General features: G+C 58.9%; 105 protein-coding genes, 1 tRNA gene and 13 pseudogenes (1 of these 119 cut by a window edge). 57 read left to right on the top strand and 62 right to left on the bottom strand.

The window, feature by feature from the left end; all coding sequences use genetic code 11:
* The 3 genes from ACVWVY_RS13700 to ACVWVY_RS13690 all read right to left on the bottom strand — a co-directional run.
* Positions 1–105, bottom strand: partial view of a thiamine pyrophosphate-binding protein gene (locus ACVWVY_RS13700; RefSeq protein WP_456626848.1) — the beginning only. The gene continues 1,560 nt to the left of window position 1, outside the view; 105 of the gene's 1,665 nt are visible here — the first part of the coding sequence; it begins with the start codon at positions 103–105; the stop codon falls past the left edge of the window.
* Positions 106–187: 82 nt separating this feature from the next.
* A complete protein-coding gene (locus tag ACVWVY_RS13695; protein ID WP_456626847.1) occupies positions 188–721 on the bottom strand; it encodes a GFA family protein in 534 nt (177 codons plus the stop codon).
* Between the two features lie 110 nt (positions 722–831).
* Entirely contained in the window at positions 832–1,956 is a 1,125-nt protein-coding gene (locus ACVWVY_RS13690) for an alkene reductase (RefSeq protein ID WP_456626846.1), read from the bottom strand.
* A gap of 106 nt (positions 1,957–2,062) precedes the next feature.
* Here ACVWVY_RS13690 and ACVWVY_RS13685 point away from each other — a divergent pair, with 106 nt between their 5' ends.
* Entirely contained in the window at positions 2,063–2,443 is a 381-nt protein-coding gene (locus ACVWVY_RS13685; protein WP_456626845.1) for a winged helix-turn-helix domain-containing protein, read from the top strand.
* 71 nt (positions 2,444–2,514) lie between these two features.
* Complete coding sequence (locus tag ACVWVY_RS13680) at positions 2,515–3,366, top strand: SDR family NAD(P)-dependent oxidoreductase (protein ID WP_456626844.1); 852 nt, start codon at positions 2,515–2,517, stop codon at positions 3,364–3,366.
* Positions 3,367–3,476: 110 nt separating this feature from the next.
* On the opposite strand, the gene ACVWVY_RS13675 is transcribed toward ACVWVY_RS13680, so the two are convergent.
* From ACVWVY_RS13675 to ACVWVY_RS13645, 7 genes are all read right to left on the bottom strand, one after another.
* Positions 3,477–3,683 (bottom strand): hypothetical protein, encoded by a 207-nt coding sequence (locus tag ACVWVY_RS13675; protein ID WP_108519872.1) that lies wholly within the window; start codon positions 3,681–3,683, stop codon positions 3,477–3,479.
* A 93-nt stretch (positions 3,684–3,776) separates the two neighbouring features.
* The gene (locus ACVWVY_RS13670; protein ID WP_456626843.1) at positions 3,777–4,976 is read right to left on the bottom strand and encodes a hypothetical protein; all 1,200 of its coding nucleotides are present in this window, start codon (positions 4,974–4,976) and stop codon (positions 3,777–3,779) included.
* Entirely contained in the window at positions 4,973–6,022 is a 1,050-nt protein-coding gene (locus tag ACVWVY_RS13665; RefSeq protein ID WP_456626842.1) for a hypothetical protein, read from the bottom strand. Before ACVWVY_RS13665 ends, ACVWVY_RS13670 begins: the two co-directional genes overlap by 4 nt.
* Before the next feature lie 248 nt (positions 6,023–6,270).
* Complete coding sequence (locus tag ACVWVY_RS13660) at positions 6,271–6,546, bottom strand: YiaA/YiaB family inner membrane protein (RefSeq protein WP_456626841.1); 276 nt, start codon at positions 6,544–6,546, stop codon at positions 6,271–6,273.
* 416 nt (positions 6,547–6,962) lie between these two features.
* Positions 6,963–7,523 carry a hypothetical protein gene (locus ACVWVY_RS13655; protein WP_456626840.1) on the bottom strand — a complete coding sequence of 187 codons (561 nt, stop codon included), beginning with the start codon at positions 7,521–7,523 and terminating at the stop codon, positions 6,963–6,965.
* A gap of 100 nt (positions 7,524–7,623) precedes the next feature.
* On the bottom strand, positions 7,624–7,899 hold the full coding sequence (locus ACVWVY_RS13650; RefSeq protein ID WP_456626839.1) for a YiaA/YiaB family inner membrane protein: 276 nt from the start codon (positions 7,897–7,899) through the stop codon (positions 7,624–7,626).
* Between the two features lie 44 nt (positions 7,900–7,943).
* Complete coding sequence (locus ACVWVY_RS13645; protein ID WP_456626838.1) at positions 7,944–8,639, bottom strand: PspA/IM30 family protein; 696 nt, start codon at positions 8,637–8,639, stop codon at positions 7,944–7,946.
* Positions 8,640–8,744: 105 nt separating this feature from the next.
* Between ACVWVY_RS13645 and ACVWVY_RS13640 the strand changes: the two genes are divergently transcribed.
* Positions 8,745–9,365: a TetR/AcrR family transcriptional regulator gene (locus ACVWVY_RS13640; RefSeq protein ID WP_456626837.1), complete on the top strand. Its 621-nt coding sequence runs from the start codon at positions 8,745–8,747 to the stop codon at positions 9,363–9,365.
* Positions 9,366–9,490: 125 nt separating this feature from the next.
* On the opposite strand, the gene ACVWVY_RS13635 is transcribed toward ACVWVY_RS13640, so the two are convergent.
* The 4 genes from ACVWVY_RS13635 to ACVWVY_RS13620 all read right to left on the bottom strand — a co-directional run bounded on the left by ACVWVY_RS13635 (position 9,491) and on the right by ACVWVY_RS13620 (position 12,681).
* Entirely contained in the window at positions 9,491–9,904 is a 414-nt protein-coding gene (locus ACVWVY_RS13635) for a Rieske (2Fe-2S) protein (RefSeq protein WP_456626836.1), read from the bottom strand.
* A 14-nt stretch (positions 9,905–9,918) separates the two neighbouring features.
* A complete protein-coding gene (locus tag ACVWVY_RS13630; protein ID WP_456626835.1) occupies positions 9,919–11,031 on the bottom strand; it encodes an amidohydrolase family protein in 1,113 nt (370 codons plus the stop codon).
* Positions 11,032–11,055: 24 nt separating this feature from the next.
* Positions 11,056–12,117 carry an amidohydrolase family protein gene (locus ACVWVY_RS13625; RefSeq protein WP_456626834.1) on the bottom strand — a complete coding sequence of 354 codons (1,062 nt, stop codon included), beginning with the start codon at positions 12,115–12,117 and terminating at the stop codon, positions 11,056–11,058.
* Between the two features lie 168 nt (positions 12,118–12,285).
* Positions 12,286–12,681, bottom strand: a complete 396-nt coding sequence (locus ACVWVY_RS13620; RefSeq protein ID WP_456626833.1) for a carboxymuconolactone decarboxylase family protein — start codon at positions 12,679–12,681, stop codon at positions 12,286–12,288.
* A 183-nt stretch (positions 12,682–12,864) separates the two neighbouring features.
* Between ACVWVY_RS13620 and ACVWVY_RS13615 the strand changes: the two genes are divergently transcribed.
* From ACVWVY_RS13615 to ACVWVY_RS13565, 11 genes are all read left to right on the top strand, one after another.
* Positions 12,865–13,827 carry a Bug family tripartite tricarboxylate transporter substrate binding protein gene (locus ACVWVY_RS13615; RefSeq protein ID WP_456626832.1) on the top strand — a complete coding sequence of 321 codons (963 nt, stop codon included), beginning with the start codon at positions 12,865–12,867 and terminating at the stop codon, positions 13,825–13,827.
* A 21-nt stretch (positions 13,828–13,848) separates the two neighbouring features.
* Positions 13,849–14,742 carry an NAD(P)-dependent oxidoreductase gene (locus ACVWVY_RS13610; RefSeq protein WP_456626831.1) on the top strand — a complete coding sequence of 298 codons (894 nt, stop codon included), beginning with the start codon at positions 13,849–13,851 and terminating at the stop codon, positions 14,740–14,742.
* A complete protein-coding gene (locus tag ACVWVY_RS13605) occupies positions 14,739–15,725 on the top strand; it encodes a Gfo/Idh/MocA family protein (protein WP_456626830.1) in 987 nt (328 codons plus the stop codon). The genes ACVWVY_RS13610 and ACVWVY_RS13605 overlap by 4 nt, the downstream gene beginning before the upstream one ends.
* Positions 15,715–16,470, top strand: coding sequence for a GntR family transcriptional regulator (locus ACVWVY_RS13600; protein WP_456626829.1), 756 nt, complete (start codon positions 15,715–15,717; stop codon positions 16,468–16,470). The genes ACVWVY_RS13605 and ACVWVY_RS13600 overlap by 11 nt, the downstream gene beginning before the upstream one ends.
* A 98-nt stretch (positions 16,471–16,568) precedes the next feature.
* Positions 16,569–17,060: a hypothetical protein gene (locus ACVWVY_RS13595; protein WP_456626828.1), complete on the top strand. Its 492-nt coding sequence runs from the start codon at positions 16,569–16,571 to the stop codon at positions 17,058–17,060.
* Between the two features lie 135 nt (positions 17,061–17,195).
* Positions 17,196–18,908: an FAD-dependent oxidoreductase gene (locus tag ACVWVY_RS13590; RefSeq protein WP_456626827.1), complete on the top strand. Its 1,713-nt coding sequence runs from the start codon at positions 17,196–17,198 to the stop codon at positions 18,906–18,908.
* A gap of 66 nt (positions 18,909–18,974) precedes the next feature.
* On the top strand, positions 18,975–19,448 hold the full coding sequence (locus tag ACVWVY_RS13585) for a hypothetical protein (RefSeq protein ID WP_456626826.1): 474 nt from the start codon (positions 18,975–18,977) through the stop codon (positions 19,446–19,448).
* Between the two features lie 147 nt (positions 19,449–19,595).
* A complete protein-coding gene (locus ACVWVY_RS13580) occupies positions 19,596–21,362 on the top strand; it encodes an adenylate/guanylate cyclase domain-containing protein (RefSeq protein WP_456626825.1) in 1,767 nt (588 codons plus the stop codon).
* Between the two features lie 144 nt (positions 21,363–21,506).
* Positions 21,507–22,079, top strand: coding sequence for a hypothetical protein (locus ACVWVY_RS13575; protein ID WP_456626824.1), 573 nt, complete (start codon positions 21,507–21,509; stop codon positions 22,077–22,079).
* A 277-nt stretch (positions 22,080–22,356) separates the two neighbouring features.
* Complete coding sequence (locus ACVWVY_RS13570; protein ID WP_456632201.1) at positions 22,357–22,740, top strand: tyrosine-type recombinase/integrase; 384 nt, start codon at positions 22,357–22,359, stop codon at positions 22,738–22,740.
* A 338-nt stretch (positions 22,741–23,078) separates the two neighbouring features.
* Positions 23,079–24,881 carry an adenylate/guanylate cyclase domain-containing protein gene (locus ACVWVY_RS13565; protein WP_456626823.1) on the top strand — a complete coding sequence of 601 codons (1,803 nt, stop codon included), beginning with the start codon at positions 23,079–23,081 and terminating at the stop codon, positions 24,879–24,881.
* Between the two features lie 82 nt (positions 24,882–24,963).
* On the opposite strand, the gene ACVWVY_RS13560 is transcribed toward ACVWVY_RS13565, so the two are convergent.
* The 3 genes and pseudogenes from ACVWVY_RS13560 to ACVWVY_RS13550 all read right to left on the bottom strand — a co-directional run.
* Positions 24,964–25,176, bottom strand: coding sequence for an ATP dependent DNA ligase (locus ACVWVY_RS13560; protein ID WP_456626822.1), 213 nt, complete (start codon positions 25,174–25,176; stop codon positions 24,964–24,966).
* Positions 25,177–25,254: 78 nt separating this feature from the next.
* Entirely contained in the window at positions 25,255–25,524 is a 270-nt protein-coding gene (locus ACVWVY_RS13555) for a hypothetical protein (protein WP_456626821.1), read from the bottom strand.
* Between the two features lie 480 nt (positions 25,525–26,004).
* A pseudogene (locus ACVWVY_RS13550) lies at positions 26,005–26,414 on the bottom strand (alpha/beta hydrolase); the annotation flags it as partial.
* Between ACVWVY_RS13550 and ACVWVY_RS13545 the strand changes: the two are divergent.
* Both ACVWVY_RS13545 and ACVWVY_RS13540 read left to right on the top strand, forming a co-directional pair.
* Positions 26,334–26,525 (top strand): helix-turn-helix domain-containing protein, encoded by a 192-nt coding sequence (locus tag ACVWVY_RS13545; protein WP_456626820.1) that lies wholly within the window; start codon positions 26,334–26,336, stop codon positions 26,523–26,525. The pseudogene ACVWVY_RS13550 and the gene ACVWVY_RS13545 sit on opposite strands and share 81 nt — an antisense overlap.
* Before the next feature lie 327 nt (positions 26,526–26,852).
* Entirely contained in the window at positions 26,853–28,553 is a 1,701-nt protein-coding gene (locus ACVWVY_RS13540; protein WP_456626819.1) for an alpha-amylase family protein, read from the top strand.
* Here the strand turns inward: ACVWVY_RS13540 and ACVWVY_RS13535 are convergent.
* From ACVWVY_RS13535 to ACVWVY_RS13525, 3 genes and pseudogenes are all read right to left on the bottom strand, one after another.
* A pseudogene (locus ACVWVY_RS13535) lies at positions 28,541–30,143 on the bottom strand (alpha-amylase family glycosyl hydrolase). The gene ACVWVY_RS13540 and the pseudogene ACVWVY_RS13535 sit on opposite strands and share 13 nt — an antisense overlap.
* Positions 30,144–30,938: 795 nt before the next feature.
* Positions 30,939–31,142, bottom strand: coding sequence for a cold-shock protein (locus ACVWVY_RS13530; protein ID WP_456626818.1), 204 nt, complete (start codon positions 31,140–31,142; stop codon positions 30,939–30,941).
* Between the two features lie 1,123 nt (positions 31,143–32,265).
* Positions 32,266–32,502: a DUF3606 domain-containing protein gene (locus ACVWVY_RS13525; RefSeq protein WP_456626817.1), complete on the bottom strand. Its 237-nt coding sequence runs from the start codon at positions 32,500–32,502 to the stop codon at positions 32,266–32,268.
* A gap of 201 nt (positions 32,503–32,703) precedes the next feature.
* Between ACVWVY_RS13525 and ACVWVY_RS13520 the strand changes: the two genes are divergently transcribed.
* The 4 genes from ACVWVY_RS13520 to ACVWVY_RS13505 all read left to right on the top strand — a co-directional run bounded on the left by ACVWVY_RS13520 (position 32,704) and on the right by ACVWVY_RS13505 (position 35,873).
* On the top strand, positions 32,704–32,889 hold the full coding sequence (locus tag ACVWVY_RS13520) for a hypothetical protein (protein ID WP_456626816.1): 186 nt from the start codon (positions 32,704–32,706) through the stop codon (positions 32,887–32,889).
* A 575-nt stretch (positions 32,890–33,464) separates the two neighbouring features.
* Positions 33,465–33,546: transfer RNA gene (locus ACVWVY_RS13515), tRNA-Arg, on the top strand.
* Between the two features lie 786 nt (positions 33,547–34,332).
* Positions 34,333–35,676, top strand: coding sequence for an IS5 family transposase (locus ACVWVY_RS13510; RefSeq protein ID WP_456624781.1), 1,344 nt, complete (start codon positions 34,333–34,335; stop codon positions 35,674–35,676).
* A 62-nt stretch (positions 35,677–35,738) separates the two neighbouring features.
* Entirely contained in the window at positions 35,739–35,873 is a 135-nt protein-coding gene (locus ACVWVY_RS13505; RefSeq protein ID WP_456626815.1) for a hypothetical protein, read from the top strand.
* Positions 35,874–36,619: 746 nt separating this feature from the next.
* On the opposite strand, the gene ACVWVY_RS13500 is transcribed toward ACVWVY_RS13505, so the two are convergent.
* Positions 36,620–36,799: a hypothetical protein gene (locus tag ACVWVY_RS13500; protein WP_456632200.1), complete on the bottom strand. Its 180-nt coding sequence runs from the start codon at positions 36,797–36,799 to the stop codon at positions 36,620–36,622.
* Between the two features lie 741 nt (positions 36,800–37,540).
* Here ACVWVY_RS13500 and ACVWVY_RS13495 point away from each other — a divergent pair.
* Entirely contained in the window at positions 37,541–37,966 is a 426-nt protein-coding gene (locus ACVWVY_RS13495) for a tyrosine-type recombinase/integrase (protein WP_456626814.1), read from the top strand.
* Between the two features lie 1,074 nt (positions 37,967–39,040).
* Here ACVWVY_RS13495 and ACVWVY_RS13490 read toward each other — a convergent pair.
* A complete protein-coding gene (locus ACVWVY_RS13490; RefSeq protein ID WP_456626813.1) occupies positions 39,041–39,415 on the bottom strand; it encodes an NUDIX hydrolase in 375 nt (124 codons plus the stop codon).
* Positions 39,416–39,634: 219 nt separating this feature from the next.
* On the opposite strand from ACVWVY_RS13490, the gene ACVWVY_RS13485 reads away from it, so the two are divergent.
* Both ACVWVY_RS13485 and ACVWVY_RS13480 read left to right on the top strand, forming a co-directional pair.
* Positions 39,635–40,654 (top strand): cyclase family protein, encoded by a 1,020-nt coding sequence (locus ACVWVY_RS13485; protein ID WP_456626812.1) that lies wholly within the window; start codon positions 39,635–39,637, stop codon positions 40,652–40,654.
* Positions 40,655–40,688: 34 nt separating this feature from the next.
* Positions 40,689–41,702 carry a sugar ABC transporter substrate-binding protein gene (locus ACVWVY_RS13480; protein WP_456626811.1) on the top strand — a complete coding sequence of 338 codons (1,014 nt, stop codon included), beginning with the start codon at positions 40,689–40,691 and terminating at the stop codon, positions 41,700–41,702.
* A gap of 2 nt (positions 41,703–41,704) precedes the next feature.
* On the opposite strand, the gene ACVWVY_RS13475 is transcribed toward ACVWVY_RS13480, so the two are convergent.
* From ACVWVY_RS13475 to ACVWVY_RS13460, 4 genes are all read right to left on the bottom strand, one after another.
* A complete protein-coding gene (locus tag ACVWVY_RS13475) occupies positions 41,705–42,886 on the bottom strand; it encodes a DUF7453 family protein (protein WP_456626810.1) in 1,182 nt (393 codons plus the stop codon).
* A 164-nt stretch (positions 42,887–43,050) separates the two neighbouring features.
* The gene (locus ACVWVY_RS13470; RefSeq protein ID WP_456626809.1) at positions 43,051–43,989 is read right to left on the bottom strand and encodes a metal ABC transporter solute-binding protein, Zn/Mn family; all 939 of its coding nucleotides are present in this window, start codon (positions 43,987–43,989) and stop codon (positions 43,051–43,053) included.
* Positions 43,986–44,801 carry a metal ABC transporter permease gene (locus ACVWVY_RS13465; RefSeq protein WP_456632199.1) on the bottom strand — a complete coding sequence of 272 codons (816 nt, stop codon included), beginning with the start codon at positions 44,799–44,801 and terminating at the stop codon, positions 43,986–43,988. The genes ACVWVY_RS13470 and ACVWVY_RS13465 overlap by 4 nt, the downstream gene beginning before the upstream one ends.
* A 50-nt stretch (positions 44,802–44,851) precedes the next feature.
* On the bottom strand, positions 44,852–45,784 hold the full coding sequence (locus tag ACVWVY_RS13460; protein ID WP_456626808.1) for a metal ABC transporter ATP-binding protein: 933 nt from the start codon (positions 45,782–45,784) through the stop codon (positions 44,852–44,854).
* A 1,479-nt stretch (positions 45,785–47,263) separates the two neighbouring features.
* Here ACVWVY_RS13460 and ACVWVY_RS13455 point away from each other — a divergent pair.
* Complete coding sequence (locus ACVWVY_RS13455; RefSeq protein WP_456626807.1) at positions 47,264–47,623, top strand: PRC-barrel domain-containing protein; 360 nt, start codon at positions 47,264–47,266, stop codon at positions 47,621–47,623.
* A 50-nt stretch (positions 47,624–47,673) separates the two neighbouring features.
* On the opposite strand, the gene ACVWVY_RS13450 is transcribed toward ACVWVY_RS13455, so the two are convergent.
* The 3 genes from ACVWVY_RS13450 to ACVWVY_RS13440 form a co-directional block, all read right to left on the bottom strand.
* A complete protein-coding gene (locus ACVWVY_RS13450; RefSeq protein ID WP_456626806.1) occupies positions 47,674–47,853 on the bottom strand; it encodes a hypothetical protein in 180 nt (59 codons plus the stop codon).
* A gap of 277 nt (positions 47,854–48,130) precedes the next feature.
* Positions 48,131–48,304, bottom strand: a complete 174-nt coding sequence (locus tag ACVWVY_RS13445; protein ID WP_456626805.1) for a hypothetical protein — start codon at positions 48,302–48,304, stop codon at positions 48,131–48,133.
* 131 nt (positions 48,305–48,435) lie between these two features.
* Positions 48,436–48,738, bottom strand: coding sequence for a plasmid stabilization protein (locus ACVWVY_RS13440; protein WP_456632198.1), 303 nt, complete (start codon positions 48,736–48,738; stop codon positions 48,436–48,438).
* A 128-nt stretch (positions 48,739–48,866) separates the two neighbouring features.
* Here ACVWVY_RS13440 and ACVWVY_RS13435 point away from each other — a divergent pair, with 128 nt between their 5' ends.
* The 5 genes from ACVWVY_RS13435 to ACVWVY_RS13415 all read left to right on the top strand — a co-directional run bounded on the left by ACVWVY_RS13435 (position 48,867) and on the right by ACVWVY_RS13415 (position 51,454).
* Entirely contained in the window at positions 48,867–49,175 is a 309-nt protein-coding gene (locus ACVWVY_RS13435) for a DUF3175 domain-containing protein (protein WP_456626804.1), read from the top strand.
* A 136-nt stretch (positions 49,176–49,311) separates the two neighbouring features.
* Positions 49,312–49,677: a hypothetical protein gene (locus tag ACVWVY_RS13430; protein WP_456626803.1), complete on the top strand. Its 366-nt coding sequence runs from the start codon at positions 49,312–49,314 to the stop codon at positions 49,675–49,677.
* Between the two features lie 181 nt (positions 49,678–49,858).
* Positions 49,859–50,095 carry a hypothetical protein gene (locus ACVWVY_RS13425; protein WP_456626802.1) on the top strand — a complete coding sequence of 79 codons (237 nt, stop codon included), beginning with the start codon at positions 49,859–49,861 and terminating at the stop codon, positions 50,093–50,095.
* Positions 50,096–50,234: 139 nt separating this feature from the next.
* Positions 50,235–50,426 (top strand): hypothetical protein, encoded by a 192-nt coding sequence (locus ACVWVY_RS13420; RefSeq protein ID WP_456626801.1) that lies wholly within the window; start codon positions 50,235–50,237, stop codon positions 50,424–50,426.
* Positions 50,427–51,307: 881 nt separating this feature from the next.
* A complete protein-coding gene (locus tag ACVWVY_RS13415) occupies positions 51,308–51,454 on the top strand; it encodes a hypothetical protein (protein WP_456626800.1) in 147 nt (48 codons plus the stop codon).
* Between the two features lie 768 nt (positions 51,455–52,222).
* Here the strand turns inward: ACVWVY_RS13415 and ACVWVY_RS13410 are convergent.
* The 3 genes and pseudogenes from ACVWVY_RS13410 to ACVWVY_RS13400 form a co-directional block, all read right to left on the bottom strand.
* A pseudogene (locus ACVWVY_RS13410) lies at positions 52,223–53,487 on the bottom strand (IS256 family transposase).
* A gap of 847 nt (positions 53,488–54,334) precedes the next feature.
* On the bottom strand, positions 54,335–54,574 hold the full coding sequence (locus ACVWVY_RS13405; protein ID WP_456626799.1) for a DUF6894 family protein: 240 nt from the start codon (positions 54,572–54,574) through the stop codon (positions 54,335–54,337).
* A 715-nt stretch (positions 54,575–55,289) separates the two neighbouring features.
* On the bottom strand, positions 55,290–55,469 hold the full coding sequence (locus ACVWVY_RS13400) for a hypothetical protein (RefSeq protein ID WP_456626798.1): 180 nt from the start codon (positions 55,467–55,469) through the stop codon (positions 55,290–55,292).
* Positions 55,470–56,767: 1,298 nt separating this feature from the next.
* On the opposite strand from ACVWVY_RS13400, the gene ACVWVY_RS13395 reads away from it, so the two are divergent.
* Together ACVWVY_RS13395 and ACVWVY_RS13390 are read left to right on the top strand one after the other, a co-directional pair.
* Positions 56,768–57,385, top strand: a complete 618-nt coding sequence (locus tag ACVWVY_RS13395) for a hypothetical protein (protein WP_456626797.1) — start codon at positions 56,768–56,770, stop codon at positions 57,383–57,385.
* A gap of 1,561 nt (positions 57,386–58,946) precedes the next feature.
* Entirely contained in the window at positions 58,947–59,831 is an 885-nt protein-coding gene (locus tag ACVWVY_RS13390) for a hypothetical protein (protein WP_456626796.1), read from the top strand.
* Positions 59,832–60,156: 325 nt separating this feature from the next.
* On the opposite strand, the gene ACVWVY_RS13385 is transcribed toward ACVWVY_RS13390, so the two are convergent.
* The 3 genes from ACVWVY_RS13385 to ACVWVY_RS13375 form a co-directional block, all read right to left on the bottom strand.
* Positions 60,157–60,558 (bottom strand): hypothetical protein, encoded by a 402-nt coding sequence (locus ACVWVY_RS13385; RefSeq protein WP_456632197.1) that lies wholly within the window; start codon positions 60,556–60,558, stop codon positions 60,157–60,159.
* 5 nt (positions 60,559–60,563) lie between these two features.
* On the bottom strand, positions 60,564–60,785 hold the full coding sequence (locus tag ACVWVY_RS13380; protein ID WP_456626795.1) for a hypothetical protein: 222 nt from the start codon (positions 60,783–60,785) through the stop codon (positions 60,564–60,566).
* 657 nt (positions 60,786–61,442) lie between these two features.
* Positions 61,443–61,631: a hypothetical protein gene (locus tag ACVWVY_RS13375; RefSeq protein WP_456626794.1), complete on the bottom strand. Its 189-nt coding sequence runs from the start codon at positions 61,629–61,631 to the stop codon at positions 61,443–61,445.
* A gap of 391 nt (positions 61,632–62,022) precedes the next feature.
* On the opposite strand from ACVWVY_RS13375, the gene ACVWVY_RS13370 reads away from it, so the two are divergent.
* The gene (locus tag ACVWVY_RS13370) at positions 62,023–62,769 is read left to right on the top strand and encodes a Crp/Fnr family transcriptional regulator (protein WP_456626793.1); all 747 of its coding nucleotides are present in this window, start codon (positions 62,023–62,025) and stop codon (positions 62,767–62,769) included.
* 269 nt (positions 62,770–63,038) lie between these two features.
* Positions 63,039–63,179, top strand: a complete 141-nt coding sequence (locus ACVWVY_RS13365) for a hypothetical protein (RefSeq protein WP_456626792.1) — start codon at positions 63,039–63,041, stop codon at positions 63,177–63,179.
* Positions 63,180–63,218: 39 nt separating this feature from the next.
* On the opposite strand, the gene ACVWVY_RS13360 is transcribed toward ACVWVY_RS13365, so the two are convergent.
* Positions 63,219–63,563, bottom strand: coding sequence for a P27 family phage terminase small subunit (locus ACVWVY_RS13360; RefSeq protein WP_456626791.1), 345 nt, complete (start codon positions 63,561–63,563; stop codon positions 63,219–63,221).
* A gap of 633 nt (positions 63,564–64,196) precedes the next feature.
* On the opposite strand from ACVWVY_RS13360, the gene ACVWVY_RS13355 reads away from it, so the two are divergent.
* A complete protein-coding gene (locus ACVWVY_RS13355) occupies positions 64,197–64,847 on the top strand; it encodes a response regulator transcription factor (RefSeq protein ID WP_456626790.1) in 651 nt (216 codons plus the stop codon).
* 443 nt (positions 64,848–65,290) lie between these two features.
* Here ACVWVY_RS13355 and ACVWVY_RS13350 read toward each other — a convergent pair whose 3' ends face one another.
* Positions 65,291–65,668, bottom strand: a complete 378-nt coding sequence (locus ACVWVY_RS13350) for a response regulator (RefSeq protein ID WP_456626789.1) — start codon at positions 65,666–65,668, stop codon at positions 65,291–65,293.
* Between the two features lie 268 nt (positions 65,669–65,936).
* On the opposite strand from ACVWVY_RS13350, the gene ACVWVY_RS13345 reads away from it, so the two are divergent.
* Entirely contained in the window at positions 65,937–66,113 is a 177-nt protein-coding gene (locus ACVWVY_RS13345; RefSeq protein WP_456626788.1) for a hypothetical protein, read from the top strand.
* Between the two features lie 137 nt (positions 66,114–66,250).
* Positions 66,251–67,233, top strand: a pseudogene (locus ACVWVY_RS13340) (IS30 family transposase); the annotation flags it as partial.
* A 46-nt stretch (positions 67,234–67,279) separates the two neighbouring features.
* Here ACVWVY_RS13340 and ACVWVY_RS13335 read toward each other — a convergent pair.
* The 7 genes from ACVWVY_RS13335 to ACVWVY_RS13305 all read right to left on the bottom strand — a co-directional run bounded on the left by ACVWVY_RS13335 (position 67,280) and on the right by ACVWVY_RS13305 (position 74,975).
* On the bottom strand, positions 67,280–67,591 hold the full coding sequence (locus ACVWVY_RS13335; protein WP_456632196.1) for an ester cyclase: 312 nt from the start codon (positions 67,589–67,591) through the stop codon (positions 67,280–67,282).
* Positions 67,592–67,628: 37 nt separating this feature from the next.
* The gene (locus ACVWVY_RS13330; protein ID WP_456626787.1) at positions 67,629–67,757 is read right to left on the bottom strand and encodes a hypothetical protein; all 129 of its coding nucleotides are present in this window, start codon (positions 67,755–67,757) and stop codon (positions 67,629–67,631) included.
* 68 nt (positions 67,758–67,825) lie between these two features.
* Complete coding sequence (locus tag ACVWVY_RS13325) at positions 67,826–68,617, bottom strand: helix-turn-helix domain-containing protein (RefSeq protein ID WP_456626786.1); 792 nt, start codon at positions 68,615–68,617, stop codon at positions 67,826–67,828.
* A 186-nt stretch (positions 68,618–68,803) separates the two neighbouring features.
* Positions 68,804–70,336 (bottom strand): group II intron reverse transcriptase/maturase, encoded by a 1,533-nt coding sequence (gene ltrA / locus ACVWVY_RS13320; RefSeq protein ID WP_456626785.1) that lies wholly within the window; start codon positions 70,334–70,336, stop codon positions 68,804–68,806.
* 1,963 nt (positions 70,337–72,299) lie between these two features.
* Positions 72,300–72,722: a c-type cytochrome gene (locus ACVWVY_RS13315; protein WP_456626784.1), complete on the bottom strand. Its 423-nt coding sequence runs from the start codon at positions 72,720–72,722 to the stop codon at positions 72,300–72,302.
* Between the two features lie 250 nt (positions 72,723–72,972).
* A complete protein-coding gene (locus ACVWVY_RS13310) occupies positions 72,973–73,203 on the bottom strand; it encodes a hypothetical protein (protein WP_456626783.1) in 231 nt (76 codons plus the stop codon).
* Positions 73,204–73,943: 740 nt separating this feature from the next.
* On the bottom strand, positions 73,944–74,975 hold the full coding sequence (locus tag ACVWVY_RS13305; RefSeq protein ID WP_456624775.1) for an IS110 family RNA-guided transposase: 1,032 nt from the start codon (positions 74,973–74,975) through the stop codon (positions 73,944–73,946).
* Positions 74,976–75,387: 412 nt separating this feature from the next.
* Here ACVWVY_RS13305 and ACVWVY_RS13300 point away from each other — a divergent pair.
* Positions 75,388–76,420 (top strand): annotated as a pseudogene (locus ACVWVY_RS13300) (IS110 family RNA-guided transposase).
* A gap of 286 nt (positions 76,421–76,706) precedes the next feature.
* Here ACVWVY_RS13300 and ACVWVY_RS13295 read toward each other — a convergent pair.
* From ACVWVY_RS13295 to ACVWVY_RS13285, 3 genes and pseudogenes are all read right to left on the bottom strand, one after another.
* Entirely contained in the window at positions 76,707–77,174 is a 468-nt protein-coding gene (locus tag ACVWVY_RS13295) for an MBL fold metallo-hydrolase (protein WP_456626782.1), read from the bottom strand.
* 210 nt (positions 77,175–77,384) lie between these two features.
* A pseudogene (locus ACVWVY_RS13290) lies at positions 77,385–78,142 on the bottom strand (IS5 family transposase).
* A 517-nt stretch (positions 78,143–78,659) separates the two neighbouring features.
* Positions 78,660–78,956, bottom strand: a complete 297-nt coding sequence (locus tag ACVWVY_RS13285; protein WP_456626781.1) for a hypothetical protein — start codon at positions 78,954–78,956, stop codon at positions 78,660–78,662.
* An 836-nt stretch (positions 78,957–79,792) separates the two neighbouring features.
* Between ACVWVY_RS13285 and ACVWVY_RS13280 the strand changes: the two genes are divergently transcribed.
* From ACVWVY_RS13280 to ACVWVY_RS13265, 4 genes and pseudogenes are all read left to right on the top strand, one after another.
* On the top strand, positions 79,793–79,996 hold the full coding sequence (locus tag ACVWVY_RS13280; RefSeq protein WP_456626780.1) for a cold-shock protein: 204 nt from the start codon (positions 79,793–79,795) through the stop codon (positions 79,994–79,996).
* Between the two features lie 968 nt (positions 79,997–80,964).
* Positions 80,965–81,640: pseudogene (locus tag ACVWVY_RS13275) on the top strand (transposase); the annotation flags it as partial.
* Between the two features lie 1,083 nt (positions 81,641–82,723).
* Positions 82,724–82,858 (top strand): hypothetical protein, encoded by a 135-nt coding sequence (locus tag ACVWVY_RS13270; protein WP_456626779.1) that lies wholly within the window; start codon positions 82,724–82,726, stop codon positions 82,856–82,858.
* A 1,525-nt stretch (positions 82,859–84,383) separates the two neighbouring features.
* Positions 84,384–84,581 carry a hypothetical protein gene (locus tag ACVWVY_RS13265; RefSeq protein ID WP_456626778.1) on the top strand — a complete coding sequence of 66 codons (198 nt, stop codon included), beginning with the start codon at positions 84,384–84,386 and terminating at the stop codon, positions 84,579–84,581.
* Between the two features lie 678 nt (positions 84,582–85,259).
* On the opposite strand, the gene ACVWVY_RS13260 is transcribed toward ACVWVY_RS13265, so the two are convergent.
* From ACVWVY_RS13260 to ACVWVY_RS13250, 3 genes are all read right to left on the bottom strand, one after another.
* Positions 85,260–86,282, bottom strand: coding sequence for an IS110 family RNA-guided transposase (locus tag ACVWVY_RS13260; RefSeq protein WP_456626777.1), 1,023 nt, complete (start codon positions 86,280–86,282; stop codon positions 85,260–85,262).
* A 530-nt stretch (positions 86,283–86,812) separates the two neighbouring features.
* Positions 86,813–87,319 carry a hypothetical protein gene (locus tag ACVWVY_RS13255; protein ID WP_456626776.1) on the bottom strand — a complete coding sequence of 169 codons (507 nt, stop codon included), beginning with the start codon at positions 87,317–87,319 and terminating at the stop codon, positions 86,813–86,815.
* A gap of 169 nt (positions 87,320–87,488) precedes the next feature.
* Positions 87,489–87,818, bottom strand: a complete 330-nt coding sequence (locus ACVWVY_RS13250; protein ID WP_456626775.1) for a hypothetical protein — start codon at positions 87,816–87,818, stop codon at positions 87,489–87,491.
* Positions 87,819–89,451: 1,633 nt separating this feature from the next.
* On the opposite strand from ACVWVY_RS13250, the pseudogene ACVWVY_RS13245 reads away from it, so the two are divergent.
* Positions 89,452–90,028, top strand: a pseudogene (locus ACVWVY_RS13245) (LabA-like NYN domain-containing protein); the annotation flags it as partial.
* A gap of 685 nt (positions 90,029–90,713) precedes the next feature.
* On the opposite strand, the gene ACVWVY_RS13240 reads toward ACVWVY_RS13245, so the two are convergent.
* From ACVWVY_RS13240 to ACVWVY_RS13225, 4 genes and pseudogenes are all read right to left on the bottom strand, one after another.
* A complete protein-coding gene (locus ACVWVY_RS13240; RefSeq protein WP_456626774.1) occupies positions 90,714–90,839 on the bottom strand; it encodes a hypothetical protein in 126 nt (41 codons plus the stop codon).
* Between the two features lie 38 nt (positions 90,840–90,877).
* A complete protein-coding gene (locus tag ACVWVY_RS13235) occupies positions 90,878–92,173 on the bottom strand; it encodes a serine hydrolase domain-containing protein (RefSeq protein WP_456626773.1) in 1,296 nt (431 codons plus the stop codon).
* Positions 92,174–92,383: 210 nt separating this feature from the next.
* Complete coding sequence (locus ACVWVY_RS13230) at positions 92,384–92,755, bottom strand: hypothetical protein (RefSeq protein WP_456626772.1); 372 nt, start codon at positions 92,753–92,755, stop codon at positions 92,384–92,386.
* 769 nt (positions 92,756–93,524) lie between these two features.
* Positions 93,525–94,596: pseudogene (locus ACVWVY_RS13225) on the bottom strand (ROK family protein).
* A gap of 97 nt (positions 94,597–94,693) precedes the next feature.
* Between ACVWVY_RS13225 and ACVWVY_RS13220 the strand changes: the two are divergent.
* The 4 genes and pseudogenes from ACVWVY_RS13220 to ACVWVY_RS13205 all read left to right on the top strand — a co-directional run bounded on the left by ACVWVY_RS13220 (position 94,694) and on the right by ACVWVY_RS13205 (position 96,585).
* On the top strand, positions 94,694–94,831 hold the full coding sequence (locus tag ACVWVY_RS13220; protein ID WP_456632489.1) for a hypothetical protein: 138 nt from the start codon (positions 94,694–94,696) through the stop codon (positions 94,829–94,831).
* A gap of 170 nt (positions 94,832–95,001) precedes the next feature.
* The gene (locus ACVWVY_RS13215; RefSeq protein ID WP_456626771.1) at positions 95,002–95,793 is read left to right on the top strand and encodes a hypothetical protein; all 792 of its coding nucleotides are present in this window, start codon (positions 95,002–95,004) and stop codon (positions 95,791–95,793) included.
* Positions 95,794–96,062: 269 nt separating this feature from the next.
* Positions 96,063–96,413: pseudogene (locus ACVWVY_RS13210) on the top strand (ATP dependent DNA ligase); the annotation flags it as partial.
* Positions 96,414–96,429: 16 nt separating this feature from the next.
* Positions 96,430–96,585: a hypothetical protein gene (locus ACVWVY_RS13205; protein ID WP_456626770.1), complete on the top strand. Its 156-nt coding sequence runs from the start codon at positions 96,430–96,432 to the stop codon at positions 96,583–96,585.
* Between the two features lie 894 nt (positions 96,586–97,479).
* Here the strand turns inward: ACVWVY_RS13205 and ACVWVY_RS13200 are convergent.
* Positions 97,480–97,860 (bottom strand): hypothetical protein, encoded by a 381-nt coding sequence (locus tag ACVWVY_RS13200; RefSeq protein WP_456626769.1) that lies wholly within the window; start codon positions 97,858–97,860, stop codon positions 97,480–97,482.
* A 422-nt stretch (positions 97,861–98,282) separates the two neighbouring features.
* On the opposite strand from ACVWVY_RS13200, the gene ACVWVY_RS13195 reads away from it, so the two are divergent.
* A complete protein-coding gene (locus ACVWVY_RS13195; protein ID WP_212423825.1) occupies positions 98,283–98,666 on the top strand; it encodes a PRC-barrel domain-containing protein in 384 nt (127 codons plus the stop codon).
* 1,029 nt (positions 98,667–99,695) lie between these two features.
* On the opposite strand, the gene ACVWVY_RS13190 is transcribed toward ACVWVY_RS13195, so the two are convergent.
* Both ACVWVY_RS13190 and ACVWVY_RS13185 read right to left on the bottom strand, forming a co-directional pair.
* Positions 99,696–100,772 (bottom strand): flavodoxin family protein, encoded by a 1,077-nt coding sequence (locus tag ACVWVY_RS13190; protein ID WP_456632195.1) that lies wholly within the window; start codon positions 100,770–100,772, stop codon positions 99,696–99,698.
* Positions 100,773–101,358: 586 nt separating this feature from the next.
* Positions 101,359–101,520 (bottom strand): hypothetical protein, encoded by a 162-nt coding sequence (locus tag ACVWVY_RS13185; protein WP_456632194.1) that lies wholly within the window; start codon positions 101,518–101,520, stop codon positions 101,359–101,361.
* A gap of 412 nt (positions 101,521–101,932) precedes the next feature.
* Between ACVWVY_RS13185 and ACVWVY_RS13180 the strand changes: the two genes are divergently transcribed.
* The 6 genes and pseudogenes from ACVWVY_RS13180 to ACVWVY_RS13155 form a co-directional block, all read left to right on the top strand.
* Positions 101,933–102,166: a hypothetical protein gene (locus tag ACVWVY_RS13180; protein ID WP_456626768.1), complete on the top strand. Its 234-nt coding sequence runs from the start codon at positions 101,933–101,935 to the stop codon at positions 102,164–102,166.
* Positions 102,115–102,606, top strand: coding sequence for a DUF6328 family protein (locus ACVWVY_RS13175; RefSeq protein ID WP_456632193.1), 492 nt, complete (start codon positions 102,115–102,117; stop codon positions 102,604–102,606). The genes ACVWVY_RS13180 and ACVWVY_RS13175 overlap by 52 nt, the downstream gene beginning before the upstream one ends.
* Before the next feature lie 783 nt (positions 102,607–103,389).
* Positions 103,390–103,650, top strand: a complete 261-nt coding sequence (locus ACVWVY_RS13170) for a GlsB/YeaQ/YmgE family stress response membrane protein (protein ID WP_456626767.1) — start codon at positions 103,390–103,392, stop codon at positions 103,648–103,650.
* 35 nt (positions 103,651–103,685) lie between these two features.
* A pseudogene (locus tag ACVWVY_RS13165) lies at positions 103,686–103,781 on the top strand (Ku protein); the annotation flags it as partial.
* Positions 103,782–103,934: 153 nt separating this feature from the next.
* Positions 103,935–104,132, top strand: a pseudogene (locus tag ACVWVY_RS13160) (Ku protein); the annotation flags it as partial.
* Positions 104,133–104,177: 45 nt separating this feature from the next.
* A pseudogene (locus ACVWVY_RS13155) lies at positions 104,178–104,417 on the top strand (ATP dependent DNA ligase); the annotation flags it as partial.
* Between the two features lie 315 nt (positions 104,418–104,732).
* Here ACVWVY_RS13155 and ACVWVY_RS13150 read toward each other — a convergent pair.
* The 4 genes from ACVWVY_RS13150 to ACVWVY_RS13135 form a co-directional block, all read right to left on the bottom strand.
* Positions 104,733–105,140 carry a hypothetical protein gene (locus ACVWVY_RS13150; protein WP_456626766.1) on the bottom strand — a complete coding sequence of 136 codons (408 nt, stop codon included), beginning with the start codon at positions 105,138–105,140 and terminating at the stop codon, positions 104,733–104,735.
* Positions 105,141–105,145: 5 nt separating this feature from the next.
* Complete coding sequence (locus ACVWVY_RS13145) at positions 105,146–105,367, bottom strand: hypothetical protein (RefSeq protein WP_456626765.1); 222 nt, start codon at positions 105,365–105,367, stop codon at positions 105,146–105,148.
* Positions 105,368–106,187: 820 nt separating this feature from the next.
* Positions 106,188–106,349 (bottom strand): hypothetical protein, encoded by a 162-nt coding sequence (locus ACVWVY_RS13140; protein ID WP_456626764.1) that lies wholly within the window; start codon positions 106,347–106,349, stop codon positions 106,188–106,190.
* 1,071 nt (positions 106,350–107,420) lie between these two features.
* The gene (locus ACVWVY_RS13135) at positions 107,421–107,624 is read right to left on the bottom strand and encodes a cold-shock protein (RefSeq protein WP_456626763.1); all 204 of its coding nucleotides are present in this window, start codon (positions 107,622–107,624) and stop codon (positions 107,421–107,423) included.
* 678 nt (positions 107,625–108,302) lie between these two features.
* Here ACVWVY_RS13135 and ACVWVY_RS13130 point away from each other — a divergent pair.
* Both ACVWVY_RS13130 and ACVWVY_RS13125 read left to right on the top strand, forming a co-directional pair.
* On the top strand, positions 108,303–108,566 hold the full coding sequence (locus ACVWVY_RS13130; protein WP_456626762.1) for a hypothetical protein: 264 nt from the start codon (positions 108,303–108,305) through the stop codon (positions 108,564–108,566).
* A gap of 432 nt (positions 108,567–108,998) precedes the next feature.
* The gene (locus ACVWVY_RS13125; protein ID WP_456626761.1) at positions 108,999–109,637 is read left to right on the top strand and encodes a DapH/DapD/GlmU-related protein; all 639 of its coding nucleotides are present in this window, start codon (positions 108,999–109,001) and stop codon (positions 109,635–109,637) included.
* A gap of 729 nt (positions 109,638–110,366) precedes the next feature.
* Here the strand turns inward: ACVWVY_RS13125 and ACVWVY_RS13120 are convergent.
* Complete coding sequence (locus tag ACVWVY_RS13120; RefSeq protein WP_456626760.1) at positions 110,367–110,753, bottom strand: hypothetical protein; 387 nt, start codon at positions 110,751–110,753, stop codon at positions 110,367–110,369.
* 1,297 nt (positions 110,754–112,050) lie between these two features.
* Here ACVWVY_RS13120 and ACVWVY_RS13115 point away from each other — a divergent pair.
* A complete protein-coding gene (locus ACVWVY_RS13115; RefSeq protein WP_456626759.1) occupies positions 112,051–112,269 on the top strand; it encodes an ATP dependent DNA ligase in 219 nt (72 codons plus the stop codon).
* A gap of 308 nt (positions 112,270–112,577) precedes the next feature.
* Entirely contained in the window at positions 112,578–112,853 is a 276-nt protein-coding gene (locus tag ACVWVY_RS13110) for a hypothetical protein (protein ID WP_456626758.1), read from the top strand.
* Positions 112,854–112,995: the final 142 nt, after the last annotated feature.

Genomic DNA, 112,995 nt, shown 5'->3' with positions numbered 1-112,995 from the left:
CATGATCGGCAGTTCGGTGGTGCCGGGATTGCCGAACAGATGCGTGACGCCCTCGTCCTTCAGCAAGGCAAGGAATGCGGAGCGGCCGGTGATTTTGTTCTTCATGTCTCCTCCTGCCCGCCGGTCCGTTAACCCGCGGGATAGAGGCACATGATCAAACTTGAAGAGCGCGCGCAATGGAGAGAGGTCATGGCTGCTCTGCGCGGCCGAGGCTGAAAGGATCGTCGCCCGCACGCTTCTTCTTTTTCGAGCGCTGCCAGACCACGCCGGGATATCCCTTCAGCGGCACCAGCGGTTCGCCGGTGTAGGCCCATTCCTGCAATTCCTCGATCGCGATGTGATAGAGCGGCTGCCGCCCGGTGCGGCCCGAGAACAGCGCGCGGGGAATGTTGACCATGTGCGGCGAGCGCGGGCGTTCGTAGGCGATCGGCGTGCCGCAGCTGGCGCAGAAACTTCGCGTGGTTTTGGTCGCCTTGTCCTCATAGCGCGTGAGGCTGGTCTTGCCCTTGGTGATACGAAAACGTTTACGCCAGCTTCCGACATAGGTCGCATAGGCCGCTCCGTGCGCGCGGCGGCTCGACGGCGAATGATCGTGCCAGGCCCAGCGCGCCGGCACGTCGATCTCGAAGGCGACCTTGCCGCACAGGCATTGGCCTGCGGCCGGCTTGCCGAGCGATAGGGCCTTGGTCTTTTTCTTTTCCGATTCTTCTTCCGGAAACATGTTGGATAGATCCTCACGTTTCGTCATTGCGAGGAGCGAAGCGACGAAGCAATCCAACTTTCTTCGCGGCCCTATGGATTGCTTCGCTTCGCTCGCAATGACGTCAGCAGTTACGCCTGCTCCAGCTCGTTGTGCTCCGGATAATCCGTATAGCCTGCCACGTCGCCGCCGTAGAACGTCGCGCGGTTGTAGGGCGTCAGCGGGAAGCCGCGCTGCAGGCGGCGCGGCAGGTCCGGATTGGAAATGAAGATGCGGCCGAACGCAACCGCGTCGGCATGGCCATCCCGGATCGCGGCATCCGCCGCCTCGCCGGTGAAGCCGCCGGCTGTGATCAGCACGCCCTTCCAGATCGGGCGAAACAGCACCATCGCCGACGGCACGTTCTGATGGTTGACCTCGGCGCGGCCGGCGCCGGAGGAGCGCGGCTCGATGAAATGCAGGTAGGCGAGGCCAAGCGGATTGAGCTGTTCGACCACATAGGTGTAGAGCGGCATCGGGTCCGGCTCGCCACTGCCATTGGCGACGCCATAGGGCGACAGCCGCACGCCGACGCGATCGGCGCCCCACACGTCCACCACCGCCTGCGTCACTTCCATCAGGAAGCGCACGCGGCTCGGAATCGAGCCGCCATATTGGTCGGTGCGCAAATTGGTGTGTGATTGCAGGAATTGCTCGATCAAATAGCCATTGGCGCCGTGCACCTCGACGCCGTCGAAGCCGGCGGCAAGCGCATTCTTCGCCGCCTGCCGATAGGCATCGACAACGCCTGATATCTCCGATGTCTCGAGCGCGCGCGGCGTCTCGTAGGGCGCCGCCTTGCCGTCTGCCGTCCCCGTCTTCAAGTCCGCAATCGGCACCGCCGACGGCGCGACCGGCAACACGCCATCCGGCTGAAAAGAAGAATGCGAGACGCGTCCGACATGCCAGAGCTGCAGAAAAATGATTCCGCCCCTGGCGTGAACGGCATCGACCACCTCGCGCCATCCCGCGATCTGCCGCTCGGTATAGATGCCGGGCACGCCGGGGCTGCCGAAGCCCGTTTCCATCACCGGCGAGGCTTCGGCGATCAGCAACCCGCCCGGCGTCGCGCGCTGCGCGTAATATTCCGCGTTCAGCGGCCGCGGCGCGAGCGAGGGTTTTGCCGCCCGCATCCGCGTCAACGGCGCCAACGCGAGGCGGTGCCGGAGCTGGTAGGGGCCGACCTTGAGCGGCGAAAACAGCGATGGATAATTCATGTCTATTCCAGAACCCCGTGTTGATACGGATATGTAACCGCTTCAGCTTGTTCGTAAAAGGTTGGGGACGCAACGTGTAGTCTCGAAGCGAGTGAGCACATCTTCCATGCAGAAAACGAACGGCAAGCCCCACCCTTCGCTCAGCGTCCGCATCGATATCGACGCAGGGGGACGTATCGGTCCCGGCAAGATCGAGTTGCTCGAAACGATCCACCAAAGCGGTTCGATTTCCGCCGCCGGCCGCGCCATGGAAATGTCCTACAAGCGGGCCTGGGATCTGGTCGACGAGATCAACCGAATTTGCCGCCAAGCCGCGGTGAAACGTCAGACCGGCGGCAAGAATGGCGGCGGCGCGGTGCTGACGCCGTTCGGCCGCTCGCTGGTCGCGCGCTACCGCAAGATCGAGCGCACCGCCACAACCGCGGCGCGCAAGGAATTGCAGGCATTGCGATCCGATATCGGCCGGGCGAAGAAACGCGCGGGCTGATAACAAGCGGAAAGTATGCGATAACTGGACGCGCTGAGGCCGCCCTCCCCAAGCCGTCCAGGAAACTTTACATGCCCCATCCCGCCATGTCGCCGAACAATGTCGCCGTGATTACCGGAGGCGCGTCCGGCATCGGCCTTGCCGCCGCCACCCGTTTCGCCGCCACCGGCATGAAGGTCTGCATCGCCGACATCGGTGCCGAGCGACTTGCTGAAGCCGCCGCGACGCTCGCGTCCATCGCGAAGGGCGGCGCTGCCGATATCATGACGGCCTCGGTCGACGTCAGCCGCTTCGACGATGTCGCGGGCCTGGAAGCCGCGGTGCAAAAGCGGTTCGGCGGCACCGACATCCTGATGAACAATGCGGGCATCGGCCCCGACAGCACCAGCCTTGGCCCGCTGGAGAACTGGCAGCGTATCCTCGCGGTGAACCTGTGGGGCGTCATTCACGGCACGCAGGCCTTTGCACCCCGCATGATCGAACGCGCCCGCCCCGGCCTGGTCATCAACACCGGCTCCAAGCAGGGCATCACGACGCCACCCGGCAATCCCGCCTACAACGTCTCGAAGGCCGGCGTGAAGGCGCAGACGGAGGCGCTGCAGCACGAGTTGCGCAACATCCCGGGCTGCAGGATCAGCGCGCATCTGATGATCCCTGGTCACGTCTTCACGCCGCTGACCGCGCGCGGCCGCACCGAGAAGCCGCCCGGCGCCTGGACGGCCGAGCAGACCGTCGACTTCATGATCGCGCACATCGACGCCGGCGATTTCTACATCCTGTGCCCGGACAATGATGTGCCACGGCCGCTCGACGAACGGCGCATGCTGTGGGCTGCCGGCGATATCGTAGAAAACCGTCCCGCGCTGTCGCGCTGGCATCCGGATTATGCGGAGGCGTTTGCGAGGTTCGTGAAGGGGTCGTAGTTCGTAGGGTGGGCAAAGGCGCGAAGCGACGTGCCCACCATTACGCACTCCGCAAGATATGGTGGGCACGCTTCTCTTTGCCCACCCTACGAACTACGAACCGCGATCACCTACAGCGTCACCTGCTTGTCGCCGCATTGCTTGCAGACGTATTTGACGCGGGTTGCGCCCTTTTCCGCCTGGACGCGGTTCGGCGCGCCGCATTTTCCGCAGACCGCCTCGATCCGAGTGTTGCCCTGCTTGACGACGAGGGCCTTCTTTTCCATCGTCTCGCGGATCAGGCGCTCGGCCTCCTCGCGCATCGCTTGTTTCGACATCGGCCTGCCCCGTCATCAACCGTTACTGCGGCGGTCTTATCACAATCACGATGCATTTCGTAAGTCGTGCAAGAAAATTTGCATGACGGAATGTCAGATGGTCTCCGGCGTCAGCGCCAGCAGGCGCCGCACCAGGGCCAGCGCCGTTTCCGTGGCCGGATCGGCCGAAATCACGGGAACCGCAAGCGCGATGACGTCGATCGGGTCGTGCGACAGGACGATGAGATGCGTCGCGCTGTTGGCGGCCAGCAGCGACATCACGCGTTCGACGGCCGGATCGGACAAGGTCAGCCCCCACGGCGCGTCGGGGCGGCGCAGCACCCGCACGCTCGATAGGAAATTGCGCAGCAGCGGCGGATCGTAGGCCAAGAGTTCGCTCTCGCGATAGCGCCGGGCGCTCTCGAAGATCGGGTGTCGCGCGAGTTCCGCGATCAGCGCGTCGCGCGTTCTGGCTGGCGACGCCGCAACGGAATTGAGAACGCCGGGCACTTGCGATTCGAAATGCGCGCGCAGCGCGTCCACCATCAAGCCGATGGTGAGAACGCCCGCGATCGCAATGGCGCTAAATCGCATGACCTGGGCGAGATCGACATCCGGCGCGACAAACGCCGCGGCAATACCGAGGAGCGCTGAACTCGACAGCCGCAGCGCCGTCATCAGAAGCGCCTGACGCTGCGTCTCCGCGCCGCGTTCCGCAATCAGGATCGCGGTGACGACGAGCAGTGCCCCCAATGCGCCGAGCCTGACCGGGATGTCCGGCATCAGCACCCTGAAATCGGTGACGATGAAGGGAATGACGAGGATGGCGCCAACGGCGAGGCGCGCGATACTGCGATTCTCGGACGCCATCAGCGTTGTCCGGTCGCGCGTCGCCAGCAGCCATGCGCAGATCGCAAAGCCGCCCAGCTGGAACAGGGCGAGCAGGACGGCAAAGGGCGCAGCAAAGCGCTCCGATCCAACAGCGCCGGCGAGACCGAGCACGATGCCGCCGGTTAGAATCGCGATCTTGGCTGGGCCCGGCGCATGACGCCGCAAGATCCCTTCGGTGACGATCAAGGCGCCGAGCGGGATCAGCGCGGCCGGGATCATCGACAGATTGTCGAGCACCCCGCTGCCGCTCCACCACGCCACGCCACGCACCAGGAACAGCAACGCGATGATGCCAAGCGCCACCAATAGACGACGCGTCAGCGGGCTCCGGGGATCACGCCGGTAAAGCGTGACCATGGCGACGCCAAGGCCGATCGCCCCGCACAGGTTGACGATGGAATCGGCGATCATCTCCGGCGTCATGGGCCGCCTCCATTTCCGGATGTCCGCGACCGCAAGATGCCGAAGGGCCGCGTATCGTCCATCCAGTGAACGGCGGGAAGCACCAGCCGCTGCAGGGCCAGCGCGGTGCCGGTTGCCAGCAACGCCGGCAGTGAACCGGAGGGCACTTCGCTCAGGAGATAGCGGCGCGCGCCCGCAAGATCGATACGGCCGAGCTGCAGCACGTCGTCGCCCCTGGCGTAGTCCAGCTCGCGGGCGCAAAACGCGTTGTATTGCTCGTCGCGATGTTTTGGCGCGGCTTCGAAGGTTTTCTTCAGCGCGTCCGATCCGCCGGTATAGGCATTGGTGATGACAAACCGGGTTTCATCGAAGCCGGCTTCCTGACCCACGCCGAACACGGCGCGGTGACGCGACATGATGCCGCGCGCGAGTTGCAGATGCGCAAAGCTCTGGCGAGCGTCCGCATGCGGCGACGGAAAGACATCCGAAAAGGTCTGGCTGACCATGCCGACAACTGACGGCACCTGGGTGACGTTCGAGATCCATTTCGGACGCAACCCGTCACGGACAAAGAGAACCAGCGCCGTCAGGCCATAGAGGACCCAGGACAACCCCCGCCCGCGCTCGTCGGGATCGACCATCACAAGACCGAGATGGGTGACCTCCGCAGGTTCCCCGTCGAGTTCGACCTCCATCACCGACAGCGCATTGAAGGCAATCGGCCGTCCGGTCGCTTCCTCAGAGATCAGCGTGACGATGGCGCGTGACAATCGTTCGCGGTCGCCGGAGAAAATGCCGTAGGTGAGGCTTTCCTCGGGCAGAGTTTTGGCGGCCACGACGCGCAATTGCGATACCAGTTCGCCGAGTTCTGTTTCCGAAAGCGACAGGCCGGGGGTTTCGACAATGCGAGTGATCAGCCCGGCATGGGTGCGAATGGTGAGATCAATGGTCGGCTGGCGCAGCGCCTTCAGCCAGAAGACGCCATAGCCGCCAAGACTTGCGGCCGCGGAGCGGACCTGCCCAAAGGCATGACGAATCACCGAATTGCCGCTGCTGAAAAACGCCATTCCACTTGCCCGCACTCGGTCCGGATTTGTGCGCCGGGCCCGTTAAGGAGCCATTGAGTGCGACACGTTACGGTGACAGGAGGGTAAACGATGTGTTGGTGACGTCAAACATTCCGGTAAAACAGGAAAACGGCGGATGCCGAAGCATCCGCCGCCTGCCTTCGCCAGCACCGCGTCACAGGATACGCGGCCTTGGAAACTAGATGGTCTTGGCAACTACAAGTCTTGCCAACCACAAGTCTTGGCAACTATGGAGCCTTGGAAACTTCCATCAGCAGCCGTTCGGCCTTGGCATCCTCGATGCGGTTCACAAAACGGCTGCTCTCATGCACGTCACGCACGGTCTTGGTCAGGGTGACGCAGGACTGAATGAGCATCACGATGCCCATCGCGAGATAGCCCTTGATCCAGAGGTCAACGGGGAGAAAGTAGACGCCGATCGCGACCAGGAAGGCCGAGGCGCCGAACGAACCATAGGTAAAGGTGACCCAGGCGTTGCTGTGATGCTGGATATTCTGATTCATGGCGCGATCCTGCAAATGAGATTATGAGATGAAATATCGGTTCGGACGGATAGCACGCGCTTTGCGAAACCACGCCGCAACCTCATCCGCGGGATTTCTGCGCCCACGCCAGTTAAGGAGCTATGAGTAGAGCAGCTTTAGGTTGCGGCAAGGTAAACGATGCATTTAACGGCGATATAAACTTGTGGACTCCAGCCGGAACCGGATCAAACCAGTCGCTTTTTCACGTCCTGACCGGATCAACGAAATGCCGTTGCCGGCCGCTATAGTCGTGTGACAACAACGAACATGCGCCCATGACGACGGCCCCGCCCACGGCGACAAGGCGGCGCGTCATCTGAGACGAACGGCGGATGCCGAAACACCCGCCGCCCACCCTCGCCAGCGCCGCGTCACAGGTTACGCGGCCTTGGAAATCAAGCGGCTCTAACTTCCATCAGCAGCCGTTCGGCCCTGGCTTCCCCGATGCGATTCAAAGGCTTGCCGCTCTCGTGCATGTCACGCACGGTCTTGGTCGGGGTGACGCCGGGCTTGCCATAATCATTCGACAACAGCGAGCACACGCCCATCGGCAGCAGCAGGAAAAGGCCGGCGCAGATTGCGCCATTCATGACCTCTGTCGGCACTGTCAATGAGAACATCATCGCGAACAGCGTGAGAACCAGGCCGATGGCAATCGTCATGCCGATGGCTGCGGTCAGGAATGCCCTCAAGAGCGTCGGCAAGCCCCCTGCAAGATACCCGTCCACGAGCCCGGTGATCGACGATACAGGCAAGGTGAGCAGAAAGGCCGTCATTGCGCATACACCAATGAAGCTATCGTCGATCCGACCCGCGATGGCGGCAGCAACCATCCACACTGCGAGCGCGACCAGCGAAGGCCCCAGCAGAAGAAACACCATGGGTCGTTTCATTGAAGTCGATCCTTCCTTTAAGTCTTCCGATGCGAAGCCGGACTGCAGCGATTTCTCGACCATGCCTGATTGCCGACTGGCGGCGGATGCTGAGACACCCGCCGCCCACCCTTCGCCAGCACCGCGTCACAGGTTACGCAGCCTTGAGATCCAGCCTTGGAAACTAAGCAGCCTTGGAAACTTCCATCAGCAGCCGCTCGGCCTTGGCGTCCTCGATGCGGTTCACCAGCTTGCCGCCCTCATGCATGTCACGCACGGTCTTGGTCAGGGTGACGCAGGACTGGACGAGCATGACGATGCCCATCGCGAGATAGCCCTTGATCCAGAGATCGAGCGGCAGGAAGAACACGCCGACGGCGACCATGAAGGCCGAGGCGGAAAACGAAGCATAGGTGAAGGTAACCCAGGCACCGCTGTGGGGTTGGACGTTCTGGTTCATGATAATCTCCTGTTTGATATGGGTTTAATCGATCAAATTCAGTTTCAGGCAGCTTGCGTGCGTTTGGCGTTCAGCCGCGCGAGCACGTCGTCCGCGGTTGATTTCAGCCGAGGGCCAAAGCCCTGTTCAGCGAGTTTTTCGGCGGTCGCCAGCGGCCCGCTTGCGGCATCGAGTTCAATCAGGGCGTCGGAGGCAGCCTGGGCCTCGATCTGCCGTTCGCGCAGCCGCTTCAGCGTTTTCTCCGCTTCCGGCAGCGTGGATTCGTAGGGGCGCGCGGCTTCGATGCCGCCCCGGCGAAGCGCACGAACCGCTTCCGACGCGCGGGCGATGCGACGGCCACGATCAAGCTCGGTGATCCGCGCTTCGGCATTGGCGACGTGCCGCTTCATGCGGGTGATTTCAGACGCAAACAGCGTCCGCGCGGTCATCGCGGCGTCGCGGTCGGCCTCAAGGTTGGCAATCGCCTGCGCCGCTTCGCGGGCGAGATCTTCCCGGCCGCCATCAAGTGCTGCGGTAGCGCGAACTTCGAGATCGGCGATCCGGGCATTGGTGGCGTCGAGACGGCGGCCTTCCTGCTGGTCGCCTGCGATCGCCAGCGCCAGCGTGCGCTTGGAGCGTTCGACGGCCGCGCCCGCATCGCGCATCTGCTGGTCGAGAATGAGAAGCGCCGAGCGGTCTTCCAGTTCTTCTTCCGCGGCAGCCACGCTACCCCGGAAGAGCGTAAAAACAGTTTTGAACATTGTTAGCTCCCTGTGTTATGAGCATCGCTCATGAATCAGTTTGTAGCACCAACGTGAGCATTGCTCAAGAACTATTTTGAGCATCGCTCAAGAAAATTGCAATAGATGTCTAAAGCACTGGAAAGACGAGCAAAATTCCGGGAGGAATTGATCCTGGCGGCGGAACGGAGCATCTCCGCGGGTGGATTGGCTGGTCTGAAGACGCGGGAGCTCGCGCGGGACATCGGCGTCGCCAACGGCGCGGTGTACAATCTCGTCGAGGATATGGACGAACTGATCCTGCGGGTGGGGTCGCGCACGCTTGGGCGGCTCGACGCCGCGCTCACGGCAGCCGAGAGCGACGGCCCCGCCTCGCCTCGGGAAACCCTGGTTCGCATCGCGGTCGCCTATTGCGATTTCGCCGCGGAAAATCTCGAACTTTGGCGCGCGCTATTTGAACATCGCATGGCGCCGGGCAAGCCCGTTCCGGAATGGGCGATCAGCGAGCAGATGGATCTGTTCCGGCATATCTATCGTCCGCTCGCCGAACTGTTTCCGGCGCGAACGCCGGCCGAACTCGGCGTGACGGCGCGCAGCCTGTTCTCCGCCGCGCACGGCGTGGTGCTGCTCGGGCTCGAACAGAAGCTGATCGCGGTGCCGGTCGAGGCGTTGCGGAAGGAAATTGCGTCCATCGTGCGCGCGATAGTCGATGGGCTGACGTCCCCCGCCGCCCCGGGCAAGTCGTAGGGTGGGCAAAGCCACCGGGTCGCGCCAATGCGCGCCCGATGACAGGCTCCGCGTGCCCACCGTCACGAGCGGAGTGGGCGATGGTGGGCACGGCGCTAGTGCGCCTTTGCCCACCCTACGGACCATCACACCTCGATGATGACGTAGCTGTCCTCGACGTGCACCGGAAACGTCTCGGCGACGTAAGGCCCCTTCTGCAATTCCTCGCCGCTCTCGACCGCGACCGGATAGGAACGCACCTTCACCCGCTTCGGATCGAAATAGGATTGTCCGTTTCGCATATCGAATTCCCAGCCGTGCCACGGGCAGCGCAAGAGTTCGCCGACGCGCGAGCGCTGGTAGACGCCGGGCTCCGGCGAGGTCAGCCGCGCGACGCAGGCGGCCTTTTCCAGCGGCGCGCCCTCATGCGGGCAACGATTGAGCAGCGCGAAGAACTCGCCATTGACGTGGAACACGACAATGTCGCGGCCGTCGACGCCAAAAACCTTGTTGCCGCCGGGCGGGATGTCTGTGGTACGCGCGACGATGTGGCGGGCCATGTTATCCTTGTCGCTCAGAGCTTGTAGAGCGCGCGCGCGTTGCCGCTGAAGATTTTCCGGCGCTCGGTCTCTGTCAACGGTGTCTTGAAGGCAAAGCGCGGATCGTCGAAATCCCAGTGCGGATAGTCCGACGAGAACAGCAGGCGGTCGGCGCCGACCCATTCGATCAGCGAGCGCAGATGTTTTGCCTCATCGGGCTCGTCGATCGGCTGCGTCGTGAACCAGAAATGCTCCTTCACATATTCCGACGGACGGCGCTTGAGATGCGGCACCTCGCTGCGGAAGGCATCGAAATGCCGGTCCATCCGCCAGGTGGCCGAGGGGATCCAGCCAAAACCGCCTTCGATGAAGACGATCTTCAAGTTCGGGAAGTGCTCAGGCACGCCTTCGAGCACGAGGCTGGTGAGCTGCGCCGCCATGGTGTGCGCGTTCGACTGGTGCTCCTCGACATAATAAGACGGCCAGCCGCCACCGGTCGGCGCGTGGCCGCCATAGCCGCCGACGTGAATGCCAAGCGGCAGGCCGAGCTCTTGCGCGCGCGCATAAATCGGCCAGTAGCGGCGGCGGCCGAGCGGCTCGTTGGCGCGCGGGCAGACATTGATCTGCACATAACGGCCGATCCTGGCGCAGCGCTCGATCTCGGCGATCGCGAACTCTGTATCGTCCTGGCCGGCGAGGATCGAGGCTTTCAGCCGCGGATCGCGGTCGGACCAGAAGGCGAGCTGCCAGTCGTTGATGGCGCGCTGGATCGCGGCGCCGAATTCGAGGTTCTGCTGCGAGAAAATGAAGAGATCGAGCACCTGCAAAATGCCGTACTCGACATCGAGCGGATCGAGATGCTGCTTGCGCATGAAATCGAGATCGGAGCCCGGCGGCCCGCCGGTCGGCGGCCACGCATCGCGGCGAGCAATCAGCGGCGAGGAGCGCGGATAGGGCGTGGTGCCGATATAGGGCGTGCGCAGATGGCTGCCGTAGGTCCGAAGATGCTCCTGCCAGCGTTTCGGCAGGAACTGGTCGAGGTCGCTGTGCGCATGGACGCTCGGATGCACGTCGCAATCGATGATGCGCAGCCGGCTCTTGGCGGCTTCTTCCTCGGCGAGGATGGGGCGGTCGATGACGTCACTCATGCGATCCTCCTGGTATCTTCAAGTTCAAGCAGCGAGCTTCAGCCGCGGAAAAGTCTCTAACGGGTTGTCGGCACACATGCGCGAGGCAATGCTGGCCGGCAGATGCGGCGGCATCGGATCGTCGCCGTCGAACTGCCAGTGCGGATAGTCGGACGCGAACAGGAACATCTTGTCGGAGCCGATCTGCTCGATTACGTCGGCGACGCCAGCGGCATCCGGCGGCCCGTCGAACGGCTGCATGGTGACGCGGATATGGTCGCGGATGATCGAAGCCGGCTCGCGCTCGACCCACGGCACCTCGACGCGCACGCCGCGCCAGGTCTTGTTGGCGCGCCACATGAAGGCCGGCAGCCAGCTCACGCCTGATTCCATCAGCACCACCTTGAGATCAGGGAATTTACCGAACACGCCTTCATAGATCAGGCTCAATATCTGGGCCTGGAACGCCTGCGCTTCCGCCAGATAATATTCGTAGCGATAGGACGGCCAGCCGATCGAACTCGGCGCGCCGCGATACGCGCTGCCGGCATGGATCGCGACCGGGAGCTTGTGTTTCGCGGCGGCCTGCCAGACTGGCCAGTAATGCCGGCGTCCGAGCAGCGTCTCGCCCTGCGCCAGCACCAGCACGGAGACGAAGCGGTTGTCGCCGGCCCTGCGCTCGATTTCTTCCACCGCCAGATCAGGCGCCTGCATCGGCACGACGATCGAGGCGCTCAGCCGCGAATCCTTCGACAGCCATTCCGCTGCGATCCAGTCGTTGATCGCCTTGCAGAAGCCGGCCGCCATATAGGAATCGAACACCGCCTGCGCGCCGTACACCACGTTGCAGATTGCGTGGCTCGACCCGAGTTGGTCGAACGCGCCGCGCTGCACCATCGCGAGTTCGCAGCCGGGCTTTCCGTTGGCCGGCCGCCAATCGGCGCGGCCCGAGAACGGCATGTTGGGGGGATAGGAGTTGAGATCGAGGCCGTCGATGGCGCGGCTGACCACCTGCTCTTTCCAGTGATCGTCGAGATAGGGCAGCAGCGTGGTGCGGGTTCCGCCCACCGCGGGATGAATATCGCAGTCGATCCGCGTGGCCGCCATGGAGCTTCCTCGGATGTCTTTGTATTGGCAACGCGTGCGTCGCGCCACAAATGTGCCGCCGATACCCCTCCCGCGCAAGGGTTTAGCGGCGGTTTAGCAGCGCAGCATAGCGGGTCTGCAGATGGTGATACGCGCCAACGGCTGGAATGGACTTATTGAGGGGTCCGCTTACGGCTTCGCTGCAGACTCGGCAACTTCGCCGAAGATTTCAGCGGCGATGCGCGTCGGCTCGATCGCGGCCGGCACGCCGCAATACATCGCCACCAGCAGCAGGACATCCTGAACCTGCGCGGCGGTGCAGCCGTTCGCCAGCGCACCCTTGGCGTGGACGCGGAATTCGGCGGGCTTGTTGCTGGCAGCCATCATGCCGAGCATCACCAGGCTGCGCATCGCGTCGGTGAGGCCCGGCCGCTCCCAGACGTCGCCATAGACATAGGCATTGATGATGTTCTGCAGTGGCGCCCCGAATTCGCCGGCTGCTGCCATGCGTTCGGCCACGTCGGCCTCGCCGAACAGCTTTTTGCGCCGGCGCAGGCCTCGCGCGTACAGTTCACTGGTGTCCAATTCGAGTTCCTCCGCGCGGCGTTGGCTTGGTGACTTTATTTATACGGTCATTTAAAGAGCGGCCTAATCGACCAAATAGCAATTATTAGTTGCCGCATCTTGCACAGCTTAGCCATTTGTCCGTATAAATCCAGCTCAGAAATCCGTGAAGAGATTTCGCTGACCATGGCTGGAGGAAACAGGATGAAGCTGCGATTCCACGTTCTCGCCGGTCTGGTCCTGTTCGGACTTGCGGGGCCGCAAGCCAACGCCGCCGACGACTATCCGACGCGGCAGATCAAGATCATCGTGCCGTTTCCCGCCGGCGCCGGTCCCGATCAGGTCGCGCGCCTGATCGGCCAGCGCCTGCAGGAAGAGCTGGGGCAGACGGTCGTGATCGAGAATCGCAGCGGCGCGCTCGGCAGTCTCGGCGCGCAAGAGGTCGCGCGCAGCGCGCCTGACGGTTACACCCTGCTGATGGGAACCAACACGACGCAGGCCAGCAACGTCGCGATGCTGAAAAGCCTGCCCTACGATCCCGCCCGGGATTTTGCGCCGATCATCCGCACCATCACGACCGCGATGGTGCTGCTGGTGAAACCGGACTTTCCGGCCAAGGATCTCAATCAATTCATGGAATACGCAAAAGCCCATCCGAACATGACCGCCGGCTACGGCTCCGGCGCGTCGCAGATATCGAACGCGCAACTGCAAAGCCGTGGCGGCATGACGATCACCTCGGCGTCGTATCGCGGCGTGCCGCTGGCGGTCTCCGACGTGATCTCGGGGGTGATCGATCTTGCCTTTGCGGATTTTTCGGTCGCGATCCCGCAAATGCAGGGCGGTACACTGCGCGGCATCGGCGTGACCTCGCCGAAGCGAAACGAACTGACGCCGGACCTGCCCCCGCTCGCCGAAGCCATGCCGGGCTTCGAGGCCACGATCTGGTACGGATTGCTGGCGCCCGCAAACACGCCGGAGCCGGTCGTCAACCGGCTCTACACCATTACCCAGAAAATCCTGTCGACGCCGGCCGTGCGGGAAAGACTTGCGAGCCTCGGCATGGTCGTCTCTCCGATGCCACCGGCCGAATTTGGCGCCTTCATCCGTAGCGAAATCACACGGTGGACGGCAGATGCCAAGGCCGCCGGCATCGAAGCCAAATAGTCGCGCCATGGCAGTCGCATCATGACAGCGGACGCGCCGGTCGGAATCGTCGGACTGGGCCTGATGGGCTTCGCGCTGTCCGTGCGGCTGATCGATGCGAAGATACCCCTGGTCGGCTTCGATATCGACCCGGTCAGATGCGGGATGTTCAAAGCCACCGGCGGCAGGGTGGCGACATCAGTGCGCGAACTCGCCGCGTGTTCTCGAACGATCATCATCGCCGTCTATAGCGGCGAACAGGTCGCGGCGCTGTTCGGTGAAATCGATGATGGCGCGGGCGCCGCACGGCCGGTCGTGATCTGCATCACGACCTGCGGACCCGGCGAGATCATCGGGATTGCCGAGCGTGCATCACGCGCCGGCCTTCCGCTGCTGGAGGCGCCGATATCCGGCACCAGCATCGAAGTGCTTGATGGCACCGCCACGGCACTGCTGGCCGGCGACGACGCCGTCATCGACCAGGCCGGCGGACTCCTGAATAATCTCTGCCCTCGCAGCCTGCGCGTCGGCGCGATCGGCGATGCCAGCCGGGCCAAACTCGCGATCAATTTGATCCTGCAGAACAACCGCGCAGCGTTGGCCGAGGGAGTGGCGTTCGCCGAACGCCTGGGACTCGATGGACCCGCATTCCTGGCGGCGGCGCGGCAATCGGCCGCCTATTCCCGCGTCATGGACACCAAGGGCGAGAAGATGTTGACGCGGGACTATCGGCCGCAGTCACATATCGCGCAGACATTGAAGGATGCCGAGTTGATCATCGAGCAAGCGGGGCGATGCGGCATGCATCTCCCACTCACCACCGTTCAGGCCGAACTTTTGCGCACGGCGATCGCACTCGAGGGGCCGGACCGCGACAGCGCCGCGGTCATCGAGGCAATCCGGCGGCCACCCGCCTCACCGGGGGATTTGCGATGATCCGCGCCGCCATTGCCGGTCTCGGCCGCTGGGGCCGCAATCTGGTCGAAGCCGCCGCTGGCCACCCGCGGCTGAAAATCGTTCGCGCCGTCGAGCCCGACATGACGGCGGCAAAGGAATTTTGTGCCCGGCATGATCTCGACTTGACCGCTGATCTCGATGCGGTCCTCGCCGATGACACGATCGGCGCGGTCCTGCTGGCGACGCCGCATTCCTTGCATCCGGCGCAGGTGATCGCCTGCGCGGCTGCGCGAAAGCAGATTTTTTGCGAGAAGCCGCTGGCGCTGACCTACGCGGACGCCGCACGGATGTTCGGCGCCTGCCGCGCGGCCGGGGTCATCCTCGCCGTCGGCCATAACCGGCGCTTCTGGCCATCGATACGCGCGTTGCGTGAAACGCTCGCGAGCGGCCAGCTCGGAACGATCCTGCACGTCGAGGGGCACAACAGCAACGAAAACTCCCGGAAGATCACCAGCGGATGGCGGTTGTCGCCGGAGGAATCGCCCGGCGGCGGTTTGACCGGCGCCGGCCTTCATGTGCTCGACGCCTTTGTCAGCATGCTGGGGCCGGTGGAGCGGGTCTATGCCCGGCTGCGTTCACGCGAGACCGGCCCGCCGCCGATCGATACGGCCGTCGTGGCTCTGGATTTTGTCAATGGCGTCACCGGCACCCTTGCCACCGTCCGCGCCACGCCGTTTTACTGGCGCGTTCACCTGTTCGGGACGGAAAGCTCCGCCGAGGTGCTGGATGAAACGACCATGATCCTGCGAAAGAGCGGTGCTGCGCCGCAACGGCTCACCTACCCCGCGACAGACGTGCTGCGCGCCGAACTCGACGCCTTCGCAGACAGCATCGAGAACAAGAACCCGTTCCCGGTGCGGGAGGCCGAGGTGCTGGCGACCTTGTCGGCATTCGAGGCGGCGCTGCAGTCGATGACTTCAGGCATGCCGGTGCAGTGTCTTGACGGTCCGCATGGCCGCTAAGAAAGAACAGCGCAAGTCGACGCGATATCGCGATATCGCCGCCGAGCTGCAGAAGGAAATCCGGCTCGGCTCTACGCCGGTCGGCGAACTGCTGCCGACCGAAACCGAATTGATGGCGCGGTTTGGCGCCAGCCGCCAGACCGTGCGCGAGGCGCTGCGGATCATTACCGAGCAGGGCCTGATCGTGCGGCGGGCGGGGCTCGGCTCGGTGGTGATCGCGGCCGAGCCGCCGGTGTTGTTCACGCACAGCGTCAAATCGCTGACCGAGTGGCTGCGATATTCCAACGAAACCTATCGCCAGGTGGTGCGCTCCAGCGAAATCGTCGCCGACCGAAACCTCGCCGCACTCCTGAAATGCGAACCGGGCAAACACTGGTTCCTGATCGAGGCGATCCGGCGCTCCGATGAATTCGCCGCCCCCTTGGGCTGGGTGGAGATCTACGTGTTGCGAAAATTTGCCGGCGTGGTGAAGCGGCGCGATCACGGCCGGACGCCGGTGCATGAGCAGATCGCAAAAATGTTCGGCGAGACCATCGAATATGCGCAACTCGAAGTATTCGCGCGCGGCATGCCGGCGAATCTCGCCAAGGCGCTCGGGGTCAAGCCCGGTTCGCCTGCCCTGACGATGGTGCGGCGTTATTACGGCCTGCGTGAAGAACTGTTCGAGGTCACCGTCACCACGCATCCCGAGGGACGGTACACCTACACCATGGACATGCAGCGCTCGCTGCGGCCAAAGGTTTAGCGCGGACCGCCAGCGGCACGATTGACAGACAAATCGAACCCGATCCAAATGACCACGCAAGAAGAGACAAGCAGGCGCGGCCGAACTGGGGGAACGAAATGCAAATGAAATCCGGCAGGCTGGCGATTCTCGCCATCTCGCTTTTCACCGCAACGGTGTCCACCGCATCGGCCGCCCCGGCGACGGCCAACGGACCGGCAGCCTTGGCGCTGGCCGGTGTCGTGGCGCTGTATTCGCCGCTGCTGACCGCGGATGAACGGGAAGCCGTCAGCGCATTTTTCGTCGGACAGAGCGGCGTGCGCTACGCCAAGAGGATTTCGGTCACCGCGGACAAGATCGTCTGCCGCGTCAGCAATGTCGACATCACCGCGCGCTCCTGCGAACTGACGTTCAAGGGTGCAAAGCAAACCATCACCGGGCGCCGGGCCAGCGAAATCTTTGCGACCGAAGCCATGGCCGGTGTGCCATCCGACGGCGCAGCCGGATCGATATTCGAAAGCCTCTCGAAGCTCAACTGCACGCTCGACCCGGCCGAGATCAAGCAGAAAGCCGGCGGCGGCGCCAGTTGCTCGTTCGAAACGGGGAATTGAGGCAGGCGCCTTTCCGGACAGCACGCTGCTTCTTCCCTTCTCCCACAAGGGGAGAAGGGAAGAAATGGCGCGATTGACATACAAATCGATCCTCATCCAAATGTCCGCCCAAGAACATCGAGCAGGACAGATCGCGTGGCAGGTAACGAACAAGAAACTTACGAATGCGACGTGCTGGTGGTCGGCTCGGGCTGCGCCGGAATGTCGGCGGCGGTCACCGCGGGACATCACGGCCTCAATGTTCTGATCGTCGAGAAGGAGCCGCGCTTTGGCGGCACCACGGCGCGCTCCGGCGGCTGGCTCTGGATTCCCGGCACCTCGCTGGCGCGCGACTGGGGCATCACGGAGAGCCCCGACCAGGCGCGGACCTATCTGCGGCACGAGGCCGGCAACAGCTTCGACGCCGCGCGCGTCGATGCGTTTCTCTCCGTCGGTCCCGAGGCAGTGGATTTTTTCACCAGCAAGACCGCTGTGCGTTTCGATATGCCGCTGACCTTTCCGGATTATCACGCCGAAGCGCCCGGCGGCACGCAGGGCGGCCGCTCGATGGTGACGCGGCCGTTCGACGGCCGTGAATTGGGCGAGCATATCAAGGATCTCGGCAGCCCCCTCCCCGAACTCACCGTGTTCGGCATGATGCTGGGCTCCGGCAAGGACATCGTCCACTTCATGCGCGCGACCAAATCGCTGATGTCGGCGATCTATGTGGCGAAGCGACTGTCGAAGCATGCCATCGACGTGATGCGCAACGGCCGCGGCATGACGCTGACCAACGGCAATGCGCTCACAGGCCGCCTCGCCAAATCGGCGTTCGACCTGAAGATACCGCTGTGGCTGTCATCGCCGGTGCACGAACTCGTCGTCGAGGACGGCGCGGTGCGCGGCGCGGTCGTCGAACGCCATGGCAAGCTGGTCCGCGTCAACGCCAGGCGCGGCGTCGTGCTGGCCTGCGGCGGCTTTCCGCACGATGTCACCAGACGCAAGGCGATGTTCCCGCACGCACCCAGCGGCGCCGAGCATTTCTCGCCCGGTCCTGCCGGCAACACCGGTGACGGCTTGCGATTGGCGGAGGCCGCGGGCGGACGCATCGAGGACAATTTGCCGAATGCCGCAGCCTGGGTGCCGGTCTCGATCACCGAGCGCAAGGATGGCTCCAAGGGCGTGATGCCGCATTTCATCGACCGCGCCAAACCCGGCGTCATCGCCGTGATGCGCGACGGCAGGCGCTTTGCCAATGAAGGCAACTCGTACCACGACTTCGTGCAGGCGATGGTGAAAGCGGCGAAGCCCGGCGAGGAGATCACGGCGTATCTCCTCTGCGATCACCGCGCCTTGCGAAAATACGGCCTCGGATGCGTGCCGCCGTTTCCGATGCCGCTGCGCCATCATCTCGCGACCGGCTATCTCAAGCGCGGCGCGACGCTGGCCGAACTCGCCGACCGCACCGGGATCGACCGGCAGGGGCTCGAGGCCACGATCGCCGAGTTCAACGCCCCGGCCGCGGAAGGCCGCGATCCCACCTTCGGCAAGGGCTCGCGCGCCTACAACCGCTACCAGGGCGATGCGCTGCATGGTCCGAACCCCTGCGTCGCGCCGATCAAGGACGGACCGTTTTATGCGATCAAGCTGGTGATCGGCGATCTCGGCACCTATGCCGGCATCAAGACCGACGAGCACGCCCGCGCGCTGGATGAACACGGCCAGCCGATCGCAGGGCTTTATGCCGCCGGCAACGACATGGCGAGCATCATGGGCGGCAATTATCCCGGCGCCGGCATCACGCTCGGCCCTGCGCTGACGTTCGGGTATATCGCGGGGAAGCACATCGCGGGTGAGGCAGCGCGCTAACGATGTTATCGCGGCTGGAACGAACGCCGGCCATTTCCATTGTTACGAGTCCACGGAGATCGTTCCATGCGCGCCCGCCGCCTCTTCGCTGCCCTCGCCATCGTCGGGGCCTTCGCTCCCGCGCTCGCCTTTGCCGGCGACACCGAATGGCGGCGATACGTGATCCCGAGCACCGAGACCAGCGTCGACATGCCGGTCTCGATCTTCAGCAGTGACGGCGGACCGCCCGAGGGCGGAACCGGGCGAAGGTTTTTCACCGAAGACCGCCGCGCCGATCTGACAGTGCAGTCCGTCACCAATCCCGGGAACGATTCGCCCGCCAAATTCCTGGCCAAGATGCGGCCGCCTGCCGGCATCGTCTACAAGCGGATCACATCAGATTTCTTTGTCGTGTCCAGCATTCGCAAGGACCGGATCTGGTACAACCGCTGCAACCGCGGTAGCGGCACCCTGAACTGCGTGATGATCAATTATCCCGCCGCGGAGAAGCGCCAGTGGGACAGCGTGGTTACACGGATAAGCCACACCCTGGCGAATTAGTGCCTGCCGGGTCGCTACCCATCTTGAGCTGATCACCGGCAATTTAAGGTAGGTGATGGACCGCAGGAGGGCCCGGCGGCCACCATCCGCCGCTCAACCTTGGCCAGCGCGGCAAATCTGCTAGACTACCCGTCAGCGAGGCGGAAAATGGAAGCGCCCGGACCCGAGCGAAGACTCGCCGCGGTCCTTGCCGCCGACATGGTCGGTTATAGCCGGCTGATGGAGGTCGACGAGGCGGGGACGCTTGCACGCCTGAAAACCCACCGCCTTGAGCTCATTGATCCCTCCATAGCCAAGAACCGCGGCCGCATCATCAAGACGACCGGCGATGGCATGCTGGTGGAGTTCCACAGCGTCGTAGACGCGGTGACGTGCGCTGCCGAGGTCCAGCGCCGGATGGCGCGGCGCAATGCCGATGTGTCACCGGCGCGATGGATCCAGTTCCGCATCGGCATCAATCTGGGCGACGTGATCATCGAGGAGAACGATATTTTTGGTGACGGCGTCAACGTCGCGGCGCGCCTCGAGGTGCTCGCCGAGCCGGGCGGCATCTGCGTCTCGGGCGCCGTGCGCGATCAAGTCAACCACCGGCTCGACGACATCGCGTTTGAGGATATCGGCGAGCAGAACGTCAAGAACATCACCCGCCCGATCCACGTCTTTCGGATACGGCTCGAGCCAGATGTGGCCGCGGCGTCGGTGACCGGCAAGGATGACGGGACGGCGACAATCACGACCAGGAAACCGTCGATCGCCGTGCTGCCGCTGGTCAACATGAGCGGCGATCCGGAGCAGGAGTTCTTTGCCGACGGCCTCACCGAGGACATAATCACCGAGCTGTCGCGCTTCCGTGACCTTCTCGTCATCTCGCGCAACTCGACCTTCGTGCACAAGGGCAAAGCCGTAAAGGTGCAGGAGGTCGCGCAACAGCTCGGAGTCGAATACGTCCTCGAAGGGAGCGTGCGCAAGGTCGGCGATCGCGTTCGCGTCACCGTGCAGCTGATCGACGCGCAAACCGACCGGCACGTCTGGGCCGAACGTTATGACCGCAAGCTCGAGGATATCTTCGCCATCCAGGACGAGGTGACCGGAGCGATCGCCAGCACGCTGCCCGGCCGCGTCGAAGCCGCCACGCAGGAACGCGCGAAGCGCCAGCGAACCGACAACATGGCGGCCTATGAATGCGTCCTCGCCGCCAAGGTGCTGCACCACCGCTCGCAGCGGGAGGCCAACGCCGAGGCGCAGGGTCTGCTCGACCGAGCCATCGCGCTCGATCCGGATTACGCGCACGCGCATGCCTGGAAGGCCTGCGTGCTGGGCCAGACCTGGATCTACGGATGGTGCGAAGATCGCGACGCCACTTTCCAGCTGCTGGCTGACGAGTTGCAGATCGCGCTGGCGCTTGATGACAATGACAGCGACGTTCACCGCATCCTGGCCGCGGTGAACCTGACGCGCGACGATCATGAAAGGGCGGCCTACCACCAGGAGCGCGCGCTCACGCTCAATCCCAACTACGATCTCGTCGTCGTTCAGCAGGGCGAGTTTCTGACCTGGCTGGGGCGGCCGGAAGAGGGGATCGACTGGATCAGGAAGGCGATGCGCCTCAACCCGTACCACCCCGAGCGTTTTTGGAATCACCTCGGCCGCGCGCTCTACTGCGCCGAGAAATACGCTGATGCCGCCGAGGCCTTCGCGCGGATCACGCGGCCCGATTTCACGCATCACGCGTTCCTCGCCGCAACCTTCGCGCAGATGGGCAACGGCGTTGCGGCCGCCGCGCATGCCGCCGAGGTCGTCAAGCTTGAACCGGGCTTCTCGGTGGCCGCCTATCTCGCCACCCAGCACTACAAGCAGGACGCCGACCGCGCCCGGCATGAGGCCGGGCTGCTCAAGTCGGGATTGCCGGAGTGAGCCTGTCGGCGATCATTTCGCAATGGACGAAAAACGTGGCTCGGCCGCCGCTCAAGGAATTCGGGCTGTAAGTTGCTCAACCCGTTTTCTGCGCTGGACGCTTCGCCGCCGCTTTTCTGTTCGGTGATTAGGTGTATGTCACCAATGAAACGCTGCCTCGCTGCTTTCGCAATCGCCACCAGCCTGTTCGCACCCGTTGCGCACGCCAACGACGCCTTGGAAGCCAAGGTGCGGGCCTACGTTCCGGTCGTCTCCCTCGCCAAAGTATGTGACTTCAGGATCAATGACGCCGCCTCGGGTGACCACCACGCCATGCTCGAAGCGGTGAAATCCGACCCGAACGCCAGCAAACTCGCCTACCGCGTGCACTACGAAACGCAGACGGCCTACATCAAGGCCCGCGATGGAGGTCAACGGGTCGCCTTCTGCAGGGACTTCATCGCAGCCAACAGCCAATACGCCAAGGCGCGCTTTACCGCCGTGGTCGAGGACCATATGACCGACGTCAGCAAAAGTGTGCAGAAAGCGATTGCCCACAACGTCTGCGGTGCGCCCCCCGTCAAGCTGTCCAAGGCCGACTGGAAACCGTACGCGCTCATCAAAAAGATGCTTCAGAACGAGCAAAAGTTAGCCAAGGAAAACGCCGAGACGAATGGCTGGAACGTCGCCGACGAAAGGGCGGCGGTTACGGAACAGTTCTGCGCGGCGCTGCGGTGAGCCAGGACAAAAAAGCAGAATAACGGAGCGTCGGTTCGGGAGGCCGAGGAACTTCTCAAACAGATGGCGAATATCGAGCCGCTGACGCGGCGGCGATCATGTCGTAATGGGCGAAAAACGTGGCTTGCCGGCTCGCGATACATAGCTCGCCTGCGGTGCATTCTTCCCTGAGGAGACACCCCGTCTTCGCTTTTGTTTCGCTGGACACGCTTCGACCTGAAGGTCTCCGCGTGGCTGCGAAGCGCCGCCCCAAAGCCGACCTGCGCAGCCGGGAGCCCTGCATGTCGGGAGGGTCAAGCAAGGCACACCCAGCACCCACCCGATCATGGGGGACGAGTTGCGGGCCTTGCGTCGATTGCAGCGGGAGCAGGAACCGAAGTCACCCTTCGTGTTCACCAGTGAGCGGGCTGGTCCGTTCACGACTGCCGGGCTCGCAAGGATGATGGAGCGGGCTGGGGTGGAAGCCGGGACGCCGTTCAAGGTACATCCGCACATGCTGCGTCATGCTTGCGGGTTCGCGCTGGCCAACAAAGGGCACGACACCCGCGCCCTGCAAGCCTATCTCGGCCACAAGAACATTCAGCACACCGTCAGGTACACCGAGCTATCCAACTCGGTTCGTGGACTTATGGACGAAGTGACAGGTTCTGCCGTCATATGACGAACGGCTGTCCGCAAGGCTCCCCGTAGTCTAACGGTGTTCTCGCCTATATGGAGGGACTGTAACTTGGGTCTAGCCAGCGCGGCTAATGGCCATACTGGGGGCTGAACCCGTTGTGGCAAGGCCCGACGTGTGTCGTTCCATAACTTCATGCGTCGGGCCACCCTTCAGTAATCGCAACCTATCCCTTCTTCCCGCTCTCTAGCATTGCCCTTTCAACCTCAGACGCTAGCAACGACAAGTGCGCCGCTAGCCAGTCCAATAGGGGCAATCTCAAAACGTGTTTGGCACTGCCATCTGACCCGTCGTACAGTGCGCTATGGGTTGGATTGCGGGCCATGGTGCAAGAGCGGCCAGTCCCGGTCGGACGCAGGTTGGCGGCGATAGTAGCCGCTGACGTGGCTGGCTATTCGCGCCTCATGCATAATGACGAAGAGGCAACCCACGCCAATCTGTCGGCGCTCCTCGCTGACGTCGTCGAACCAGCGATCTCCGAACACGGCGGCCGTATCGTCAAGAATACCGGCGACGGGCTCTTGGCAGAATTTCCAAGCGCAGTTGAGGCGGTTCGAGCGGCTGTGCAATTTCAGAACCGCATCAACGAACTTGCAGCCGCCGATGCGGAAGATAAGCGTATCGCTTTCCGTGTCGGCATCAATGTCGGCGACGTGATTGTCGAGCCTCATGACATCTTTGGGGATGGTGTGAATATCGCGGCGCGGCTTGAAGGCATCGCAGAACCCGGCGGCATCTGCCTCTCTTCTACTGCTTACGACTACATCCGGGGCAAGGTCGGCATTGAGTTCGTCGATCTGGGCGAGCAACACCTCAAAAACATTGCCCGCCCGGTTCGAGTTTATGCTGCCACTCCGGTCGCCGCAGGGCATCCGACGCCCGCAGAAGCGGGTAACTTGCCTGATCCATATAGCAAGCCGCTGCCTCTCCCCGACAAGCCGTCGATTGCAGTGCTGCCGTTCGAGAACATGAGTGGCGATCCCGAGCAGGAGTATTTTGCGGACGGCATCGTAGAAGAAATCATCACTGCTTTGTCCCACTTCAAATCGTTGTTCGTTATCGCCCGGAACTCTACCTTCACCTACAAGGGAAAGCCCGTTGACATCAGGCAAGCAGGCCGAGAACTCGGGGTCCGTTACATTCTCGAAGGTAGCGTCCGAAAAGGTGGTGGACGAGTTCGGATCACAGGCCAGCTTATTGACGCAGCCACGGGCAACCATCTCTGGGCAGACAAGTTCGACGGCTCGTTGTCCGATGTCTTTGACCTGCAAGACGAGGTTACCGAGAAGGTAGTTTCATTCATTGCTCCGGCGTTGGAGGTCGCCGAGATCGAGCGGGCGAAGCGCAAGCCAACGGAACAGCTTGATAGCTACGATCTGTTCCTGAAGGGTATGGCGTTGTTTTATCAACGGAGGACAGCTTCAACGATTGAAGATGCCTACAACACATTCAAGAAAGCTGCCGAGGTCGATAGTAGGTACGCTTCGGCGCATGTAATGGCAGGCTTCAGTAGCATGATGTATCAGGCCCATACTGGCATTAAGCTGTCGGCTGCTCGTCTTGAAGAAGCAGTCCGCTCTGCCGAAACGGCTGCTTCGTTGGATGAGGATGACGCCTTCGTACAGGCACGGGCCGGACATGTCCTTACGTATTTCGGGCACAAGTACGATCTCGGTCTTTCTCTCGTAGACCGCGCCGTCAAACTCAACTCAAATCTCGCTCCTGCGTGGTACAGTCGTGGCGCCGTTTCGGTGATGTGCGAAAAGCCCCAAGAGGCAATCCGAAGTTTCCGCCAAATGAAGAGGCTTAGCCCTCGGGATCCATTGCTAGTCCGCGCTTGGTATATGACAGGGTGGGCACACTTTATGACCCAAGAATACATGGAGGGATGTGCGGCTGCTGAGAAGGCAATGCAAAGGGTGCCCGATGCTCACTCTCTGAGTTCGTTCGCAGCAAATGCCATTCGTGCCGGGAGGCTAACCGAGGCTCAAGATGCCGCTGAACGGCTGCTCCGGTTTCAACCTGGTTTCAGAGCCTCGCACTGCCATTATTTGTTTCCGGTAAGGTCATTGGAAAGTCGCAACCGCATCCAAGCGGCTCTTCAAGATGCTGGCATCCCGGAGTAGTGAGGGACTGTACGGGCTCATTGGTCGATGATTTGACTTCCCTCGCGTAACGAGAGCGGCAACTGACGCAACATAACAGACGTTAGGTCTTGGTCAGCCCTTTGAACGAACTTGCCCGCAGCAAGCCCTCCGACGTGATGTCGCGGTACTCGATGTTGGCATAGAACCTCGGCTCGACCCATGTTGCCTTCGGCTTCCTGATGGGTGTGGTTAGCTTTGACTTCGGGCTGACTACTGTGTCGAGTTGCTTCCTGATGTGGTTGGAGACGGTGCGCGACCACTCACGTTGCCCCATAAAGAAAGCCCCGGCACAGGACCGGGGCCAAGTCTTGGGAGGAAACTAGGACTGAACGAACGGGGAGCGCGAGAAATTTCAAATGGCGTCCCACTGCTCGACTGGTAGCGGAGCCTTGTAGGTCGCCATCATGTCGGTGGGGTTGAATGAGGATGACGCAGTGGTTGCTTGCAGTGGCGTAACGGCTTGCGACCACGCAAGTAACGCTGCAACAGCAAGCCCGATTCCGATTGTGCCCGTTGAGAAGAATAGGTTGCGCATCATTACATCCTTCGTGTTCGTGAATGCCACGATGATGAACCAGTCGCGTTTCAGGACTTTGCCGTTGCCTTCCAAAAATGATGTCATGCAAAATTGGTTTGTTTCGTAGGAGACCAAAATCTCAGCGCAGGTTTCGTGAGAAGCCGCGAATGAAACAACCTCACCGATCCGTGAGATTATAGCACTCGGAATTGATCACCCCGCCGACTGGCCCAGCCGTTCCGTTGCGGTCCTGCTTAGTGGGACCAAAATGGGACCAGCAGAGATGTCGAAGGTTTTCAGAGGCCGGAGCGGATCAGCAGAAAACTACGTTGGATCAGTGTCCTACGTAGGTGGTGGGCGCGACAGGGATCGAACCTGTGACCCCTACCATGTCAAGGTAGTCCGAGACACCAATTCGCGTGTGAAATCAAAACGAAAAGGCCGGTAGAAGCGCAAATCGGAGCATGAACAAAGCTGGAACAAAGCGGATTTGCTGTTGACGTGCTGTTGACGGTCGGCGGTCGGCTATGGCCGTTCTGATTGTGCTTTTGAGGTAATCACCACGGGCGCTTGCGGGCTTGAGGTAGAGAGTAGCACGAAGTCATGGATGGTGCCGTTGTACCTGACCGCATTGACCTGAACGCCGGCGTCCTTCAGCTTGCGGGCATAGGCCTCGCCCTCATCGCGCAAAGGATCATTCTCCGCGGTGATGACCAGTGCCGGCGGCAATCCCTTCAGCTTTTCCGTGCTGGCGCGCAGCGGAGAGACATAGGGATTACTTCGGGCGGCTGCGTCCGGCGCGTACAGATCCCAGCCGTACTTCATGAATGAGCGAGCGAGGAAGCGACCGGTGCCATATTCGTGATAGGAGCCCGTATCGACGCTGGCGTCGGTCCCGGGATCAAGAGAATCTGGTGACCGATCTTCGGACCGTTACGATCCTTTGCCATCAGGCTGAGCGCGGCCGTCATGTTTCCGGCGCCGGCCGATTTCCCCTAAGCGAAATCGCTTTGCGCTCCGGCTTCTCCTCCCAGGCCAGCTTCACGCGCACGTTCCGACGCGCCACCAATATGACGCCAGGAGAATTCAGGCAGCACGGCCGATAATTCTTCGAATGACCGCTTCGCCGCCAGAAGCGGTCATTCGAAGAACGACAAGTCGAAAATCTCTGTCTCCGCAACTCGGTTAAATGTACTCATTTCGCAATTCCACAGATCTGGTCGCAGGCTTGTCAGGAGATGGTGATCGACCTCATCGAATTCTTCGGAATTGTCGTGGATCGGCCAGCGATCCAGCTTCCCTATCGCGAACCTGTTCTGAGCTGCGGTCACGGGCGGGACAAACTGCGACGCCCACGGAACCCTGAAGGCCCCTCGCCGCTTATACCACGGCCGCCATTGAGATCGCAAAGCGGACCAGCGAGGGCCCGCCCGGTGATTGATGACCTCTGGTATAAGAACGGCGTGATATATTGCCTGTCCGTCGGCACCTACATGGATGCCAATGGCGACGGCATCGGCGATTTCAAAGGCCTGTTGCGCCGTTTGGACTATCTGCACGGGCTTGGCATCACCGCGATTTGGCTGATGCCGTTCCAGCCTTCGCCCGCCAAGGACGACGGATACGATATCTCGGACTACTACGGCGTCGATCCGCGCTACGGTACCTTGGGCGACTTCGTCGAATTCACCCATGGTTGCCGGCAGCGCGGCATCCGCGTAATCATCGACCTCGTCGTCAATCACACCTCAGACCAGCACGACTGGTTTCGCGAGGCACGACGCTCAAAGGACTCACCCTATCGCGACTGGTACGTCTGGGCCGATAAGCGTCCGGCAAACGCTAATACCGGCATGGTTTTTCCCGGGGTGCAGAAATCCACGTGGACGCGCGATAAGGAAGCCGGAGCCTGGTACTTTCATCGCTTTTACGATTTCCAGCCTGACCTGAACACGTCGAACCCGCATGTGCGGGCCGAAATTCTGAAAATCATGGGGTTTTGGATTCAGCTCGGCGTGTCCGGCTTTCGCATGGACGCCGTCCCCTTCATCATCGCCACCAAGGGCGCCAAGGTGCACACGCCTGTCGAACAATACGATATGCTGCGCTCGTTCCGTGAATTTCTGCAATGGCGGAAGGGCGACGCCATCATCCTGGCTGAAGCCAATGTCCTGCCCGAAACCGACATGGAATATTTCGGCCGCGACGGCGACCGCATGCACATGATGTTCAATTTCCACGTCAACCAGCATATGTTCTATGCGCTGGCTTCCGCCAATACGAGACCGCTGGCGAAATCTCTGGCTGCGACCAAGCCGCGGCCTGCAACGGCGCAATGGGGGTTGTTTTTGCGCAATCATGACGAGCTTGATCTCGGTCGACTCACCAAGCCGCAGCGCGAAGCCGTATTCAAAGCGTTCGGACCAGACAAGAACATGCAGCTCTACGATCGCGGCATTCGCCGCCGACTGGCACCAATGCTGGGTGGTGACCGGCGACGATTGGAATTGGCCTATAGCTTGATGTGTACGATGCCGGGAACGCCTGTCATTCGGTACGGCGACGAGCTCGCGATGGGCGACAACCTCGATCTGCCCGAGCGCAGTTGCGCCCGCACCCCGATGCAATGGTCGACCGAGCCGCACGCCGGATTCACGGAAGGCGACCGGCCGTGTTCACCCGTGATCGACAAGGGCCCCTATGGCTTCGAACACGTCAACGCCGCCAAGCAGCGGCGCGACCCGAACTCAATGCTGAACTGGACCGAACGCATTGTGCGAATGCGCAAGGAGGTCCCGGAAGTCGGCTGGGGCGACTTCAAGGTGATCACGGTGCGCGACGCTGCTGTGTTGATCATCCGCTACGATTGGCGCAACAATTCGGTACTGTTCGTGCATAATTTCGACGAAAAGCCACGGGAGTTTTCGTTTGCGGTCGGACTTCCCGGCGAAGCCGGCAAGCTGCTGGTTAATTTGCTGACAGAGGATCACAGCCACGCCGACCAGCGAGGTAGACACACGTTGATGCTGGAAGGCTATGGCTACCGATGGTATCGGGTCGGCGGCCTCGACTATCTGTTGAAGCGCAGCGACATCGATACCGATGCCACCGGCAAGACCAGTCATCCTGCCTGAGCAGACCGACCGAGAATCACGCCTTCGTTGCCGCGCAAATCGAGTGTGCCCTCCACTTGCTCACCTTGGCGGTCGAGAAAGGTCGATAGCAGGATCTCACGTCCAATACCGATCGAATTCGAAGCGACCGAAACGGGCTGGGCACCGAGATTCAATGCCACCACGACCCCATTGCCCCCGCCTTCGCGGCGATACAGAAGGATGTCGCCTTGGGCAGCGACCGGTTGATAGGCGCCAGTCACGAGTTGCAGCAGTTTCCTTCGAAGCGCGATCAATGCCTTGTAGAGGCTAAGAATCGACATCGGCATCAAGATTCGCAAGGTTTTCATGAGTGTAGTCATTCGCCAGCGGCAGCCACGGCCTGGCCGTTGAAAATCCCGCACCCGCCGTCGCGTCCCATTGCATCGGCGTACCGCAACCGTCACGGCCGACACCGATACCCGGCACGTTCTTCTCGAAGGGATCCCGCACCTGATCCGCTGCGATCGCGACTTGCTGCATCCCGATCTCGTCGCCATAATACAGCGTCGGCGTTCCCCGCAAGGTGAGCAGCAGCATCGCTGCCACCCGCGCTTGCTCTCTTCCGACACGGCTCGCGACCCTCGGCCGATCATGGTTGCCGAGCACCCAGTTCGGCCACGCCCCTGCCGGCAACGCGCCCTCGTAATCGGTGATGATTTTTTCGATCGATCGCGCACTCCACAGCGTCGACAATAGCGCGAAATTAAACGGCATCTGGGCGCCGGCAAGATCATTGCCATAATAGGCGATCAAACGGTGCAGCGGCAGATAGATCTCCCCGATCAGGACGCGGTGATCAAATTCATCGATCACGCGCCGCATCTCGGCGATGACATCATGCACTTCGGGCTGGTCGGTGGAATACTGCGTCAGGATTTGCTCGTTGGGGGGACGACCTTCGACGAAATGCGGATTGGGCGGGTTATCGCTAAATTCGGCATCCTTGACCAGATGCCAAATCACATCTACCCGGAAACCATCGACTCCCCTGCCAAGCCAGAACCGCATAACGTCATAAATCGCCTCGCGCACCTCGGGATTGCGCCAGTTCAGGTCAGGCTGCGCAGCGAGAAAGGCATGGTAATAGTACTGTCCTGTCACATCGTCATACTGCCAGGCGCTGCCGCCAAATTCCGACAGCCAGTTGTTCGGCGGTCCGCCCTCTGGCCTCCGATCGCGCCAGATGTACCAATCACGCTTGGGATTGTCGCGCGAGGCGCGACTTTGAATAAACCACGGATGCGGATCGGATGTGTGGTTCGGTACCAGATCGAGAATAATCTTCAGATCGTTCTCATGCGCAGCAGCCACGAGTGCATCGAATTCCTCCATCGTACCGAACAATGGATCAATCCCAGCATGGTCCGAAATGTCGTAGCCGAAATCAGCCATCGGGGATGGAAAGATCGGCGATAGCCAGACCGCGTCAACGCCGAGCGATTTCAGATGCGGCAGGCGCTGGCTGATCCCCCGGATATCGCCTACTCCATCGCCATCGGAGTCCTAGAACGAGCGAGGGTAGACCTGATAGAAGACGCCGTGCCGCCGCCAATCCTTGTTCCGATCCATCTCAAGAAGCCACTTCAAGCGCTGCCATGCGACGTAACGTTTGTTTCGTTGATCGGTTCATACCTCATCCAGCTTCATCAGTATGGGAGGGAAACCTCCTGGTAAACCGACGCGCCTAGGCTCCATTCGACGAATGTCCGTTTTGCGCGTCGCCAGCAAGCAGGTCGGAGACCCCAATCACCTCAAGGTCTTCGCAAATGCCGACGCCGCGGAGGCATGGTTTGCGGAAAACGACCCTGAAGGCGTGGCGTTTGAGTACGAGGTGATAGGCCCGCCAGCTTGAACCGGCTTACTTCTCAGGATTGCCCTTGATGTGATGGACGTATTCGTTTGCCAGCTCCAAGAGCCTACGGGAGGTCGTGGGGTCGCTGATTTGACCGGCCAGCCGTCGGCATTGCTCGATCTTCTCAACGAGTGCCATGTTTGATGGTTGATGACGTGATGCCGCGTCCATAGGTCACAATACCACAGACCGGCTGCATTTAGTGAAGGTCCGTATTTTTACGGGCTTTTCAAACTAAGCCACCAGCCCCGAGGAACGGGATCGTCCGTCAGATGTCTATTCGGAGCTACTGGGCTCCAGCCCCCAAAGTCTTCCGGGAGCAGGCGGCCCCAGCGCGTCGAGTAGGCTGGGGCCGTCTTATCAGCCGTGCAAAAGCCCGGCGTTTTTGAAGCGCCGGGCTGAATGCCAATATCTTCCAAGGGTACTAAAGGGGCACCGTATCCGCTAATATTTCCGATTGCCAGCTTTTCCCGGCGCACACCGGCCCGCGTCGGGGGCCGTTCTCCTTGGGGTCAACCTACCCTGAGGTTTTCAGCAGACTCTTTCCCGCGGTTGGCCGTCACTTCGAAGCTTACCTTCGCGCCCTCATTCAGCCTGCTCAGACCCGCTTTTTCGACGGCCGACATATGGACGAACACGTCCTTGCCGCCAGTGTCGGGCTGGATAAAGCCATAACCCTTTGTCGCGTTGAACCACTTCACTGTACCTGTCGCCACGTCGCTTCTCCCCGAGGTTGATCGCGCGCGATAGGATGGTGACAGAAATTCTACGAAAGAAAGGGCCTTCACCTTGGCTTGCTTCTATGGTACCACGGTTTATGGCAAAGACAAGTGTGGTACCAAAGAAAAAGCGCGGCCCTGCCCCCACAGGCAAAGGGGTTCAAGTCGGCGAGCGGTGGCACCCCTCCGAGCTTGCCGCGATTGATGCTTGGATCGCAGCGTCAAACGACAAAGCCCTTACCCGCGCTCACGCCATCCGCCGCTTGGTGGCGCTCGGGCTGAAGGGAAAAAGTAAATGATCAAGCCGAAGCGGTCTGCCGAGCAACAGGTTGCGGACGAACTCGAGCGACGGGCTCTCCACCCGCTTTCGTCGAGGCAGACGATATCGGACAGCCAAGCCGAGCCAGCATTCCATGCAAACCACAAACGCCTTAGAGCAGAAAGGCTGGCGCGAGAGGCAGGCGAGCTGGCTCCGAAGGCCAAAACGAAATGATGGACTGGAAGTGGACCCATGATCCCAAGGTCCTCCTTTGGATTATTGGCGCCCTGGTTTTTGTGATCTGGATCGTCTTGCAGAGGCCGTAGGCGATTTCGCTGTTTAGGGCCGCCAATTGGGCGGCTTCAAAAGTTCGATGACACCAAAGATCAAAGATCACGTCTGCCCCGCCTGCAATGGAACGGGCTACCCGGTCGTGAAGCAACCAGCGCAGCCAGGTCGTAAAATCTATCCCGTTAAGTGCAAGTCCTGCGACGGTAAGTGGAAGGTCACGGACGCCGACTGAGGCGCCGGAAGCCATCCGCCGGCTTGTAGAGCCGGGGCTGAAGGCGAAGTGGAAATAACATGCCCTTCATCTCAAACTACCCGTTCCCGAAACTGAGCATGACTGGGTACAAGTTCCGAGGGGGCTTCCTCAAATCAGACGAATGGGTGGGTTCACTACGGTTCTTCTTTTCGCAGCGCGAGCACGGTCTCGACAAGCAAGTAGACGTCGGTTACCTGGGCGCGACGAGCGTCCTAGGTTTGTTTGCGTTGTTCGATAAGTGGAAAGCAGCACCTACCGACCCTCCGTCGAGTTGGAGGAAACTATACGACGCGCTGTCTAGCTTTGCCGCGCAGCTTTTACACGGGCCCATAGGGAGAGACCGACGTCCGGCGCACTTTACGCCTGCTTTCCAACGGTATGACGGGCGCGCACTTTCCAAAATATTGTCGAATATCGCCGAGACGCGGGCCAACCAATTGTACGGCCGCTCTAAGTTCATGCGGTTCGACCTGCATATCCTTCGCCCAATGATGGACCTGAAGATCGCTCGCGAGGTCGATCACGACCGACGTATACGGGATAGGCTTTTGCATGGGCGTTACTCAAAAGGTTCCACCCCGATAACCGCCAAGCAAAATCGCGGTTCCTCCATCTCAGTGCATTTGTGCAGTGGTCGTTACGAGGAACGATCGCCTCTGAAGTGGCTTGTCTATCATCACCGGCCGAGGCTCTGTCTGTAGGCGTCGTTGACTGAGAGACCACTGCGTTGCCGCCTGCTGCCAGGGAGCTTGGCAATGTCCGGCAATGACGCCGTTTCGCTGCAACAAACAATCGACGACCTGCGCGCACAGGCTGCATTGTTGCTCCCGGACGGAAGCCAGCTCGTTCTCGCGAAAGCGGACGCGCTAGAAGTCACGATGAAGGAGTTCGCGTGGGCTGCTTCTCCAGCTCTTCAGCCGCCGTTACGAGATCCTGACTGATCCGTCGACTGTCGTACCGGTCCGACGACCAGCTTATACGTCGGCACCCAGGCGGTATTCCAACTCTCCATCGTCTCACCACACACAGAGCACTCGAAGCTGTTGACTTCGCGCGTCGGGGCCATGGATTCGGTGCGGCGGTAGACTGCGCCACACCGACAGGTACGGTGCTGATCGGTCATGGCCCGGGCCTACTCGACACAAGCTGCTTCACGATCATCTACGACGGCAGCAGCAAGTAATCAGTAGCGCCGTGTTTGCGGCTTTGGGAACTTCCCTGACCGAAAGTCAATATCTGCAATGTTGGCTCGGCCGTGGCGCAGCCCGACGAGCTATTCAGAGCGCACAGGTCAAGTCAGCCGATTGCGGCCCGGAGCACGCAACGATACGACAGGCCGCCTAATTCGGGCCCCTGCGCGTTGTTCGTAAGTCCATCGTGGTCTCGGGGCACTTGGTCCGACTAGCAGCGTTCGAACCGACGCCCTGCGTCCCGAACGTAAGTAACTGCTGAAAAGATCAACAAAAACAATCAGATTCGCTAGTGATTGGTCACCTTTATCACCGTTCGTTCACGGGGTTTCGGTGGTCAATCGGTGGTCAGCCAGTAGCGGATTTCTACTCCGTGGGTTGCAGGTTCGAATCCTGCTGGGATCGCCAACAAAAGCCTTTGTAAAACAACGGCTTTCCGCAATTCCCGTTTGTTCTTTTGTGAAAATCCGTGCTGCTAAGTGTTGCAAACGGATGCAAGCAAAATCAATCTGTTACAGCTCGCTTCGAATTGTTCCGAGCAGCACGGAAGCGGCATGGCGGTTTCGATATTTGTTCTCACTTCACACAGCATCCCACAAAGCACGGGGCGGACCTGGGCTGCATTCGTGAGGCCGCTCACGTGGGGCCGCCGCTGGGGGTCATACCGTGGAGGCATGCTAGCGACGACCCCTGCCGATCGCTTCCTCCTGTGACCGAGGTCGCTACCGACGTTGGTTTTAACAAGGATCCACCGGCTTGGTTGCAATGTACCCAGCGAAGTGGGGCCGCCGCTTGGGGGGCATGGGGCATGCGAGCGACGACCCCTGCCGGCCGCTTTGGGAACCGTGCGCTAGTCGCGACCGACCTAAGTTAACGGGCGATTGGGCGCGTGGTTTCCCTTGAGGGCCTAGCGGATTAGGAACGGTTGCGCACGCAGAGCATTCTTTCGTGAGCTTCCGGGACTACCTCCCAGGGCCCCTGGAAGTAAGCGGCCCCGGCGTCCCTCCCTGTTGAGTCGTCGTCCGTGAAATATCCTGAAGCGGTTGATTGGCAATAATAATTGCGAGAATTCCATCGATTGGATTTACCGGAAATTGGGGCTCTGGCGTCGATTTTCTTGCAAATTGCAGTTTGGGATTCCCTCGAATCCGAAGCCGTGATTCTCTACGCTCAAACGCAATCGGAGGGAGTTCGATGCGGCCACGGGAGCGGCGGGAAAGCGGCAAACAGGATCTGTTTCGTTCGCGGCTCGACCAGGTCATCAACATGGATCACGCACTGGCGAAGCTGGCGCGGACGATCGACTGGGGCTTTCTGGAAGAGAAGTTCGGCGCCGTGTACGCCGACGGCTCCGGGCGGCCGCCGCTGCCGACCCGACTGATGGCGGGGCTCGCGATTCTCAAGCACACCTACAACCTGAGCGACGAAGTGGTGTGCGAGCAGTGGATCGAGAACCCGTATTACCAGTACTTCTGCGGCGAAGAGTTTTTCCAGCATCGGCTGCCGCTGGATCGCTCCTCGATGACCCACTGGCGCAACCGCATGGGCGAGGAGCGGCTGCAGGCGCTGTTGCAGGAGAGCCTAGCGGTCGCAACCAAGACTGGCGCGATGAAGCCCGGCGATCTCGCCCGCGTCATTGTCGACACCACGGTGCAGCCGAAGAACATTACCTTCCCGACCGACGCCAAGCTGATGAACCGGGCCCGCGAGAAGCTGGTGAAGCTGGCCAAACAGCAGGGTGTGAAGCTGCGGCAGTCTTATGCGCGGGTCGGCAAGTTCGCCCTGATCCAGCATCAGCGTTACGCCCATGCCAAGCAATTCAAGCGCGCCAACAGGGCGTTGCGCAAGCTCAAGACCTATCTGGGCCGCGTCATCCGCGACATTGCCCGCAAGATCGACGGCAACCATGGGCTCGAGGCCAGCTTCGCTCTCCTGCTCAGCCTTGGCCGACGGGTACGAGCGCAGGAGCGCGGACAGCGCGGCCCCAAGGTCTACAGCCTGCATGCTCCCGAAGTGGAGTGCATCGGCAAGGGCAAGGCCCACAGGCCTTACGAGTTCGGCGTCAAGGTCAGCGTTGCCACCCCCCTCAAGCATAGCAAGGGCGGCCAGTTCGTCGCCCATGTCCAGGCGCTGCCCGGCAATCCCTATGACGGCCATACGCTGGCTGAGGTGATCCCGGGGATCGAAAAACTCGTCGGCACCACGATCGAGCGGCTCCACGCCGATGCCGGCTACCGCGGCCACAATGCGCCGGCCGACTACATGTTCAAAATCTACACCTCAAAACAAAAACGCCGCGTCACCCCGGCGATCAAACGCGAGATGCGCCGACGCTCTGCCGTCGAACCCGTCATCGGCCACCTCAAGGACGAGCACCGAATGGGGCGCAACTATCTCGCCCACCGCAAAGGCGACCTCAACAACGCCATCCTCGCCGCGGCCGGCTACAACTTCCGACGCCTCATCAAGTGGCTCAGGATTTTGTTGTGCCTCATCCTGACAGCCATCTTCCCGAAGCCAAAACTAGCGACTGCCTGAAAACGTAATCTTCACGGACGACTGAGTCGGGGCCGCTTCCCTGTCGGCAAGATAGGCCTCCGATGACTGTGCTGATCTACGTGGATACGAGCAAGCAGGTTGGAGACCCCGATCACCTCAAGGTCTTCGCCAACGCCGACGCCGCGGCAACCTTGTTCGCGGAAAATGACCCGGAAGGCGTCGTTCTTCGAATATGAAGTTCTTGGCGTGAAGGAGGTCGCCAACTGAGCCGGCCTTACTGCTTATCCTCGGACCACGTTTGCTCCCCGCACTCGCACTTGAACATGCGGACTGTCCGGCCATTCACGGGATTGAGCATCGTCCGAACCGTGGCGGGCTTCTTGCCGCAAATGCCGCACGCCCTGATCGGATTGGGATCGAAGCTGGAAAAGACTTCGTTTTTGAACTCGTCACTCACTAGTAAATGACCTGCCCTTTGTTGGACCTCGGGCAGATAAGTTACAAAGTGGACACTAGTTCCATGGGAAAAAATGGCAACCGACCAAAATACTGGCTGGTCAAACTTTCCAGACTCAATCTTGGCGTTTGTAGTTCCGGAGACGGTCCCATTCGTCCTCCTGGGGAGGGGGTATCAGATCCTCCACGCGCTTCAATCCCGCGGCTTTAAAGAGGCCAAGGACGAAAATCGTTGTTATCAATGCGGCTACGACCGGCATCAACAGCGTCCACATGGAAACCTCCCTCCATGTTCACCCCACGAATAAACCCGGGTGGTCTAGACTCGGTTCCGAAATGATGGGCGCTGGCCGAATGACAGGCACTGTCTACGTTGGAACTAATGTTCCCGATAAGAGTCTAGCTGTGGCTCTCAGCTGTTCCAGCCCCCAAAGCCCCAGCTGAGAGCTGGCGGCCCCGGTTGAGCGGAGAAAACCGGGGCCGCCTTCTAATCTCGAATCGAAAGAAGCCGCCTCAACTCGCGGCCTTAGGTCCCGGTCTTTCGGTGTATTATCGCCTGTTCAACCTGGTCCGCGAGGACCGTGAGGTGACTGTGAAGACGGTCAAACAGGTCGCGCTTAGCTTGGTCCGTTGCGAGGTCGCGGATCAGAGCGCACTCGGCTGCGTCTTTTCGGAGCTTTTCGACTTGCGCCAAATAGTCCTTCATCGCCGATGCCCGCCCTCCGTGCTTCCCAGCTTCGATCTGGGAACACCGGGAGTCAATCCAAACAAATGAATTAGGATGAGAACCGAAAGGGCCCGCCAGCGTGAACCGGCGGGCCTTGGTCAGCGCCGGATCAGGCGCATTCCTTACCCCCGATCCTGACAACGGTTGCCGGCTTCTTTTCGGGTGATTTGCATTAAAAATCCCATTTCGGGGTGCCTCGGCGCGTGCGGCATTGACTGGGCAGACGAACATGACCATTGAGACGATCGCCGATATGATCTGGGGGTTAGAGCAAGATATTGATGTAAGGATCTTTGATCCCCGCGAATCCTCGAAAAATCACAAATCGCATACGACCGAGACGGTAGGTAACGCTATTACGCCGCTCTTGGAGATCGCATCGTCGACCCCCGCATCGAACGCAACTCCTAGGCAGTCACTTGGAACGGAGCGGCCGGCAAGAAACCAAGAAATTTCGGATTATCGCTCGCAGCTAGTTGGAGTTCACTAGATGGAGATCAAAAACTTTCTTGCGAGCCAAGCGATTAGGTTCTTCTCAGAAGCAGAGGCCGTCGCGGAACGACGATCGCCCATTCCACTTAGACGATAGCGGCTACTTTCGCCTCGGTCCGAAAAGCCGCCTGATAGAGATGATCGACGCGGAGGGCCCGCAAGCCGTCCACCTGATCCTCAATTTGGGGCTCATCTTTCAGCAAGCCTATCCGGAAAAGGACTGAGCAGATGGCCAACATCCGCAAACGCACCCTGCCCTCAGGCATGATCCGATGGGAAGTCGCCTATGTCGACGGCGGCGGAGAGCGGCGCGCGAAGCTGTTCGCCACGAAGGGCGCCGCCCAGGCATGGATGGTTGATGCCCAGCACGACTTGAAGCGCGGTCTTCACACGGCAGGCAGCGTATCGCCCACGGTGAAGGACGCCGCGGCCATCTGGATTAAGCGCTGCAATGACAAGAAATTAGAGGCTATGACGGTGAAAGGCTACGAAGAGCACGTTGACCTGCACATCGTGCCGTTCATCGGGGCGAAGAAGCTGGCCGAGCTGACCGTTCCTGCAGTCAACGCATTCGCCGATCAGCTTCGCGACGCAGGGCGATCATCCTTGAGGAATTGTTTGACCCTCGAAGTCGCGCCGCATGCATGTCACTAGCTGTGGTCCCTGATGACAAGCACGGCTGGCGTGTCGTTGTTGCCAACCGCGGTCAAAGGTTTCTGACGGCCGAGGACGAGCGACGACTCGCCGACGTGCAACGTCGAGATTGTCCAAGGTGGTCATGATACAGAACCGTGCCGCGTCTTAGTGGGGTGAGACGCTTCGACGGCTATCGAAGCGTCCCGTGATCACGCGGTACTTGGGGAAAGATCCTGCGCGACTAGCCGGCACGCTATGCCTGTTTGAATCAGCTGCAACGAAACTCGCGTGTTAAGCTTGATATCCGCATTGCGGGTTAATTCTGGAACCACATAAGTGGTGCACTCCAGTCGTTGGCGGTGTTTCTGTCCGACATAGCATTTGGGCCGATGCAGTGGTCCTGAAGGCATGTCAGACCGCATCCGCATCATTAAACACGAGGCCATCCCCGGCTGCGGTGGCTTTGAGGTCAAGCGGGTACTTCTATTGGGACGCCCTTCTAAGCCGCCGGCTCAGGCCGGAAACGCTAGACCCAGAAACGGCGCTGGAGAGGGCTAGCCCCGGCGTATTAAAATGACGGCCCAGTCCCTCCGAGGCTGGGGCCAGCCTCGCAAGCCCACTAGAAAGCCCGCTTCCCCAGCGGGTTTCATTTTTTAAACCAACGCTACGGGCGCCTAGCTGCGAGCCGACCGGAAAATACATGGCATCAAGGCGATTGTGGCGTATCATGGTAAGAACTTTTCCATAGGGATGACATCTAATGCCGACACGATAGAATGAGGGCTCTTTCCGGTTGACGGAAGGTAACTAGCAAAACTTCTGAACCCCATCGGCGCTGTCCGGTGGGGTTTTTTGCGACCTTCGACGAGGCCTATTCGGGAGTGCCGAATTGTGGAATGGCTCACACCTTTCTGCGCTGCACAAGAACGAAATTTTCGGCAGTATTGCAGAACGCTGAGAGGTTTGTCCCGAGATGCGCAATTAGGTGGGCAGATTACTTGGTCATCAGCTGAACGCAGAGTTTGACATCAGCACTTCGTTGCCCAACTTGTCATGACGGCCATCGCGAGTCCACTAAGCGCGATCGTAGCCTCAACCCGGAAACAGCTTATCGCGAATATAGCGCGTTGTAGGTGTGAGCTTGACGCGTTTCGGATCGCACCAAGCAGCTTTCGCAAGCTCTCTTTTATCTCCGATTTTTAGCGCACCTGAGGCCTTCGCCAAAAAAATCGCATCGCTCATTTTCCGTCCTGACCGACTGTTCCTGCCTCTCACTTCCTTCCAAAGCTTCAAGCGGCCAAGCTTGATCCCAGGAAGCTCCTCTCTAATCTCCCGCTGCAAACATTCTCTTGCGCTTTCGCCGGCTCTTTTCCTGCCGCCAGGAAACATCCAGAGCTTATCTCGCCGCCGTCGCACCAGCAGCACGCGTCCCCTCTTCGCCGCGACAAGTTTTGATGACTTGGCCATTCCAGATGATCCAATTTCATCCATCATTAGTTGCGAGTACCGTATGCCGGATCAAAACGACAGCGATGCTGTCGCATTGAGCCGGCGTCTAGCTCAACGCGGAATGGGGTCAACGGCACCGACGAACCATAAAGGCTCCGATTGAAACGTTCGCCCAGGACTGCCATGATCCCTGCATCAATGCAGTCCATCCGAATCTGCAGGGTCAGGGAGGCGATCATGAAACACGAGGCGATTATTGGCATCGCGCTATCGGCACTGGCGCTCTTCGGCAATTTGAGCTTCGCGCACGCTCAGGCCGACTGCAAGACGTTAGTGAAGCCGTCTCCTTTCGGTCCGAACGATCAAATTGGCGCGACCAACCGCATAACTCCCGCCGTGACCAAGGCCGCGGCCGCGGAAATCCAGACCGGCACCGTCGTTCCCATGGCCTACGATCTGGTCGACGGCGTACCTCTGTTCGGCACCCGGTTCACCAAGACGATGTTGACGACCTTTGCGCTGGTCCCCGGCGCGGAATACGGCAAGAACAAACTGAGCTACATGGAAGATACCTATCTCAGCCAAAGCCACGTCGGTACGCATATCGACGGCATGGGCCACATCGGCATCCAGGATTGCTATTACAATCAGACGCCGATGGGAAAATTTGTCACTCAGAACGGCTTGAAGAAGCTGGGGCTTGAAAATCTTAAGTCCTTCGCCACCCGCGGCGTGGTCCTCGACATGGTCAAAGTGTTCCAGGAAGCCAACAAGCTGAAGAGCAATGCCGCCTGCCGGACGCCGTGTCTTGACGGTGGCACGGTGATTACACCTGCTGACATCCAGGCCGCTCTGAAGATGTACGATGTCACGCTGCGCGAAGGCGATGCAGTGTTCATTCATACCGGATGGGGTGACCTGTTCAAACAGTTCCCGGCGCAGAACACCGCCTATAACTCATCCGAAGCCGGTATCGGCAAAGCTGCAGCGCAGTGGCTCGCCGATCAAAAGGTGGTGCTGGTCGGGGCAGATACTTGGGCAGTTGAGGTAATCCCCAGTGAGGATACCCAGGAAGCCTTCCCTGTCCACGCGCTGCTGCTGACGGATAACGGCATCCACATCATCGAAAACGTTCGTACCGATCTGATCGCGGCCGAGGCGGCGAGCAGCAAACGCGCGACGTTCTTCCTCTCGATGACCGTCCCGAAGGCGGCGGGTACGACCGGCACCTTTGTCAATGTCGAAGCAATCCGGTAGTGTGCCTGTAGCAGGCTTAACTGAACGGGTTCCGATGACGACGTTTCAGATGAAACGCCGTCATTTCATGGTGGCTACCCTCGGGATGATTCTGTCAAAGCGCGTTGCCAGCGCGGCGCCTCAGCGCTTCCGAGTGGCTTTTGCAAATCTGAACGAGGAGCCAGGCACGCGGATCGACGGCTTGGGGTTCACCGGGTTGGAAATCCGGCGCAGCTTTGAGTTGGCCTCACGCAGCTTGCCCGTAGACATGACCTATTACGACAACGGTGGCGACGGTAATAAAGCGCTCGGCAACGCAAAGGACGCGGTCGCCAGTAAGGTCGATCTGCTGATCGAATATAATTCCGACGCGAGAGCAAATGTCGAAATCGGACGTATGTTAGAAACGGCGCGAATTCCTTTGCTCGCAGTGAATTATTCCGTACCAGGCGCCCCGCTTTATACTGCCGATAATATTGGGGCTGGCCGGATCGCCGGCCAAGCGTTAGGAAAATTCGGCAAAGAGAACTGGTCTGATCAGACACTGGTTGCAGCCATCCTCGGCGATGTCTCCGATCCAAGCTCTGCCGTCACCGCGCGCATTCAGGGCGTGACGGAAGGGTTGGGGCAGGAACTGCCCGATCTTTCGCTAGTACGATTGGATAGTGCTGGCCATTCAGTTCGAGCCGCAAGCGCACTCTCTAAATTTCTCGCGGCCCAAACTAGACGCAAGGTACTCGTAGCTACACTCGACGACGCCTCCGCCCTCGCCGCCAAATCTGCGGTTGAAGCGGCCGGGCGTATCAGCGATTGTGTCATTGTTAGCCAAGGCGCCGACCGCAGCGTCCATGGCGGTGCTAGTGAGAAGAAGGAGATCGATCCCGCCAATCGCGGCAGTGTCGTTCTAGGGTCGGTCGCCTATTATTTCGACCGCTACGGCTACGAAATCCTGCCGATTGCCTTGCGGATGCTGCGGGGCGAACACGTGCCGTCGCAAACCTCAACCAAGCACATAATGATTTCCGCGAAGAATGTGTTTCTCGAGTATCCGCCGAATGACATGAACTAAAGTCAGTTCGCCGGAGGCCCGTAATAATAAATACCATTCTGACCGTCCTCTGGATTGCTCATTGTAGCGAATGTCAGGCCCCCGTTCGAACCCGCCGAAGTGACGGAGTTGAGGGCGAGAGCGGGAATCACGCCGCCGTTGGCCAGACGATCTCCAACCATTGCGACCCGACGAATGGCTCCGGAATTGCCGAGATAAATCCCTAGAGGACCGGACCCCTCATCGACCGAAGCTACGAAGGCGATTGTGGCCGTGCGGCCAAAATTAGGCCAAGGCCCGAAAGCAGAAAAGCGGCCGCCGTCCGGCGCGCTCTCGCCCACGATCGCCAACTGCGTCAAGCCGCTCGCATTGGCGATCAGCAATGCTTCGGATGCGGCTTTCGAGCTCAAATGCGCGACAAAGGCCACGTTGTCCTCATCATCGATCGCAGCCCGCTCCGAAAAGCGCGCTAGCATTACGCCCCCAGGGCCAATCTCACCCGCGCCGACAAGAAGGTGCAATTCGCTGGCGCCGACGGTAAAAATTCCGCCCAATACTGCTCCGCGCTCAACGATCGCGGGGAAAACGACAACGCCTTTGTTGTTTATCGCGGGAAGACCGAAGCGGTCAAAGGTGCCACCGCGCGGGGCGGGATCGCCACCTGCCACGAGTTTGCGCAACACGCCACCGCTGTACAGATACAGTACTTGGAGCGTTTCCCGGCCCCGCCTGACAGTTCCCACAAAAGCGATTTCATCGCGATTGTTGAGCACCGGCGCATCGAATTCTACAAAGGTGCCATTTCGTACACTTGGCGCGTCCATCCCGGTTACTGCAATAGCTATGAGGCGGTCCTCGGCTGCGAGAAAAATTCCCTCCGTGGCGCGCGCTCCGGCAATGGTCGCGCCAAATGCGATCTTGCCTGCATCGTTCAGCGCTGGAAGCGGATGCCGCGCAAATTCGGACAGGACGCCACCTCCGGGTACGGCGTCGCCAACCGCTGCCACTTTCGTAATCCGCGAGGCGGTCGCGAGGAAAATGCCTTCATTCGCCTTCGCCCTTGCGACGCTGGCGTAAAACGCAACCTGTCCACGACTGTTGACCGGCGCTACGATCGGCTGCGAGCTCACGTCAAATCGGTTGAAGCTGCCGCCACCGGGCGCGGCCTGTCCGGACGCAACGATAAGGCGCAACGTGTCCACCACCGGAGACGCCGACGGTGCGGCAGCCTCACGAGCCGGCTCTGACAGACTAGCCCACAACACCAAGATCCAAAGACACAAGACAGCTGCGCCAGCTACTGTGAGGCGAGACCGCGCGCTCGTCAGCAGTGGCCCGCCGAAAGGCGACCGGGGAGCATCCATTTCCGTCAATTCTTCATCATTCCGGCCTTGAGCGTCGCGACGTTATGACGAAGCATCTTGAGATAAGTGTCAGCATCTCCGCCCGGCTTCGAAAGAGCGTCACCATAGAGGGTGCCTCCGATGGAGGCGCCGGTCTCCTTCGCAACCTGCTGCATCGCTCGGGGATCAGTAATGCTGTCGAGAAACAGTGCATGTATCCGCTCCTGTCGGACCTGCTTGGCGAGACGCGCCAGCTCGGCTGCAGACGGCTCGCTATTGTTTGTCCAACCATTAATCGATAGCAGCGTAATGCCGTAAGCTTTCGCCAGATATTGCAATGAATCGTGCGACGCTAGGAATCGTCGCTTTGCCGCCGGCAAAGCGGCAATCTCGGCTTTGGCCCAGGCGTCCAGGGCCTGCATTTCCTTGATGTAGGCGTCCGCTCGAAGCCGATAGTCCGAGGCGTTTGCTGGATCGCCCTTTACCAAGGCAGCGGCGATGTTCCTGACGTAAATGATTGCGTTCTTCGGGTCGAGCCAAGCGTGCTGATCGATCTCTTCTTCCCCGGATTTGTTCCGCGGCGCGCGCTCCTCGGTGGAAGTAAATGTTTTCACGCCTCTGCTCACGACAATTTTGGCGCCGCTGAAGTTCACCTGTTTGAGCAGAGGTTCGAGCCATGGTTCGAACTCGTCGTTGAGATCATTCATGAAGACTATCTTGGCTTCGGCGACACTCTTCCCGTCGGCTAGCGAGGGTTTGAAAAGCTCGGTGTCGCCGGCCGGTCCGACAAGGGTGACAAGATCAACCTTGTCGCCGGCGACATTCGCAACCATGTCACCAATCACGCTAAACGTTGCGACGACCTTGATCCGCTCGGCAGCGCCGGCCACGCTGGCGCCAAGCAATATCGCAACACCTGCGAAAATAACGCGGAACTGCGCGCGAATTGAAGTATCGCTTTTCATTTCCGTCCCTCAAGCTTTTTGGGTGTTAGCCGCATCCTACCCGCCGCTAGCAGCGACATGCCGTAGATCACCCCCGCGCCCATGACGATAGCCGGCCCGGAGGGCAGATTCGCGTAATAGGAAATGAGGAGCCCTGCAAGAGCAGCGGCCATTCCCATGACCGTCGCAAGCGCAATCATTGGCCACACTTTATGCGTCCAGCAGCGTGCCGCCGCAGCAGGTAGCAGCATCGGCCCTATCGCAAGCAACGTGCCAAAGGCCTGGAAATTCGCGACGAGATTGAGAACCACGAGCGTGATGAAAATGGCACGGAATGTGCCGCCGCCACCTCCGACAGCGCGCAGGAACGCCGGGTCGAAGGATTCCACCGCCAAGGGGCGATAGAGAGCGGCCACGATGATTATAGTTAAGCTGCTGATGCTAGCGATAAGTACCAGCGCCTTCACATCGACCGCAAGCACGGTCCCGAAAAGAACGTGCATCAAGTCGGCTTGGCTGCCGCGTGCGGCGACAATGAGGACGCCGAATGAGAGAGATACCAGATAGAAGACTATCAAGTTTGAGTCTTGGCGCTGCGGCCTTGCCCGGGCCGTGAGCGCGGCCAGACCCGCGACGGCGAGCCCGGTTAGCACTCCCCCTAGTGTCAAGGCGGCCAAGGAATAGCCTGCGTAAAGAAAGCCGAGTGCGGCGCCAGGCATCACTGCATGCGACAGCACATTTCCACTTAGGCTCTCGCGGCGCATGAGCAGAAGAGTGCCGATCGGCCCGTTCGCTAAGGCAAGAGCGAGGCACGCGACTAGCGCGATTCGCATAAATCCGAATGATTCAAATGGACTAACCAGAAAGCCAATGAGCTGTCCACTCACGTGACCCACCCGATGCGGGCACCCACTGGCGGGAGCAGCGCTTTTTGGCCCCGCGCAAGATTGTCGGCCGAAAGCGAAAGCGATGTATCCCCCCACGCGATGGGCGAGCGCGCCAACAGAAGCGTCGATGGGAAATGTCGACGCACTCGGTCGAGATCATGCAGCACCGCGACGACAGTTCGGCCCTCTCCCTGCCAGCGTTCTAAGAAACGCTGGAGATCTTCCGTCGTGCTCTCGTCGAGGGAAGCGAAAGGCTCGTCGAGCAAAATGACATCGGCGTCCTGCATAAGTAGCCGCGCAAACAGAGCTCTCTGGAACTGACCGACGGAAAGTTCGGCGATTTGCCGATCCATGACGGTTGAGAGGCCGACGGCCGCGAGTGCCTCGTAAACACTCGCAGCGAGGCCTTCCGGGGGCTTGCGAACCGAACCGAAATTTCGCCAATCGCCGAGCGCAACGAGTTCGGCGACCGAGATCGGAAACCCGCGGTCGAGTTCGTCCTGCTGCGGCAGATACGCCAGTCGATGGCGCGCAAGAGCGCCGCAAATGACCTCACCGGCCGTCGGCCGAATAATGCCGGCAAGCGTTTTTAGAAGCGAGCTTTTCCCGGCCCCGTTTGGGCCGATCACAGCCGTGAGGCTTGCGGGCGGAAACTCGCCAGTCAAGTCTTCAAACGCGTATCTCTCGCCATAGCGCACGGAAAGATTGCGGACCGCGATTCCTCCCTCTCCGCGACGACCGTGTTCGTTGGACGCGTTGGGATCGTAGCCACTGTCAAAATGACTGGCGAAGGCAGCTTGCGCATTATCCCCCAGCGCCGAGAGCGAAACAGCGAGCGATTGCCGGAGAGGCGCGGTGGCGGTGCCCAACAGGCCAAGCAAGTCAGAGGCAGACCGACGTCGCCGCACGGGATCCGAAGAATTCGCCATTACATGTCCCGGTGAAGGAGACCACCGGACTGTAGTCTAGGCAGCATGGTTGGGAGCGTCAATCTCGCGGCATCGGTTGCCCTAGCGACCTCTCAAGGAGAGCATCACGACCGCGGCTGACCTCCGGCTGACTGCACTTTCCGCTTTATTCGCCTAGTGCCAATGATCCAGTGCCAATGATAGAGTAGGAGCATCCGGAGGTGGGAAATGCTGCGCGTGGCTCTTCCTGTAGCCAAAAGGGAAAGCTGTAACGACCGTCAAGGATGATGACGATGATGGACGAAAACATTGCCTGCTTGCGAACCCATCCCAATAATATCGCTCGCTACCGGCGCTTGCTCCAAACCAAGCTTACGGATCTTGAGCGCCAATTTATTGAAAGGCGTCTGTCCGAAGTCATGGCATCACCCTCATCGGGTTTCCCATTTAGGGGTCGCGCCAGGCCTTGAATGGGAACGTAGCCCACTGCTCGGCGGTAAGGTGGGTACCGTTGTCCGTCTTAAGCGCCATAGCCGCACCGTCATGGTTCGCTTTGACGGCAACAGGACGACGAACACCCCACACCGCGATTACATCGAGCCAATTGAGGCTTAGTGAGACTTCGAGATCGCCCGTTGCAGCGTGCGAACCAAATCCTCCGCAGCCTCTTCCATCGTGTCTTTTCTTTCCAGATGCTTAATCATTGCGACTAGCGTGTTGATCAAGACGACCCGGGCCATCGGCGGCGAAACCTGTCTTTCAGCCAAGAGCGCACGGATGTCTCGCGTAAGCGCGACGCATTCGACTTCGTGTGCCTTCGTCATCTCTCTGGGCACTTCACTCCCCCAGCCAATGAAAAGTTGGGATTTTAAGCACGCCCGATTCGTCAGCCAAGGTGGCGGCGGATCGGTGGCAAAAAGCCGCCGCTATGACGATCTTCGTGACGGCTACCTGCCCTAGGGGTTAATGGATCGTTACCGGCTGAGCTTCTGACGCGCGCCGCCGATATTCTGACGAACGACCGAGCGTGTATTTTTATTGGGACGATCTGCCGGCGCGCAATGCCGAGCATAAACCGCTCGCAGCTTGCGGTTCACACAAGACGACTCACAATGAGCCGTCGTCGCGCTCGATCGTGACAGTGCGGCATCCGCGATATCCGCGATCATAACCGTAGGCGCGATAAGCGGGTCGATCGTAGTCGCGATAATAGCGCGGCTGCGGGCCCACTCTCACGCCTCCGATCGGTGTATCAACGGCAACTTGAGCTCACGCGGGTGCAACGGAAATCGGTGTGGCGATCGCGAATCCAGCAACCGCCAGTGCACCAGCCAACAACAGAGTTCGCATAAGAGTTTCCTCCTGAGTTATTGATTAACTTTCCAACGTCCCAGGTAGGGCGAGGTTCCTTTGGCCAGCTAACGCGGCCGGATGTAATGGCTGTTAGGAACGAAACGCTTGGATCGCTGTTGCTTGGTTTATCAACTGTGGAGGAGGACCATGGTCACTGAAACGAGAGAAACAGTAAACCTGATCGGTAGCGATAAGGTGGAAGGCACGGCAGTTTATGGCGGAGGCGGAAACAAGATCGGGTCTATCGAGCGCGTGATGATCGACAAGCTAAGCGGCAAGGTTTCATATGCCGTGCTTAGCTTTGGCGGCTTCCTCGGCATTGGAGATGATCACTACCCGTTGCCTTGGCAATCATTGAAATACGACACGAATCTCGGAGGCTACGTCACGGGGATTACGGAGGCTCAGTTGCAGAACGCCCCGAAGTATAGCAACGACAACTCGTGGAATTGGAGTGATCCAACAAGAACGCGGGCGGTGAACGATTATTACGGCGTTGGAATTTGAAGTCTCGAGGGTGCCGCTGCGAGGCGGCCCTTCATAAGGTCAAGCCGCTGTTATTTTGCTGTATAGCTTTCTTTTAAAACGGTACTTACCTCATCCACGGGCCACTTCTCACCCAGCGGCAATACCCTGACACTGCTGTTGTCACTGATGCTGACCAGCGCGTGAGAACTTACCCGATCATCAATGCGGACGAGCTTAGGCTCCGTGTCGGGCTGCCAATTCAGCGTCATGTCGAGGTCGCCCGGAAAGATTTGCCATTTCGACCCATCGTCATGCCTTGGGGGCCTTGGGCACCTGCAGGACCTTGAACACCGGCGACACCCCTGGATGCCTTGGGCTCCTTGCGGTCCGGCAGGTCCTTGTGGACCAGGGTCTCCCTTAGGTCCGGGGTCTCGGCCGCGGGGGGCGTCTTCGAGAGCTGGGATGATTCCCGAGAGACGAGTGGGCATGAAGGTGATGAAGAGCGAGAGTCGCGCCGTCATCTAACTTCCAGCGTCGGGTGTACTGCTAAAAGTCAGCGACGTGTTCGACGTGATACCCCGCAGGGATAACCTGCCCGCCTTCCTCGTCCGCTACCGGAACGTCGGTTACAAGGCCTTCAATCAGCGCAGCTTCCCAAACCTCTTTCTCGGTCGGAAAGGGATTCCCTATCTGTCTGTCGCCTTCAAATAGTGCGTACATGGCTAACTCCCGGAGAGACTTTGCAAGGAACAAACGCAAAAGTCTGCGTCGTGTTCGATAAAAACCCTCGAGTTCTATCTGCGTTCCCACGCCTCCCCGGTAAGGGGTCTTTGAAGTGAGGAGCTGTCCTGCTATGCCGCGCGTCTCTTGCGCGTGCGAGCGGCCTTCTTCGCGGACGCAGAACGTTCCGCGGCCGGCCTGCTGGCCGATGCCTCGCCGCCGAGGCGCCCACCCTTCCGGGCGGGAGAATGATCTTCGGATTTCCCCCGGCCGGACCCGCTTTTCTTTCCACCGTGAGTTTCCTTATTCACGGTTGCCCAAGCTCGGCGTTCGGCTTCGTCCTCGGCGACGCCGCGCTTCTCGTAGCCTTCTTCGATGTGCTGGGCCATCCGCTTTTGTTTGCCGGTGTAGCTCGACTTGTCTCCACGAGGCATTTGAACCTCCATTTGCACCTCGGTCCTATTTGTTGAACCGACACGCACTATCATCGTTCCAAATCCCACCTGCTTACTCAATTTGGAATGAGCTTTCACGACGGCGATTAAGGGAAGGGAGAACTTCCATGGCAAAAAAGGCCAAGAAAAGGGCGACGAAAACAACGGCAAAGAAACGCTGGTCTAAAAAGGTCACCGAGACGAGCGATGCAATGACGCTTGAGAATGGCGTGTTCAGGAAGACCCCTCGTGCGATTGCCTTATCTCTCAAGCGGTCTTCGGACCGAAGCACCCGGCGAAAGTCCCCGCCTTTCCGATCAGCCATGTCGATGCTCACCTTTTACGAGAATCGGGCGGGGAAAAACCTCTCAGCCACCCGTAAGGCCAAAATAGGCAAAGCGAAAGAAGAGCTTCGGGCGCTGTATCGCAAGGACTGACGGCTCCAACGAAACCAATGACAAACCCATTATCTCCTTGAGACGCTCCAGGAAACTCGCAGCCGGGAGCCGCTTCCACTCAAGAAAAGCGATGATCTGATCGCGGAACCTCCGCGGGCGCAGGCCGTTTCACTGAATGGATTTCAAACGCGCACTGTTTCTCTCGTGTGTGATGATGGCAGCGGCTGACGTGGCAGGTGCTCAGGCTCCGCCGGGCCCGACCACGCCTCCAGCCCGAACCGCGCCGCCATCGCCAGAACGCGCCGGCGATTGCGCGCCCATGCTGCCAGCACCGCGTTCCGGCACGGCGGGTCCGGAGGGAACGGCCACCGGCCGGCGGGCCGAGCCACTGGGCGACAAGCTGGCCCGCTCAGACGGGGTAGTGTGTCCTCCTCCAGGGGTAGATCCCGAAATGCACGCGCCCACGCCGGATGCCGGCAAGACACCGGTGATTCCACCGCCTGGCAGCCCCGGCGGCGACCCGACGATCCGGCCGAAATAGCCGCCCCGTTTAACCTGCTGGAACATGGTTATCGTCGACCACTCGCTGATCCGCTACTGTGGCCTGATCCCCACACAGCGACTAAAACGTGTCCGATTGTTAACTTCCGAACAGACAGGTAAATTCCATTTCATTTTGATCGGCTGCCACTCCAACGTCTGACTCGTTTGGGAGCTGATGAATGGATCGTTCCGTTATTGCGGATGTTCCGCGCGACAAATATGTCGAACGGTGTAAGCAACGCGCACTCGATTATCTTGACCGAGGTGACCTCAAAAGCGCGGTCTCTTCATTCGTCAACAATATGGATGCCCGTCCTGATTGCGAGTTGCCGCACCATTTGGCAGCCCTCGGTATCTCGCTGTGGATGAGTAAGGATGTAGCAGGTTGGAAGGCGTTGATCGAAGAGTTTAAGTGATGATTGCACCAAAAGGGCGTATGCAGGCTTGGCTCGCACAAGTGCGAGATGCTCTGCGTTGCGCCGCAATATCGCCATCGCAGGGCACCATGACTCCGCCTTGTTCTGGATTCCAAGCTGTTCGAACAGGAGTAACGTTATGTTCTGGACAGGTTTTCTCATCGGCTTTGCTGCCTGCCTAGCGATCGGGCTTGCAGCCCATGTCGTCCGCTATCGGCGTCAACGAGCGGCATTCATTGCCGGACTTTCACTCGCGGAGCGGGAAATGCTCGAGGGCTACGAGACGTTCAAGAGCGACTCGCACGACTTCCGGGACCTGTTGCATCACTAGCTCACGCCCGTGACGAGTTGGCGTGAGCTCCAGGTCGTTGCTAATTGACTTCCTCATCGATCCAACGCTTGGGCGAGTCTGCGTGACGGTCCTGCTGGAAAAGGCGAAGGCGGTAGCGAGGGCTGCTTAGGCTTGGGAATAGAAAAGGCTGCGGCCGCTTCATAAGAATGCGATTTTACTGCCGTCATCTGTCGGCTACCGCGCAGACGGTAAAGTTCAAACCGACCTAAAATGCGTGGGGGTTAGGGCTCAAACGGTCATCCAAATGGTTCAGCAGCGCAAGCGTGTTAGACACACAGAGACCTTGAGAAAACTGCCTTCGAGAGACGCGGTCCATCGATGAAGGTGCCAACAACTCCCCTCCCCGCCGCTATGATCGAGAAGTGTTTCCGCAGCGAGTTGAGCGAGCCGAAACTGCGGCGGCTAACATTCAGAAGTGGCTGAGCTCCAAAATTTGCGGGAAAGCCTGCTGACGCCACGCTGGTGGATGCCGACGCGACCGCATGCGCGCTGATCGGCGGGGCCGTCGGGAGGCGATGCACGGAGGCTGCGTTTTTCAGGCCGCGCGGAGGAACCGGTGCCTCACGACGGCATTGCATCGCCGGATCGGAGGCACGCGGATGCTGATTGCAGTGATTACGCTTTGCGCGGTTCTGGCTGGCGCTGGGTTCGTTTCGGCCGGTTGCTTCTTCTGGCTGGTGTATCGGGGCCGCCCTTCTCCAGACGAGTGGCAATCCCAGATGGAGCGGCGTGGGGGTCCTCAGATACAGGATCGCTGGCCGCCTCTGTAGCGCGGGAGGCCTGTCGGGCGGCGGTGAGGTGGTGCCACAGCAGCTGTGTTTCATCGGTCGGGGCCGCTTCTCTGTCGGATGGATCCAGCCATGACCGTGTTCATTTACGTGGATACTAGCAAGGAGGTCGGAGACCCCGATCATCTCAAGGTTTTCGCGAATGCCGATGCGGCGGACACTTGGCTCGAGGAAAACGAGCCCGAGGGCTTGGCCTTTGGGTACGAGGTCCTGGAATGAACCGGATTGGCCGCCGGACTGCTTACGCCATGCGGTGATCCTGGCACTGGCTATCGTCTGGCCGGTGCTCGGGTCGATGTAGGCCAGCCCAAAAGCAAATAGGAACAATCGAGCTGCGATCAAATTGAGTCCGCGCTCAGTAGGCGCGTACCATGAACACCCCTGATCAGGACATCGTATTGACGGCCATCGAGGATGCCCGGCGCATCCTTGGGGAACACATTGCACTCGGCCCGCGCGACGCTACGGGGACGGTGCACCGGCTGATAGCCGTTCTCGATAGAGACGAGGTGGTCCACGCCCTGGATCGACTGAAAAGGCGCCGAACCCTCCGCCTTGTGGAATAGAGGCCAGCGGGTGAGCAAGGCGGCCCGCGCACGACGGTACGCGCGTCACGAAGTCACAACTGCGAGATGCCCGCAGTGCGCCGCAATATCGCCACCGCACTGCAGCATGATCCGTCCCGTTCTGGGATCCGGGCTGTTCTGAACAGGAGAGCACTATGTTCTGGACAGGTTTTTTCGTCGGTTTTGCTGCGTGTCTCGCGATCGGACTTACTGGGCATGTCGTCCACGATCGGCGTCAGCGAGCGGCATTCATTGCCAGTCTTTCGCCCGCGGAGCGTGAAAGGCTCAGGGGCTTCGAGACAGTCAAGGGCGACTGGCACGAATTTCGGGACCTATTGCAGCATACTCACGCCCGTGGTGCCGTCCGGAATGCGGTTGGAAATCGGTGTGGCGCACTCTCCGGTAACATGAAGGTATCGTTTCAGGCGGCGACGTCAATTGGCTGATCAATGGGTTTTGTGGCGAGCGTCTGCCAACCGTCAACCTTGCGCATGTTGATCTGACCGGAGGCAAGCAGCGCCCAGAACAACATGGCAGCGGTGTCGGCTGACGGCAGCACGGTTTGCGTTTTGATCCGCCGCTTGAATTCCTCGTGCAACCGCTCGATCGCATTGGTGGTGCGTACGCTGCGCCATTGGCTCGGCGGCAGCCGGGTGAAGGTGAACAGGCGGTCGCCGGCTTCCTCCATGCTGTCGGCAACGGCGCGATGCTTGAGCCTCCATTTGCGAATGAAGGCCTTGCGGCGGGTTTCGATCTCCTCAGGCGTCGTCGCGTAGATCATGTCGTTGTAATCCACGGTGATCTCGTCATGCAGCCGCTCGGGGGCATGGGCGAACAGTTCCGGTGCTTGTGGACCGTGCAGCGCTGGACCGGCACGCCGTCCCAGACAGAGGCGACGGCCTTGTCGAGCCCCGGCGCGCCATCGACGATGAGGAACTCGGGCCGCCGCAGCCCGCGCGTGATGAGATCGTCCAGCACAGTGCGCCAGGCCTCGGCGCTCTCGCCACCCATGCTCTTGATTGCGAGCAGCACCTTCTGGCCATCCGCGCGCACGCCAAGGACAACGAGCAGCGAGATCGAGGTCGCCTTGCGGTCGAGCCGCACGCGAACGACGGTGCCGTCCAGGATCAGGCGCACGACCGGCTCCCCGGCCAGCGATCGGGTGTTCCAGCCGTCCCAGTCGCTCTTCACCTTGCGCCACGTCCGGCTCACCGTGTCCTTGCCGACCGTCCCGCCGAACAAGGCCGCCAGCGCGCGGCGCACCCGCCGCGTATTGGTGCCGGCCAGATACGTGCTCGCGATCAGCGCGTCGGCAGCCAATGTGCGGCGTTGATAGGCCCGCAGCGCCTGGCTCTTCCATTCCGTCGTCTTGCCCTCGGACGTGGTCAACCGGGCGCGCGGCACCGCGATCTCGATCGGCCCGAACGTGCCCGTCAGCGACCGCGTGCGGCTGCCGTGACGGTGGCCTGTAATGCCCGATCTTCCTTCGTTGCCGGCCATCTGACTTCGTCCGTAACGCGGCCGTGCCAGCGCCTCATCAAGCTCGCTGCGCAGCAGCTCTTCAATAAACCCGCGTGCCCGAGCCCGCATCTCGGTCTCAATCGGATCAAACCAGTTGTCGAAAAGTCGGCAAGTCGTCGCTGCTTCAAGCTGCGAGGAACCGGGCTTCGTGGTAATGCTCGTCATGGCGTAGTCTCCAGTCCGACGCTTCAACGCCGGATGATTCGAGGTTGATCACCCCGGAGACTACGCCAACCTCATTCCTACCAACTCCGCGACGGCACCCACGCCCGTGAAGCGCCAGCAGAAAATCACTGTCGGGGAAATGCGGCAATCGGGCCCTACCCGGCTCAAAGCCAGGAACGCGAGGGCATTAAGAGGGTTGTGGTGCCGCGCCGGTAATGGCCCCCCACGCCCGCCGCCGCTTGTCGATTTGCAGCGAAACGAAGCAAAATGACGAACGCCTTAGACTTACTCTTAGCATACCCGCATGGGCTGATCGTAATCGGAACCGTCCTGTTGATTCTCGGACTTATCGGGCTCGCATTATTTAGCCCAAGAGACGTAGATAGCGCCGAGGACCCCTTGGATGACAGGCCGAAGTTATCCGACAAGGAAACGCAATGACGGTCCGGGGCCGTTTTCCATTCAGAGGTCGGCAACGTTTGGCATTTTGCGGATCGATCGATCGGGGATTTCAATCTCGGTCGTGACCAAGATACGCCACACGACAAACAGCGCGTTCACGATCAGCCAAACCAGTAACCACTCGATTATCCCCACGTGACGTCCCCCATCTTCGTTTTTACGTCTCCTTGCAGTTCTGAGTTGTCTTGATTTGGGGCGGTTCTGTGCGTGTGCGTTGCGAAAGTACCGGTATTCGTTCCCGTAAGACTACGGGACATCTCGCGCAAGGTCTTCGCCAACCAGGACGCCGCGGAAGCCTGGTTTGCGGAAAGCGATCCCGAAGGCGTGGCGTTTGAGTACGAGGTGATAGCGCCACCAATTTGAACCGGGCGCCGGTGTGGCGGGCTTATAATTTGTGCGCGATCTCGAACGAGATTTTTGCTTCCATTACGGGGCCGTGTGCATCGCGCACCTCGAGGATCACTTGTTGACCCTTGACCCCGTTCAATCGCATCGCGTCCCAAGCGAGGCCAGATAAAGCCCGCGCGGCTTCATCCTGTACAGCGCGCATGTCACGCAGATCCGTACCTACTTCATCGACGAGCAGTTCTGCCTCATCCCGGAGATCAAAATAATAAAGAGCCATTTTGGCGCGCTCCATATTTTAGGCGGGAGCGTGCAGCACTCTCAGTCACCGATACTTGCCGCGGGCGGAGCGGTGATAAGGCAGCTTATATCTTATGTCGGGTACCCGACACTATTTTCTGAGATGTCGAGAACATTTCCGTTCTGGTTCCGTCAGCCCTGCGCTTTGCGTCCGACGAAAAAGCCGCCACTGGGTTGAGACAGCGACGGCTCTACGCAAATCTCGCTGAACCTTATTGAGGGGCCATCGCGATTGATCCGACCGCAGCCCGCGGACAGTTAAAGAAGAATTCAGAAACGATCCTGGCGGCAGAAACACCATCGCGATGGATCTAGAGGTTATCGGTCAACAGTACGGCGAAGATGAACATTGCTATGATCGCCAGCATTGTGACGATGACGACCAGCCCGTCAGGTAGGAGTGTTTGCTTCATGATTTGCCGGCTCGGTTGGGAACGCGTCACGGGCTGCCATGCCTAAACATTCATACAGAAAAGAACGGCCCCGTGCCGGGATGCTGAGGCCGTAAAGTTTCTTTCACCGTCGTGCCGATAGGCACATTGCAAAGACATCCGTCGCAGCAGCAAGTTCCTAAAGAAAAAGCCCGCCGGTCAGGGCGGGGCAGTTGCTTGGAACATCTCACCGGGGGATCCAGTCAGACGATTGTTTTAAGTTCACGTCGGTCTAATAAGTTCCCGCCATTCACGCCCGGCGCTTCATGTCATTCCTTTACGAACGCGCGTTGGATGCGCGGCGAGGAACGCCACGTCTTCAGTTATCGCCTGCTCAATGCGTTCCGCTTTAATGGGCAGATGGCTGAACTGTCTCCCGGCAAGCTTCGCGCGTTTCCATGTGATCGCAGCAAGATCTGGCGCCGGGGTGAGCAGCTGTTTCACGACCGCCTCGCGCCATTTGGCGACCAGCCTAATCCGGCCATTCTCAACCGACGGGAATGAGGCGCTGTCGGCGATCCCGTATCGCTGGGCCGTCTCCGGCGTGTGTTCCCAGTCCAGGCGGGCGCGCCAATAATTCTCCAGCCGCTCAGCACGCCGCCAGGCGTCGCGGCGGGCGTTGCGCGCATTCTGGAATTTCTGGCGGTTTCGGTCGCCGGCGGCGAGAGTTCCGGCTTTCCTCTAAGCCGCTCCTGCCTTGGCGTCAGAGCGCGGGCGCAGAAGGCAGTCACTTCCGCAACGCTCGGCTTTTCGCTCCCGGTGCGCGCAGGCCGCGTGGAGGCGGAAAACTGAATGACGTTGCTCATGTTTGCACTCCCCAGATGGTCGGGTCGACGGGAAGTGCAGACGTGTTTGTGGGTGGCGTGCTAAGCACGCGATCAGCCTGGGTCATGGGATTCGCGTCCTTTGTGGCTTGGGTTAGAGCCGGGCAATTGAAACGCTTGCCCGGCTCGACCGTTTGATATATGTGAAATATGCGAAAGTCAATTGGGCATATGCGAAATGATTGGACGGCCTGAGACCCACCCCGTAAAAAAGGTGATTGGGTTCACCGAAGAGATGCTGGCCGACGTGGAGACGTGGCGGGCGAAGCAAAAGCCTGTGCCTAACCTCTCCGAAGCCATCCGCCGGCTTGTAGAGCTGGGGCTGAAGGCTAAAGGCAGATGAACAATACGGCAGTACCGCCGCCCACGCCAACTTTCCTTGGAGATTTTCGAATGAAGCTATTACTGCTAACCGCGTTGCTTTTCGTCGGCTGCCAAGGCGCAGCCGCTCAAACTTCCGAATGCTCATCGGTGCCGAAGGCAAGCGACCGATTGGCTTGTTATGATAGGGCCACGCCCCCCTCAGCTGCGAAGCCTGCCGCGGCCAAGCAGAAAGCCGCGGCGTCCAATACATCCCGCGACCAGGTATCGATCGTCGACGGGCTCGCCGTCGAAAACGCAAAACTAGACGCAAAGCTGAAAACGATTTGCCGCGGATGTTGAGCAACAGCCATCAACGACCCATCCGCCGGATTGTGGAGCTGGGGCTGAAGATGAAGGGGAAATGACGACGAAAGTGCCGGAAACCAAGAAGTACAATCCGATGGAGGTCTCGTGCAACTTGTGAACAAAATTCGCTCATTATGCAGACGAGCCGGCTTCGACGTTATCCGATTTCCCCCGGGGCAAGAGGCGCAAAACCTGGTCGTCAGGTCCACCGCTAATGTGGTCGCCGGCGGCCCGTTCAGGGGCTTACGATTGCCTGAGAAGTTGAGTGGGGTCGAAGATCGCGGAAGCAGACTACTGGGCTTCTACGAACAAGAAATGCAATCTGTCATAGTTGACGCATGCGCGCAGCACCCCGATTTGATCGTCAACGTAGGATGTTACGATGGCTATTATGCAGTGGGACTTGCGATGCTCAACCCCACCAGCCGCGTCCTGGCATATGACATTGACCCAGTTGCACAGAGAACATGCCAATCTGCTTGCGCCATCAATGCTATAACCAACGTCGATGTAAGGGGACTCTGCGAAGCAAAAGAACTGGCCGCACTTGCAGAGTCCGCCAGGTCTCCTTTTATTCTTCTAGATTGCGAAGGAGCCGAGCGGGATTTACTCCTCTCCAATCCCTACCAATTTTCCAGAGCTCGACTTCTTGTCGAATGCCACGACTTCGTCGACGCAAATATTACAAATGACCTCATCGCGAAATACGCCGTAAGCCACATCGTGACGATAATTTCACAAGGCGCTAGAAATCCGTTCGAACATCCCCTGACGCAAGGATGGCCCGAAAGCGAGCTGTGGCAGATGATCTCGGAAAATAGGCCTCAGCGAATGCATTGGATGAGCCTGACTCCCAAAACTGATTAGTCGCTCATCAGGTCCCTTACACGCCTTGGCCTCGTCACTACCGGGCCTGTGGCAGTAGTTCGCCCCGATCAAAATACCGATGGACCGCCTTCGGGCGGGTCTTTTGATGGCGGCCAGCGGGGATTAGGTCCGAAAGAAGGAACCTCCGCCCCAACAAGTACTTATTGGATGTCGGCAAAGATGGAAGCATCCAAATGGTCCAGCAGCGTACACACGATCACTCCTCGGAAGTATTAGATAAGTCCGAAGACACCGCGGGGTCTCGCGGCAAACGCGATCAGCTAGAGCTGCAGCCCAGATAAGCAGGATACAAATGCCGCCATAAAAAATTGGCTCAACTCACGGATTTGCGGGAAAGCCTGCTGACCCGCCGGAAGGAGACAAATATGAAAAACCAGAGAATTGCAGTTTTGCTTTCCACAGCGCTACTCGTCTCGCCGGTAACGTCTGCGTTTGCTCAAGGTGGTGGTGGAGCCGGCGGAAGTGGCGGAGCCAGTGGCGGTGCGAGTGCCAGCGGAGGAACGTCATCAGGCAGCGGAGCAGCGACAGGACCTGCCGGCAGCACGTCAGGCACTGGAGTGCAGTCGCAGCAAACGCAACCGACGGGCCAGGCGCAGACCAATCAAGATGCAAAAAGCGCCGCGACTACCGGAAGCAACACCAACCCCGCTTCAAGTGGTGATGGAGCCGTCAGCGGAGCAGGCGTTGGTGTAGGGACCGCGACCAACGGTAAACCAATCGGCTCGCCGGGCTCTGGCCTGGGTTCGCCAGAGAACCCCGTCGACGCGCGGAAGCTCAGGCAGTAGCTCTTCCCGCCCCTTATCGAAAGAACGACAGACCGCCTCCGGGCGGTCTTTTGCTGTGTACATCGCGTTGACTCGACCGCCGCGGGAAGGTGGGATGATGCTTTCCCGGCGGGGGATTCGATCATGATGTTCAAGGCCATCAGGCTCGTTTTGTTGGTTGCGCCGCTTTTCATTGGATTTGCAAATTCATCATTCGCTAGTTTGTATAACTACACTTATCAGGTAACCCGTTCGACACATTTGTCGCAGGCTCCGAGCAAAGCCAGTTCACGTCGCATAATGCTGTGACGTTTTCCTTTGTTACAAGCACGCCGCTTGCTTTCAATTCGACGTTTTACCTTGCCGATTTCGTTTCGGGGACGCTCGTAATTGCGCCCAGCGTGGTCAGTTGGTCCGTCCTGACGGCAGTTTCACCTTTGGTGCGGCAACGCAAGGCAGCCAACTGTTGAAATCTTTCGTAAGGACGGACCCTACCGGCTCTATTTTCTCGTGGAGTTTTACGACTGAGTTGAGGGCAACAGCAAACCGTCCGAGTTCGACGATAATATCTTGCAGCACGACACCCGCATGCATTTCATCGATAGGTCACATTGCCCTGTACAATGGGGAGTATGACCAGATCACACCGTTAGCGAATAGTTTTCTTTATTCAGGATATGCCGCCACGCCCGGTTCTTGGACATCACCACTAGCAGCTCCCGTTCCCGGCCCCAGCACGATGGCGGCGGGATCAGGCCGCATGGGATGATCCTGCCATGCCGGACCCCAAATCCAGGGCACGAGTTCAACGGCTGCTCAGCGGCACCTTCCGGCCGGACGATCTCACCGGGCTATTCCTTTACGCGCGAGACCATTGCGATGGCCGCGAATCTGTCGCGGAAATTGGCCACTTTGTCGCTCATCATAACGAGCGCGATCGAGGTATTGTAACTCGCTCAACACGAGATTGGTTCGCGATGGCGCGATTTCATATGCCGCGCTTCCAAAACCAAAACGCCGCGTTCGATGACCCCCAAAAAATGCCATTCGCAACGCGCGACTATCTCAAGATATCATTCAACCGACGGGGCGCGCAGGCCATTCAGAAAGGAACGGGAATAAAGGGATCTCAGGGATTCAAAATACTGAACGATCTAGCCGACAGGCTTTTGCTCAATGATGATGGGACATGGAGGCTTCCGAGCGTATTAACGCACGCCGAAGCTTCTTTATTGAATTGCGTCTGTTCGACAATGATTTCTCGCCCCGCATTCGAGGCGGACGGTCTATGCGAAGATTTTTTCGCGACGTTGAAGAGCAATAGCCTGATCATGAAGGACGAACTGGCACAGCACAAAGAGTCTCTTGGTGTGCTCGTAAAACTTTATGCAATCTCCGTAATGCACAACTGCATAGTGCAGGTCGGTGATGGCACCACGACTCAGTTGTTGGCCAGAGCAGATCAAAAAGCTAACACGATCTCAATTCTCGCCGGTGTACCAGACGGCCGCGCCACCCTGCCAAATCTTACGTTGGCAAGCCCGATGTTTTATATGGATGCTGATCCAGCGGACCACTGCCATTCAGAACTGCTCGACAATCCCGAGTGGGATTTTGAGATCGAATTGAACGAGAATAGGCAGCTTGCTCGTCTAAGCTAGGGCAGCATCTTATGCACGCCCTCGCTGCATAAGATAGGACGTTGCCACAAGGCCTCGACGTTGGCGAAGCGGAAGCCGGTCATCTCGGACTCAGAAGTTGTAACCGTTGGAGCCGTGCTGATTGGTGGTCATGTTGCCGCCGCCATCAGAAGCAATTATCCGTCGGCTGAAGATCGACTGTGAGATGCGATTGTCACCCGGATCATTCTCTCTGTCTCACTGACGTTTTCCGGCCGCGCGGCCGTAGCGCTGTCCTTCGCAATCTGGTGACGCGGCGACACTACGTCGGACCTGACACCTGACTGTCTGCCTCACGACATCGCTCCTACATCGACACGAACGAGCGATGCGCCACGGAGAGCGCGCCGCGCTCGCTTGTTTCAAGGGCGATCTTCTGCGCCAGCATCACATCGGCAGCCACGAGGTTGCCCTCCGGAACGAAACACCATTTGCAGACACGTTGTCCCGTGGCGGTCAGTTCCTCAATGTTGGTTTGGGTGCCGTGGTGTATCCGGTAGCGCGTGCCGGTATCGCTGCCGAGGACATCGAAGTACCGGAAGCGCTCGTAGCACGCGCGCTGCTTCGGCGAGAGCCATTCCTTTAGCAGGGTCAGCCCCCGCGCCTTGGTGGAACCACACCGCGCCACGACCGGTGAAAGCGCCGAAAGCAGCGTACCTAACAAGGCGAGGCCGACCAAGCCTTCCGCAAGCACGATTTGCTCGCTCACCGCGCTCAACCTCCCACCAGACGCGGATAAAACAACGTTTCCTCCGCCGTTGCATCGAAGGAGCGGATGATCCGCTGTTCGCCCGGGCCTGACCGCACAGCTGCCGTAAAGCCTGCGCCGGTCAATTCTTTGAACCGCTGCTCGGCCTTTGCGACCTCCGTACGATCCTGCTTGTCGAATATGTGGCGGGTGTCACCGGTACGATCCATCACGATCTGGCTTGCCATTTCACACACTCCAATTGGCTGCCTAAGGCCGGTTTGGCTCCCGGACTCGATCGATGCCGGCCGCATCTCGAGTCCATGCCACTCCTAAAACGGGATGGCTGAGGTTGGTTCCTAGGGTGGCGATTATAATGTGATGCGAACTGGGTTAATGATTGCTGCCGTGAGCGCGCAAGCGGCTAGGAACGCTACGTCTTTTGTTGCGTTCGACTCGCCGATTGGTCCGGCCTCAGCTACAGGAGGATGCGGCGTCGGTTGTCACAGCACGTCAGAAGGAGCGCGCGTCCGCGACCGCCAAAGAAAACGGCCCCAACGCTGCTCGTTTCCGTCGCCACCATGCGAGCCAAGCACCGGCAGCGACTTTTGAGTTAGATCAAGATTACTCCATCCCCTTTTTGTACATTGCGCTAGTAGCCGAGCAACCTCCCGATTAGGAAGCTGAGGCTAGGCCCGGGCTCCTAGTCACACCGGGCCCGCTCTGTTTTGGGGCGCGGGCAGTCGTAAGTTACTCCGCGGCAAAGTACATCAAACGGGCGCGGCGACGGCCGCCAGAGTCAAGACGTTTATTGAACGCTGACAGTCGAGCCTTGTAAGCTTCCGAATGAGCATGCTTCTATGATAAACTATATGTGTGCCCGAGATTGGTACCGCGAACACCGCTCAAACAGCCTTCACGGTACCAATCGAAGGCACCGTGAGGCCCTTTTTTGCATATGCGGCCCGGTGGCTCTGATCTGATACCGCGACGGGATATTTTGAGACCGCGTTTTGTTTTTCACGGCCCCAGCTCACGAATTTCTTGCTCGCGAGTGCGCCCGTCACACGCAGCTCCACCAGATCAAGAGCCATCCAGTGGCGCGCGGTGCCTTCCGGCTGAATGCTGCAGCTGAAAAGCCGCGGTTCTCGAGTTCGACCAAGCCACGTTAAGCCCTTCCGCCACCTGCGGCCTTATCTGAACGCCAGCTGTCGCGCCCCCTCGGCCTCGCGGTTTGCATGCGGTTGCGGAGCGCCTGCCAAGCCTTGCCCGGCGTGCAATACGTCGAGTCCACCGGAGCCACCGTTCTCGAAAGCGATCAGCGTGCGCCCTGACAGCCTACTGCGCCCCGAGGCCGGACAGCGTGGGCAAATCAGCTCTCGCTATATTTTCACTTGAGCGTACTGTCCGGCCCATTGACGGCAGATCACAGGCACCGTTGACAGAGAGTTTTTTACGCTCCCGCCGCAACCGAGGGAGCGCAATATGCCGCACAAAGATAACCTACTTCTCGCATCGCATTCTCCGGGCGATCTAGCTGCCCTTCTTCCCCACCTAAAGCTCGCGCATTTCAAACAAGACCGGACGTTGTTCGAGGCGGGCGATAGCATTGAGGCGACCTATTTTCCGACCAGCGCAGTCATTTCCATCGTAGTCACGCTGTCGAGTGGCCAAGTCGTGGAGGCCGCGATGGTTGGCCGAGACGGCGTAGTTGGCGCGTCGGCGGCGCTTGATGGCAAGATGGCGTTGAGCCGGGCGATTATCCAATTAAGTGGTGAGGCAATGGTTTGCAGCCTGGCGGGGCTTCGGAGTGCTGCAATGCAGAGCCAAACGCTTCTTTCACTTCTGATTAGACATGAGCAGACCCTTTATGCTCAGGCGCAGCAGTCCGCTGCCTGCTTGGCGGCGCATCATGTGGACGCTCGCCTGTGCCGCTGGTTGCTCCGGTCCAGAGACTTGTCGCAAAGCGATACGCTCTTATTCAAGCAAGAGTTCTTAGCGGAGATGCTGGGGGTCGCCCGAACAAGCGTGACGGTGGTGGCGCACACGCTTCAGCAAGCTGGAATCATCAAGTACAGCCGAGGGAAGATACAGATCACCAACCTTGAGGGCCTGCAGGATGCGGCCTGCGAATGCTATGAAACAGTGAGGTCGCAGTACCAGGGCTTGCTCGGCGGGGGCCGCAACGTGGGAACTCGCAATCCGCCGCAGGACGGGGCTTCCTCCGAATAAAAGAATCAAGGCAATGTGAGGAACACGACATAACGGCGAGCGTTGAATTTGCTTGATCTCAACGAGCCGACCTCAAGGGCCTCCTTACCGGTGCCGAATGTTATTATTCGGGCCGGGGAACTGATCAAAAACTCATAAATATAAATCCCCCGGAGGCTGTCATGGATAGCTCTCGAAGCGACCGCGCTCGCGCGCGTGCACGACACCTATTGGCTCAACTCGCGCCCTTACCCAATGACTCCGAGATGCAGCGTTTGCGCGAATTATCCATGGACTACATTCGCGAGGCCGAGAGGCTCGAAAAAGAACGCGCCATTACGCGGGAGCCCAGCGAACAAATTTCGGCGGTCTTAGATGCGATTGCCCGCGAGTTTTTTGCTCGCACTCTTCAAGAGCAAAGCAAGGCATAGTCGCCCGCCGGGCGCGGCTGAGCAGTCTGATCATTCGCATTAACCGAACAATCCATCGAACTTGCCGGGCGATGGAGGCGCGAAGCCACCCGCCGCGAGCCTCGTACGAGCAACCGCCGTCGCATCGCCATACTTGGTTTTGATGATCAAGCCGTTCATGATCGGATCGTTGGCCTGCATCTTCGCCAGCGATTCCGCCGCCATCCGCCATTGCCCGAAAGCATGGCAATAGGCGGCGAGCGCGGGGACATCAATGCGGGTTAGCAGGCCCAGTCTGTGCAGTTCCGGTGCGGTCCTCCACCATTCATCGGCAGCATAGCCGGTGATGAACGGCGGCGGATCGGGCACATCAGGCAGTTGCTGAGGCTGCGGCTCGGGCTTCATTGGCCGCTTCCCAGGGTTGCCTCTAAGCACTTTCAGCGGAAACGGCACTGGCGGGTTGGGCATTGCACTTCCTCCGCGCGCATCGTGGGCAAGTTTGCGCGGTTTGAGGCTGGGAAACGAGGGGTTCCGCAGAATAATTTTCTCGGGCAGAAAGCGCGAAGTGCGGCCCTTCGTGCGTCAGCGCCGCCAGCGCTCGGAGATGCTGCAGCTCCTATTGGACGATAGGCCCCCCGGCCCCTGAAGAGCCCAGCCCGTGGCGCATAGCCGCGCAGGATGCGTCATTTCGTGGTGGCCGCTACCCACCAGCGGCGAGAAAACAAAACCGCTGTAGCAGCCATCTGCGAGTCGTTGCGCGCCTACACACATTTTTTGTGCTTGCCGCACAGGCGCTTGTTAAGAAACCTAACAGCAGCGCGTCAATTTGCTGAAAGCAGGCGCGGCCATCACGGGCCTCTCGGTCATTCGCGGCGACTAAGATTTCGGCGGTTGTTGTGGGACCCTTCACCCTTATGGGTGAGACACCTCTGTTCTGGGGGTGCAGGGTCCCGTTTTTCAGACCTCGCTCCTCTCTGATCGCGGGTTGACCTCGGCAGTGGCATGTAGAGCATCATCCTATTGTGGAGGACGAAGGCAGTGGAGGCGAAGGTCGGTCGGAGGTTTGTGCATATTGTCGATGACAATGCGACCTTTCGCAAAACAATAGAAGGTCTGTTGAGGCAATTCGGTTACGAGGTCTCCACCTATCCTTCGGCCCAGCATCTTCTGGATCGAATGCCGAGCGACGACGTACCGAGCTGCATCCTACTCGACGTGCGGATGCCGGGAATGAGCGGGCCGGAGCTGCAGGAACGCCTGGTCCAACTTAGTTCGACGCTCCCTATCATATTCTTGTCCGGCCACACTGATATTGCGACCACTGTGAGGACCATGAAGGCTGGTGGGGATGATTTTCTGATCAAGCCAATATCGTCGGACGGCCTTCTTCGATCCGTTGAAGGAGCGATTACCAGGCACAACGGTCTTCTTAGCTTGAAGCAGATGCGGGACGCCGCTCTTTCTCGTATCGCAAAACTGACACCGCGCGAGCGGCAGGTCTTTGAACTCGTCATTCGCGGTAAAACCACCAAGGAGATCGCCAACGCCTTGGGCGCGACCGAGCGTACCATGAAGGCACACCGTCACGGCGTGATGACCAAGATGCAGGTTCGATCCTTGGCGGAACTTGTTTCGCTTGCCGAGCGTGTCGGCGTTCTCGTTTCCGATGATGGACGGCAGATGAACTAGAACTCCATAGCCTTCTCGGATCGTTGCTCCAAGGATTTTGAGCAGGGCTCTTGGCGAGTGGATGGCGAACACCTAGCCAGCCTGAAGCGGACGGGCCTTTGCACCATGGACAAGAGCATTAGGCGTGGGCGGACTCGCTCGAGGCTTGGAGGCTCCTCAAACGCGTCCGCTACCGCCGCGCTGCCTTACCTTCCAGAGTATTATTCCTTCCAGAGTATTATTTCACTCGGTCGCGTCTTCCCGACACTTGGCGACGGAACCAGCGCACTGTGACAATGCGGCTACACTTGTCTACAGCGCGATGGCCCTGGGACGGCGCCTGGTTGTTTCGTTAGCTCAACGGCGGCCTTGAGTTGCATCACTATGCGGACAGGGCTTAGATTAGGGCAGCATCGGGGCTGTCTTGCCGACCGTCAGGTCACGCCGCTTCGCGATAATGCTGGTCAAAGCGACGGCGGGCGATAGACGCTCTTAATCGATTCGACCAATGATTTCGCCGAGAAGGGTTTGTTCAAGTAGGCAGTGCAACCCGACGCCATCGCCGCCGCGCGGGTTGCGTCGTCGTCGTTTCCGGTGATGTAAATGATCGGCAAGGTAATCCCTGACTTCGCAAGCGTCCGGCGCAATGCAACGCCAGAGACCCCATTCAAATCGATATCCAGAATGATGCAGAAGCCTTGGCTGAAATCCTTGTGAGCTTGCAGGGCTTCAGCGCTGTCGAACAGTACAGGATAGAAACCGTGTTCCCTCAGCAGCCTTTCAAGTGCCTTCCGCATAAAGGCATCATCATCTACGACAAACACGGAGTTTCTGGGTGACATCCTTGCCCTCCAGACCGCAAAGGTCTTGATGCTCTCAATCCATTGAACGGCTGCCTCGTTCCCGCATTCCTGCTGCGCTCGCTTTGATCCATATCAATAGGCGCGTAAATTTCAAGGCGACGCGCAAACGTGATCGTTGGCGGGTCATTCATTTGTCGGGAACCCGACAGAGTGTGCTAGGGTTCCTTATCACCGCTCGTGTCTAGGTATCCATCGGTGACTGAGAGACCAACGGTGCTCCCGCCCAAAAACTGTGGGGACGGCGCATATGGCCAGTCAAAGCGATGAAGCGAAGCCCTCTGCAGATGTGCAGGATGAGAAAGCTGTTATTGCTCTCGCAGAGATGCTGGCGAAAGAGATGGGACGCAAAATAATCATCTCCTTTGCGAACGGTACAGAAGTGAAAATCCAGCTGAGCTCCCATCTCCAGACGCCTGCCGATTAGACTCGAACGGACGGGCCGCGTCCGACCGGCGAACACCATCAGATACTCACGGTAGCCAACCCCTGTGTCCGCTTTGGGTGGCGGGCTCAATTGGTCAGCGCAACACTCTAATCTTTTAGCAAAGATGGAGTGTGGACATGAAACAGCGACGTCGCATTTACTACTCGGCGGCCCAGCGATCCGAGATCTGGGATCGCTGGCAGGCCGGCGAGCCGATGAGTTCGATCGGACGCCGATTTGCCGGGAGTCCTCGTCGGTCTTCTCAGTGATCTCGCCGACCGGCGGCATTCGTCCTGCGGATCGGCACCGTGCCAAACAGGTGCTCAGCCTTTCTGAACGAGAGGAGATCTCTCGATGGCTCAGCATGCGCTACTCGTTGCGGTCGATCGCGCGCCACTTGGGACGATCGCCATCAACCTTCAGCCGTGAAGTCCAGCGCAATGGCGGGGCGGATCGCTATCGGGCTGCGAGGTCCGATCAGGCCGGGTGGGATCGGGCGCGGCGCCCGAAGCTTTGCAAGCTGGCTTGCCGTCCGTTCTTGAGGCGGACAGTATCAACCTTGCTGCAGCGGCAATGGTCACCGGAGCAAATTGCCGGCTGGCTCAAGCGCACATATCCGGGGGAACCTGAAAAGCAGGTGTCACACGAGACGATCTATCGCAGCCTGTTCATTCAGGCGCGCGGCGTGCTGAAAAAGGAGCTTCTTGAGCACCTGAGGGCGAGGCGCACGGTCCGCCGATCCAGGCACGCCAGCATGAAACGAAACGGGCTCGGCCAGATCAAGAATGCCGTATCCATCAGCGAGCGACCGCCGTCGGTTGAAGATCGTGCGGTGCCAGGCCATTGGGAGGGCGACCTGATCGGTGGATCGGGGAATAGTTATATCGCAACGCTTGTCGAGCGCCATTCGCGCTACGTGATGCTGGTCAAGGTTGCGAACAAGGATACCGAAAGCGTTGTCTCGGCGCTGATCAAGCAATCGCAGCGATTGCCCAGCGAACTCTACCGGTCGCTGACCTGGGACAGAGGCAAGGAACTCGCGGACCATCAACGCCTGACATTGGCCACCGAGGTCGGGGTCTACTTTTGTGATCCTCGATCTCCCTGGCAGCGCGGGTCAGGTCACCTAGGCATGTCTCAAAAGTACCAAACCCAGACATGCCCGGTCACGCTCGTTTGGGCGGAGGCGGCAGCGCTCCAATCTGGTGAAGAAGCGCAAACCGGTCTGGCACCCCCCAGTGTTCAACGAGTTTTCCATCGGCAAATCGACAGATGTCCATGACATCGATGGTCACGGGGTTGCCCGAGCGCGGATCGACGCCGGTTGCCTTGCTGCGCGCCCAAACCGTATCGCCGGTTTCCAGGAACGCCTCTATCGTGAGCTTCAGCTCCTTGATACTGCGCCGCGCATCCTCGATCTGCGCCTTCAGTATTTGCGGGCCGGGGATATCGGTTTCTGACAGATATTCGTGTTCGATCAGCTTCTCGGCGCAAACTTCGTCCGCGACGCTCAGGTCACCTTCGCTCGATGATCGCCTTGAAGCGTTCCAGATTCATAGACATGCCCATTGCTCCGGTTTTCGGCCCGGCGGCCACGGCGACCGCGATGCCGGCTGTGCTGATGCCGAATTTGCGCCGCGTCATTCTCATTGCCCCGTGGTCTCCGATTCAGGCAGACCATGCGGAAAAGTCAGCGAAAGCGCTTGTATATTTTAGTCATCCGCCGGGAAAAAAATGTTGTGCCAGTCGCCGACGAGGCTGGTTGGCGGCAAGCCCGCGAAAGCGCGGCATTCGCGGATGAAATGGGCCTGATCGAAGTAGCCGAGTTCGTGGATGATGTCGGTCCAGGGCCGGTTCGGGGCGTTGCGACGGGCGAGCAGCGCTCTGTCGAACCGGATCGTCCGTGCGAACAGTTTTGGCGTCAAGCCCACCTGTGTCGCAAACCGACGCTGAAACTGGCTCGTGCTGAGGCCGGACTTTCCAACGAGGCCCTCGATCTGCGCCCGGCCCCGCGCGGCTATCAGCAGACGCGATGCGTGGCCAATCGCCCCGTCGGGCTCGCGTTTATCCAGAATCATCCCTGCCCAACGTTCGACGGCGGATATGCGCTCACGGAAGTTCGGTGCCGCGCGTACAGCGTCGCCGAGGGTGACGGCAGATTTGCCGAGAACATCCGAGGCTGCGGGGTCCTGATTGACCAGCGACGTCATATTGATTCCGACCAAACGGTTCAAGCCGGTCGGTTGAAACAGAATGTTGAAAACATGAATCGAGCCTGACAAATAGACGTGGGCCCGACGATAGGTCTGCGGTCCGACCACACTAACTTCCGGCGTAGTGTTTGCCGGGCCACCGTCGATGCGAACCCGATATAACTCAGCCAGGTGAATATTCAGGATCTGATGAGGGCGCGCCGCCACGGGCCAGGTCAGCACGGCGCTTCCGAGGTCCGCGCGCCTCTCCTCGAACGAGCGCACCACACTTCGAAGTTCGGGACGCGGCAACGCCCGCTTGATAATCCATAATGGGCCCTCGATGCCAGAGAGCCTAAATCACGCTGATCCGACCGACAAGTTTTCTGTAATTGGCACTTGCCATATTAGATCTGGCCTACTGCCGAGCCAATGTCCGTTCGAGGTCATTCGCGTCGGTTTGGCCCGTACCGATGACTTTCGCGGTAGGGACGCGAGTTACCTCGCGCCCCCCGCACAGATCCGTGCGAGCCCAATTCGGGCACACGGCTCCCACCTCGGGTGTCTGACGGCGAAGCGTCTCTCTGGCCACGGATGAAGGATTCGCGGTTTCGGGAGCCAGTGTTCGGCCAACCGCTTGATCCGCTCCCAGGTCATCCCATCTTTTTGGCTCCGCCACTTGAGCGTTCGCCGCCAGAGATTGGTAACGTGGGATAGGAACGCGGACAGTGACGAACTGTTGGTCGGCACCGCGTGGTAGTTGAAGTAGCCGGTGACGACCTGCTGCAACCATCTTCCCTGCTTGGGAATCGGCTGATGCATGCTTCGTCGCAGTTCCTGTTTGATGGCTTGCAGCTTTGCCCGCATTCGATCCCGCCGAGACTTCCGTTTGATTTGGAACTTGCCCCGGCGAGTTTTGCTGCAGATAAAAGTGAAGCCCAGGAAGGTGAAGGTCTCCGGTTTGCCAAGCCCGCGCCGCTTGCGGCTTTCCGCCGCGAAGCGTCCAAACTCGATCAACCGGGTCTTCTCCGAATGAAGCGACAGTGCAAACTCCTGTAACCGATTACGCATCTCGTCGAGGAAGCGACGGGCGTCGGTCTCGTGTTCAAAGCCAACAATGAGGTCGTCGGCGTAGCGCACGATGATCATATTGCCCGCAGCCTCGCGCCGTCGCCAGCGCTCAGCCCAGAGATCGAGGACGTAGTGCAAGTAGAGATTGGCCAGAAGCGGTGAGATCACCGACCCCTGCCCGGTCCCCTTGTCACTGACTGTCACGATTCCGTCTTCCAGGACGCCTGCCTTGAGCCATTTCTGGATCAGGCGGATGATACGTCGGTCGCCGACGCGATGTTCTACAAACCTGATGAGCCACTTCTGGCTCACCGTGTCGAAGAACGAGCGGATGTCAGCGTCCAGTATCCAGTTCACCTTTGTGCTGGTGATCCCGACCACGAGCGCATCCATCGCATCGTGCGTGCCGCGTCCGGGACGGAATCCATACGAGAACCCGAGGAAATCTTCCTCGTAGATCGCGCTTAGCACCGCAGCCGTAGCCCTCTGGACGATCTTGTCCTCAAGGGCGGCGACCGCGATCGGGCGTTGCCGACCATCCGGTTTGGGTATGTAAACCCGCCGAGACGGTAGTGCCCGATACGCTCCTCGATGGATGCGAGCATGTAGATCCTCAAGATTGCGCTCAAGGTGCTGCTCGTAATCCCGACATGTCAGCCCATCCACTCCAGCTGCAGCAGTCTCCTTGAGTTCAAAGAATGCCTCTGTGAGATGGTCAATACTGACGTGATGGAAGAGCGCGGTGAACTTCTCCTTCTTCCTTTGCCTTGCGGCTTGCCGTATGCGCTTCAGCGCCTGTGACACGGTTCCCCGGTACTGTGCCCGGCCCGTGCTTTGCTGACACACATTCCCCTTGGCCCCCGCCCTTGGCTCCACCAACTCCGCAGCTGGTTGCCCGGCTTTGTTCGTTGGCTTCACAGCTACTATGGCGGGGTCAGACTTCTCATGATCGTACATCATCGGCTACGGCTCCTCGCCTTCCCGACGCGGGCCAGTGCAGCACGCATACAAGTGCTGGCCGACCATGAGATCTCCCGGTTCCCGAACAAAGAGCGTGCGCACATGCCAGTGTCTCAGACCACGCCGGGGCGTCTGGGCGCTCGCGTTATCGCGCCCAGCCGTGTTGCCTTCCGTCAACGGAACGACGTCGGCTCCCGAGAAGAGGGTACTTTCGCGGCTCAATGGCTGGCCTATGCGCTCCCCTGTCAACGCTTCGCCGATGCCCTCCCGGGCACCTGCGCATGACTCGGGGTCGATGCGGTTCGCTACTCCTTCATCGTGATGGACTTGCACCATCTACTCCTTGCCGGTCTCCCGGCGCACTCCGATCTACCCCCATAAACAGACATCGTTACCGTGCGTCGGCATGTCTCAAATGGGGCCATGAGGAGACATTGCTGCATTTCCTAAGCCCCGTTTGTTTAACGGCCTCAACACAAACACCTCTGCCTCAAGCGCAGGTTGCGACCGAAGCCGGTCAGCCACTGCTTTTCAGACGTAGTGTTGCTCGCTCAAGCCGGATCAACCTCGCGATGCTGTATATCCAAGCCAAGCGAGGATAATCGCGACACCGCAGGCGACATACCAATCCGATGGATGGTGTACTGAGCGTGATCCTTCGCTTCCCTGGACGACCGGCATTGATGTCCCAGGACGTCATGGGCCGGAAGCTCCCCCGGCTGGGTCAAAGAAAAACTTCTTCATAAGCGCATAAGCCAGCATTGCGCCCCCTGGTCCTATCGCAGGTGCCATCAGATGGGATGATATGGACCTGTAGCCCGGGCCTTAAAAGGCAGGAGCACAACACTCCCTGTTACCGAGATCTCCACAGTACTCCGCAGCGATGGATGATCATAAATCGCATATGGTCGGCGATTAATCATCAATCGGAAGATGATCGAGCCCTCGCTTCCGCCTCTCGGGCTAGCCGCTCTGCCTTCAGACGCTCGCGGTTGTCGTGGAAGGATTTCTGCGCCTTTTCGTAATCAGTCATGGCATTTCTGGTCATGACCTTTCTGAACGCCTTGCGGGCTTCTCGCTCAGCCGGCGTCGTCTCCCGGCGTCGCACAAAGGTGTGGTCTATAATCATTTGGACCTCGACGGGGTTATTAGATGACTCAACGCGGCGCGCTGATTTTTGATCCAAAGCAGCGGGATCAAGGAGGCGGCGGCCTTAAGCACGCTGTTGCGCTTTATGAGCGCTCCGGGTGGCAAACCGTAAGCCGGAGGCCCGATGCTCGAACTGGACTCTGGCCCAAATGCTTGCAAAGAAGGCAGCGCTAAGCCAGGGCCAAGCAATTTCGGCAGCGAACCAGCGCAGCGAAGCCGACCAATGCATCTACAGCGGTCCGAAGCAGCATCGGTAATTCGCGGGGCTCTCTCATGATCGCGTGGATCAGTGCGGCGAGATCGATCGTCCCGTTCGCGCACCGCAGCCAAGGCCGCCGCAGGGAGCTCGCGGTTGACCGGATCCATGATGACGCGAACGGCGGTCATGGGGAGACCGCGTACTGCGGCGACGCTCGCCACCACATTGTCGACCGCGAGTGCGCCCGTGCTTATATGCAGCGAGCGCTTCGCCCCCGATGCGCCGCGCCAGTTCTGCCCATCGCGATCGGCCGACCAAGCTCGCCACCCCATCGACCGCTTCCCAAGCAGCCGGTCAACGCACCTCGGAAACAGACCGCCTGCGCCGAAATCCCCATAGCGTCTGACGCGAAGCCTCCCCACACCTCCCGCGGTTTCCTCCCTTGGAGGTTGCGTACGCCGGCCCCAGCGTGCGCCGCGCCACCATCATGGGGCCGGCATCCGCAAACCTTCACATCAACGGACAACCGCGCTGCTCTTCGTGATCGCCGCCGTTGTACCTATGAACACTATTCAGTCTCCGAAACGTGCAGGCCGGCTTCACCGGCTGCGCCGGCTACTGGACCTTTGCGAGCTTGCTTCGGGCAGGGACAATCCCCGCCTTTTTTCCCGTCGCATCGAACTGCTTGAGGTAGGCGACGATGTCGTCAATCTGCTTTGGATCTTTCAAGCCCGGAAAAGTCATTTTGGTGCCAGGTACCTTGGCTTTCGGATCCTTGATGTATTCCCGGAAGGTTGCTTCATCCCAGGTGATTCCGGAATTCTTATTCGCGGATGAATAGCTGTAGCCTTCAATCGTCCCGGCCTTTCGCCCGAAGAGCCCGTTGAGCAACGGGCCAACTGCGTTCTTTGCGTTCTCCCCGATCTGGTGGCACGCCTTGCACTGGACGAAAATCTTCTCGCCGGAAGCCGCATCCTGGGCATACCCAGGGACGATTGTGAAGATTCCGGCTCCGAGCACGAGAATGAAACTGCGCATCCGACTGTCTCCATAGCAGACAAGGGATATGGTCGCGCAAACCGCAGCGACTATTTTGCCAATTGGCAAGCGTTGCCTTGTGCCGACCTGGCTGCCGGTGTCACCACGCGCAGCCGATAACGCGGGGGCAATTCGCCGCCTTGGAACTCAAAGTTACATCGCGGCACACGGCTTTACAAGAAAACCGAAAGCCCGTGCCCGAGATGCCGCACAACGCGCCCCGAGAGCGTTAACGAAGTCAGTCTTGAACTCAGATGGCAGACCCGGCCAGCAACATGGCGGCGCCAAGCGCGACCAGCGCAAGTCCAGGCCAATTCGTTTTAATCCCAAAGCCGCCGGCCGGTCTTTCAGGTTCCAGCGTGTCGCTGGGTCGCGAGCGAAGCCGCGTTCGACCACTTAATCGGCTTCGCCAGATTGGCTGAAACGCCATCTGAAGCACGCCGCCGAAAACAAGGATCACACCAAGCCATATGAGGGTCATGCTCGTATCCCCGCACCAGTGAATGCCCGAGAGGGTATCTGCCCCTGGGGGCCAGTGGAGCACCTTCCGGTTAATCGTAATGGTGCGGCTGGCCGGCGCACTGGCTATAGTGTCATTCGGGCTCTCTCACCGGGCGTTCAATAAGTTCGTATTTCGGAACGTGGTTGCTTTCCAGCCACGATTCTAGAGCAGCTCCGCAGACCGTGCAGACCGCGTCACCCGTATGCGGTACCAAGAACTTCTCTTCAGTGCGTCTGTACTCGGCGCCGCAATTGCATTGCACAATTGTCGCCATCCCGACCAGTATGCGCTTCGGACTGTCGATTTTCCAGCCCGGTCTTACGCGCTTTGCCACGAGCCGCTCCCGCCCGACCTTCGCCGACCCAAGTCACTCGCGCGGTCATTTTCGGAAGTCGATGCCCGCGTCGGCGAGGTCTGCATTGCCCCCATAAACGGACTTCGTCAGTCCGGCCTGTCAGGTCCGAAAAGTGCCGATATTGTTCTCTAATTCCGGGTCTGGCTGTCAAGCTCTCCACGATCATCCTTGCCGGGCCCACTGTTCTCTTCGCGGTAGGGGTGAACCCTCCGCATGATGGCGTAAGGTGACGTTGGCGGTTCAATGTTGCAATCGCGGTCGTCCTTTCGGACGCTCGCACAAAATCGGTCGAACTCACCATCGCCATCGTCCCGGCAGGGACGTCTTTTCCCGCCGTTTGGCAGGAACTCGGTATTCTCGTTCGCTAGGCAGCAATTTCCTTTTTCGACCAGTTGAACTCGGTTCCGTCGATCCACATGCGGTGCAGAATGACCGCGAGCTTACGCGCGACTGCAACCTTGGCCTTGCGGAGCCCGTTGCGCTTGGCGAGCCTCATCCCCCAAGCTTTCACGGTGGACCATTTCGGGACGCGCGTTAGCAGAACCCCGGCGGCTTCGAATAGATAACTGCGCAGCATGGCATCACCACACTTCGAGATGCGACCACTCCAATCAATCTCGCCTGAAGCGTGGCGTCTGCTCGTTAACCCGACATAGGCACCCACACTTCTCGATCGCGCGAACCGTGCCGGATCGTCAATTGTTGCCTTGAATGCAAGCGCGGTGATCGGGCCGACCCCAGGTACGGTCATGAACCGCTGGACCTGCGCATCACGGCGAGCCAACTTCATAACCTTGCGGTCGAGCTCGCTGACCTGCTGCTCGACGGCGTTGCGCGCTTCGAGCAGCGGCCTGACTGCAGCCACCAAATCGGGACGACCCTCGATCAACTCCTCGGCTCGTGCGGCGAAGACATTGAACGTGGCGCGGCCGATGACCAGACCGAGGTTCTTGAGAAGGCCACGGACATGGTTCTCAAGATCGCGCTTGATCTTGACCAGCAGCGCCCGGCTCGCCAGCAGCGCTCTGACCGAATGGCTGTCGATATCCTTGACGTGCACCTCTTTGAACCAACCGGTCTGCATGATGCGGGCGATCCCGATGGCATCGTTGCGGTCGTTCTTGTTGATCTGCATTTTGAGCACGGCCTTGGCATGGCGCGCGTCGATGCAGATCACCGGCAGACCAAATCGCTTAAGCTCGGTCCATAGCCACGTGGACGTCGGTCCGGTCTCGAGGCCAATGCGTACCGCGCCCGGCGCCTTTGACCTCACGTAAACTGAGATCGCCTCAGGATCTGAATCGACGACGCCCTCACGCACGACCGATCCCGTCTGGTCCACCACGCAGATCGATGTTTGCTTCAACGACACGTCCAGTCCGACATAGTACTCCATTGTCGCTCTCCATCGTTGGGAGGCCACATGAGGCTGGCCTCATACGTTCCTGGAGAGCTGATTCCTTTGCCTTTGTCTGGCTCGATCCCGGAATTACCCCATGTTGCAAAAGTCTTTTTGGGAAGGCGAACGAAAATTCTAAGAGCCGCTGATGCGTTTTGCGCCCGGCGAAGTGAGGGACCATATCGTTTCATCCCGAATCGTTCACGGGTCTCGGTAGCGGCGTTGAAGAGCGACGCAGCAGCAGGGAAGTCCAAAGATCAGCTTTCGCGAGATTTTCCGGGTCGTTCGATTTTCGACTTTTGCAACATGGGGTAATTCCGGGATCGAGCCAGACAAAGGCAAGGGAATCAGCTTCTCCAGGAACGTATGAGGCCAGCCTCATGTGGCCTCCCAACGATGGAGAGCGGCAATGGAATACTATGTCGGACTGGACGTGTCGTTGAAGCAAACATCGATCTGCGTGGTGGACCAGACGGGATCGGTCGTGCGTGAGGGCGTCGTCGATTCAGATCCCGAGGCGATCTCAGTTTACGTGAGGTCAAAGGCGCCGGGCGCGGTACGCATTGGCCTCGAGACCGGACCGACGTCCACGTGGCTATGGACCGAGCTCAAGCGATTTGGTCTGCCGGTGATCTGCATCGACGCGCGCCATGCCAAAGCGGTGCTCAAAATGCAGATCAACAAGAACGACCGCAACGATGCCATCGGGATCGCCCGCATCATGCAGACCGGTTGGTTCAAAGAGGTGCACGTCAAGGATATCGACAGCCATTCGGTCAGAGCGCTGCTGGCAAGCCGGGCGCTGCTGGTCAAGATCAAGCGCGATCTTGAGAACCATGTCCGTGGCCTTCTCAAGAACCTCGGTCTTGTCATCGGCCGCGCCACGTTCAATGTCTTCGCCGCACGAGCCGAGGAGTTGATCGAGGATCGTCCCGATTTGGTGGCTGCGGTCAGGCCCCTGCTCGAAGCGCGCAACACCGTCGAGCAGCAGGTCAGCGAGCTCGACCGCAAGGTTATGAAGTTGGCTCGCGGTGATGCGCAGGTCCAGCGGTTCATGACCGTACCTGGGGTCGGCCCGATCACCGCGCTTGCATTCAAGGCAACAATTGACGATCCGGCACGGTTCGCGCGATCGAGAAGTGTAGGTGCCTATGTCGGGTTAACGAGCAGGCGCCACGCTTCAGGTGAAGTTGACTGGAGTGGTCGCATCTCGAAGTGTGGTAATGCCATGCTGCGCAGTTATCTATTCGAAGCCGCCGGGGTTCTGCTAACGCGCGTCCCGAAATGGTCCACCGTGAAGGCTTGGGGGACGAGGCTCGCCAAGCGCAACGGGCTCCGCAAGGCCAAGGTTTGCAGTCGCGCGTAAGCTCGCGGTCATTCTGCATCGCATGTGGATCGATGGAACCGAGTTCAACTGGTCGAAGAAGGAAATTGCTGCCTAGCGAACGAGACTAAGAAGTTCCTGCCAAACGGCAGGAAAAGACGTCCCTGCCGGGACGATGGCGATGGTGAGTTCGACCGATTTTGTGCGAGCGTCCGAAAGGACGACCGCGATTGCAACATTGAACCGCCAGCGTCCCCTTACGCCATCATGCGGAGGGTTCACCCCTACCGCGGAGAGAACAGTGGGCCCGGCAAGGATGATCGTGGAGAGCTTGACAGCCAGACCCGGAATTAGAGAACAATATCGGCCACAACCGGACATCAGCCAACCGAGAGACGGAATGCTCACAGCACCGGCGTGCAGAGCATATCCGTTCCGACGATGAGCGGGCCTTTGTAGGACGTACGCAAATCTGCAATGGCCGCATCGAGTTCGAACAGGCCGAAATGACTTACGATGAGCTGCCTTGGCGCAGCCTCCTGAGCTACGCGTCCGACGACAGCGGGTGTCGCGTGCAAGGGAACGTTGGCGCCGGGCGCGATTGCCAGATGCATGATGAGCAGGTCAGCGCCCCTTGCAAACTCTACGAAACCCGGATCGGTCCCGTTTTGGTCGGAGCTGAACACGATCGACACGTTTCCGGTCTGCACGCGATAGGCCAGCGTCGGCATGTTTCCATGCGGGATTTTCCGTGCCGTGACGGTCGTGCCATCGCGCTGGAAGACCATGGCTGGCTCAGTTTTGGCAACGTCGATCAGTCCGACGTCTAGTCGAACGCCGCCCGCCACAACGCGCCCAATGTCGGGCCGCACGCCTCCGCCCCCATACGATCCGCCTAACGCCGATCCGAGCACGGGGAATGCCCCAGATTGGCCGACGCAAGCGCAGGGGCTGAGAAAGATTAGCGGGACGAAGGGATTGCCCTTCGCTTTCCGAAGGGGTGTGGTCGCGACCCGCCCTGATTTCGTTCCAGCGGAACGTTCGGCTATTTGTCAGGGCAGCAGCCTAGGACCGATCGACATTCATTGCATCCAGATTATTGCGGCAGCGAGATGGATGAAGCCGGTAAAGTTGGCGGCTCGCCTGTCGTAACGGGTTGCCAAGCGTCGGAAGTGTTTGAGTTGGCAGAAGCAGCGCTCGATACGGTTGCGCTGTTTGTAGGCGTCGGCGTCGTGCGGAATGATGATCCTGCGGGTGCGGTTTGACGGGATCACCGCCGTTGCGCCGATTTCCGCGATGATCGCACGCAGGGCGTTGCTGTCATAGGCTTTGTCGGCGAGCACGGCATCGCCGCTCTGGCCATTCAGCAGGGCAGGCGCCTGGGTGATGTCATTGACCTGCCCAGCCGTGACGATAAAGCGGAGCGGACGGCCGAGGGCATCGGCCAGCATGTGGATCTTGGTAGTCAGTCCGCCTCGGGAACGCCCCAGCGCCTGATCTTTGGCCCCCCTTTTCCGCTCGCCGCCTGCTGGTGGGCGCGAATGATGGTGCTGTCGATCATCAGGTAATGGTTGTCGCGATCGGCGGTCAGAGCAGCGAATACGCGCTCCCAGACGCCAGCATGGCACCAGCGACTGAAGCGCTGGTGCACCGTTTTCCACTTGCCGTACCGCTCTGGCAGATCGCTCCAGTGTGCCCCCGACCGCAAAACCCACAGACATCCGTTGATGAACAGACGATTATCCGCAGCCGTACGTCCCGGGTCGCCAGCTTTCCCCGGCAGCAGTGGCGAGATCCTCGCCCATTGCACCTCGGTCAGCTCATATCGCTTCGCCGCCATCATCTGCTCCGTGTCGAATCACGGAACTCTATGAATCAGCGATCAAACCACTTGGGAATCCTGAATGTCGATCGGTCCTAGGGCGTTGGCACCAACACATATGCGGCTTTGCGCGGCTTGGAACCTATAAGGGCCTCTAGCCTACCGTTCTTCAGACCTAGGAGGTGATCATGGACGCCCGATGAAGCGGCCTTTGCTTCGAAACCGCCATCGCTCAGAACTTTCTCAACGACGTTCCGAATCAAGATGTCATCATCGACGACCAGAACACTGAGGGATTTATCTGCGCGCAGCCCTCGCTAAGTTTTGCCGGCAAGGTTCGGTTCGTTGACCGCATTGTGCCAGCAGGCTCTCATCCAGGATCGCGAGAGCTTGCTTGCACACACAGCCCGGCGCCTTGTTCTCCAGGCTTCGCCGCAGCGTTGCGATCGGCAGGCCCTCAAACTCCTTCTTCATCTCAGTCGCCTTTGCATCGACGAATGCTTCCGCATCCGCGCATGTTGCCCTGATCCGCTCGTCAAGCGGCGACGCTTTGGTGAATGCCATCTGTTGCCTCTGGTTGCTGGATTGCGGCCTTGCGGGCCTCTTCGAGTTGCTTCTGAGTTTCTGCAAGCGCCTTCCGGGCTTCGGCGGCCTCAGTCTGACATCGCCGCACCTCTCGATCGCGCTCTTTCTCGCGGACCACGTAATACTCCTGAAGTTGCGGAGGCAGGCACAGGAACGCGAGTTTAGCTTCCCTCGACCAGGAACGCGGCGCAGCCGCAAGCTCTTCGGCACGAGCGAACTGCAGGGCCGCAAGGACCGGGCTGCTCATCGTCCGGCCTTCAGTTGCAGCTGGTGGAGGTCGTTCATTCGTTTCGTAAGGTTCTTGACCCGGCCAGCCTTGCGCAGATCGCGGAGGCCAAATCATCCTCGCGGGTCAACTACCCGAGGGGAAGATGACTCGCTGTTCATCCACAGACGGCTACAGGGCTTGTCACGTTGCCGGGGTTTTGGGATGGCGAGCCCGAAAAGAAGCCTGCGACCGTGGTTAGGATCGGGGGCAAAGAATGCGCCTGATCCGGCTTCTTTTGATCCGATACCAGCTCAAGCTTGAACGCTGGCGCATTGCCCGGAAGAAAGCCGACTGTTAGCCTCCCGCCCGATCCTTACGCAGGATCGGTAAACTCCCGACTTCAGCCCTGCCATCCCCGGCGGGGCTTTTTCTTGCCGCAACGCTTGGGAACCTTAGCTAAATTCCCGGTTTGATGTTTTTTAATCAGGGAGTGTTGCGTATGCCCGAGTCAAGACGCGCGTGGAAGGAAGATGACATTGCCAAGCTCAAGGCCATGGCTGGGAAGGTACCGGGGGAGCGGATAGCCGCAGAGCTGGACCGAACGCTCGGAGCGGTAGCAGTAAAAGCCTGTGAGCTGGAGCTTTCATTGCGCACTAAACGTCGCGGCACAAGGGGCACGGCAGGCTTGGAGGGCGCAATGGCGGGAAGCGTTTCTTAATTCGCGGAGGTCATCGCAGCGCGACAGTAATTGCGTAGAGCCGTCGCTGTCTCAACCCAGCGGCGACTTTTTCGTGCCACGTCGGATTAGCCCTTTATTTTGCCCGATTTCCGTCACCAACTTATCGCGTTCTAAAAATCCCAGGGGAGTAAACGAAGTGGCGACAGGTACAGTAAAGTGGTTCAATCCGACGAAGGGCTATGGATTCATTCAGCCCGCGAATGGCGGCAAGGACGTGTTCGTGCACATCTCTGCTGTCGAGAAGGCGGGTCTGAGCAGTTTGAACGAGGGCGCGACGGTAAGCTACGATGTTGTCGCCAACCGTGGGAAAGACTCTGCTGAAAACCTCAGGGTAGGTTGAACTTAGCGGCCTTTCGTCCGAATGAACGCGGCCTGCGTCTGGGAGGAACGGCCTCTGGGCTGAGACGTTAAGTGACCGGTCTGTGGCGCGCAATTTGCGCCATCCACCCGGGGCGGTCCATCGCCAAACGCGCGTTTGACGGTGGGCCGGTTCTCGTTGGTACTGGCCTGATTTAACCCTCAGTGGCCAAATTTCAGGCAGTGGCCTAAGTCACTTTTATGCATTATCCCGGTCGCCATGACCGAGACCGACGCAGAGAGATTCCGCGAAGAAGCGGAGGAGTGCCGCAGGTTCGCTGAGAGATCAGCCAGCTACCTCGACAAGTGAGGCTTGGCTGCGCCTTGCTGCCGACTGTATTAAGCTGGCCGAGAACGCTGAGCAACGGCGGGCCAGATGGCTGCGAGAATGACCACTCTCACCAGGAGCCTCTTCCGGTCGGGAGGGGCAGTTACGAATATGCCGCGATGGTGCCACCGGCTGGCCCGATTGATAAGTGACCACGTGCTCGTCTCGAGGAACACTTAAGGAGACCCGCAATGTCGAAGGGGCTCGGTCGGATACAGCGTGGATGCCTGCGGGCGATCGAGGAGTACGAGGCTGCGGGCAAAAGGCCGACCATGTTAAACATTGCTTCTGAAGTTTATCGGGTCAGCCCGGACCGGCTGAGCGAGGCACAGCAAGTTAACCCGGCGGGCGCTGGCCTTCTGCAGAAGGGCCTTGCTTCCGGACATGGAGATATTCGGTTCGCGTCGGAAGGGCCACGGTGAACACGGGGACAGTGCGCATCATCAAACACGAAGCCGTGCCCCAGTGCGGCAGCTTCGAAGTCAGATTTCCTGACGATCGCCCCAGCCAATACCGGCTCGTCGGATGAGGCCGGAAACGTTGGACCGTGAAGCGGCGAGGCGAAAGCGGTAGCGAGGGCCGCTGGCCCAGGAATAGGAGCGCGTTAAGCGGGTTATCCAGCCGAGGCCGGCATCATCATCGATGCGGTGGGCACTCGGGCAAACCGAACCGTGGAGATTGCCATCACCCAGACCATGGTGGACCGTGTTGAACGCCGCTTCGATCTGCGGCCCCAGCGACTCGCGGGCGACACGGTCTATGGCGCGGTCAGGCTGCTCAAATGGCTGGTGGATCGCAACATCGCACCGCACGTACCGGTGTGGGACAAGTCTGCACGTACAGATGGCACCTTCAGCCGGGCCGACTTCGTCTTCGATCAACAACGTAACATCTATATTTGCCCAGGTGGTGCGGAACTGACCAGCACGGGCAATATCGATCAAGGTCATATCGTTTATTACAGGGCCAGCAAGAGCGACTGCTCGCAGTGTTCACTGAAGCCAAAGTGCACGACCGCGACTGCGCGCAAAATCACCCGCGACCTCAACGAAGATGTGCGAGATCGTGTCCGCGCCTTGGCCGATACGGAAGCCCTTCCAGCAGTCCCGCCGTGAGCGCAAGAAGGTCGAGATGCGATTTGCGCACATGAAGCGCATTTTCCGGCTCGACCGGTTCCGGCTGCGGGGCTTGAGTGGCGTCAGAGACGAAGTGCTACTGACAGCAACTGCGCAAAACCTGAGGCGACTGGCCAAGCTTCTCTGCCATGTCCCGCCTCTGGCACCGGCCTCCCTCGCATAGCCGCCTCGTCAAGAGTCGATAGCGTCAACAGGTCAGACAAAAGGGAGAGCTCCCCCAACGAAACCCGCAAAAATCCAAAATCAGGAACCGAAATAGAACCCAGCCGAGTTTTGCAACGCAATCCGGGGTAGACCGGGAGTCGCCGCGGTCCGTTCGAACCGCCGCGAATCTCGCAAGAGACATTTGGTGCGCGCGAAGTGATCGGAGGAGCGTCAAGTCGAATTGGTTAGAGCGGCGCATTCACCGTTCGACTGCAAAGATGCGCCAATCTCCCGGGACACCCATAAGCGAATGATTGCCGCGATCACCAATACGTAAGCCGGAACCTGCCACCAGGTCCTTGACCGTGCCCGACACCAACGCCTCACTCGCGCCGGCGAGCGCCGCCACAGGCGCTCCCATGTGAACGGTCGCCGACCACTTCGCACCCGCCGGTAACTGTCCGTGAAATCAGGGTTTAGCCTGCGCCCCGGCAGATCGTCCCAATAAAAATACACGCTCGTTCGTCCGTCAGAATACCGGCGGCGCGCGTCAGAAGCTCAGCCAGTAACGATCCATTAACCCCTAGGGCAGGTAGCCGTCACGAAGATCGTCATAGCGGCAGTTTTTTGCCACCGATCCGCCACCAGCTTGGCTCACGAATCGGGCGTGCTTGGAATCCCAACTTTTCATTCGCTGGAGGAGTGAAGTGCCCAGAGAGATGACGAAGGCACACGAAGTCGAATGCGTCGCACTTACGCGAGACATCCGTGCGCTCTTGGCTGAAAGACAGGTTTCGCCGCCGATGGCCCGGGTCGTCTTGATCAACACGCTAGTCGCAATGATTAAGCATCTGGGAAGAAAAGACACGATGGAAGAGGCTGCGGAGGATTTGGTTCGCACGCTGCAACGGGCGATCTCGAAATCTCACTAAGCCTCAACCGGCTCGATGTAATCGCGGTGTGGGTGTTCTTCGTCCTGTTGCCGTCAAAGCGAACCATGACGGTGCGGCTATGGCGCTTAAGACCGACAACGGTACCCACCTTACTGCCGAGCAGTGGGCTACGTTCCCATCAAGGCCTGGCGCCCTAAATGGGAAACCCGATGAGGGTCATTGCCGTGATGATCGACATCGCCGACAGCGCCGCCACAAACCAAAACGTTCTCGCGGCGGTCGGCTTAGCTCGTTCACTATTTCCCCTTCGCCTTCAACCCGATCTCGACTGCCTGTCGCGCTAACCTTTCTGCTCTAAGGCGTTTGTGGTTTGCATGGAATTCTGGCTCGGCTTGGCTGTCCGATATCGTCTGCCTCGACGAAAGCGGGTGGAGAGCCCGTCGCTCGAGCTCGTCCGCAACCTGTTGCTCGGCAGAGCGCTTCGGCTTGATCATTTGCTTTTTCCCTTCAGCCCCAGGTCGACCAGCCGGCGGAAGCTCAGTAATATTGCCTCTGCAAAAACACCCATATCAGGAAAACCAGGGCACCAATAATCCAGAGGAGGGTCTTGGGATCTTGGGTCCACTTCCCGTCCTTCATTTCGCTTTTGCCTTCAGCCCCAGCTGTATAAGCCTACGGTGCGAAACTAGTACCCCGCCGCAACCGGGAGGAAGCTGACGTGGTGCGGACGGAGCGCGGTTTTGGGTGATGGTCAACAGCACGAAGAGGTTTCGGATTCGCGCGTTGCTCAGTATGGACCCCAGACCGCGTGTAGCAGGACAGCAGTCACTGCAAAAAACATGACGGTCTTCCAGACGATAGGCCGAGGAGTGAATGCCATTAGGTTCAAGTGACTGGGCAACGGATCGTTCCTGCCGGCGGCAACGAAGCGGGTCTAGCTCACAGGTTTAAGTTGCTCAAAAAGGCTGAGAGATCCGACCGTAACGGTGGCGAGACCAGCAAGCGTCCAAGCCAAAGGCGAGCCTGCCGCAATCGTTCCGGCAACGACCCAGATCCCGCAAGCAGCTATTCCAACAGAGATTAGATACGCGACAGCGGTTTCCATTTCGGTCCCTCCAAGTATGGGCCGATAACTGCTCATTTAGGTGGTTGAAGATCGAGAGATGCAAGCGGCTCCTGAGCAGGCGAAATGTTTTCGATTTGCTGCACTCTGCGGAGCAATTCGTCACGCCGGACCCCAGGCGGTGTGCCGCGAGCTTCCTTGCGCAGACGTTTTACGCGCGCGGATGGCGTCTGATCAAAGCGATATACTTGATCGAGCGAAACTTGGTTCATAGAGCTGCACCATTGAGTTCGAGATATGGCGAGCGCGGCCACGTTAGGCCGGGCTTGCGTTGTACAACATCGCCGCGACGATGAGCAGCACAAGAAAGATCGGCAGCAACACTGGGGGTACCAGCCACTCGCGAAAATTGAATGAAGACACCTTCGACATTTGACCGCCTTCAGTAGAGGCGGGAGCACAGACGCTCTCAGTCACCGATAACAGCCTAGGGGCGGGCGGCGATCAGTCTCTGTAGGCCATTCCGGCTCAAATAGCGAGAAAACAATCCGGGTCACTTCCGCTTAGCCGTTGACCTGTCCACCCGCACATCGCGAAATTCTTCGGGTCCCTTGAGGAGACGGCGCTTCCGACTTGCCTTTACATCACTTTCAGCTGTGCCGACCGTTAAGCTTTTGATGCGAGATCCGCGAGAGCGGCGCGTTGTCGCTCCGGATTGGCAGACAGCGCTTTCAAGTGCGCAAAACCACGACGTTGCCGACGCCAAATCGTTTCCCCCGTGCGATGACAGCGGAAACAGTAGGACCGTGTTAGTCGACCTATGGCGGGCCGCGCTGGTTGCCCAGATGCTGCCCCCGGCGTTTGACGTCGCGGGCGCAGCTTCAAGCCGGACAGTGAAGCCGGAGCGCCTTCAGCGCGCGATCGAGGCCGATATCGAATGGCTTGAGGCTCATCCAACGCGCAAATCGATCGCCGCGTCACGGCAGGGCAAGAAAAGCGACTGACGCGCGCGACGTCCACTGCCCCAAAGCGACAAGCCGCCCGGCTCAACCCCGGGCGGCTTTTTCATGCCCGCCGGTTCACGCTGGCCGGCCGCTTTCGTTTCTCATTCTTATTTTGTTCGCGTGGCCCGACGAAACCTTGAGCAAGGTCAAGGAAATATTATTCCGCTGCGGAACATAGCAAGAATTTAATTCGACTCCCGGTCCAAAGGGGAATCTAGTTCCCTTACTGGAATTAGCCGGTCTTGCGTCGGTTTGAGGGGCTTTAATCACGCCCTAAACTTGCTGAGCGTGGCTGACCGCAACGACTCCCTTTGCGAGATGGTGGCTCGAACCGTTATCGAAGTCAGCGCGACCGGCAACAGGAAGCCTCGCAAGATCGCGGAAGTCGCCGTAGCGCTGATCGGCCTAAGGTAACGCCGCCTCATGTGTGGATGGCCCCCGATTTGCAAGAGTTTTTTCGCGTGATGAACAGTGGTCGCTTGCAGTCATGTGTCCGGCCTTCAGTGCGGTCTTTACATGACCGCTGGCCTTGATGGATTCCGCGAGTCGAGGCCTTATCAGTTGGTCGGGATCGGAATCCCGCTGAGGCGGTCAGGTTTCTCTCGATCCGTCGGGTGACCGACTTGCCATCACGTGTTTTCACTCTCGCAAGCTTACGGCGCGCCGCGGCTCAGCAGGTCATGCTGTCGCTGCTGCGTGTCGGTAGGTGTCCTGTCTGCTCATGAGGGCCCAAGCCAGGCGCGCCGTCTTATTCGCCAAGGCGACAGCGGCGACAAGCCGTGGCTTTCTGGTGAGCAGGGAGGTTAACCATGGATCGGTCTTGGCTTGCTTCGAGCAAAGCAGCACCGTGTGCGCACTGTTGACGAGCAGGCGACGGAGATAACTGTCCCCTCGCTTGCTAATTCCACCGAGGCGCGCCTTGCCCCCGGTGGAGTTTTGTCTCGGCACTAGCCCAAGCCAGGCGGCAAACTCTCTGCCGCTACGGAATGTGTTGGGATCTGCAACCGTTGCTGCGATCGCCGTGGCGATGATCGGCCCGATACCCGGAATGGTAGCCAGTCGTTGGCTGACTGGGTTGCTCTTGTGCCACGCGAGAAGCTGCTTCTCGAGACCAACGATCCGTACCTGAATATCTTCGATGTGGTTGATCATTACCTGCAACACCTGACGGGCAATATACGGTACACGCCCATCATTCTCGTCGGTGACAATCGCAATCAGTTTCGCCACCTTGTGCAGACCCTGCGCCTCGATAAGACCGAACTCGGCCAGGTGCCCACGCAGAGCATTCACCAGCATGGTGCGCTGGCGGACCAGCAAATCCCGAGCCCGATGCATCATGAGTGCCGATTGTTGCTCCGCCGTCTTTATCGGGACAAAGCGCATCGATGGACGCCTAACCGCCTCGCAGATCGCCTCGGCATCGGCGACGTCATGCTTGTTACGCTTCACATAGGCTTTCACATAGTTGGGCGGCATCAGGCGCGCTTCATGGCCAAGCGCAATCAACTCACGAGCCCAGTAGTGCGCCGTCGCGCAGGCTTCGAGGCCGATGAGGCACGGCGGAATCTCGGCAAAGAACGCGAGGACCTGGCTGCGTCGCAGCCGCTTGCGCATTACTACGCTGCCCATCGCGTCGACCGCATGAACCTGGAAGACACTCTTTGCCAGATCAAGGCCAATTGTTGTAATATCGCCCATGGATGGCTCCCTTTGCTGGTGATCTCTAACGACCACCATCCTGGCACATCGATGCCGTCAGGGGGCCATCCACCCCATCAGTTGGCGGTACCGATCCCCGGCACAAAATGACCGTCCTCTGAGTGCATGTTTTATGTCGAAGGATGGAAAAATCGCATCGCGGGCTGCGGCAGCGCTGCTGCTGTTGAGCCTCTCGCTTGGCGGATGCGCCCAATCGTCCCGCTTGTGATGTATCCATTTCATCAGAATATCATGAAGAGAATATGCGCAGCGCTGGGGTGTGGGGGATACGCTCCACATAACTAGCGCCTCGACTTCTTCTTTACGATTTTCTTTTTCGGCACTGGTTTTCGAAACGTTTTAGCTGTCGACTGTTTTTTCGCTGGTGTGCCCTTTTTGCGCTTTGGTTTCGCGAACACATCAACGTCCTTCATTTTGAAGTCGGCGTAGACGTTAAGTCGAACAGGCTCACCCCTGTTCATCGCCTGGATCATCCTATCGAGGACCGACCTGGCGCGAGCCATTAAGAGCTACCTTTTGGACTTCTTCTTTTTGTTGGCAGCTTTCTTAGCGCTCTTCTTTTTGGCAACTTTACTCGCGCCCGTTTTCTTCGAGGTGCTCTTGGAGGCTTTTTTACTCGCAGCTGTTTTGACGGCCGTTTTGGACGCTGACTTCTTTGCCGCCTTCTTTACCGTTTTGTTTGCAGCGGCTTTCTTTGCAGCGGCGTTCTTAGCTGCGGCTTTCTTAGCGGAAGATTTAGTAGCCTTTGCCTTGGCGGCGGCTGCGACCCGCTTATTGGATCTCCTGGGAGCCGTTCGCTTTTTACTAACCGTTTCTATTGGGGGGATCGGCGCGAATATGGCCTCCGGCGCAATGGCGGCGTCCCCAATCAACATCTGCTCGTTTGTCCCCTCGGCGATCTCTTCTGTGTCCGGCTTCGGGGTCGGCAGAACTGCTTTGACCGCGTCACCGACGGCGCTCGTCACCCCTTCAACCATTTTGCCGACTACCGATTTCTCTTTCTCATCGTCGTCCATAATGCCCTCCAGCTGGTTCCAGGGCAGGCTACCCGATTCGGGGGTGGAGGAATGTGCAAAAGGCCCCAAAACTCGCGTTCAAGGGCCTTTTTGAGCGAATTGGAACGCTATCTCTGGGGAGCGGTCTTGCCGGTCAAGAGGCTGTAAGAGCCATGGGCGGCAACGAAGGTTAGAATTCCCGCCAGAACTTCGAAACCCGAATGATCTGCCGCAGCATCCCCGCTGAAGTGCCACCGTGGCGATGATCCCGCTCCCGGTATCGAATGTAGTCGTCGATGATGGCCGCAAATAATTTGGATTTTGGCGGAAGGCCCTGATCGGCTCTGTGTTCTAATTGGAACAGCAATCGTCGGCCCAGGTCGACAGCGGTCTGCTCGTTCGAGGTCTTCAAGGACCGCCAGATATATTGCCTCGGTGCAATACGGATGCGGGCGTAGTAGATGCCTGCCCGACGAAAAACCGTAAGCTTGCCATCCTCAAGATAGCGAGCGCCTTCCATTCGTGATGCCCCTGAAATTCGGCAAGCACGACCTGGAATGCTTTCAAGTGGCTAGCGGGCGACTATTCCCATAAGCCAATTAAGCGTCTACGCCCAACGACCATGGCAGTGCTTGTATTATCACGGCAGTCCAACGCAATCTGTTACAAACCTCGAGCCAGTCGAGCGGCAACGTTTCGTCAACCTGAGGGGTAACCCTGTAAGACGGACGTCAAAGTATGAGAAGCCGTCAAACATAAACGCTGGATTACCTTTTAAGAGAAACACCCGGGCCGGACTGATGATCTTTGATCTCTTCTATAATCAGTTCAGACAAGCGGCTGCCGGAGCAATCTCGAAGGTGACCGGCCTGGGCTTTCAAGACTGATGATACTTAGCTGATTACGTGCCTAATCCACATCAGTGCCGATGAACGGCATAATAGCGGCGCCTTAATGTGGGCGGAATAATCACGCTCTTTCGACCCGCACGGAGAGCGTGTCGTGATTCGGACATTTGGCTTGGCCTGGTTCTGTTGTTCTGTTTAGTCGGTCTAGCTTCGTTCAAGCTGGCCTTCGGTGCTCCACGACCGATCGCCGTTATCCAAGCCTCGGCGGCTAGTAGGGAAAATGCCCTACGAAATTGGAACGAGTCCGTTTGCGGACACGCTGAACAGAACCGCAAGTGCGAGCCGGGCCTTCATCTATTGCTGCTCCAGAGATCAAAAGCCGGCATTGGCATGACCCGATCAATCGGAGGGCTGCGCAAAGCGCGACCAGAACGCTCAAGTCAAAGGCTTCAAAGAAAAACGTGCGGCGAGTCGAGGACCAGCCGACAGCGCTGGCCTGCAACCCGGATAAGAGTAGCCCACTCAGGCGGCTCCTCGGCGGGACCACGACCTGCAGAAATTAATCGAACAGAGGGCCGTGTGCGGCTTGTTCGGGTTTGCCGGCCAGTGTTTGTTACGGTCTTTTTGGCCGCACTCTGGGCGAATGCTGCCTGCGGAAAAGCAGATAGCGGCGAGAATGCACAATGACCTCACCATCAATTTGAGGTTTGCCTCACGATCTCCGATTTCGGAGGCCTGATCCAGAAAAATAACCCGCAGAGCATTTGCGTTCTGCGGGTTGCGCCGGGCTCCTCAAAATTGATTGCTTACTAAATTAGCCCGTCCCGGTCGTTTTGAAAACTTGCACCCGGGCAGTCGGAGAGCGAGTCCAAAATTGGGTTCCATCGAACGAAACAACGGCAATGTTGCACCGAGAGCACGCTGCATGTTCACAGCGGGCGTCCGCTCTTTTACGTGGCTGTCATTGCTTGTGCGATTGCTAGATCAGTCGAAGAGTATCTGAAAGATTGCGCTAGCCATCAAATGATCCATCGGATCACGGGCCAATCGGCCGCGGCCGACGCGAGCTTTGGCGGCAAGCTGCCTGAGGGGGAACTAAACGGTGCCCAGTTGCTCTCCCTGTTTCGCAACGAGCAAAGCGAATCTCACGGAAAAATAATTTGAACCTTAAAGTAATAGCATATAACTTAGCGATATTCCCTTGCGGAATATCGCCACAATCTAAGTCTCTCCGTTTATGTTCAACCAGAGCTAGAGGCGGCAAACTGGCATTGAGTGTTTGGAAATAACCGCTGGTCAGCATCCATGTCAGTCAGATCCAATCATATCGCGCTTTTCATCGATGGCGCCAACCTGCACGCAACTGCGCGGACGCTCGGCTTCGATATCGACTACAAGCGCCTCCTAAAAGAGTTTGAAGGGCGAGGATCTTTGCTGCGCGCGTTCTACTACACGGCAATCAGCGAAGATCAGGAATATTCCTCGCTGCGCCCATTAACAAATTGGCTCAGCTACAACGGCTACACCGTGGTCACCAAGGCGGTGAAAGAGTTCACCGACGCCAGCGGCCGACGCAAGATCAAGGGAAACATGGACGTCGAGCTTGCCGTCGATGCCATGGAGATGGCTGGTCAAATCGACCAGATGTTTCTGTTCTCGGGCGACGGATCTTTTCGCTCCCTCGTCGAGGCGGTCCAGCGTCGCGGTGTCCGCGTGACTGTGATTTCGACGGTATCGAGCCAGCCGCCGATGATCGCCGATGAATTGCGGCGTCAGGCCGACGTCTTCACTGATCTCGCGGAGCTGCAGTTAGAGCTTTGCCGCGACCCTTCCGAACGTCCAGCGCGAGTCGTGTCATCCAGCGCCGCAATTCCTGCATCGCGACCCTAAGGTCTCCCCGGACCGGCGATAGCGATACTACTGATTGTCCGGCACTCAAGCTTTTACCGGACAGGCCTTTCAAGGTTGATGATACTAAGCCATTTTGTTGCCTAGTCTCATCAGTGCCGATGAATTACAAAAGTGGCCACGCCTTAATGCGGGCGGAATAGTGGCGCTCGTTCGACGCGCACATGGGGCCTGTCGTGATTCGGACCGTTTGGCTTGGCGTGGCGCTGTTGGTCTGTTTAATCGGTCTAGCTTCGTTCAAGCTAGCCTTCGGTGCTCCGCGACCAATGGCCGTAGTCCAAGCATCGGCGGCCGCGGCTGGTAGGGACATGCCCGAGATCGGGACGAGTCCTATTTCGCAAACGCTGACGAAGGGTGATCGCTTGCCGGTGACTTACATCAGGACCGTGGAGCCACTCGCAACAGAGCTGCAAGTGCCACCAGAGCCAACATATTTCTGCTCCCAAGATCATTGGCCGGCATTGGCATGACCCAAGCGATCTAAGGGCTGCGCAAGGCGGAACCAAAAAGCCTAAGTCGAAGGATCTAAAGAAACATGCGCGCCGAGTCGAACGCAAGCCGTCGGCACCGGAGGCTTGCAACCCGGATGGGAGTGGCCCACTCAGGCGGCTCTTCGGTTCGACCACGACCTGCAGTAAAATGCGAATGGTGACGACGCCCTAGGGTTTCAACGCGGCCTGCTGGCGCAGGGTATCCGCAATACGCTCGGGTGTTGTGCCCGGCGGAAAGAAGCCGAGATAATTTCCATCGGTTCCCATCAGGTAGACGAACGCCGTGTGGTCCACGGTATACTCGTCGCGGCGTTCGTCCGCCTTATCGGTCGTCAGTTCTCCAACGCCTGGGCTACCAGTGCCTTGATCATGCGCCGGTAGTAGGGGCGAATAGCACCTGGTGTTTGCGCCATGTAGACGACTGCCAGCTGTTCCTTGGGATCGATCCAAAAGAACGTTCCACCAGCGCCAGCCCACATGTACTCGCCTTCAGAGCCTGGCACCGCTGCAAGGCCCGCCCCTTGTCGAACCATGAAACCGAGTCCGAAGGTATAGCCTTCAACACCCATCAACTGCACGCCGGGTGTTACCGGTGATGAGGGCCGATTACCCAAATGATCGGAAGCCATCAGCTTGACGCTCGTTGGGCTCAGATACCTGCGACCATCGAGCGTACCACCGTTCAACATCATCTGGCAGAAGCGAAGGTAGTCGGCAGCAGTCGATACTGCCCCACCTCCACCAGAGTCGTTCAAGGGATCGATTTTTACGTCGAGCATGACGTCGTTGGGTCCGCCCGTGAGAGGATTCTTAGGCAACGGCTCAGCTATGCGGTTCGATTGCGGCTCAGGGACCTTGAAGCCCGTGTCGACCATGTTGCGAGGCCGGAACAATCGCTCATCGAGAAAGGCCGACAGGCGCTGACCCGAGATCGCCTCCACGACGCGCCCGAGCACATCGACGGCCATACTGTATTCCCATGTCGTGCCCGGCTCATGCACAAGGGGTGCTTTGGCGATGCCGGTTACAAACTGGTCGGGCGTGATCAAGCGGGATTCCGCAGTTATCTTGGGATCGAATAACTTGGCTTCTGCGTAAGCCGCCTTCAGTTCCGGAATATTTGAGAACTCGCCATAAGCGAAGCCAGCGGTATGCCTGAAGAGGTCCTGGATCGTGATCTGACGCTTGGCCGGCTCACGGGTCCCCTTACCGTCCTTGTCGTGCACAAGCACTTCCATCTTGGCAAACTGCGGAAGGAACTTGGAGACCGGATCAGTCAGCTGCATCTTGCCTTCCTCGACAAGCATCATCGCGGCAACCGAGGCCAGGGGTTTTGTCATCGAATAGATGCGGAAGATAGCTTCCTTGGACATTGGCTTGCCGGCCGCTTTGTCCTGAAAGCCAATCGCTTCGGAATAGATCAACTGGCCTCGTCGGGCGATCATAACGACAGCGCCCGGCATGCGATCGGCATCGACCTCGTTTTGCAGTACCGTCCGAATGCGAGAGAGCCGGTCCGGTGAGACGTCGACGGTTTCGGGCTTTGCTATTGACAGAACCTCCGCCAAGGCGGGGCTGGCGAGGACCAAGGATGTTGTGACAAGCAGAAGCTTCAGCGCAATGTGCATGCTTTCCTCCCTTGTTCGTTTTTTGCCCACTGGTGCGGGTACATAGCGATGATGTTCTATAGATTGTTTACTGACAAGGCAGGCGATGGCGGATTTTTATCCGAAGGTCGCTGTGCAGCCTATCACCAACCCAAATCGGCGCATCTGTTTTCATCGGATGGCGATTTACGGAGCGCCGAACACATTTTACTCGGTAAAAGGCTTGTCCGCTTAAGTCGGAGCCAGCCGATCGGCTAGCGGGAAATCAGGTGGCATGTCCTTCGACGTCAACTCATCCCGTGCCCTTGGCAGGATCAGTACACCCTCGTCGTATGAGACGCGGCCCCTTTTTATGGTCTTGAACACGTAATCGACCACGCGCTCATAGCCATCCATCACGGGGCGGACATCGATCTTTGAGATTGTCCCGTCGATCCCGTAGAGATGCGCGCAGGTTTGGAAATGATCTTGGAGTGGTTCGCGCAGTCGGGATCTGTCGGGAATCAAGATCAAAGCGTGAAAGTGTAATCCACCGTTAAATCTGACTAATGGCGATGAAGACCGGTCGGATTTGTACACCGGCAGATCCATCGCACCGATCAAGACCGGGAGGCTCGTCGGGAGAAGCGGTCCGAGGCTTGCGATGTACCCTGGTGATGAGGGTCGAGTACACACGTTGGATTTCTTGTTTCATCCGACTCGTGATCGTCGGTTGTGAGCCTGGAAGTTGTTGGAATAGGATTGTGACCAGGTAGCATGACCAGCCTTGTTTGATCCTGTCCGTTACAAGCTGCGTGTATCCGTTCAGTGTAAATCCGATTTGGTGTTGGTCAGTATTAGACGTGGTTGACCATTTGCCACGGTGATAGCCGCGCAATCTGCCTCCATGAAGTAGCAGACGCGCTCAAGTGGCGATCCATCAAGATACGTAAGCCTGCCGAGTATTTATCATCTCGATGCCCGATTTAGGGACGCGCTCAGAGCTACTTTGGGTAGCCGTCCCATGCTCTTGCGCCTGAGACGCGTCCTTCGGCGGCGTCCAATTCTACCGGCTGCTTTGTCCGACAAGGTTCAGCAAAGGCCGCAGTCAGCCAAAACAATCCAAAATAAAATGTGGGGTATAATGTGGTATGAAAATAGGTAGATCAATGGAATATCAATAAAATCAGCACCTTAAAAATTTCCTTGGCGGAGGGAGAGGAACTGGGATCTAACCTTCTCCAATGCGCGCCCACTTGTAGCTGGATAGCCGGACAATGATCAAAACGCGAGCATTATCGGGGAACCCAATTGTAAGACGTTATCTTTTGGCTCTCTCTGATAGCTCGATCATCCCGGCCGATTGGTGACGCCGCCGGCTTTGGGAGCAGGCTCAGCGCTCGCCCTTGCCGTTGCGATTGCTGAAGCGGGCGTTTCCGAGGCCGGTGCCGATCGTGAGCACGCCCCAACGTTTCACGTCCTGCATGAAGGGAACCTCGGAAAGGCCCTGCACCACGCCGTCACTGTGCATGACGATGGCTGTGTCGTGCTCTCCGATCTGCGGTATCGCTTCGACCAGGCTTCCCGGCAGATTGAACTTGCTGCTCTCCCAGTTGCCAGGCAGGTTCTGCGCGCCCTTCTCGATCGAGCCGTCGCTCTCGATGACGCCGGGGCAGGCGATGCCGATGAACGGGGCGAGCTTAAATCCTTCCTTATCCGCTTTCGCGATTAGTTCCTTGAGCATCTTGACGAGACGCTTCACCGCCTCCTCACGGCTCGGCTCGTCGTCGGCATGGCGCCATAGCTCGGACTTCCACACGCTCGCCTTAGATTGGTCCGGTGACTTCTTGCTACGAGTTTCGATGACGCCACAGCGGATGTTCGTGCCGCCGATGTCGACGGCGAGGATGGAGTCATGACCCTCGAAGATCCAGGAAGGAGCGAGGTGTAGCGCGCCGATAAGGCCTGCGTCGTCCGGGTGGTGGCGGATCGGAAGCATCTCGATCTTAAAGTCCTCCGCCTTGAGGATGATTTCGGTTCGCGCGATGGCGAGCTCGCCGAGCTGGCTGTCCCGAAAACCGCCGCCCACTACAATGCGCTCTGTCTTCTGCCAAGCCTTGGTTTTGAGAAAGCGCCGCGTGACATGGGCAAGTTCCTGCGCGAAATCCTCGATGGTGCTGTGCGCGACAGCCGAGGCCTCGGCGTCGTCGCCGACCAAAATGGTATCCAGCACTTTCTTGCTGATATTTTCGGTCCGCTCCTTCCCGAAAGGGTCCTCGCCGGATTTGCGCAGCGGCTTCCGCCACTTCTCGAGGATGTCCCGAAAGGCACCCTTGCTGGCGCGATCTCCCAGAAATCCTTCGCCGTCCTTCAGCTCGATGTTGAAGGGTATCGATCTCCACCGACGGGAGGCGAGAGGCGCCGTGAGCGGCAATTCCGATCGTCGTGATCTTTTCTTCGGCCATCCAGAACCTTCTAGCCGCGGGACGGCTGCCAACTTGGATAAACTCGCGTGGCGAAATCCGGTTCCTCAGTCCGGCTTCGCCGGATGCAGAGTCCGGGATGACGGTCGTGCAGCAGGCGCGCGAATTCCTCGCGCTCGGCGTCGTGCCCATTCATCGCCGTCTCGAACAGCGTTTCCTGGTTGTCACGCGGCATGTAGCCCCAAACGTCCATAGCAGTCCGGCCCTGGGCGTCTAATAGGGCGCGAAATCCGGGCGCTTTTAGGCAAAGGGGCCCACCAACACCGAAGGTGGCCGTTTGGCTCATAGCCCTGATTCTGGGTCTTTTTATTTGAGCGCAGCGCCTGATTTTCTACCAATCGTCACTTGGCTTTTGGCCGCAGCATTCATCTGCTACGTGCTCCGACGATGATGGCGCGGATCGGCGTCATGCGGGCGTTGAACCGTCAGGGCCAGAATGAATCCACCGCATTGTCGAATTTACGCCGCATTGTGACCCAGGTCACGGCCAAAGTCGTGCTCGGGGGCGTAACACCGGGGTTTTTCATGTCCGGTCATTTACGGTTTTGCCTCGCAGCTTTTGTCCTTCCCGCAAGTCTTTCGACATCGCCTGCATCATCGAATCCTTTTGCAGACTTGTTCAACGTCGCTCCTCAGCCAGCCGCTGCCCTCGCTTCCGCGGAAAGGGAATGCTTGCCGCGGCCCGGCAAGTCGACGGCCGACGGGCAGCACTGGGTCTATCGTTTGGACGGCCACCGCAAATGCTGGTTCCAGGTTGCCGAGGGGATCGCGACGGTGAAGAAGCGGGTTCATCATCAAGCCGCGAAGCATCGTATAGTGGATGCGCGTGCGGAGTCGCTGCGCTCAGCACCGGCGGAAACGTCTCAGCTAACGCCGCCCGCGTCCGAGCTAAAGGTCGTTGATGCCGCTTCCGTCGTCGCCACGGGGGCCGCGGCGCTCGCGCCATCGGCACCCGACGTGGAAACACTACAGGCAGCTGCGCCGGCCGCCAGCGACGCGGTTGCCGCCTCTGTGGCTACAGACCAACCACCGGTCGCCTTTCCTATCGCCGAGGCGGGCGATGACGGGCGGGGCTGGACGGCAAACTGGCTTGGCATGCTGCTGATGGCTCTGGGGCTCGTATCCGTCTTAAGCTCGAGCCGGGTCCTTCGAGGGGCCGTGCTGTTGCAGCTGAAATGACCTTACGCATGGAGCAAATGGGCGCGGGTGATCTTCGCGCGGCGAGCGGCCACCGGAGCTGACCGATCGGATCATCCGGACGACGTACCGGGCCGTCGTGGCACATTACCGAGCATGAAAAATCGTGTGTCGACCCAGCATCGCAACAACGATTCATAAAGCGACGTTACACCTTCAGCACTGCTTCTACCAAGCCGGGATGAAACGCCAAGTCCCCATGGATTGACGTTCCAAGAGTGTTCTGCCCGCCCCGAATGGTTCAGGCGTGAGGCCGCGGCCGGGACTGGGTCAAAAAAACCTGCGCCCAGTTCGAGACGCTGACCATCGCGGGCTTTGCCCTCGACGGCAACGACTGGGACGGCATCTATGTCGGCCGCCGCAAGGGCGATGACCTGATCTACGCTGGCAAGGTCGACCACGGCTTCGACAAGAAATCATCCACCGAGCTGCGCAAACGCCTGACGCCCCTGATCCGTAAAACCCAGCCCTACACCAAGCGCATCGCGCACAAGGGCATCTGGGTGGCGCCAGAGTTGCTCGCGGAAATCGAGTATCGTGCCAAGTCTGCGGAGGGAAAGGTCCGCCATCCTTTTTTCAAAGGTCTGCGGGAGGATCTATGAGCACAACCATGGGCTTATGTCGACCCGGGCAAACAGGTCGGCGATCCCCGATCACCTGAAGCTGTTCGCCGATCGCGAGGCGGCCGATCAATGGTTCGCGCGATACGATCCGGAGGGCGTCGCCTTCGAATATCCGGTCCTTGGTAAACCCGGACCAAAATCCCCCGACTGATTTCGCAACCCTTACTTTGGGGTCGCAGCTCGCCGGAGAGCCAACCTTTAGCCGTCTTCATTGACTCGATTGGAATTGGTCGCTGCTCGGTCAGAACGCGGTCGCACTTAAGGCATTCATAGTGCCAGGTTTCATATTGCGGACCGTCGGGGGAAATTCTGGTTAGCACCATGCGGATACCGCAGCGCTTGCATGCTGGACGTTCCAACGAACTCGAAAACAACATTGCTCCGCCCCAAAGGGACAGGTGATTTTGATACTCCAATGTTGCCTCTGCCGTCCCCTTGCCGCCACAGATATTAATAGCTCGTTGCTTTTTGTCTGTTCGGTTCCCGACTAATATTTTCAAACCGACGCGGATCTCATCCAAACGACCACCACCACATCGCGTCGGCGATCGGCGCGAGCAGCGCGACCAGGCCGATCACCAGGCCGACCGCCACAACGACGCCGAGGATCCGCTTGCCAGGGCGCGGCACGTCGGCCGGCGCCTGAGGGATCTCGGCGACCAGCCCACATGGAGTTGCTCGCGGAAATCGAACACCGCGCAAAATCCCCCGAGGGAAAGGTCCGCCATCCCTTCTTCAAGGGCCTGCGGGAGGATCTCTAATGCAGGGCGATGTCCGCAATCCGGGCATGAACAGACGTAAATCGGCCACGCCCAAAGGTCGCCTTTTGACCGATTTTGTTCTCTAATTCCGGGTCTGGGTGTCAAGCTACATCAAGAGGGAGAAAGACGGCGCGCCGAGCCCCGGTAAAACAGGACGACACGAAAAAGTAAGGCACATCCCCACTTGGTCGCGCTGTCCCGGCGGCGAACTCAACAAGATGTTCTGCTCAGCCACAAAAGCAGCGGGCCGATAGGCCCGCTCCAAGTCGTTTCGGACGATCGACCTATTGTTTGCTGCGATCTACTTCCGTCCCTGTGGGGTTCGGAGACGGCGGCGTCGGACGGTTGGTCGTCGCCGCGCCCGTGGTCGTCCCGGGCTCGGTGTCGGTCTTGCCCGAAGCCCCCGCAGGGTTGGCCGGCTGGGTCTGCCGCGCGGTCTCGCTGGGCGGCGTGGTGCCCGCCTGGTCCACGGTGTTGTTATTCAGGCCGTAGAACACGACACCCAGCACAACTGCGATGGCGATGGCGTACATTGCGATCTTGGTGCCGCTGGCGGGACCTTCGGCGAGCTGGGGATCGGCTTGCAGCTCATTATCGCGACGCCGCATTTCCTCTTCACTCCGGCCCGCACGATGGGGATCGTTCGGATTGGGTTGGTATGCCATGAATTCGTTCCTCCGGTAGCACCTCCAGCTAAGCGAATAGGGCAATGGCCGGCGCTCGCGGATGTTCCGCGCCAATGTTGCGACCACAGGCCACATATCGGTGTCCATCTCGATTGAGCGGCTGCATTTGTATTCGGAACAGTAGACCAAGACGCGACGAACCTGACTTGCGCATCCGCCGAACGTGATTTTTAGCGAACGGTTAGCGGAGAATCGTCGTCCATCTTCGATTCCAAGATGCCGTTCTTAGATTCAATTCGTTTGCCTTGAAAAAGTTGCCCCTTTTGCCCGATGCCATGATGTTGGAGTCGATGTCGGCGACGATAGATTGGTGGGCAGCGGCGCGAAATGTTCTCGGAAATTAGGAACGAGGCCGTAGCGGCCGAGTTAAGGCGACAAACTCATAATTGAGGGAGGAAGCCATGGCCCGTGCGACAGCCCATCCGGATCATCAATGCATCTCGAGCGAAGACATTCAGGGAACCGAGGTTTATGGGGCAGGTGGAAAGAATATCGGTGAGATTGATCACCTCATTATCGACAAGGTGTCAGGTCGCGTGGCCTATGCCGTCATGAGCTTTGGCGGATTTGTTGGGTTAGGCCACAGCCATTATCCCATACCGTGGGGCGCTCTGACATATGATACGTCGCTTGGTGGTTTCCGAACAAATATCACCGAGCAACAGTTGAGGGACGCGCCAGAGTTCAGTGATGACTCGTGGCAGGATCGAGATTGGGAAACGCGCACCCACCAGTACTATGGGACACCCGAGTATTGGGAGTCGCGGGGTGGCCTAATACGCTAGGCAGTGCATCTGAACTGGCGGCTCGAGCCAGCCAGCCATCAAAAGGCCCGCAGTGCTGAAAACGCTGCGGGCCTCTGTTGCTCCACCATTTCGACGCCAGCGAAAAGTGCGACACGTTTCCAGAAGACTGATTGATTTAGTCCGCTCCGGACGTGCTTGAGTGTTTTCATCTGGAAGTGCGCGATGTAGATCTCACGGCCCCGATCACGGTGCTCGCTGACACGCCACCGGCTTTCTGGATTTTCTGGCGGATTGATGGCATGGGCATCGGCATCGCAGCGGGGGTACGGGCCGCCATGATGCGTTTGGCAATCACTTCATAGACGATCTGCGGCTGGCCCGAGTCGTGGACTGTGCAAGCGGCGTCAAATGCGTCGCCGATGGCCTTCGTGGCGTGGTCGTCGAAGACGATCCCGATCTTACGGAAAAAATCCCACCCCAGCTTCCCTGCATGGCCCGGCTGCGGGTCAAACCCGGGACTCCCTCCTTGGGGGTCGCACGCCGCTTCCGCCCATCTTGATTGTCCCGCCGCCACCTACATCCCTAAGTGAACTCGGCATAGCGGTCACCTCAGTGGCCGCACCGACCTCAAGGGTGATGTTCGGTCCATAGCGCAGGATCTCGCAATAAAAATCCGCTGGGACGTTGCGTTCCATCGGTGCCAGGGTTTCTCCCCAAGCCCCCGGAGTATGGGGCCCCACCATGTCCGAAAAGTTAAGGCTCGTTTCTCAGCTGCGCCGCCTTGGCTATCTTCGGCAAAGTTGACAGCGTGTCCAGAAATAGGTCCTTGAGTTCTTAATCTTTGGCCATGACTTCCCTCCATCTTGAAACTGTCCCGGCAGAGGCCGAACGGTTAGCTGTTCGAGAAGTGGTGAAGCGGATCGGCAGCTTAACTAGCCCGGCAAAGGAACGTTCGTGCGCCGATGCGATTTCTATCCGAGCCTAACCGATGGGAGCAGCGAGATGATGGATGCGTCCGAAACGGAAATCAGGCGTTGTTCATATGAACTATAGTCAGCGCTCTAGGCGCTATTTTGGTTTGGGATCGACTAGTCCGCTGCCGGGGTTAGCGAATTTGCCGGCAAGGTCCAACCTGACCGCGTTGCCGAGGGCGCGCGCAACGTTGCGGACCTCTTCCTGGAATGCTGCGTCATCGTCTAACGCCTCGTGCGACGTCGCATACGGTTCCATGTAGCCGATGTAACCGTCGGTTTCGGCAAAATTTCCTGCCGAGATCAAATGCATGTCGGTGAGCCAGTCCGACAGCGAACGCCGCAATGTCTCGGCACCGACGCTGTCGCCTTGAACAACAATTCCAAAATGGCGGCCAGCAAGATGTCGCGGATATGACCATCCATTCAATTCGATTGCCTTGGCCTCTGCTACCTTCTTACCATGGGTAGAAGATGGGTCGGGGTTGCCGCCATCGGCACAGACCAAACGATCGATCATCGCCTTGAGTGGCGTCGGTGCATGATACCAGTTAACCGGCGTCACGATCATGATGCCATGTGCCGCAACCCACATCGGGTAGATTTCGTTCATCCAATCGTCGGTCTGTCCCAAGGCGTAATTCGGGTAGCAACTGCAAGGCCAGTGGCAAAGCGTGACCGATGTGGAGACGCAAGCTTTGCAAGGGTGGATATTTTTGCCGAACTCAGAGATCGTCCGCGATAGGTCCAGAAGATCGACAGCAAATCCCATTTCCGAAAAGACCGGTCCAGCGACCTTGACGAGACGCCATGTCTTCGACATCTCTCCTGGGCACGTGTGCTCGCTGCGCGAAGAGCCATTGATGATCAGGATTCGTGGCGTCTCCGCAGCATCGTCATGACGGCGCTGCGCCTCGAGAACTGCGTCACGCGCTGCGAACCAGTCGATTGCGATTTCGTACTCGGGATCCGAAAAACCTGGACCGGCCTTTCGCGTGTTCGGAGCCTTGCGCGAATGGCTATAGGCATCCCATGCGGCGACGATAATTGCTTCGATTTCCCGATCCAACGCTTTGTAGGCCGGATCGATATATCGCGCACGGCAACGACGGACGAACTCCTCGCGAGTCAACTGGACCGATGGCATCCCTTTGCGGACTTCTGGATTCGGCATGCGGATACAAATTCTCCTTCGCTTGAGTGTTGGATCCTCCGTGATGACGCTTCCAGTCGATCCTGGTTCCATGACGACCGCCGCAATCGATGCGGTTGGTGGACGCAGCCGCGAATTGGAAGAGACCAATAACTGTCTGAGGATCCGAGCGCATTCGCCTGCGTCTTTCCGGAGCTCTTCGACTTGCGCCAGATAGTCCATCATGTTTGGTGGTTGGGGTGGTTATGGAGGCGACGGGGGCGATGGGGCAACCTTGTTCGCCTTTGTTGCGAGCGATGCAATTGATAACTTCAAATCGTTCAAGAGTCCGGCAAAATAACAGTTACTGACTATGCGGGTTTGCTGAACTTGGAAATTAGTGTCGGAGCGCACTGGATGACCTCAGTGTTCGAGCGAGATTGCCCAAAAGTGCGGATACGATCTCGCTGCATCGATCGCCAGAGCGATAGGACCGAAGAGCGCTTTCGGCGTAGACGCCCGTTGCCGGCCGCTCCGGATCCAGCGTGTGGCCCTTGGCGTTCTGCAGTCCTGAGTGCTTGCTAAGCCGTTCTCGCCAGAGGGCTGTTGCTCGTCAGCGCCCAAGCTCCTAAATCTCCTCCACTGCATGAGCGCGTCGGATCAAAGCGGCAATCTCGCGCCGCCGATCAACCGCCTCGGCTGAATAACGGCCATGCCGGAATGCATTCTTGTTGCCCTTCGGGGCGCCGGTGGACGGCCCGCCGTGCATTCTGCAGCGTCCGTTAGCCATCCCGGCCGACTGGCAGGGCCTCCCTGCACGCGTACGTCGCCGCAGCGCGGACTCAGGTACATGGGCAATCGGCTTTGCATGGGGTTGTTCATCCAAATAGCTGCGCTCCCCGCCCCCCGTGGAAGTGACCCGGTACGTCGTCCTCGACGACGAGGACGATTGCCTTGATGAGTTGCCCCTTTTTCAGCCCACTTCGCGGACGGGATTAACATTAGACATTTCAAAGAGCATTGAGGAGTTTTTGGCCGGACGCAGCGATAAGGACATGCGAGCCAACACCCTCACTAGACTAGGTCAAAATATTCATGCGCTCTTTCACCGGGACAAAAGCTGAATGACGCTCTGCATGAAATCTGAATCGCCTTCCAAATCGATCGGCAGAGTTTAATTGGCAAGACGACGGCTAAGTGCAATGTCGAAGGAACTCGATGCCAAACTCAAAACCGCGCTTGATGAATCTCGGCTCACCGCCACTGCCCTTTGCTTGTTTTACGGTCTAGGTTTTGCGCTACGTAAGTCTCCCAAACCTCTGCCGCCTGAGGGCAATACCCCGCTGAAGACTAAAATAGAACAGATGCAACCGAAGCTCGTGTCATCATCCCGGGCGGCCAAGCGCTTCTTGGATTCCAGTTCGTCGCCACGCTAACGAAATCGTTTGATGCTCTGCCTTTAGGGATCAAATGGCTGCATGTATCAAGCCTGGCCGCCGTTTCTTTATCGGTGCTCCTTTTGATGACGCCGGCCGCCTTGCACCGACTTGCCTTCCACGGTGAAGACAACCCCCAATTTTTCATAATTGGCTCACGGCTGGTCATTGCTGCAGCGTTGCCGCTAGCTTTAGGTATTTCCGGCGACATTTCGGTGGTCGTATTTAAGATCACGGAAAGCGGATCGGTTTCTGCTGCCGTCGGCGTGGCTGCGGCAGCGGTGTTCCTGTCAGCTTGGTATCTCTACCCTTCCTTAGCCGTCATAAGAAAACGATGCTTACCCGTGCTGCACGGCGACAGGTTTCCCAGACTGATTTTCAATTTTCAATACGGTCTGCTCGCTCGCTTTCCTCGTGACGCGAACTGCTGCCTCCCTTAGCTCTTCCTTAAATTGCGCCAATCACTAGGAACCGACGACCCTGCTTATAGTTTTGTGTGGTATGTCAACAGGACAGCGAGCGCAAGATTTATCAAAGTGAGAACGGCGACAGCTGGTGGCTCTGTCGCGAGCGGGGCACGATTTTCGTTTTGCATGAAGCGAACCTTCCTTCGGGCGCGGCGATCACAAGAATAGCGCTCCCACAATTTCTGTCGAGCAGCGGAAATCCGCCTGAAACGCAAGCGTTGCTGCAAATGATTGGTGATCTCACGCAGTGCACCGAATAGCGTCTCTTTCCCTTCGAAGAGTATCTCTTGTTCGAACTTATCGTGGGCTCAATGCCGGTTCAAAGTGGTCAGGTCAGTAGCGGGCCTAAGACTATAGGATATGCATCAGGGTCCTGACGGCTGACGGGTTTTTTGCGCCGCAGCGCTCTAATGAGCGCTGGGGACGAAGAAGTTTTCTCAATCAGCATCTTCCGGTCCGGCGGAGTTTGGCGAATCTGGCGAGCAGATACCCGCAGACCGGGCGTGAGGGCGGTGGACAGCAGAGCGATCGAAACCGTTAACCGCCCCACAGGCATTAAAGTACAGCTGCAGGGTGCGATAACGAACGGCGCTAGCGAGGGGACCAGGCAGACTGGAGGTCAAGGTGTTTTGTAGGTCGACCCCGTCCAACCCCTTGCGCGGGCTACTTGAGGGCGTCCACCGGCTGACAATCCAACTGGAACGCAAGCCAACATGGAACGTTACTGCCGCATCAAAACGACCATGGAACAATCGCATGAGCATTTTGTGGACGATTATAATCGGATTTGTAGCGGGTGTGATTGCTAAGTTCATCATGCCTGGAGACAACGAGCCAACAGGCTTTATCCTCACCGCGATTCTCGGAATCGTAGGGGCATTCGTCGCGACGTTCCTAGGACAAGCACTTGGTTGGTATCGGCCAGGCGAGGGTGCCGGGCTGATCGGAGCCGTGGTTGGCGCCGTGATCGTTTTGCTTGTTTACGGCATGGTGGCAGGACGTCGACGCACGATCTAAGCCAGCTTTTTAACAGCCGGCGCCTCAGTGGCAGGCACGATGCGTACGCTGTGATCCGCGAAACCATACGAGTGCTCGATCAAGTCGCGATTGGCAGGGTCGTTTTGATTAATCGTGAGGACGTCATCGCCTTTGCGTTTGGCGGGTGCCTTAGCTAACTTCGCCTTCTTAGCGGCCCGCGCCGGTTTTTCCGCCGGCTGGTCACCTGCTGGAGAAGAAGCAAAAGAGCCAGCCTCGCGGCAATGTCTACAACCTGATGGATGCCCTTCGCGCCAGCATCAAATCTCGAAGCGCGTGACAAAGGCTTAATGGGGATGCTGCTGCGCTATCCATATGAAGTGCGGGACGCAGCCGAGTATTTTGACGACATCCAGGACGTCAAAATCACCAAGGACATGCTCGGCCTCGCCAAGCACATCGTGCAAACCCAAGCTTGGCAGTTCGAACCCTCTAAGTTCGAGGATCACTACGAGTTAGCTCTCCAACGTCCCCGGACGAACATGTAAACTCCCTCTGAGTCTGATTTAGAGGGTGACGACCTGGTCTATGCCGGCAAGGTCGACCACGGTTTCGACAAAAGATCTTCCGCCGAGCTGCGCAAGCGCCTCACGCCCCTGATCCGTAAAACCCAGCCCTACACCAAGCGAATCGCTCATAAGGGCATCTGGGTCGAGCCCGAATTGCTCGCGGAAATCGAATACCGCGCCAAGTCGGCCGAGGGAAAGGTGCGCCATCCGTTTTTCAAAGGTCTCCGGGAGGATCTATGAGCACACCCCGTGTGAGTCGATGTCGACACCAGCAAGCAGGTCGGCGATCCTGCAGGGAGGGGACGACTGGTGCGCAGGAGGGATACCTATCTTGGAAGCGGCTCTATCCTACGTCCTGGAAAAGATGGCCTCGAATGGACGTCGTCAGACCCGTAACCGGATCAGTCTCTCTCTGTCTCACTAACGTCTGTGGCTCTGCGAACACGGTAGCCAACATTCCGGCCGCGCCGCCGTCCGCGCTGTACTTCGCAACCTGGTGACGCGGCGACACTCGGTCAGACCTGAGACCTGACTGTCTGCCTCACGACATGGCTCCTACCTCGACACGAACGAGCGATGTGCCACGGAGAGCGCGCCGCGCTCGTTTGTTTCAAGGGCAATCTTCTGCGCCAGCATCACATCGGCAGCGACGAGGTTGCCCTCCGGAACGAAGCACCATTTGCAGACACGTTGTCCCGTGTGGCTCAGTTCCTCAATGTTGGTTTGGGTGCCGTGGTGTACCCGGTAGCGCGTGCCGGTATCGCTGCCTATAACGTCGAAATACCGGAAGCGCTCGTAGCACGCGCGCTGCTCCGGCGAGAGCCATTCCTCCAGCAGGCTCAGCGCTCGCGCCCTCGCGAAGGAACCAGACCACGCAACGACCATTAAGAGCGCCGAAAGCAGCAGCATACCAATTAAGGCGAGGCCGAACGAGCCTACCGAAAGAAGGATTTGCTGGCTCACCGCCGTCAGCCGCCAACCAGGCGCGGATAGAACAACGTTTCTTCCGCCGTTGGATCGAAGGAGCGGATAATCCGCTGCTCGCCCGGGCCTGACCGCACACCAGCCGTAAAGCCTGCGCCGGTCAATTCCTTGAACCGCTGCTCGGCCTTTGCGACCTCCGCACGATCCTGCTTGTCGAACATGTGGCGGGTGTCGCCGGTACGATCCATCACGATCTGGCTTGCCATTTCACGCACTCCAATTGGCTGCCTGAGGCAGGTTTGGCAGACCCGGAGTCGATCGATTGCCGGCCGCATCTCGAGTCCATGCCACTCCTAAAACGGAATGGCTGAGGTTGGTTCCTGGGTTGCGATTATAATGTGCGGCGAACCGGTGATAATTGCTGCCGTGAGCGCGCAAGCGACAAGGAACGCTACGTCTTTTGTTGCGTTCGACTCGCCGCCTCCGGTCTTCACCCGACAGTGCAGCGCCGGAGGGAAACCTGTCCCCACGGATGGGCGGTGCTGGTACTAGAGCGCCGGGCCTTTTGCGTTCGGCTTGAAGATAGATCTTGACGAAATAGGAGATGGTATACGCATCATCAAGCACGAAGTGGTCCCGGATTGCGGTAGCTTGGGTCCGCTTCCCGCAAGGTCGGCCCAGCCGGCATTTCTATTGGGACGACATACCGGCTCGCCGGATGAGGCCTGAGACGTTTGATCGAGAGACGGCGCTGGAGAAGGCGAAGGCCGTTGCCAAGGCCGTTCAGGACCTGAAATAGGAACGGTTACGCACCCAAAGCATTCTAACATGAGCTTCCGGGACTACTCCCAGGGCTCCTGGAAGTAAGCGGCCCCGGCGTCCCTCCGACTCGTTGGTCGGGGCCGCTTCCCTGTCGGCAAGATAGGCCACCAGTGACCGTGCTAATCTACGTGGATACGAGTAAGCAGGTCGGGGTCCCGACCTCAACGTCTTCGCCACCACGGACGCCGCGGAAACCTGGTTCGCGGAAAACGATCCGGAAGGCGTGGCCTTTGAGTACGAGGTTCTGGAATGAAAGAGGCAGCCTTACGTCCCGATCAAGTCAGCTTCGCGCGCCTCTGCTTCAACCTCATCGGCCAAGCGGTAAAGAAATAGAGCCACCTTGGAATCCTGCGCTTCGGATGCCGCGCGACGGCATTCGATGATCCGTTCTTGAATTTTTGTCAGAAGTTCCAGGTTGTCTTCCATCGGACAAAAGTAAATCAGGCCACTCCCAAAATCAAACTAGGCCACTGAGCCCAGTACCGATTTGTGTCCACTCCGTGAACAGGCCCTGCACCGGCTTAGGAAGGCCATCGGTGAGTCCGGCCGCGGCGGGCGCGTGGGCCGAGTGTGGCGCCGACGGCCTAAGCGGCGTGGCGGTGACGTGGTGCCGACAGCTTCTTGGGTGGGGTACTGACCGCGCTGATCGTGGACTTGCTTTCTGCGATCTGGGTGCACCCGGAACAAACGAAAACATGCACGATGGTCGTCGCATCCACGAGTGTTGAGCGCGACCACTTCATTTCGATCGAGCAGTTCGGGCAGTGCGGTGGCTCCAACTGCTCCAAGGATCTTTTAAGCTTGTCCACGATAGCTTGCCGTTTCTCGACGTCCCTTTTGTCGTCATTTTAGGCCACTGATTGGCCCAAGGGAACAGAACTTTGCTGGTGCCGCCATCCTATTGGGTTGGCCGTCTGAACGACCTGACACTCTGTGTTCTGGCACTGCAATCGACAACGAAAAGGGCTCCGGTACGGTTGCCGTCGGTTACCCGATAAAAGGGCAAATTAGGACACTCCAAGCTTGGAACTAATTTTCCCGACAGGAGTCTAGCCGTCGCTCTTGGCTGTCCAGCCCCCAAGCCCCAGCTGAGAGTTGGGGAAAGCGCAGACAACCCGGCCGCTTCCCAAGAAAAGCCCGCCCGCGTGAACTAGCGGGCCAACTAGTCAATGATCTGATCTGGCCTGCGCCCCTGAAAAAAGGCCGCATTGGCGCGGCCCTTCGCTGGAAAAAAATTGGAATGAAAACCGCGCCGGCAAAGAGCCACCTTACAGTTTTCCACAGGCTGGAGTATCCCTAAGAACACGGCCTTAAAGGCACAGACCGGCCGCAGCTTGAGGGGGCTGGATCCCAAGCTGGGGCCGTCCTGTTCTATGCCGGGCATGCCGACATTGCCCGAGTTAAATTCTGATTTCGGCCGGTGTCTGTAAAGAACCCGACAGATCAGACGAAAAGATTGTCGCAGGACCGCCCATGCTTGGCACGGGCGTACGACGATCAACCCACCCTTAGGTTTTCGGCGGATTCTTTCCCGCGGTTGGCCGTCACTTCGAAGCTTACCTTCGCGCCCTCATTCAGGCTGCTCAGACGCGCTTTCTCGACCGCCGAGATATGGACGAACACGTCCTTGCCGCCAGTGTCGGGCTGGATAAAGCCGTAGCCCTTTTGCCCGTTAAACCACTTCACTGTACCTGTCGCCACGTCGTTTCTCCCCGAGGTTGATCGCGCGCGATAGGATGGTGACAGAAATTCGGCGAAAGACAGGGCCCGCCACAGGATGGCAAGAAAAAAGCCGCCGCTGGGTTGAGACAGCGACGGCTCTACGCTTCACTCTCGCGGGACCTTATTGAGGGGCGACCCGCGATTACTCGTGACCTTTATGCGCGGGAAGTTAAGGAATGCTTCCTACTGTTGCAGCATCCGCGTCTGCCTCAATTCTTTTGCCACGATGCTTGGTGCGCAACGTAAGCCGTAGCTACAGCCCTTTACCGCTAGCGCTCCAAGGGTTCGGCCCAGCTCGGCGGCTATCCGCTCCCCCGGCACCTTCCCAGCCATAGCCTTCAGCTTGGCGATGTCATCTTCCTTCCACGCACGTCTTGACTGGGGCATACGCAAAACTCCTGTAAAAACACCTCAAATACGAAGTTTAGCAAAAGTTCCCGCCTTTCGTCGCGGCACGACAAAGCCCCGCCGGGTGGCGGGCTGAGTCTCGATGTCCGATTGGATACCCTGCCCCAGAATACCTTGGTCGATGATCGCCCGGCGCCTCGTCTGCAAGGAATGCGGCACTGCAGGTTCTGTGAACATCGTGCCAAACTGGCATGACAGAGTCGGTCATCCGTGCCATTTTCCCGGCATTGGAAAACGTAAGGCCTTGCTTTGAAACTGACTGCCGACCGACCGTTCGCCGATCCTGAAAAAGCAGCCCGCCGTTTGCTAGAGCATGCACACGTCTTCGAGCCAATTCAGGATGGCCGAATCTATATCGAGAAGATCAACGGTCCCTTCCTGTATGTGGACCGAGGCACTCCCGCTGAGTACAGCGCCGGATTAAAACTCGCAATCGAGCGGGGCTGGTTGGAAATTCATGACAGCGGAACATTTGTTAAGTTCACGGCGGCCGGCGCCGATCTGTTCGCCTGAAAAACAGCTGTAGGATGCCCGGGCGCGACGTGAGCGTACTTGGCTCGATCGCCGATGCCGGACCGCTGCCGCACCGGCTATCGATCAGCCGCAGTAGTGGTTCCAGAATTAACTCCCGACGGCGACATCAAGCTTAATTCCGGCAATCGATTGCACGTCACGCTTTCGCCACTAGTGTTCGCAGCTGCCGAACATACGCCCATGTCCTGCGTGCGTGGCGAAGTCGCCGGGCCGAGCCATGTTCGATGGCTCGGCGGCTTCGTTGAGGGTGGCGTTTGAGATGGACAAACAGAAGCACGACCTAATTTATCAGATCGCTACGGCCGGATTGGTCGTCGCGTTCTTTGTCCTAATGCTCTTTTTGCGCCGTTGACGGAGCCGTTCGCCACAAATGCGATGCTGCGATAGCGATCGACGATTTTCGGAAGGCGAATGCGGACACCGTCAGAGAACAACGGCAATAAAAAAAATGACCACGCTGGCGAACGCCCGACCGCGGGCGATGACCCAGGCTCGTCGACCGCCATCCGCAAAATCTTCAAGGTGCTTTGCAATCCGCAATTAGCTGTCGCCCTTCTCAACGCTCAGCTTCAAATTCGAGCTAAAGCAGCAGCCAGATTGCCATGGTCTGTACGCCTGCACGGTCGAATTTATTTCAGGGCTGGTGGAGACGTGGAATTTGGAGATGGCGTTAGCTTAGTGGGCACCGTTGTACCGATCGAAATCGTGTCTCATGAAGGTTCGCATATTTCGATAGGCGAGCACACCTTCATCAACTACGGCGCGTCGATCACCGCGTACCGAGAAGTCAGAATCGGCCGCCACTGTTTGCTCGGTCATCACCTGCGCATCATTGATCGGAACGAGTATGGCCTCGAGCAGCGTGAGATACCGCCGGCCGCACCGGTTCTGATCGAGGATCACGTGTGGATTGGCGCCCACGTGATAATTCTTCCTGGCGTTCGCATTGGTCACAACAGTGCCATCGGCGCGGGAAGCGTTGTGACCAAAGATGTCCCAGCCAATTGTCTTGCGGTTGGTAATCCGGCTCGCGTTCTACGTCGGATTTGACGGATTGCAACAAGGCTCTACGCAGTCGTGCGTGACTCGCTGCCCCGATGCAGCGCCAGCTCTACAGCCTTGTGCGGAACGTGATCCACTGACCTGCGGCCTTCCCAAAGAATACAAACTGAAAATCTATTGCAGCAGATGACAGATCCTAACCGACCGACCAATTCGGGTTTCCCCTCGCCTTTTCAAGCGTTTTTGCGTAACGATCTGTCAGTTTAACTGTTGATCCGTTTTCGAATGGCTTCATGAAAATCTCATCAATATAGCGGGACCATTGCGATTCGCGGACGGCTCTTAATGCTGTCACGCATCTCGCCAAGCGCTATCCGGAATTACACGGGGATTGCCACTTGTCCCGCGGGTACGCTTGGTTTGTTTAGAGAACTTGCGCTTCCGACTTAAAACCTCCTGTATGTTCCGCTCCGCTCCGTTGACCCAACCACCGCGGGAAGGTGGGAACGGCCCGCGCCGGAGGTGTCATTGCGCATAGGGACGATCAGTTACTCGATCTATCCTTTGCAGCAGCCGTCAGCAGCTAGGCTGGTCATGGTGTTTCCTGTGTGATGAATGGAAACGCGAACGCAACAGACAACAAACGGACAGGCCCATCCTGAGTCCGCGCGGGCCGTGGATTCGATTTGGTGGCTGGCCGCTATACACCTAGCCAGATGACGGAACGCGACTCACTGACTCTCTAATGCGCGATAACCGAAGCGTCCTTTTTGGCGCTTAAGCTTTAGGAGCTATCCCAACCATTTGCTCCAACCAAAACAAGCGCTTCCCCCACCAATTCAGCGGCTCGTAGCAAAGCGGGTCGATCCGCTGCAGGCCTCCCAGCGCAACTATCTTCTTGCCGGTTTCGACATAATCATCCGACTGACTCCCCAGCGAACTGTGTCCAATCGGGCAGCTGTTCTCGACTACCTCGTACCCTCGTGCGTTCATGCACAATTCGAGAGTGTCGGTCTCCGCTTTTGCCTGAATTTCAGGATTGGCGGAGAACACCTTGCTTCTCAAGTCCATTTTGCAGACCGCCAATTGTTGCCTTTGGTCAGAATAGCAGCCGGCCAACACGACAAAGAGCAACAACGGGAAAAGATGGATCAGAGTGCTCAATCTCCACGAGCCTTCCTAATTGCGAGGCGCCGCTTAGTCGAAAGATGGGCGCGCAGACCGTAGCCCGCCGCGAATCCAAGCCCAATCAAGATAGCTGCGTACGTCAACGTCGGATGTTTCTCCGAGCCATAACGATTACTCAGGAAGGCTGCAGTAGCTCAGCACTTTCCAGTCTCTCACATATGCACCATCTATGCCGCGCGGCCGTGACAGCCCGCACCCGTTCACCCTCCGGCGGCGGCATTTTCGGACACCAATGGTGACGGTGTCCCACCCGCGCACTCTCTCGTGAACGAAGTCGTTCTGTCGACTCGCGAAGCAACACTGAAACAATCCGGGCTCAGCCTTCCTCCTTCAAAACGAGGGGACATTCAAATGACCGCTTTCATCGCCACTGTCGGTATTCTCAGCGCCGCAACACTTGTCGCACTGCTCTCCACGGACCTCGGAGCCGAGGTGGCTTTGGCCATTATCGCAATCATTTAGCGCGCGGGGCTCTGCGGCCTTTGCTCGCTCCAGTGCGGCTTCACGTCAGTCCGCCGGCGCGAACGCGACGTAGTACAGGAACACCGCCACCGCCATCGTGGTGACGACAAGCAAGATGATATCTTTTCTGGTGTACTCCATCAGATTCAACGAATCGGACAAAGGGCCGTTCCTGTCCGGGTTTAGTTTCATGCTTGCTGGTGTCGACGTAGATCCAGACTGTCATCTGACGCTCGCCGCCCTTGCTACCGCCTTTGCCTTCTGCAGCGCCGTCTCACGATCCAACGTCTCAGGCCTCATTCGACGGGCCGGAATGTCGTCCCAGTAAAAGTACTGGCTGGGCCTACCATCTGCGAAGCGACCCTCGAAGCTCCCGCATTCGGGCACTGTCTCATGTTTAATTATGCGGATGCGGGCGGTTTTCATTTGCCTCCAGGGATCCTCGCCGCCCTCGCGCGCTTCAGCACCGCTTTGTCCCGCCCGGTGCAGTACAACATCGAGGCCCAATTGAAGGCGACCACGATCCAAGCAACCATACCAGTGTACCAGAAGAGCGTGTCGAGCATTAGCTTCCTCTATTGTCGGGCATGTCGTCGTGCTTGATACGAATGGCGCTCAATCCTCAACCCTCCAGCGCCCGATAAACAGATGCACGACCGATGCCGAGATGCTTGGCATCGGCTTGGTTGGACCTTCATCAGCTTCAGTTAGGTGGTGAGGAGATTATTTCGTGGGTATTCCGACCAATGCCATTTGCTGGACTCAGGAGAGTCACTGAGTGCGGCAAACAGGCGGGAAGGACCTTGTTTACATGGGCAACGTAGGGACTGGATGCTCTCGCACTGTCTCCATTCAGATCAGGAAGCAGCTCGACACGGTGGTCAGCCCGAAGTCGAAGCTAACAAGACCAATCAAGAAGCCCAAGGCGACGTGGGTAGAGCCGAGGTTCTACGCCGACCTTGAGTACCGAGATATTACTTCGGAAGGCTTGCTGCGGGCTAGTTCATTTAAGGGACTGGCTCGAAAGTAGAAGCCGGTTGGATAATGCGCGAGCGGCGGTCCAGCGGCACGATCCGTCTTCCGATGTCCGCTGTTGGGGGTTGAACAGACCTAAACCAGCCGGGCCCGGAGGTCGCCTTTTGACCCCGGAGCAGACCTCAGGACACCTCATCTGGTTTGGTGCTGGCCGCACTAGAAATCCGGGAACTCCAAACTATCGGGCGAGTTACAGAACCGCCGAGAGGATTGAGCGATAAGCGGCAGATTTCGCAGCAGCACGCGGACTTCTGTTCATCGCGCTCGTCCTCTATTCGGCAGTACTTGAACAGAGAGGCGACAATGAAAGCACCCCTTCTTCTTGCTGGCGCACTAATCATAGGATGCGCCGTCCCAGCACTGGCTGATGAGTACTACGTCGTACAAGGACCCAGCCGTCACTGCACGATTACCACCACGCGCCCGGCGGACACGGAGGTCGTGACGCAGATCGGTCCAATGGCCTTCAAGAGCCGCGTGGAAGCTGAAGACCGCGTTAAGCAGACCAAAGTCTGCGAGGAAGGCACCGTTGGTAGCACTAGTGGCACTAGCAGCACGACCATTATCAAAGAGAAGTAATCGACGGCCTCCTTTGCTGATCGGATTCTAGCGAAGCCGAGGAAAGCTCGCGCCCATTCTGTGGGCGCGACTGTTTTGATTGCAGACCACCCTGTTAGAGCCCTCTTCCATTTGATCGCTCCCGGAGGGGGTGCTCGAAAGG

The sequence above is a fragment of the Bradyrhizobium sp. URHC0002 genome (genome assembly GCF_054059515.1).
The sequence above is the reverse complement of the archived record's forward strand: the minus strand, read 5'-3'. Positions and strand labels throughout refer to the sequence as shown.

Coding starts and splice junctions, on each gene's coding strand:
- ACVWVY_RS13140 (WP_456626764.1), bottom strand. CDS start 106,349: ATGGAAGACAACCTGGAACTTCTGACAAAAATTCAAGAACGGATCATC.
- ACVWVY_RS13445 (WP_456626805.1), bottom strand. CDS start 48,304: ATGTACGCACTATTTGAAGGCGACAGACAGATAGGGAATCCCTTTCCG.
- ACVWVY_RS13495 (WP_456626814.1), top strand. CDS start 37,541: ATGGCCAACATCCGCAAACGCACCCTGCCCTCAGGCATGATCCGATGG.
- ACVWVY_RS13425 (WP_456626802.1), top strand. CDS start 49,859: ATGGATCGTTCCGTTATTGCGGATGTTCCGCGCGACAAATATGTCGAA.
- ACVWVY_RS13440 (WP_456632198.1), bottom strand. CDS start 48,738: ATGCCTCGTGGAGACAAGTCGAGCTACACCGGCAAACAAAAGCGGATG.
- ACVWVY_RS13350 (WP_456626789.1), bottom strand. CDS start 65,668: ATGTCACCCAGAAACTCCGTGTTTGTCGTAGATGATGATGCCTTTATG.
- ACVWVY_RS13595 (WP_456626828.1), top strand. CDS start 16,569: ATGCAAATGAAATCCGGCAGGCTGGCGATTCTCGCCATCTCGCTTTTC.
- ACVWVY_RS13380 (WP_456626795.1), bottom strand. CDS start 60,785: ATGGCAAGCCAGATCGTGATGGATCGTACCGGTGACACCCGCCACATA.
- ACVWVY_RS13640 (WP_456626837.1), top strand. CDS start 8,745: ATGTCTAAAGCACTGGAAAGACGAGCAAAATTCCGGGAGGAATTGATC.
- ACVWVY_RS13665 (WP_456626842.1), bottom strand. CDS start 6,022: ATGGCGTTTTTCAGCAGCGGCAATTCGGTGATTCGTCATGCCTTTGGG.
- ACVWVY_RS13685 (WP_456626845.1), top strand. CDS start 2,063: ATGCAGAAAACGAACGGCAAGCCCCACCCTTCGCTCAGCGTCCGCATC.
- ACVWVY_RS13580 (WP_456626825.1), top strand. CDS start 19,596: ATGGAAGCGCCCGGACCCGAGCGAAGACTCGCCGCGGTCCTTGCCGCC.
- ACVWVY_RS13465 (WP_456632199.1), bottom strand. CDS start 44,801: ATGCGAATCGCGCTAGTCGCGTGCCTCGCTCTTGCCTTAGCGAACGGG.
- ACVWVY_RS13460 (WP_456626808.1), bottom strand. CDS start 45,784: ATGGCGAATTCTTCGGATCCCGTGCGGCGACGTCGGTCTGCCTCTGAC.
- ACVWVY_RS13625 (WP_456626834.1), bottom strand. CDS start 12,117: ATGGCGGCCACGCGGATCGACTGCGATATTCATCCCGCGGTGGGCGGA.
- ACVWVY_RS13330 (WP_456626787.1), bottom strand. CDS start 67,757: ATGACGCGGCGCAAATTCGGCATCAGCACAGCCGGCATCGCGGTCGCC.
- ACVWVY_RS13180 (WP_456626768.1), top strand. CDS start 101,933: ATGTCGAAGGAACTCGATGCCAAACTCAAAACCGCGCTTGATGAATCT.
- ACVWVY_RS13680 (WP_456626844.1), top strand. CDS start 2,515: ATGCCCCATCCCGCCATGTCGCCGAACAATGTCGCCGTGATTACCGGA.
- ACVWVY_RS13305 (WP_456624775.1), bottom strand. CDS start 74,975: ATGGAGTACTATGTCGGACTGGACGTGTCGTTGAAGCAAACATCGATC.
- ACVWVY_RS13115 (WP_456626759.1), top strand. CDS start 112,051: ATGGGCAACGTAGGGACTGGATGCTCTCGCACTGTCTCCATTCAGATC.
- ACVWVY_RS13170 (WP_456626767.1), top strand. CDS start 103,390: ATGAGCATTTTGTGGACGATTATAATCGGATTTGTAGCGGGTGTGATT.
- ltrA (WP_456626785.1), bottom strand. CDS start 70,336: ATGATGTACGATCATGAGAAGTCTGACCCCGCCATAGTAGCTGTGAAG.
- ACVWVY_RS13370 (WP_456626793.1), top strand. CDS start 62,023: ATGCCGCACAAAGATAACCTACTTCTCGCATCGCATTCTCCGGGCGAT.
- ACVWVY_RS13420 (WP_456626801.1), top strand. CDS start 50,235: ATGTTCTGGACAGGTTTTCTCATCGGCTTTGCTGCCTGCCTAGCGATC.
- ACVWVY_RS13145 (WP_456626765.1), bottom strand. CDS start 105,367: ATGGCAAGCCAGATCGTGATGGATCGTACCGGCGACACCCGCCACATG.
- ACVWVY_RS13490 (WP_456626813.1), bottom strand. CDS start 39,415: ATGGCCAAGTCATCAAAACTTGTCGCGGCGAAGAGGGGACGCGTGCTG.
- ACVWVY_RS13560 (WP_456626822.1), bottom strand. CDS start 25,176: ATGGGGCAACGTGAGTGGTCGCGCACCGTCTCCAACCACATCAGGAAG.
- ACVWVY_RS13200 (WP_456626769.1), bottom strand. CDS start 97,860: ATGGCATACCAACCCAATCCGAACGATCCCCATCGTGCGGGCCGGAGT.
- ACVWVY_RS13310 (WP_456626783.1), bottom strand. CDS start 73,203: ATGACCCTCATATGGCTTGGTGTGATCCTTGTTTTCGGCGGCGTGCTT.
- ACVWVY_RS13500 (WP_456632200.1), bottom strand. CDS start 36,799: ATGAAGGACTATTTGGCGCAAGTCGAAAAGCTCCGAAAAGACGCAGCC.
- ACVWVY_RS13555 (WP_456626821.1), bottom strand. CDS start 25,524: ATGACATCATTTTTGGAAGGCAACGGCAAAGTCCTGAAACGCGACTGG.
- ACVWVY_RS13415 (WP_456626800.1), top strand. CDS start 51,308: ATGACCGTGTTCATTTACGTGGATACTAGCAAGGAGGTCGGAGACCCC.
- ACVWVY_RS13695 (WP_456626847.1), bottom strand. CDS start 721: ATGTTTCCGGAAGAAGAATCGGAAAAGAAAAAGACCAAGGCCCTATCG.
- ACVWVY_RS13575 (WP_456626824.1), top strand. CDS start 21,507: ATGAAACGCTGCCTCGCTGCTTTCGCAATCGCCACCAGCCTGTTCGCA.
- ACVWVY_RS13195 (WP_212423825.1), top strand. CDS start 98,283: ATGGCCCGTGCGACAGCCCATCCGGATCATCAATGCATCTCGAGCGAA.
- ACVWVY_RS13270 (WP_456626779.1), top strand. CDS start 82,724: ATGAGGGTCATTGCCGTGATGATCGACATCGCCGACAGCGCCGCCACA.
- ACVWVY_RS13600 (WP_456626829.1), top strand. CDS start 15,715: ATGGCCGCTAAGAAAGAACAGCGCAAGTCGACGCGATATCGCGATATC.
- ACVWVY_RS13110 (WP_456626758.1), top strand. CDS start 112,578: ATGAAAGCACCCCTTCTTCTTGCTGGCGCACTAATCATAGGATGCGCC.
- ACVWVY_RS13215 (WP_456626771.1), top strand. CDS start 95,002: ATGATGGCGCGGATCGGCGTCATGCGGGCGTTGAACCGTCAGGGCCAG.
- ACVWVY_RS13670 (WP_456626843.1), bottom strand. CDS start 4,976: ATGACGCCGGAGATGATCGCCGATTCCATCGTCAACCTGTGCGGGGCG.
- ACVWVY_RS13375 (WP_456626794.1), bottom strand. CDS start 61,631: ATGGCTCTTGATCTGGTGGAGCTGCGTGTGACGGGCGCACTCGCGAGC.
- ACVWVY_RS13360 (WP_456626791.1), bottom strand. CDS start 63,563: ATGAAGCCCGAGCCGCAGCCTCAGCAACTGCCTGATGTGCCCGATCCG.
- ACVWVY_RS13190 (WP_456632195.1), bottom strand. CDS start 100,772: ATGCCGAATCCAGAAGTCCGCAAAGGGATGCCATCGGTCCAGTTGACT.
- ACVWVY_RS13260 (WP_456626777.1), bottom strand. CDS start 86,282: ATGGGCGATATTACAACAATTGGCCTTGATCTGGCAAAGAGTGTCTTC.
- ACVWVY_RS13660 (WP_456626841.1), bottom strand. CDS start 6,546: ATGAATCAGAATATCCAGCATCACAGCAACGCCTGGGTCACCTTTACC.
- ACVWVY_RS13485 (WP_456626812.1), top strand. CDS start 39,635: ATGAAACACGAGGCGATTATTGGCATCGCGCTATCGGCACTGGCGCTC.
- ACVWVY_RS13585 (WP_456626826.1), top strand. CDS start 18,975: ATGCGCGCCCGCCGCCTCTTCGCTGCCCTCGCCATCGTCGGGGCCTTC.
- ACVWVY_RS13675 (WP_108519872.1), bottom strand. CDS start 3,683: ATGTCGAAACAAGCGATGCGCGAGGAGGCCGAGCGCCTGATCCGCGAG.
- ACVWVY_RS13520 (WP_456626816.1), top strand. CDS start 32,704: ATGTCCGGCAATGACGCCGTTTCGCTGCAACAAACAATCGACGACCTG.
- ACVWVY_RS13480 (WP_456626811.1), top strand. CDS start 40,689: ATGACGACGTTTCAGATGAAACGCCGTCATTTCATGGTGGCTACCCTC.
- ACVWVY_RS13390 (WP_456626796.1), top strand. CDS start 58,947: ATGCCGGACCCCAAATCCAGGGCACGAGTTCAACGGCTGCTCAGCGGC.
- ACVWVY_RS13525 (WP_456626817.1), bottom strand. CDS start 32,502: ATGCAAAAGCCTATCCCGTATACGTCGGTCGTGATCGACCTCGCGAGC.
- ACVWVY_RS13565 (WP_456626823.1), top strand. CDS start 23,079: ATGGTGCAAGAGCGGCCAGTCCCGGTCGGACGCAGGTTGGCGGCGATA.
- ACVWVY_RS13450 (WP_456626806.1), bottom strand. CDS start 47,853: ATGACGCTGAATTGGCAGCCCGACACGGAGCCTAAGCTCGTCCGCATT.
- ACVWVY_RS13220 (WP_456632489.1), top strand. CDS start 94,694: ATGACGGTCGTGCAGCAGGCGCGCGAATTCCTCGCGCTCGGCGTCGTG.
- ACVWVY_RS13315 (WP_456626784.1), bottom strand. CDS start 72,722: ATGCGCAGTTTCATTCTCGTGCTCGGAGCCGGAATCTTCACAATCGTC.
- ACVWVY_RS13250 (WP_456626775.1), bottom strand. CDS start 87,818: ATGGAAGGCGCTCGCTATCTTGAGGATGGCAAGCTTACGGTTTTTCGT.
- ACVWVY_RS13470 (WP_456626809.1), bottom strand. CDS start 43,989: ATGAAAAGCGATACTTCAATTCGCGCGCAGTTCCGCGTTATTTTCGCA.
- ACVWVY_RS13615 (WP_456626832.1), top strand. CDS start 12,865: ATGAAGCTGCGATTCCACGTTCTCGCCGGTCTGGTCCTGTTCGGACTT.
- ACVWVY_RS13510 (WP_456624781.1), top strand. CDS start 34,333: ATGCGGCCACGGGAGCGGCGGGAAAGCGGCAAACAGGATCTGTTTCGT.
- ACVWVY_RS13630 (WP_456626835.1), bottom strand. CDS start 11,031: ATGAGTGACGTCATCGACCGCCCCATCCTCGCCGAGGAAGAAGCCGCC.
- ACVWVY_RS13650 (WP_456626839.1), bottom strand. CDS start 7,899: ATGAACCAGAACGTCCAACCCCACAGCGGTGCCTGGGTTACCTTCACC.
- ACVWVY_RS13690 (WP_456626846.1), bottom strand. CDS start 1,956: ATGAATTATCCATCGCTGTTTTCGCCGCTCAAGGTCGGCCCCTACCAG.
- ACVWVY_RS13610 (WP_456626831.1), top strand. CDS start 13,849: ATGACAGCGGACGCGCCGGTCGGAATCGTCGGACTGGGCCTGATGGGC.
- ACVWVY_RS13365 (WP_456626792.1), top strand. CDS start 63,039: ATGGACTACATTCGCGAGGCCGAGAGGCTCGAAAAAGAACGCGCCATT.
- ACVWVY_RS13185 (WP_456632194.1), bottom strand. CDS start 101,520: ATGGCTAACGGACGCTGCAGAATGCACGGCGGGCCGTCCACCGGCGCC.
- ACVWVY_RS13505 (WP_456626815.1), top strand. CDS start 35,739: ATGACTGTGCTGATCTACGTGGATACGAGCAAGCAGGTTGGAGACCCC.
- ACVWVY_RS13235 (WP_456626773.1), bottom strand. CDS start 92,173: ATGCACATTGCGCTGAAGCTTCTGCTTGTCACAACATCCTTGGTCCTC.
- ACVWVY_RS13345 (WP_456626788.1), top strand. CDS start 65,937: ATGGCCAGTCAAAGCGATGAAGCGAAGCCCTCTGCAGATGTGCAGGAT.
- ACVWVY_RS13255 (WP_456626776.1), bottom strand. CDS start 87,319: ATGGACGACGATGAGAAAGAGAAATCGGTAGTCGGCAAAATGGTTGAA.
- ACVWVY_RS13435 (WP_456626804.1), top strand. CDS start 48,867: ATGGCAAAAAAGGCCAAGAAAAGGGCGACGAAAACAACGGCAAAGAAA.
- ACVWVY_RS13455 (WP_456626807.1), top strand. CDS start 47,264: ATGGTCACTGAAACGAGAGAAACAGTAAACCTGATCGGTAGCGATAAG.
- ACVWVY_RS13405 (WP_456626799.1), bottom strand. CDS start 54,574: ATGGCTCTTTATTATTTTGATCTCCGGGATGAGGCAGAACTGCTCGTC.
- ACVWVY_RS13655 (WP_456626840.1), bottom strand. CDS start 7,523: ATGGTCGAGAAATCGCTGCAGTCCGGCTTCGCATCGGAAGACTTAAAG.
- ACVWVY_RS13605 (WP_456626830.1), top strand. CDS start 14,739: ATGATCCGCGCCGCCATTGCCGGTCTCGGCCGCTGGGGCCGCAATCTG.
- ACVWVY_RS13285 (WP_456626781.1), bottom strand. CDS start 78,956: ATGAGCAGCCCGGTCCTTGCGGCCCTGCAGTTCGCTCGTGCCGAAGAG.
- ACVWVY_RS13125 (WP_456626761.1), top strand. CDS start 108,999: ATGCGGACACCGTCAGAGAACAACGGCAATAAAAAAAATGACCACGCT.
- ACVWVY_RS13430 (WP_456626803.1), top strand. CDS start 49,312: ATGGATTTCAAACGCGCACTGTTTCTCTCGTGTGTGATGATGGCAGCG.
- ACVWVY_RS13635 (WP_456626836.1), bottom strand. CDS start 9,904: ATGGCCCGCCACATCGTCGCGCGTACCACAGACATCCCGCCCGGCGGC.
- ACVWVY_RS13645 (WP_456626838.1), bottom strand. CDS start 8,639: ATGTTCAAAACTGTTTTTACGCTCTTCCGGGGTAGCGTGGCTGCCGCG.
- ACVWVY_RS13205 (WP_456626770.1), top strand. CDS start 96,430: ATGTCGACCCGGGCAAACAGGTCGGCGATCCCCGATCACCTGAAGCTG.